We start from the raw sequence: 115,343 nt of genomic DNA, 5'->3' as shown, positions 1-115,343 counted from the left end.
ACCCGCGCCCGCGCGTCCGTACGCATCCCGCCCTTGGTGCCCAGGTCACCTGGGACGATCTTGAAGGCGTAGAAGGGCGCCAGCCACAGGGGCGCCAGGCAGGGGTTGGGCTTGACGACGGGGTCGGCGTAGTAGCGGTCATAGACACTGTCGCCACGATGGAAGTCGGTGTCCTTGCCGGTCGCCGCGAAAGCGTTGAACCGGGTGACCGTGCCGCGCAGCGCCGCCGCCGGGACGCCGATCTTCTGCGCCAGCTGCTCTATCGTCCATGCCTGGAAGGCGGCGCCGCTGTCGTACCAGGATTGGGGGAAGGGCAGCAGCGGCGCGATGTCCTTGAACAGGTAGCGGTTGCGGTAGTTCTGGTCGACGATCAGCCAGGCGGGGATGTGCGGTGACGCCGCCGTGTTGCGGTCGTACATGACGTGCACCACGTCGCTGTACGGCGCCGCCTCGTTGACGAAGCGCTCGCCCTTGCCGTTGACCAGGATGCAGCCGGGCAGCGTGCGTTCGGCCAGGCAGAAGTACGGCTCGTCGGGCAGCGGGATCGCCGGTCCCCACCACGCGTCCTCCATCAGGTCCAGCGCGGCTCCGGCGCGTTCGCCCGCCTCGATGCCGTCGCCGGTGTTCTCCTTGGCGCCGACCGTCCAGCCGGTCCCGATGGGCTGCCGCTGGAACTCCGCGCGCATCGCCGCGCTGTGCTCGAAGCCGCCCGAACCGACGATCACCCCGCGGCGGGCCTTGATCAGCGTCTGTACGCCGTTCCGCGTCACGACCACGCCGGTGACGCGGCCGCCTTCGACGCGCAGGTCGAGCAGCGGGGTGTTCAGCCATACCGGTACGTTCGCCGCGAGCAGTCCGGCGCGCAGGCTCGCCGCCAGGGACTGGCCCATGGTGAGCGGCTTCTCGCCGCGCAGCGCGGCCGCCGTGCCTCTGGCCAGGCACGCGGCGCCCACCTCCAGGCCCTTCGGGTTGACCAGAGAGAGGTTCAGCCACTTGTAGTCGGCGCTGAAGACGACCAGGCCGGCCGGGGTCGGGATGTATGCCGGGTTCAGGTGGGCGAGCTCGGCGCCGAGGATGTGCCCGTCGATCTGGTCGGGCTCGATGGAGCGGCCGTTCGGCATGCCGCCGGGGTACTCCGGATAGTAGTCGGCGTAGCCCTCCATCCACCGGAACCGCAGCGGGCTGTTCCGCATCACGAACGAGATCATGGCCGGGCCGTTCGCCAGGAAGGCCTGCTGCCGCGCGAGGGGTACCGTGTCGCCGACGACGCGGGAGAGATACTGGGCGGCCTTGGCCGGGGTGTCCGGGACTCCGGCGGCCAGGATCACCTCGTTGTTCGGGATCCAGATCCCGGCGCCGGACCGGGCCGCCGACCCGCCGAACGTCGGCGCCTTCTCGACCACCACACACTGCAGGCCGCGCTTGGCCGCGGTGAGCGCGGCGGTCATCCCGGCCGCGCCCGATCCGACGACCACCACGTCGTACTCGAGGTCGGCGGCGTACGCGGGTGCGCGGCCCAGGGCCGCTTCGGTCATGAGGACGCCGCCGGCGATGGCGGCGCCGCGCAGCAGGGTGCGGCGACTGGGTCCTTCTGCGGGCATTGCGGGCGTTTCGGGCGTCGAATCGGCCATGGTGGATCGGATCCCTTCAACGTGCGTGCGCTGCGGGCAGCACAGGTGGTCGGAGGAACAACCGTGGTGGCACCTCGCGCCGGTGCGACGCTACGGAAGAGCTGGGGGGTGTGGCCCCCGTCACAGCATGAAGCATGCGCTTGGTTGGGAACGCCTGTCAACAGATGTGCGGGAGTGGCGATCTTTCACCACGGCGGGCTTCTATGCCGCCGAGCCCGTGGCGTTCTGTTATGCCGCCGAGGCCGCGGCGCCCTGTTATGCCGCCGAGGCCGCGGCGATCGGCCGCAGGCGCAGGGCACCCATCGCCGTCGGCAGTGCGGCCAGCATGGCGAGCAGGAAGGCGCCGCCCGCGATGGCGAGGTACATCCACGCCGGGCCGGAGGCGATCGGCGAGCCGGTCTTGACCAGGCTGTACGGCACCGTCGTGGCCGCCGCGGCGACCGTCCCCAGGACGACGGCGATGCCGGACGTCATGGCGGCCTCGATGGTGACCATGGCCAGCACCTGGGCCCGGGTGGCGGCGGACAGCCGCAGGAGACCGAACTCGCGCCGCCGCTGCCGGGTGGCCGCCACCAGCGTGTTGATCACCACGATCGCGGCGAACCCGATGATCATGGTGACGACCAGGTAGTTCACCGGAGCGAGTCGCCCACCGACATCGCCCGCCGCCCCGTGGCCGACGCTGTCTTCCGTACTCTGCATATACAGCGTCCCGGCCGCGATGCCGACCAGCAGGATCAGCGGAGACACCACGCTTGCGCTCTGCTTGGCCCGCGCGTGCACGTTGCGGGCCGCCAGCCGGGCGGTGGCTCCCACCCGGGCATGGGAGAAGCCGCCGGTGATCCTCATGACCGTGGGACTGAGCAGCGCGAGCCCGACCGCCACGGCGACACCCGCCGGGCCCGCCGTACTGGACAACAGCGGCCCGTTCGCCATGAACAGCGTCGCCGCCGCCAGACTCGACCCGACAGCCAGCAAGCCGAACCCACCGACCACCCGGGCGCGCGAGAGTGAACGGCCCGCCGACGGAGCCGCCTCCATCAGCGCGCGTACGGGCGGGACGGACGCCGCCCGCCTGCTGGAGATCGTCGCAGCGGTCACGGCGGCGAGCAGAGAGGTGCCCACGCCGATCGCGACGCAGAGCCAACCGGCCCGCAACTCGGTGGGCGTGCCGACCAGCCCCGCGTCCACCAGTCGTCCGAGGACGACCGCACCGAGCGCCACACCGGGAAGCAGGCCCGCGACGACCGCCGGTACTGCCGCGATGAGGGTCTCCAGCATGACGTTCCAGCGGACCTGCCGCGGAGTGGCGGCGATCAGCCGGAGCAGTGCCAGCTCCCGCTCGCGATGCTGGATCGTCAGGGAAACGGTGGAGACCACGCCGAACGCCACGATCGCCACGGTCCAGCCGCCCAGAATGGCGGGCAACATGATCAGGAACTCCGAGCCGCCGCCGGTCTCCAGGCCGGTCTCCAGCAGGCTCGCGAACGCGGTGAGCAGTGCGGTCCCGGCCATCATGACGATGGCCGAGACGAGGTACGACCCCAGATGGGCCCGGACTGTACGGAACGCCAGTCCCCACATCATCGGGCACCACCCGCGCCGGGCACCCGGACCGGCCGTGCGTCCGAGGGCGTGGACAGCCCGGCCATGCGCGCGGCCACCGCCGCGGGGCTCGGCCTGGACATACTGTCCACGATCCGGCCGTCGGCGAAGAACACCACCGTGTCCGCGTACGAGGCGGCCACCGGATCATGGGTCACCATCACGATCGTCTGACCGCTCTGGGCGACCGATTCGCGCAGGATGTCGAGCACCTCGCGCGCGGCCTGGGTGTCCAGCGCGCCGGTGGGCTCGTCCGCGAAGACGACGGCGGGCTGTGAGAGCACGGCGCGGGCGATGGCCACCCGCTGCTGCTGGCCGCCGGACAGTTCCGCCGGTCGGTGATCGACCCGGTCGCCGAGCCCGAGCCGCACCAGCAACGACCGGACGACCCGCCGGTCGGGACGGTGGCCGGCGAACTCGAGGGGCAGAGTCACGTTCTGCGCCACTGTCAGTGTCGGTACGAGGTTGAACGACTGGAAGATGAACCCCATGCGCTCACGCCGCAACCGGGTCAGGGCCGCTTCGTCCAGGTCGCCCAGTTCGCGGCCGTCCAGGACCACGGATCCGGAGGTCGGCCGGTCGAGCCCGGCGGCGCAGTGCAGCAGGGTGCTCTTGCCTGAGCCGGACGGTCCCATCACGGCGGTGAAGGTGGCCCGGGGGATGCCCATCGTCACCCCGTCCAGTGCGATCACGGTGGTGTCGCCGTGTCCGTGGCGCTTGACCACCTGACGCAGTTCGAGGGCGTAAGGCGGCGCCGCCTTCGTCGTCGCAGTTGAATACGCTGTACGAGTCATAAAGTACACCGTACTCGACATTCGGCTAAAACAATGAATGCGCAGCTCATAGGCATAAAATAGCCATGTTTAATCATCGTCGCCTATAATTTCGTCACGAAGCTGATTTCGTGTCGAAAATCGAGGAAGGCCATTTATCTGATGCCGACGTGTGAGATGTGTGGACGGGCGTTGCGCCCCGCCGAGCGGGGACGACCACCGCGATACTGCTCACGCGCGTGCCGGGCGCGGGCCTACCGCGTCCGGGTCACCGACCGTCAGGCGGCCGACGCCAAGAAGCGCGTGGAGCCGGCCGACGCCAAGAAGCGCGTGGAGTCGGCCGACGCCCCGAAGGGCGCGGAGCCGTCCGAGGTTCCTGACGCGGCCTTGGACCAGCCGCTCATCGTGCGTACCGCGGTGGAGCTCGCCGACAGTGACGGCGTCGCCGCCGTGTCCATGCGGCGCATCGCCACCCGGCTCGATGTGGGCGTGATGTCGCTGTACCGCTATGTCGCGAGCCGCGAGGACCTCAACGACCTGATGGTGGACGCCGTCTTCGGTGCTCGGCCCCTGCCCGAGCCCGGCCCGGACGGCTGGCGGGCCAGGCTGGAGCTGTCCGCGCGCGAGGAATGGGCCATCTACCGGGAGCACCCCTGGATGTCGCAGCTGGTCGCCGTCACCACGCGACCACCGATGTCGACGAACCTCATGGCCTACACGGACTGGCGCATGCGGGCCGTGGCCGGTCACCGTCTGGACTTCGCCACCATGGTCCAGGTCGCCATCATGATCGGTACGTACGTCCAGAGCGCCGCCATCCCACTCGCCTACGAAACGCAGGCCGCACGGGCGACCCGCCACACCCGCCAGCAGTGGGCGGCCGCCCGGCAGAGCGCCATCCACCGCACCGTGAACGCCGCCGAACTGCCCATGGTGTCGGAGTTCGGCCCAGAGGCGTTCCAGGCCGCCGAGCCGGCGAACATCTTCGAATTCGGCCTCCACCGCATGCTCGACGGCATCGCTGCCCTGCTGGCCGAACCCGGTCAGAAGCGGTAACCCGACCACGGCGCCGCGGCTCGCAGTCGATCGCCACGGCGGCGCATGATCCCCCCTGCTTAGGGCAAATGCCCTACGGTCCTTTGGTAAAGACGATTAGAGTGAAATTTGACTACTTGTCAGGCACGGGAGGCATCAAGGATGCGGAACGGCCAGGCCGGCGCAACGATATTGACCACTACCCTCGCCCTGGCGGTGGTCCTGACAGCCGGGTGCACCTCCAGCGGCGGCGCGCGTACTCCCGGCGCCGCTCCCCAGACGACCCAGGGCCCGGTGGCGAAGGTGGCGATCACCCCCGCGGACGGGACCAAGAAGGTCGCCCCGGACACCGGAGTCAGCGTCAAGGTCACCGATGGCAAGGTCACCCGGCTGGCCGTCGCCGACTCCAAGGGCCATGAGGTGAGCGGCGCCGTGGGCACCGACGGGACCTGGCATCCCAAGTGGCCGCTGCGCCCCTCGACGGCGTACACGGTCAGCGCCCAGGCGACCGGCACGGACGGCAAGGAGGTCACGACGCAGGCGAAGTTCACCACGCTGAAGCCGAAGCGCGCGCTGGAGAGCGGCATGTCGCCGCTGGACGGCGAGAAGGTCGGCGTCGGCATGCCCGTCCAGCTCCTGCTGTCGCGCTCGGTGACCGGCAAGGAGGAGCGGGCCGCGATCGAGCGGGCCCTGGTGGTCGAGATGTCCGAGCCGGTCGAGGGCGCGTGGAGCTGGGTGAGTGACCGGGAGGTCCAGTTCCGGCCGCGTGAGTACTGGCCGACCGGGGAGAAGGTCAAGGTCGTCGCGCACCTGGCCGGCGTACAGGCGGGCGACGGGGTATGGGGCACCAAGGACCGCAGCCTGAGCTTCACCGTCGGCGCCCGGCACATCACCAAGGTGAACGCCCGCACCCACGAGGCGGAGGTGAGCGACGGGGACAAGGTCGTCAAGACCATCCCGGTCAGCCTGGGCCGACCGGGCGACGACAGCTATTCGGGCACCATGATCGCCCAGGAGAAGGCCGCGGACATCGTCATGGACTCCGCGACCACCGGCCACCCGGGCGAATACCGCATCCCCACCAAGTGGAACGTCCGGATGACCTACAGCGGCACCTTCTTCCACGCCGCCCCCTGGTCGACCGGCGCGCAGGGCAACTCCAACGTCAGCCACGGCTGCGTCAACGCCAGCCCGGCCAACGCCCGCTGGTTCTTCGAGTTCACCCAGCGGGGTGACATCATCCAGGTCAGCGGCACGTCACGGAAGCTGCGGTTCGGCAACGGCCCGACTCCGTGGGCCAAGTCCTGGGACGACTGGCTGGCCGGCAGCGCGCTGGGCAAGCCCGTCAACGGCGGTTAGCCCGGCCCACCGCGGCGGGCCGGGGCACGTCGCCCTCCAGAGCTGCTTCGGAGCTGATCGGGGCCTGTTCAGGGCCCGCTTCGGGCCCGCTTCGGGGCTACGAGGTGCCGTTGATCAGGGCCATGGCCAGCTTGGGGCTGAAGGTCCCGGCCGGGATGCCCTGGCCCAGGTTGCAGCTGCCGTCGGAGTCACCCGGGACCTTGACCCAGAAGACGTACTCGGCGCCGCTCGTCTGCTTGGCGGGCACGCTGCCCAGCTTGCGTCCGGGCGGGTTGCACCAGTTGTCCACGCCCGTCCAAGGGCCGTTGCCGTTGCGGCTGGTGTCGATCACGTACTTCTTGGCGCCGACGGTCCCGGACAGGTAGCCGTTGACCGCGACGGAGTAGCTCTCGGAGGCGGCCGTGGTGATGTAGTTGGACACGTTCACGGAGAAGCCGCGCGTGTTGGCGATGCCCGACTTGACCAGCCGCGTGGCCATGTCGTCGGCCGCGACCCAGGTGGCGTTGCCCGCGTCGAGGTAGACCCAGGCGTTCGGGGCCTGCGCCTTCAGTACCTGGGTGGCGTCCAGCAGCATCTTGTACTGGTCTTCCGGCTTGGCCGCGCAACTGGCGGCGGCGACGCCGTCGGGCTCCAGTACGACGATCGCGTGCCTGGTGCCGATCGCCTTGGCGAACTCGGTGATCCACGTGTGATATCCGGCCGCGTCGCCCGCGCCGCCGCCCGACTGGTTCGCGCACGCGTCGCGGTTGGGGATGTTGTACGCCACCAGCATCGGCAGCTTGTCCGCGGCCTGGGCGGCGCCGACATAGCTGTCCACGGCCAGCGTGAGGTCGGTGAACCAGCCGCCGAACCACTCGAAGATCGGCTTGTTGGCGATGTTCGAGCCGATGGCCGTCGCGTCACTGGTGCCCTGGTTGGCGGCGACCCACTTGGCGGGGTTCGACAGGTTGTTGACGTACAGGGCCGTCGGCCGGGTCGACTGCGTCTCCATCAGCGAGACGTTGTCGAAGCGGACCGTCGGGGTGGCGCCGGACCCGCCGAGCTGGAAGGTCACCTCGGCGGCCGTGTTGGTGGCGGAGGCGGCCACGAACGGGATGCTGTAGCGCCTGCTGCCCGTGGTGAGCTGGACGGGCGCGGCCAGCGACTGGTTGGAGCTGGGCGTGGCCACGTACTGCACGGTAGTGGTGGCCTTGAAGGCCGTCGTGGAGTACGCGTCGAAGGAGAGCGTGTAGCTCTTGCCCGCGTTCAGGGCGGTCGTGGTGGGGCTGGTCACCATGGCGTCCCACGGGTTGGTGACGACGGACGTCACGTTCACCCGCATACGGCCGGACTCGGCCGTGACCGTCGTCTGGCCGATCGCCTGCCAAGGGGCCGTCGAGCTGGTGAAGGCGCCGTTGCCGATCAGCTGGGCGGCGGCCGAGGCGGGCGGTGGTACTGCCAGGACGGCGGCCACGACCGCGGTTAAGGCTGCGGCGGCTTTTGCTGCGATAAATCGCACTAAATCACCTTTCAGTGGGGGTGGGGTGCACCCAGAGCGGCCCAGAGCGTCAGGGGGGTGGGGTGCACCTGGAGAGCGTCGTCGTACGAAGGCGCGGGAGGGGGAGAGGGAGGGTCACCACGGCCGGCGCACACGCCGGCCGCACACGAACTGGCATGCCGGACCTCTCTCGGTGCGGTACCGCGGCGTCGGCGTGATCATTACTGACCACCCTAGATTCGGTCAAGGGACTAGGTAGTGGTAAATATCCATCCCATCGGCCCCCTTCTCTCTGAGACAGGTGATGGTCTACCGTCTATGGGAGCGCTCCCAGGTAGCTGCGGCACCGATCGGCACAGGTCAGGTGTGTTCCCGTGAGAGGGTTCGCCGCGACCGCGCACCGGACGCCGAGGTCGCCTGCCGGCGGCGGTACTGGCTCAACAGATCGACGGCTCGACGGCCGATGCGGGCGGGAAGATCGAGCCGGTGGTCACGACCTTTAGCGGATTCCGCCGCCGGATCACCTCGGCGGCATCATGGAGGGGGCCGTCAAGGCATGAGTTTTCTCTGGGGCGCGGCGACGTCCAGCTATCAGATCGAGGGCGCGTTCGCGGAGGACGGCCGGGGGACGTCCATCTGGGACACCTTCAGCCGCATCCCCGGAAATGTGCGCGACGCCGAGAACGGTGACGTGGCCTGCGACCACTACCACCGTTACGCCGACGACGTGCGGCTGATGGCGGGGCTGGGGCTGCGGGCGTACCGGTTCTCCGTCGCGTGGCCGCGGATCGTGCCGGAGCGCGGGGCGGTCAACCACAAGGGCCTCGACTTCTACCGCCGCCTGGTGGACACGCTGCTGGAGCATGGCATCACCCCGTGGCCGACGCTCTATCACTGGGATCTGCCGCAGTACTTGGAGGACGCGGGCGGATGGCCCAACCGGGACACTGCCTATCGGTTCGCGGAATATGCCGACATTGTGCATACGGCGTTGCGTGATCGGGTGGCGAACTGGACGACGTTGAACGAGCCGTGGTGCGCCGGGCTGCTCGGATACGCCAACGGAGAGCATGCGCCGGGACGTCAGGAGCCGTCCGAGGCCGTCAAGGCGGTGCACCACCTGCTACTGGGCCATGGCCTAGCCGTCCCCATCTTGTCCGGAAATATCGGCATCACGTTGAACATGTCGCACGTGACGCCCGCCACGGAGTCGGCGGCGGACACGGATGCCGCCCGCCGGATAGACGGCATCCAGAACCGGCTGTTCATCGACCCGGTGCTGCGCGGCTCCTACCCCGAGGACGTCGTCCGCGACCTGGCGCCCCACAGCGACTTCTCCCACGTCCTGGACGGGGACCTGGCACTCATCTCCCGGAAGATCGACATGCTCGGGGTCAACTACTATTCCCCCGCCCTGGTGGCGGCCGGCGAGCCCGTACCCTCCGGAAGCACACCGTGGATCGGCGCGGAGAACGTCCGCTGGGTGGACGGCGGCCGCAAGCGCACCACGATGAACTGGGAGATCGACGAGAACGGCCTGCTGCGACTCCTCCAGCGGCTGCACACGGACTACCCGGCCATCGACCTCTACATCACCGAGAACGGTGCGGCCTTCTCCGACGAGGTGAGCGAGGACGGCGCGGTGCACGACCCGGACCGCGTCGACTACCTGGAACGTCACATCAACGCCTGCGCCGAGGCGGTGAACCGCGGCGTTCCGCTCAAGGGCTACTTCGCCTGGTCCCTGCTGGACAACTTCGAGTGGGCCCACGGGTACGGGCAGCGGTTCGGCATCGTCCACGTGGACTTCGACACCCAGAAGCGCACCCCGAAGGACTCCGCCCTCTGGTACGCGGCCCGCATCCGGAAGGGCGGCCTGGGGTGAACTGACCGCGAGATGGATTCAGTCGCGTGGGCCGTACTTCTCCGTATAGGTACGGGCGACGCGCAGGAGTTCGGACTCCATCCACTCGGCGGCGGCCAGCGTGCGCGGGAGCAGGTGGCGCTCCGTGGTGGCGGCGCGGAGCAGCAGAGCCGTCGTGATGTCGTGGCCGGGACGGCGGACGAGGGTGATCGGATCGCCCGCGCGGATCTCTCCCGGCGCGATCACCCGTAACAGCGCGCCGGTGCGGCCGACCTCGATGAACCGCTTCATCCAGCCCCGCTCTCCGACCCACCCCGCGAACGTGCGGCAGGGAATCCGGCCGGCGGTCACCTCGACCACGAGGTCGGAGCCCACCTGCCAGCGCTCCCCGATCAGCGCGCCGGTCACGTCCAGCCCGGACGTGGTGAGGTTCTCGCCGAAGGAGCCGTTGGCGAGCGTACGGCCGAGGGCGCGCTCCCAGGCGTCCAGGTCCTCACGCGCGAACGCGTACACCGCCCTGTCACCGCCGCCGTGGAAGCGGCGGTCGCAGACGGCGTCCCCGGCCACGCCGCTGCCCGCCGCGCCCTTGGGGCCGACCGGTGACACCTTTACCGGCCCCGCCACCGGGCGCTTGTCGATGCCCGTCATCCCTCCCGGGGCATCGGTGTAGTCCACGGGCATGGGGCGGCCGACGTTCACCGACAGAAGTCTCATGGTCTCCAAGCTATTACCGATCATTCGACGCGCCCGTTCCGGGCCGGGCAGGCGGAGCGAACACTTTCAGGGCGATCGGTGAAGGAGGGGGACCGATCCACCTACACGTACCTGGGCGAGCGTGCCGTCGCCATCGCCGCGCCTTGGCGTACGGGGGAGCGCTGGTCATTTTCGGCGTTTCGCGGCGATCACCTGGTGAACGTTTCACCGGCCACACCCGAGCTGACCCGCGAAGACCGGGAGGCCCCGAGCCCGCGCCTTGACGCTCCTCTAACGGCCGAGAAGACTCACCGGCGATCCCCTCAAGTGTTAGCGATAACAGCGAGGTGGCACATGGCGCGACCCATCGTCTCTCTGGTGACCGTGCTGGTCGTGGCGGTGGCGGCGGCGATGATCGCCGTCCGTCCAGCCGGTGCGGCGGCGGCCTATCCCCATCAGGCGGCCTATCCCAGTCAGGCGGCCTATCCCAATCCCGGGTACGTGACCGGCAGCATCGGCGTGCACGATCCGGCGGTCGTGAAGACGTCGAGCGGCTACCTCCTGGCCAATACCGGCGACAACATCGCCCTCAAGACGTCCACCGACCGCACGGCCTGGCGGGACGCGGGTGTGGCCTTCCCCGGCGGCGCGTCATGGACGCTGCCGTACACCGGGGGCGGCGCCAGCCTGTGGGCGCCGGACATCTCCCGCCACAACGGCAAGTACTACATGTACTACGCCGCCTCCACGTTCGGCTCCCGCAACTCGGCGATCTTCCTGGCCACCAGTGCCACCGGCGCCTCGGGTACGTGGGCCAACCAGGGCCTGGTCATCTCCACCACCTCATCCAGCAGCTACAACGCGATCGACCCCAACCTGGTCACGGACGCCGCCGGCAACTGGTGGCTGTCCTTCGGCTCGTTCTGGACCGGCATCAAGCTGATCCCGCTCAACTCCTCGACCGGGCTGCGTAGCGGGACCGCGCTCTACTCGATCGCGCAGCGCACCGGCAGCAGTACGGCCGTGGAGGCGCCGTTCATCTTCCGGCACGGGTCGTACTACTACCTGTGGGTCTCGTTCGACCTGTGCTGCCGGGGCGCGTCCAGTACGTACCGGATCATGGTCGGCCGGTCGACCAGCGTCACCGGCCCGTACGTGGACCGCAACGGCACCGCCATGACCTCCGGCGGCGGCACGCAGGTCCTCGCCGGGCACGGCAGCGTCCACGGGCCGGGGCATCAGGCGGTGATCACGGACAGTGACGCCGACGTCCTCTTCTACCACTATTACGCCGACAACGGCGCCTCGCTGCTGGGCATCAACCTCATCGCCTACGACAGCGCCGGCTGGCCCTACGTCTACTGATCGTTCGAGATGACCGAAGTCCCCCAAAAGGAGTCGGCATGCTTCCCCCGCGAAGGCGCTCCATCTCTCTCGTGATCGCCGTGGTCCTCGCCCTGACCGGGACCATGAACCTCGGCACCGCCTCAGCCGCCGCGGCCAGGCAGGTGGAGAACCTGGATCGCGGCCTGATCAGCGTCCATTCCGGCAGCGGCAACCTGGTGTCGTGGCGGCTGCTCGGCAGCGAGAGCATGAGCACGGGATTCAACCTCTACCGCGGTACGACCCTGCTGACCTCGTCGCCCATCACGAGTTCGACGAACTACCTGGACTCCGGCGCCGCGGCGACTTCCGCGTACACCGTGCGCGCGGTGGTCGGCGGCGTGGAGCAGGCGCCCTCCGCGGCGGCGACGCAGTTCGCCGACGGGTACCTGGACGTCCCGATCCAGCGGCCCGCCGGCGGCACCACGCCTGACGGGGTCGCCTACACCTACAGCGCGAACGACGCGAGCGTGGGCGATCTGGACGGTGACGGCCGCTACGAGTTCGTGCTCAAGTGGGATCCGTCCAACGCCAAGGACAACTCCCAGTCCGGCTACACAGGGAATGTGTACGTGGACGCGTACAGGCTGAACGGGACCCGGCTGTGGCGCATCGACCTGGGCCGCAACATTCGCGCAGGGGCGCACTACACCCAGTTCCAGGTCTACGACTACGACGGCGACGGCAGGGCCGAGGTCGCGATGAAGACCGCCGACGGGAGCGTGGACGGCACCGGCAGGGTCATCGGTTCCGCGTCCGCCGACTACCGGAACTCCTCCGGCTACGTCCTGTCCGGGCCCGAATTCCTGACCATGTTCAACGGCCAGACCGGGGCGGCCATGTCCACCGTCAACTACAACCCGCCGCGCGGGACCGTGTCCAGCTGGGGCGACTCCTACGGCAACCGGGTCGACCGGTTCCTGGCCGGGACGGCCTACCTGGACGGGCAGCGGCCCAGCCTGATCATGGCGCGGGGCTATTACACGCGGACGGTGATCGCCGCGTGGGACTTCCGCAACGGAGCGTTGACCCAGCGATGGACGTTCGACTCCAACGTGTCCGGCTCCCAGTACGAGGGGCAGGGCAACCACCAGTTGTCGATCGCGGACACCGACGCCGACGGCAAGGATGAGATCATCTACGGCTCGGAGGCGATCGACGACAACGGCGGCCCGCTGTGGAACACCCGGCTGTTCCACGGTGACGCGCTGCACGTCGGCGACCTGATCCCGGCCCGCTCCGGCCTGGAGGTGTTCAAGCCGCACGAGAACACCAACCAGCCGGCCACCTCGATGGTCGACGCCCGAACCGGCGCCGTCATCTGGACGAACCCCTCCTGCGGGTGCGACAACGGGCGCGGCGTGTCCGACGACGTGTACGCGGGCAGCGCGGGCGCCGAATCGTGGTCGGCGGCCGTCTCCGGGCTGTTCAACACCTCCGGCGCGAACATCGGCCGCAAGCCCGGCTCGACCAACTTCCTCGTCTGGTGGGACGCCGACCCGGTCCGCGAGCTGCTCGATGGCACGCACATCGACAAGTACGGCACCAGCGCCGACACCCGCCTGCTCACCGGTTCGGGCGTGCATGCCAACAACGGCACCAAGTCGACCCCGTCCCTGTCGGCCGACCTGTTCGGCGACTGGCGCGAGGAGGTTGTCTGGCCGACGACCTCGGAGACGGCGCTGCGGATCTACAGCACGCCCACCGTGACGACCCGGCGGCTGTGGACCCTGATGCACGACCCGCAGTACCGGGTGGCGATCGCCTGGCAGAACACCGCCTACAACCAGCCGCCGCACCCGAGCTACTTCATCGGGAACGGCATGCCCACCCCGGCACAGCCGAACGTCTACGTGCGCTAGATCCTCATGACGGTTCGGGCGGCAACCGCTGGGCCGCCGTCCGCTGCCGGTCGACCCGGTCCGCAACCTCAGTCAGGCGTGCGCAAATGTGCTCGAGCCTCTCATGGGCGTGATTTCGCTCCGCGATGATCGCTGCCAGCAGCAGGGCGGTCAGCGACGCGGCCCCGTTGAACGCTTGAAGTGTGACCATGTTGAGGAAGAGGCCGTGCTTGGCGAACGGGCCGACACCTTGCGCGGCCGCGACGATCGCGACCGTCGACACGATCAGCGCGCATGCCGCGGCGCCCGCCAACTGGAAACGCAGGGCGGCCCAGATCAGGAACGGGAAGACGAGGAAGAGCAGGTTGATGGAGCTCACCGTCGCCACCAACGTGACGAGGAGCGTGCCCGCGGCCAAGGCCACAGCCTCGCCCCAACGGGACAGACGAGCCTCCCACGGTGGTCGGGACGTGCGCAGCACCAGCAAAATGGGGGTGATCACGAGCACGCCCATCGCGTCGCCCGTCCACCACACCGACCACGTCGGCCAGAAGTCACCGCTTCGCAGCGTGCCGGCGAGCAGGAGCACACCGCTGCCCACCGTCGCGCTGATCAGCATCGCGGTCAAGGCACCGAGGAACACCAGCGCCATCGCGTCCCGCAACCGATCCAGCTCGATGCAGAAACGCACGCGAACGAGCAGGAGGTAAGCGCACACCGGAGCGAAGGTGTTCCCCACGGAGATCGCCACGACCGCGGGCAACGACGGCCCGAGCGATATGTTGACCAGGAGCGCACCGAGAGTGATCCCCGGCCAGACTCCGATGCCCATAAGAAGGAGACAGGCCAGCGCGATGCCTGTCGGGGGCCAGAGCGGCGTGACCTGCCCGGCGACCAGCTCCTGCATCAACCCCACCTTGGCAGCCGCGAAATAGGCGCCTGCGACGGCCAGGATCCGCAAGCCGTTCACGGCATGTGAGCGGGGCCAATTGTTGTTCAGCACAACAGCCTCCATCATGCTCCTGGCCTGGCTCATCGCTCCGGGCACCGTACATGGCCGGCCAAGCGGACGTGGGAACGGCGGGTTCTGCCGCCACCCGCGGTGGACAGTCGGGCCCGAGCGGTCCCCCTCCGCCGCCTCACTCCCTCTCACCTGCGGAAACTGCCCCTATGACATTCTGCTACGTGATGAGCCCGCGGTCACCGGCCGCTGGACGGGCTTCTCGCGCACGCGAGCCGCGGCCCGAGCCCGCCGGGGTTTCAGGCGCGAGCGGGGCTGCAACTTCCGCGGCAGCCAAGGTAAACCCCAGGTAGATGCGTAACGGGCGGTCGCGGAGTTAGCGTGGCGGATGCCCATCAGCGCCGCATCGCTCGTCCGGCGAGTGTCCGCGGTCAACCCCCTGCTCCTCGACGGCGCCCTGGCCCTGGCGCTGGTCGTCGGGACCTGGCTGTGGGAGATGTCCGACCCGGGCAAGGGGCGGCCCCCGGACACGCTGTCGCTGTCCCTGACTCTGCTGGTGAACGCGCCGGTGGCACTGCGCAGGCGGGCGCCCGTCGCCGTCCTGGTGGTCTCCACCGGGGCGGCGCTGGTCTACCACATGCTGGGCTACCACCTCGGGCTCAACAGCATGGGGCCGCTGGTGACGCTCTACACCGTCGCCGCCCACCGGTCCTGGGCGTTCACCCTGGCCGGGGCGGCGCTGGTCGTGGCGGAGTGGACGCAGGCGTCGGTCCGCCAGCCCGACGTCGCGCTGTGGTCGGCGTTCGGGCAGTCGCTCCTGGTGGCGGCCTATGCCGTGGGCGCGGGTACGAGCATGCGGTTGCTGGCCGAACGTACCCGGCAACTCGCCGTGCTGGCCGACCAGCTCCACCGAGAGCAGGACGCCGCCGCCAGCCGCGCCGTCACCCACGAACGGGTACGGATCGCCCGCGAGCTGCACGACGTCGTCGCCCATCACATGTCGGTGATCTCCGTACAGGCGGGGCTCGGCCGCTACGTCGCCCTGTCCGACCCGGCCACCGCGCACGCCACGCTGGGGGTCATCGCCGACACCAGCCACGAGGCGCTGGCCGAGATGCGGCGGCTGCTGTCGATCCTGCGGATCGAGGCCGACGACGAGGACGAAGGGCTCTACACCACGGCCCCCGGACTGCAGAGCCTCCAACCCCTGGCGGAGCGGATCCGCGCGGCCGGTCTGCCGCTCACGGTGATCGTCGAGGGCGAGGCCAGACCGCTGCCGCCCGGCCTGGACATGTGCGCCTACCGCATCGTCCAGGAGTCCCTGACCAACGTGCTGAAGCACGCCGGTCGCGCCCGGGTGGAGATCCGGGTGACCTACGGCCCCGCCACGCTGGCTCTTCGCGTGACCAACGACGGCGCCGCGGCCACCGGGAGCTCCCGTTCTCGTGGCCACGGATTGATCGGCATGACCGAACGTGTCAGGCTTTATCAGGGAACGATCAACGCAGGGCCGCTGCCGCTGGGCGGATTCGAGGTGCTGGCGATCTTCCCGCTGTCCCCGTCCGACGATCAGCCTCAAGAAGCGAGCTCATGATCAGAGTGCTCGTGGTCGACGATCAGGTGCTCATTCGTGCCGGTCTGGGCGCGCTGCTGCGCGCGGCGGGACTGGAGGTGGTGGGCGAGGCCGCCGACGGGGAAGAGGCGGTGCGCCTGGCCGCCGCGGTCAAGCCCGAGGTGATCCTGATGGACATCCGGATGCCGGGCATCAACGGCATCACGGCCACCGAGCGGATCCTGGCCGCCGCCGAGGGAGCGCCGCCCAAGGTGCTCATCCTCACCACGTTCGACCTGGACGAGTACGTCTTCAACGCGCTGCGGCTGGGCGCCAGTGGCTTCCTGCTCAAGGACACGCCGCCCGAACGCCTGATCGCCGCCATCCACACGATCGTCTCCGGTGACATCCTGCTGGCCCCGGTCGCCACCAAGCGGCTGATCGAGGCGTTCGTCGACCCGCCGCCGGCCGTCGAGACCCCGCCACCGGCCCTCGACCGCCTGACCAGCCGCGAGACCGAGGTGCTCGGCCTGGTGGGTCACGCCCTGTCCAACAAGGAGATCGCCGAGCGGCTGTCGGTGAGCGAGGGCACCGTCAAGACCCACCTCAACCGCCTGATGGCCAAGCTGGGCCTGACCAGCCGCGCCCAGGTGATCGTCCTGTCCTACGACTGCGGCCTGGTCAGACCAGCATCCCGGTAGCCTGTTCGACGAGCCCGCTCTTGACCGAGCTCGGCACGGGGAAGGAGACCGAGTCCATGAAGATCGCCGTTGACGACCTCTCCGGTCCGGAGATCGCCGCGTTCCTCGAGGAGCATCTCCAGCAGATGCGGTCGATCACGCCTCTGGAGAGCAAGCACGCCCTCGACCTCGACGCGCTCCGCACGCCCGAGGTGACCTTCTGGACGGCCGTCGACGGAGACACCCTGGTCGGCTGTGGCGCGATCAAGCGGCTGGACGCGGACCACGCCGAGGTGAAGTCGATGCGCACCCGGCCGGTGCGCCAGCGCAGCGGGGTGGCCTCCCTGCTGCTGGGGCACATCATCGCCGAGGCCACACGTATGGGCTTCGCCCGGCTCAGCCTTGAGACCGGCTCCGACGAGTTCTTCCTACCGGCCAGGAAGCTGTATGAGAAGTTCGGGTTCGCCTACTGCGAGCCGTTCGCGGACTACCGCCCCGACCCGCACAGCGCGTTCATGACAAGAGCGCTGTAGGAATCCCATCGGATGACTCCGCCGATGCTGTCGCGGACACTATGGACCGGCCCCGCGACGATCGCCGCGGGGCCGGCTCCACCGGTCGCCGTCTAGCTGGGGATCGGGTACGGGAACGCGCTCGTCACGCCGATCTTGTCGTACTCCATCTTCGAGGTGTCGAAGCCGTCCGCCCAGTTGGCGTTGGTGACCTCGTTGCACTTGTAGGCCTGGTACTTGTCGTCGCTGACCTTGCCCACCTCGACGTTGGAGATGGCGAAGCCGCATCCTCCCGCGTCCATGTGCACGCCACGGGTGCCGGAGTCCGGCATCTGGCCGGCGGGGTCGTTGATGACGTCGCCGATCACCATCTGCGTGACGTAGTTGTCGATCGGGTGCGGTTCGACGTTGTGCACACCATAGGTGTAGAAGGCGCCCATGTCGCCGCTGTCGAGGCCGGTCTCCTCCAGGCGGATGTAGGAGAACTTGTTGTTGCGGGCGTAGTTGTCCGCGTTCTTGATCTCGGGGCGGACCTCCAGGCTGATGCCGTAGCGGGCGCTGTGCTTGACCACGATGTTGCTGACGGTGTTGTTGCCCGTGCTCATCAGCTCGATGCCGGCCGCGTCGCCGGGGACCAGCTCGCCGACATGGGAGATGTAGTTATTCGTGATCGTGTGATGTCCGGAGATGTCACCTTCGCCGGGGTAGCCGCCCTCCACCTTGATGCCGTCGCCGCCGAGGTTGTCCAGCAGGCTGTCCGACACCTTGACCCGCTCGTTGGCGAAGAGCAGAAAGACGCCCGTGAACCCGCTGTCGGACAGGTGCAGTCGGGTCAGGTCGATGTCGCGGGAGTTCGTCACGGTGATCATGCCGAACCTGTTACGCGGCATCTCGATCTGCCGGTCGTAGATCGGGTACTTGTGCTCATAGCCGGAGTCGCCCGGGGCGTTCCAGCCATAGCGGTACCAGTCGACGAAGTCGGAGTACTGCAGCTGCAGCCCGTCGAAGGCGAGGTTCTGGACCCGTCGATCGGGGGAGGACCCGGCCAGCGAGATGATCGTCTTGACGGTGGGCGCCATGACCTTGTCGATCGAGCCCTTCGGCCAGTAATAGACCTCGCTGTTGGCGAAGTCGAAGTAGTACTCGCCCGGCTGGTCCAGGAAGCGCAGCGTGTTCTGCAGGAAGTAGCGCGAGCCGCTGCGGCTGTTGACGAGGGTGAAGCGGGCGTCGTTGTTCAGCGTGAAGAAGTTCTTGCGGAAGTCGGCCCCGCCGAGCGGGATGGTGTCGCTGAACCAGCTCCACGATCCGCCGGACCAGACGACCATCTGGGCGTTCTTGTCGAAGTCGGCGTCCCACTCCTTCGGGATGTCCTTGGGGTCGAAGAAGAGCCAGTTGTGCACGGCCTGGTATTCCGCTTCGGGCGTCACCGAGAACAGGTACGGCGACCACAGGTCGTCGCTGGTCCTGTTCGGATAGCGGGCGGTGGTGGCGCGCTTGCCGTCCTCGAAGAGGGTGTAGAAGTTGCGGTCGACCTTGGTCTTGTAGATGGTGTCGTTGTACTTCTGCCAGCCGGTCAGCGGCTTGGCCCCGAGCAGCCTGGCCTTGCCGGGGCCGTCGGCGCTGCGGTAGGTGATCTTGTGGCCGTTCTCGCCGGAGTCGGCCTCGGTGAAGGTGATCGTCTTGTCGACGACGTAGTCACCGGTCTTGACGTTGACCACGATGTCGCACTTCTGCTGCTTCTTCATGGCCCGCAGCTGGTCGCGGGCCTGCTCGATGGACTTCCACGGACGCTGGGCGCTGCCGTCGGCCCGGTCGCCGCCCGTGGGGGAGACGTAGTAGTCGCACGTGGCCTTCTCCGCCGCCGCCGGTGCGGTCAGGCCGCCCAGCAGTAAAACGATCGCACCCAAGGACCTGAGGATCACTGGCTCTCCTTTGCTTCCCGCCACTGCTCGTACTCGGCGCGGGTTTGGGGGGTTAGGGGGTAGTAGTCCGACAGGGCGCCGCCGTCCTCGATGCGGGCGCGGCTGTAGCGCTCCCACTGCTCGTGTTCGGCGGCGGCTTCGATCACCGACTCGGCCCGGCGGCGCGGCACCACCACGGCGCCGTCGTCGTCGGCGACGAGCAGGTCCCCGGGGAGCGCGAGCGCCCCGCCGACGGCGACCGGCACGTCATAGGCCCACGGGAACAGCTCCGCCTGCGAGGCGTAGTGCGGGGTGGCGCCCGTGGACCAGATCGGTACGTCCAGCTCGGCGACCCGGGGCAGGTCCCTGATGCGGCCGTCCACGACGATGCCCGCGCCGCCCTTGCCCTTGAAGTAGCGCACCAGCATGTCGCCGAAGCAGCCGGTGTAGGCGCTGCCGTACGCCTGGACGACGAGCACGTCGCCAGGCCGCACCTCCTCCAGGACCGCCCACAGCGCGGTGTGCCGCTCGACGTACTCCTGGCCGAGGCCCGAAGCGATGTCCTCGCGCTGCGGCATGAACTGCAGCGTCCGGACCCGGCCGGCGATCTTCTGTCCCGGCGCCAGCGGAAGCGGTCCCTCGACGAAGGTCCGCCGGATGCCCTGGGCGTGCAGTTTCGCGCAGGCGGTGGCCGAGCTGATCCGGGACAGCCCGGCCACGAGGGCGGGATCGGGTTCGGCGGGCAGCGGCCCGCGAACGGGAAGGTCCCAGATGGGGTCGTCCATGAAACTCCTTGGTAGGACTCGGTAGTAGGGCTCGGTGCGGCTCGAGGTAGGGCTCAGGCTCGGTGCGGCTCGGGGTAGGGGTCAGGCTCGGTGCGGCCCGAGGTGCGGGTCAGTAGTGCTGGTGCGACGGGGTACGGACGCGCGCGCTCGTGTGCAGATCGAGCCGGATGCGGCGGCCGGGCGGCAGCTCCACGAGCAGCCGCGGACCGCCCACCGCCACCTCCCGCTCGGCGTCAGCGATCGGGGGAGCGGTGTAGGAGCGCGGATCGCCCGGGTAGCCGGGCTCGGCCCCGGTCACCACCGCCCGGTCGATGTCGTGCTCGCCGAACGCCCCCGCCTGCACCACGACCCGGCGGGTCCGGCTCAGCCCGAGGTTCACCAGCTCGACGCGGACGCCGTCGGGCCGTACGGAGTCGACCAGCGCGGCCACGTCGGCGGGCAGGCCGGGGCGGTGGCGGTCGGCGTCGAAGTAGGCCAGCCGGGTCGGCAGCAGCCCGCCGTTGTAGAGGACCTGCGGCGTGCCCGTGACCAGCTGCAGCAGCGCCTCGGTGAGCACCGGGTTGAGCCGCTGCCAATGGTGCACGTGGACGGTGGCCAGGTCCGCCTGGTCGGCGTCGATGAGCGCCATCCGCCGCTGCACCTGGCCGAGCGCGGTGGCCAGCATGGCCTCGGGGAAGCCGGGGTTGGCGCCGCGCAGGTACTCCAGCCAGGGCGCCTCGTGCCCGGCCTCCTCCTTGTTGCGGAAGGCCCGTACCGTGGTCCAGTCGTAGCCCGAGGCCGCCCGCAGCCGGTTCAGCCGGTCGGCGTCCTCGGTGGACCGGCTCGCCTGCCACAGCCAGACGGGCAGGCCGAGCTGTGGCGGCTGGAAGTCGAACCAGCCGCCGTCGTCGTGCCGGTTGGGCACCAGCATGGTGGGCTGCCCGGCCTCCTCGCCCAGCTCGGCCAGCCACCGGTCGCTGGTGCTCATCTCCGTGCCGGTCACGCTCGCCTGCCTGGCGTGGGCGTACACGCTCTCCAGGGGGTCGCGGCCGATGGCGAGAGTGGCGTCGTCGCCGGTCAGCAGGTGGGCGTTGATCGCGGCGACGGCCGCGGCGGCGCCCACGCTGTAGAGGCCGTGCGGCCACTGCCAGCCGTAGTTGCCGCCGTACCACCGGCCGCCGTGCAGCTCGCCGACCTTGCCCGACGGGCCGACATTGTCGGGGAGCACGCCGTCGTTGGCGGTGGCCCGCTCCTGCCAGGCGCCGATGTAGCGCAGCGCCCAGTCCCGGTAGCGGTCGTCGCCGTCGTACAGCCAGGCGTTGACGGCCAGGCTGGTGGCGGCCAGGTTGACCGCCACGTCGCCGCGGCCGATCCGCTCGCTCATCGCGGCGCCCATGCGGGCGGCGTTGGCGGGGTCGGCCAGGTCCGCCCAGGTCGTGATCCCCGGCAGGTCGCGCAGCGGCAGGCCGTACGGTCGCATGCTGGTCAGGCCCGCGTGGTAGGAGGCCCACTCCCGCTGCAGGCCGTAGCGGGGGCCGGCGGCGCCGTTGTGCGGGGCGCGGATGAGGTCGAGGTCGGCGTCGTAGTTGGCCGAGCCGGGCAGGTAGAGCTCGGCGAAGCGGCGGGCCCGCGCGCGGAAGCGCTCGTCGCGCGGGTCGGCGGCGCAGATGCCGTAGAACAGCAGCAGTGACTCGCCCTGGTGGAACCAGTCGTAGCCGCGCTCGAACTCCTCCACCAGGTAGCCGAGCTCGGTGAGCTGCGTGGTCACGCCCTCCCAGTGGTGCTTGGCCGCGTCGAGCAGGTCGTCGGCGCCGCCGAGCTGGTAGAGCGCCGGCCAGTTGAAGAACGCCTCGTAAAAGTCGTCGGCGCCGTCCCGGTCCTCGGTGGTGCCGTGGTAGATGAGCCGCCCGTCGGGCCCGCAGTAGCGGGCGGCGAAGGCCCGCCACGCCTCGTCGAGGGCGTCGAACAGCCGGCGTTCGAGCACCGCCCAGGCGGGCGGCGCGCCAAGAGGGACAGTCGCGGTGATCTCCCGCATGTCAACCTTTCGTGGCCCCGGCGGTGAGGCCGCTGATGATGTGCCGTTGCATGAAGACGAAGAAGACCAGCAGGGGGGCGATGGCCAGCAGCAGCGTCGGGAAGACCACCGTGTAGTCGGTGGAGTACTGGCTGACGGCGGCGTAGACGCCGGTGGTCACCGTGTACAGGCCGCTGCCGGGACCCAGGATGATCTGCGGGTTCACGAAGTCGTTCCACACCGAGAAGGTGTTGAGGATGACCATCGTGGCGACCGCGGGCCGCATGAGGGGGAAGACGATCTGCCAGAACGTCCGCAGCCGTCCGGCTCCGTCCACGGCCGCCGCCTGGTCGAGCACGGCCGGGACGGTGGCGATGTAACCCGCGTACAGGAAGATCGAGAACGGTAGCGTCAGCACGGTCTCGAACAGCACGAAGCCGCGGATCGTCCCCATCAGCCCGAGCGTCTTGAGCACGTAGACCACCGGGATGACCAGCACCTGACCCGGGATGAACGTCCCGGCCAGGAAGAACAGCATCAGCGCCCGGAAGCGGCGCTTCGGGCTGCGCGCGATCACGTAGGCCGCGGGCGCGGCCAGCACCACCGAGAGCAGGTTGACCGCGACCACGAACAGCAGCGTGACCGCGTACCCCTTGACCACGTTGAACTGCGGGTTCGTCAGCGCCCTGCCCAGGGGCTCCAGCGTGAGGCTCCCCAGGCCGAACGGGTTGGCCAGGATGTCCTGCTGGCCCTTGAACGCGTTGACGGTCAGTACGTACAGGGGGATGAGCATAAAGGCGACCGTCGCCCAGAGGAAGGGCTTTCTCACTGGTGCACCGCCAGCTCGCCGCGCCTGCGCAGCCGGGTCACCACGAACGCCAGCGCCGCCGTCACCAGCATGAGCAGCACCGACTGCGCCGAGCCGAAGCCGAGGCGGGCGTCGTGGAAGGAGTTCCACAGGATGAGGTAGGCGACGGTCTGCGTCTGACCGGCCGGGCCGCCCGCCGTCAGCGACACCACCAGGTCGTACGTCTTGAGCAGCGTCACCAGCGACAGCACGATGTTGACCGTCACGGACGGGCCCAGGGCGGGCAGCGTCACGTTCCTGAACACCTGAAGGCGGGTCGCGCCGTCGATGCGCGCCGCCTCGATCAAGGAGTGCGGTACGGCCTGCAGCCCGGCAAGGTACAGCACCACGTTGACGCCGAACCCCGCCCACACCAGCACCGCGATCATGGTGATCGTGGCCCAGGTCGGATCGGACAGGAACGGCAGCACCTCGCCGCCCCAGGTGGTCACCAGGTTGTTGACCGCGCCGGTGGTGCCGAGGATCGCCGACCAGAGGAAGCCGACCACGAGGGCGCTGAGCACGTGCGGGTAGAACAGCACGATCCGGAAGAACGTGTTCGCCCTGGAGGCGCCGTTCACCAGGAGGGCGAAGCCGAGGCCCAGGAGGTTGAGCCCGGCCGTGCCCGCCGCCGCGACCAGCAGGGTGACGAGGGCGGCGCGGCGCAGTTCGGGGTCGTCCAGGAGGTTGACGTAGTTGGCGGCGCCGACGAAGGCGGGGTCGGCGCTGAAGCCGTCCCAGTCGGTCAGGCTCAGGTAGAGGGCCAGGCCGACCGGGACGATCAGCATCACGATGTAGAGGACGGTGGCGGGGGCGACCATGATCGCGGTGACCCAGCCGTCGCCTCTCCTGGGTTTCCGCCGCACGACCGCAGTGGTGACGAGGGGCGCTTCCCGGGTGAGCGTCATGAACGGCCGGCCAGCCAGCGGTCCACGCCCTCGGCCACTTCCTTGGGCGACTTGCCCACGTACAGGCCCTGGACCTCGGTGTTCCAGGCGGCGTTGAAGCCCTTGGGCAGGGTCGCGTCCCCGTACCCCTCACCCTGCGCGACCCCGGAGGGGGCGCTGTCGAGGATCTGCTGCACCTGCTTCTCCAGCGGGGTGAACTCGCGCTCCACACCGTTGCGGAAGTTGCCGTCCTGCTTGAGCTGGCTCTTGACCGCAGCCGGGTCGGTGACGAGCCACCGCACCAGCTTGACCGCAGCGTCCTTCTGCGGCGTGGACTTGAGGATCATGTACGGGGCCGCCATCGTGGCGCCCTGGGGGCCCGGGTAACGCAGGCCCTTGTCGACCGGGGCGGGGAAGACGCCGACTTCGAAGTCCTTCTTGGCCTTGGCCTCGGCGGCGGTGAACCAGCTGCCCATGACGTACATCGCCGACTTGCCGGACAGGAACGCGGTCTCGGCGTCGGCGTACTTCATGCCCAGGGCGTTCTTGTCGACGTAGCCCTTGTCGATCCAGGTGCGGTAGCGCTCCAGGAACGGCAGCAGCGACTCGCCCGCCTTGAGCTTGCCGCCCTTGATGTCCTGCTGCCACGTGGGGTGCGCTTGGGCGCGCGACGGACTGGACAGCTGCAGCAGCTGGAGCCCGGTCAGGAACTCGCCGCCGGTCTGCAACGGCAGCGTCCCGGCCGCCTTGAGCTTGCCCATCACCGTGTCGAACTCGTCGAGCGTGGTGGGCGGCTTGTCGATCTCGGCCTTCTCGAACATGGCCTTGTTGTAGAAGACCAGCGACTGCGCCTGCACGCCGACGCCGACCGTGTAGATCTTGCCGTTCAGGCTCGCCTCCTTGACCAGCGGCGTGTCCTTCGTCCACGGCTGGTCGGTCAGGTCGAGCATCTGCTTGGAGAGCGTCTCGTCGGCCGTCAACGTCTCGATCACGTCGGGGGCGTTGCCCGCGGCGAGTTGCTGGGGCAGCGTGTCGGCCACGCCCTTGCCGGTCGGCGCCTCGATCTTGACGTCGATGCCGGGATTGGCCTGCTCGAACGGCTTGACCAGCCCGTCCCAGTACGCCTGGGTGAGGTTCGGGGTGATGTTGACCAGCATCCGCACCGAGACCTGGCCCCCCTCGCTCTGCTTCGCCTGCGAGCCGCCGGCGAAGCCGCCCCCGCCGCAGCCGGCGAGCAGGAGCAGGCCGCCGATGGCGGTCAGGGCGTGAATGGGACGTGGGGAGCGCATCGCACCTCCAGGGGAGACGCCTTTTAATGGGTCGTCACTCGATTAACGATTATTTAATACGTAGGTCACATAGACTCGTCAAGAGCCACGTAAATAGGTTGCGAGCGGATTGCCTGAGTCATAAATACGTTAGGATGGGCGGATGGCTGGACGCGAGGACGGCAAGCGGCTGGTGCTGGGCGCGGAGGAGCTGGCCGCCCTGCGGGCATGGGCGGAGGGGGCCGGCGAAAGCCTGAGCCTACGCAGCCGCATCGTGCTCGCCTGCGCCGAGGGCCTGCCCCGCAACGAGATCGCGGCGCGGCTGGCGGTGAGTCCCGCGACCGTGGCCAAGTGGCGCGACCGGTTCGTCGAACGGGGCCTCGACGGCCTGGCGGATGCCCCGCGCCCCGGCCGCCCGCGCACCGCGGAGCGTCAGGAGGCCGAACGGGTGATCGCCGCCGCGGCCACCGGGCCCGCCGTCCCTTCGACGCGCACGATGGCCAGGCAGCTCGGCCTCTCGCAGTCCACGGTGGCACGCATCTGGCAGGAGCAGCAGGTCGCGCCGCCCGCGGCCCGGCTGGTGCCCAGAGAGCTGCTGTCGGACCGGGTCTACGAGTTGCTGCGCGGCTGGATCGTCGCCGGTGAGCTGGTGGCGGGGCAGCGGCTGGTGGAGTCGGAGATCGCCCGCCGGGTCGGCACCAGCCAGGCCCCGGCCAGGGAGGCGATCAAGCGGCTGGCACACGAGGGCCTGGTCATCTCCTATCCCAACCGGGGCAGCTATGTCGCGGAGATCTCCGACGAGCAGGCCCGCGAGGTCCGCGACATCCGGGTGCTGCTGGAGGAGTACGCCGCCCGCGAGGCCGCCACCCGCGTCCGGCCCGAGACGCTGCGGCAGCTGGCCGGCGACGTGCAGGCCATGCGGCGGGCGGCGGGCGACGGCGACATCGGCGCGTTCCGGGACGCCGACCTGGCCTTCCACCGGCGCGTCTGCGCCGCCTGCGGCAACTCCTTCCTGCTGCGACTGTGGCGGACCATCGAGTCCAACCTGTGGAGCCTGCACGTGGTAGGCAACCCGCTCTACGGTGGCGACTGGGGCGCGATGGCGGGCCACCACGACGACCTGGTGGCGGCGCTGGCCTCAGGCGACCCGGATGAGGCGGCCCGCCTGTTCGCCGCCCACGCCAGGGGCGAGGCGTCCCGCACTCCGCCCCGTACCCGGCCTGGTCAGGCCGACCTTCAGGCCGACCCTCAGGTAGGCGCTCAGGCGGACGCGGTCACCTCGTAGACCCCGTCGCGCCGGGTGTCGAAGACGATCACCCCCGGCTCCGGCCGTTCGGCCTTGACCGGCCTGCCGTGCTCGGTCACCGTGATCTCCTTCGCGGTGCGCAGCGTGAGCTTCCGGCCCAGATCCGAGCGGATCTTCCCGCGCCGTACGGCCCCGCCGGCCCACTCCAGGTCGATCTCGAAGCCGCCCCGGGCCCGCAGCCCGCGGAACGACCCGGCCGGCCAGACCGAGGGCAGCGCCGGCAGCAGGTGCACCTGGTCGCCGTGGCTCTGCAGCAGCATCTCGGTGATCCCCGAGGTCCCGCCGAAGTTGCCGTCGATCTGGAACGGCGGATGCAGGTCGAACATGTTGGGCGCGGTCCGGGCGGGCAGCAGCAGGTTGCTCAGCCGCTTGTACGCCTCGGGCGCGTCCAGCAGCCGAGCCCAGAAGTTGATCTTCCAGGCCAGCGACCAGCCCGCCCCCGCCTCCCCCCGCAGCTCCAGCGTCCGGCGGGCGGCCGTGGCCAGCTCGGGGGACAGGCGCGGGTCGATCTGGTGGCTCGGGAACAGGCCCCACAGGTGGGAGATGTGCCGGCTGCGCGACAACGCCGCGTCACCCCGGTAGTCCTCCTGCCACTCCTGGATCTGGCCGAGGTGACCCACCTGGGTGGGCACCAGCCGGGAGCGGGCCTGTTTCACCTGCTCCCGCATCCCCTCCTCCAGCCGCAGGATCGTCGAGGCCTCCTCGAAGGCGCCGAACAGGTCCCGCAGGATCTGCATGTCCATGGTGGGACCGGCGCAGATGCTGACGTTCTCGCCGCCGTCCTCGTGGTGGCCGACCTCGGGGGAGTGCGAGGGGTTGGTCACCAGGTAGCCGGTCCTGGGGTCGGTCTGCAGCGTGTCCAGGAAGAACTGGACCGAGCCCTTGATCAGCGGGAAGTGCTCGCGCAGCCGCCGCTCGTCGCCCGTGTAGAGATAGTGCTCCCACATCGTCAGGCAGAGCCACGCGCCGCCGCTCGGCCACACGCCGTAGAAGGCGAAGTCGACGGGCGCGGTGCCGCGCCAGCCGTCGGTGTTGTGGTGGGCCACCCAGCCGCCGGCGCCGTACTGCGTCTTGGCGGTCCTGGCCCCCGACTCGGCCAGGTCCTTGATCAGGTCGAACAGCGGCTCCATGCACTCGGTGAGGTTGGCCGGCGCGGCCGGCCAGTAGTTCATCTCGCAGTTGATGTTGATGGTGTACTTCGACTCCCACGCGGGGGTGAGCGAGTCGTTCCAGATGCCTTGCAGGTTGGCGGCATAGCCGGGGGAGCGGGAGCTGGAGATCAGCAGGTAGCGGCCGTACTGGAAGTACAGCGCCGCGAGCTGCGGGTCGGTGTCGAGCTGCTTGCGCGCGATGCGCTCGTCGGTCGGCAGCGCGACGGCCTCCGAGGTGCCCAGGTCGATCGCCACCCGCCCGAACAACCGCTGATAGTCCTGTATGTGCCGATGCGCCAGCACCTCGTACGGCCGTTCGCTCGCCCGCCGCAGATGCCGCTCCGCCACCTGGGCGGGGTCGCCGCCGACGTCCTTGAAGTTGCGGTAGCTGGAGCCCATGGAGATCAGCAACGTGACCTCGTCGGCGCCCTCCACCACCAGCGTGCCGCCGTCGGTACGGACCGTGCCGCCCTTCGCCTCGGCCTTGGCCAGGGCCTGGAAGCGCACCTCGCCCTTCATGCCCTGGGTGTCGCCGCTGACTCCGTCGAGCGCGATCGTGGCCCGGCCGGCCGCGGCCGTGGTGGAGCTCTGCGCGCTGGAGAAGGCCGCCTGGAACGTCACCGCGCCCGCTTTGTCGGCCGTGTGACGGACGACGATGAGCTGGTCGGGGTTGCTGGCGAAGACCTCACGCGTGTGGCGGACGCCGTCGCGCAGGTAGGTCACCGTGGTGACGGCGCGGGTCAGGTCGAGCTCGCGACGGTATTCGGTGAATTGCGCGGACCCCGGGAACGTCAGCGTGAGGTCGCCGAGCACCTGGTAGGGGGCCTGCTCGCTGGGTCTGCCGAGGAACTTCTGGTCGGCCAGGTTCTGCGCCGCCTGCCACTTGTCCTCCCAGACCAGCTGCCTGATCTGCGGGAGGGCGGCCAGCGCCTCGGGGCTGTCGTAATTGTGCGGGCCGCCGGCCCAGATGCTGTCCTCGTTGAGCTGGAGGCGTTCGGTCGCCACGCCGCCGAAGACCATGGCGCCGAGCCGTCCGCAGCCGACCGGTAATGCCTCCAGCCAGGCGGCGGCGGGCCGGCCGTACCACAGAGTGAGAGGGTTGTCCCGCGCGGACGGCTCGGCCAGCGCGGGTCCTGCGGCGAGGCCGCTCGTGATCAGGGAACCGGCGGCGGCTCCCAGCCCGGTCGTGAGCACGCCCCTGCGTGTGTAGCCGTGGGTCACCATTACTCCTCTGGTTTCGCGGAGGTTCTTCGCGGAGGTTCGTTTCGCGGTGGTTAACGCGGATGGGCCAAGGCGGACGTGGGATGTATTAGTACGCTCGATTACCGTCCGCTGTCTAGTTCCCCACGTCCGGCGTATGGGTCTGGCCAGAACATGGGATGTTTGTTAGATTCCAGCTGGCGAACGAGAGGATCAGATGTCCCTGACAGACGAGGCCATCGCCCGGATCCGGCAGCTCATCCTGTCCGGAGACCTGCCGCCCGGCTCGCGGCTGCCGCCAGAACCGCAGCTCGCCGCCCAGCTCGGCGTCTCGCGCAACCCGCTGCGCGAGGCCGTCAAGGCGCTGGTCGTCGCGCGCGTCCTCGACGTGCGCAGGGGCGACGGCACGTACGTCACCAGCCTGGAGCCGGCGCTCCTGCTCGAAGGGCTCGGGATCGCCATCGAGCTGCTGCGTGACGACACGCTCATGGAGGTCATCGAGACCCGGCGCCTGTTCGAGCCGGTCGCCACCGCACTGGCCGCCACCCGGGTGTCCGACGCCCAGCTGGCGGTCATCGGCGAGCAGCTGGCGGCGATGCGGGAGGTCAGTGACGACGTGGAGAAGCTCAACCACTTCGACGCCGCCTTCCACCGCGCGGTCGTGGCCGCGACCGGCAACGAGACGCTGTGCACGCTGCTCGACGGCATCTCCGGCCGGACGACGCGGATGCGGGTGTGGCGCGGGAGCGTGGTGGCGGGCAGCGCGGACCGTACGCTGGCCGAGCATCAGGCGATCTACGACGCCCTCGCCGCGCGGGACGCGCCGCTGGCCCAGGCCGCGGCGCTGATGCACGTCAGCACGACCGAGAGCTGGTTCCGCCTCGTCCTCGCCGCCGAGTCGCCGCGATGACCGGCATGGACACGCCTGGGATAGACGCGCACCACCATGTCTGGGACCTCGGTGGCCGGGCCCACGGCTGGCTGGATGCCGAGAAGCTGGCGCCGATCCGCCGCACGTTCACCCTCGACCGGCTCGCCGAGCACGCGGCCGCGGCGGGAGTGAGCGCGACCGTGCTGGTGCAGGTGCTGCCCGACCTGGCGGAGACCGTGGAGTTCCTGGCCTTGGCCGGGGAGTCCGAGCTGGTGGCGGGGGTCGTGGGCTGGGTCGATCTCACCGCGCCCGCCGTCGCCGAGACGCTGGCCGGCCTGCCCGGCGGGCTGGTGGCGATCCGCCACGGCGTGCAGGCCGAGCCCGACCCCGGCTGGCTCACCCGCCCGGACGTCCGCCGCGGGCTGGCCGCCGTGGCATCGGCGGGTCTGGCCTACGACCTGCTCACGCTGCCGCACCAGCTGCCCGCGGCCATCGAGACGGTGGCCGCGCTGCCCGAGCTGACGTTCGTGCTCGATCACCTGTCCAAGCCGCCCATCGCCTCGGGGCGGCTCGAACCGTGGGCGAGCCGGATCCGGGAGCTGGCCGCATACCCGAACGTGTACTGCAAGCTGTCCGGGATGGTGACCGAGGCCGACTGGGCGTCCTGGCGGGTCGCCGACCTGCGGCCGTACGCCGAGACCGTGCTGGCGGCGTTCGGGCCGGAGCGGGTGATGTTCGGGTCGGACTGGCCGGTCTGCCTGCTCGCGGCCGATTACCAGCGGGTCGTGTCGGTGGCCGAGGAGCTGTGCGCGGGGCTGTCGGCGGGGGAGCGCGCGGACGTCTTCGGCGGTACGGCCCGCCGGGCGTACCGGCTCGGTGACCGCCGGCACCGGGCGCCAGCCGTACCACGCTGTTAATTTTGATCTATGTATCCTCCGATCGAGCCCTACGACCATGGGCATCTCGACACCGGCGACGGCCATCTCGTCTACTGGGAAGTCTGCGGAAACCCCCAGGGCAAGCCCGCGCTCGTCGTCCACGGCGGCCCCGGTTCGGGCTGCACGCCGGGTCAGCGGCGCGGGTTCGATCCCGAGCGTTACCGCATCATCCTGTTCGACCAGCGCAACTGCGGCCGGAGCCTGCCCCACGCCAGTGATCCGGCCACCGATCTGTCCACCAACACCACCCACCACCTGATCGCCGACATGGAACGGCTGCGGGAGCACCTCGGCGTCGACCGATGGCTGCTCTACGGCGGTTCGTGGGGGTCCACGCTCATGCTCGCCTACGCCGAGACGCACCCCGCGCGGGTGTCGGAGATGGTGATCTGCGGCGTCACCATGACCCGCCGCTCCGAGACCGACTGGCTCTACAACGGCGTCGGCCGCTACTTCCCCGAGCAGCGGCAGCGCTTCCGCGAGGGCGTCCCGGAGTCCGACCGCGACGGCGACGTGCTGGCCGCCTACGCACGGCTCATGTCCGATCCTGACCCCGCCGTCCGCGCCAAGGCCGCCCACGACTGGGTGACCTGGGAGGACACGGTGATCTCCATGGAGGTCAACGGCAAGCCGAACGCCTACAGCGACCGGCCGCCCCTGGCTCTCCTGGCCTTCGTACGGATCTGCGCCCACTACTTCTCCAACGCCGCCTGGCTGGAGGAGGGCATCCTGCTGCGCGAGGCGGACAAGCTGGCCGGCATCCCCGGCGTGCTCATCCATGGCCGCTTCGACCTGGGCTCACCGCTGGAGACCTCCTGGGACCTGGCCCAGCGCTGGCCCGACGCGCGACTGGTCGTGGTGGACGACTCGGGCCACACCGGCAGCGGCACCATGCGCGAGCAGGTCATGGCCGCCCTGGACGGCTTCGCGACCTGACCCTCTTCGTCCTTTCCCCCGAAAGGGGTCCCTACCTAGGGTCCTCAGCCACAACGGACCGTCACAGCCCCCACCGCCCTAGTGACGGTCGGCCCCCGGTCGCTTGGCGGCCAAGGCGATCACATCGGCGAGTTCACCCAGCTCAGCGGGCTCCTCGGTGAGGGCGGCGATGGCCAGCCGCAGGTGCGGCCGGCCAGGCCGGATCCGATACCGGCTGCCGGGCGCCGCCGAGATGCCGTGGGCGGCCAGCGTGACCAGGGCCTCCGACTCGTCGTGGACGGGCACCCACAGCACGAGACTGTCCCGGCCCCCGGTGTGCACGCCCCGAGCCGACAGCAGGGTGGCCAGGCTCGCCCGGCGCCGGGCATAGGCGGTCCGGGCCGTCTCCACGATCGACTGCGTGGCGGGGTCGGTGAGCAGGTGGGCCAGGGTGTCCTGGAGGATCCTGCTGGTCCAGCCGGTGCCGTAGCTACGCAGCACGCGTACCCGCTCCACGGCCTCCGCCGCCCCGCCGATGATCGCGAGGCGCAGGTCCGGCCCGTGTGACTTGGAGTACGAGCGCACGAGCACCGTCCGGCCGGGCAGCCGCGTGCCGATGCTGCTGAGAGGCTCGGTGGACAGGTCGCCGATCCCGTCGTCCTCGACGACGAGGGTGTTCGTGGGCTCGAGAAGCCGGGCCAGCTCGGCGGAGCGGCTCTCGGGCACGGCGTAACCGCACGGCGAGTGACCGCGCGGCTGGTACACGAACGCCACCGGGCTGGAGCGCAGGCTTTCGGCGAGCGCGGCCGGGATGGGCCCGTCCTCGTCACAGGCGACGGGGACCACCTCGACGCCGATCATCTCCAGGATGTCGAGCAGCCTGGCCGCGGTGGGCTCCTCGATGGCGACGCGGTCGCCGGGCAGCGCGGTGGTCTGACAGAGCAACTGGACCCCCTCGTACCCGCCGCCGAGCGTCAGCCAGCTCTGCGCCGGGAACGGCCAGGTGGGCTCGACCGCGGCCCTCAGGCGCGGGGTGATCGTCTCGCGGACGTAGCCGTTGAACCCGTCGCCGGAGGTGGCCGTGGCGAGTGCGGCGTCGAGGGGCGGGAGCAGCGCCCGGTCCGGCGCCGCGATGGCGAGGTCGATCGCCAGCCTGCTGCCGAAGTCGCCGATCCGCTCGTAGCGCGCCGGGTGCGGCACGCCAGGAGGTCCGAGCACCACGGTTCCCCGGCGGCCCTCCGTCCCGATCATCCGGTGTTTCCGCAGCTCCGACCAGGCTTCGGCGATCGTGCTCGGGCTGACGCCCAGCGCGCGGGCCAGATTCCGCACGGTGGGCAGCCGTGCGCCGGGTCGCAGCGTGCCCTGCCGGATCAGGTCGATGAGAGAGGTGGCGATGCCGCGCGCGCTCGGCTCGCGAACCTGCTGCCCCAGCCAGGCGGGATCGACCTCCACGAGAACTCCCATCTGACAAAGCTTTGTTCAGGAACAAAGAGCAGCTTGTGTAGCGGATTTCGCTGAACATAAGGTACAGCCCAATACATCACTAAGGGGAGTTTTTGTGACGAAACCTCGCATTCGGCTTGGTCTCCGGGACTGGGATCACCTCGTGCCCGTGGCGACCGGGACGCTGGCGTCCGAGGCGTTCGACCTGGATCTCGATTCCCGGGCGATCACGCCGGACGTGCTGAGCGAGCCCGAGCTGGACGGCGGGGAGACCTCCTTCAGCAGGTACGTCCTGGGCCGGGCCAAGGGTGACGACCGCCTGGTGGGACTGCCCGTCTTCGTGATGCGCGGCTTCCGGCAGCGGTGCGTGCTGGTGCGCCGCGACAGCGAGCTGCGCGAGTTCGCCGAGCTGAAGGGCGCCCGGATCGGCCTGACCGGCTGGCCGGACTCGGGCAACACCTGGACGCGGGCGCTCCTGCGGGCGGCCGGAGTCGATCTCAGCGGGATCCAGTGGACGATCGGCGCCGTGGACGCGCCCGAGCCGGGCAAGGACCGCGTCGGCACGGCGAAGCTGCCGGACAACGTCAGCGTGACCGACGGCTCACTCGCCGAGCAACTCGACGCCGGGCAGCTCGACGCGATCATGACCCCGTTCATGCCCGAGGGCTTCTTCGCCCCCGAGAGCCGCTTCCGTCATCTCCTGCCCGACCACCCGGCGGCCGAGCTCGACTACTACCGCCAGAACGGCTTCGTCCCCGGCATCCACCTGGTGACGCTCAAGCGCGAGGTCGTGGAGCGCCACCCCTTCCTGCCGCAGGCCGTACAGGAGCTCTTCGAGCGCTCCAAGCGGCACTGGCTGGCGCGGCGGCGGCTGCTGACCGACACCACCCCGTGGCTGCTCGCCGATCTGAGCAGGACCCAGGAGGTCTTCGGCGCGGACTGGATGCCGTACGGCACCGCCGCCAACGCCGCCATGACCGCGGCCTTCTGCACCGAACTGCACGCCCAGGGGATCGCCCCCGCCCCCATCGACCCCCAGGAGGTCTTCACCCGATGAGCAACCTGAACAACCTGCGTGTGGCGGTCGGCCAGTTCGCCTCAGCCGAGGACTGGGCGGCCAACCTGAAGACCTGCGGCGACCTCTTCGACGAGGCCGTCGCCGGGAACGCGGACCTGCTGGTGCTCCCGGAAGGGGCGATGGCCCTGTTCGTCGACGATCCGGTACGGATTCGGCAGGCGGCCCAGCCGCTCGACGGGCCGTTCGTCACCGGGCTGGTCGAGCGCACCCGTGGGACGAGCACCACGGTGATCGTCGGCATGCACCAGCCCGCCGAGGACGGCCGGGTGATCAACACGCTGGTCGCGCTGCGCGACGGCGAGATCATCACCATCTACCGCAAGCTGCACCTGTACGACGCCTTCGGCCGGCGCGAGTCGAACAACGTGGTGGCCAGCTCGGACAGCCCCGTCGTCTTCGACTGCGCGGGCTGGAAGATCGGGCTGATGACCTGCTACGACGTCCGGTTCCCCGAGCTGGCCCGGCTCCTGGCCGACCAGGGCGCGCAGGTCGTCGCGCTGCCCGCGGCCTGGGTACGGGGCCCCGCCAAGGAGTGGCACTGGGAGGTCATGGTCACCGCCCGCGCCCTGGAGAACACCTACTACGTGGCCGCGTCCGGCGAGTGCGGCCGGCGCAACATCGGCAACAGCATGTTCGTCGATCCGCTCGGCATCACCCGCGCCCGGCTCGGCGGCGACACGCCCGGTCTGCTCTGGTCCGAAGCCTCGGCCGAAGAGCTCGACCGGGCCCGCGAGAGCCTGCCCGTCCTTGCCAACCGGCGCTTCACTGTCAATCCCCTCCCCACCACCCCCTCGACCGGTCCCTCGACCTCGATCGCCCAAGGAGCGTAATGCGTAAGACCCAAGCCGCCGGTGCCGTCATGGCCGGCGCCCTGCTGCTGGCCGGATGCGGCGCCAACCCGACCGAGAGCCAGGGCGCCGTCGGGGACACCCCCTCCGCGCCCGCCGCCGCCAGCCACGCCAAGGACCAGGCCCTGTTCGACCGCCTGCCCGACAAGGTGAAGACCGCGGGCAAGCTGGTCTCGGTGAACAACGGCTCGTTCCCGCCGTACGAGATCGCCGGCACCGACGGCAAGTCGCTGACCGGTGTCGCGGCCGACCTGTCCGAGGAGCTGGGCGGCCTGCTCGGCGTCAAGATCGAGCACGTGACCGTGGACGGCCTGCCCAGCCAGCTCACCGGCATCGCGGCCGGCCGCTACGACCTGGCCCTCGGGCCGGTGGGCGACTTCCCCGACCGCCAGGCCTCCAACGACTTCGTCGACTGGGTGCAGGAGTTCGTCGTCTTCGCCGTGCCGAAGGGCAACCCGAACAAGATCCAGTCGATCGCCGACACCTGCGGGCTGCGGATCTCCGTGATGGCCGGCGGGTCGGCCGAGAAGGTGATCAAGGCGCAGTCCGACACCTGCGTCAAGGACGGTAAGAAGAAGGTCGAGGTCCAGTCCTACAAGGACCAGCCCACCTCGATCCTCGCGGTCCGCTCCCACCGGGCCGACGCCTTCTTCTCCTCGCAGGCGCCGCTGACTTACTTTGTAAAGCAGTCGGGCGGTGAGCTGGAACTGGCGGCCACCGGCAAGCCCAACGGGTTCGACACCCTCTACCAGGGCGCCGTCGTGGCCAAGGACTCGCCGCTGCGGGATGTGATCAAGGACGGCATCCAGAAGCTGATCGACGACGGGACGTACGAGAAGGTCATGACCAAATGGGGGACCAGCGGCAACATGCTGAAGCAGGCCGGCGTGAACCTGGCGGCGAAGCAGTGACGACCGCCACCGAGCGGCACTCGCCCCCTGAAGTGGATGTCGCGGGGGCGGCGCGGACGCGGCACCCGCTGCGCTGGGTGGCCTCGATCATCCTGCTGATCCTCGCCGCCCAGCTGGTGAACCTGCTGGTCACCAATCACAACTTCAAGTGGGACGTGGTCGCGCGCTACTTCAACGCGCAGGTCATCGGGGCGGGCATCATCACGACGCTCTACCTCACGGTGATCGCCATGGCCGTCGGCGTGATCCTGGGGGTGGTCGTGGCGATGGGGCGGCTCTCCCAGAACCCGATCGCGCGGATCGTCTCCGGGCTCTATGTCTGGTTCTTCCGTGGTACGCCGGTGCTGGTGCAGCTCGTGCTCTGGTACAACCTGTCCGCTCTGATGCCGGAGATCTCATTCGGCATCCCGTTCGGCCCGGAGTTCCTCACGGCCGACACCAACAAGCTGATCACGCCGCTGCTGGCCGCCATCCTCGGGCTCGGGCTCAACGAGGGCGCCTACATGGCGGAGATCATCCGAGGCGGCCTGATGTCCGTCGACCCCGGCCAGACCGAGGCCGCGTCGGCGCTCGGCATGAGCCGCGGGCGGACCTTCCGCCGGATCGTCCTGCCGCAGGCGATGCGCTTCATCGTGCCGCCGACCGGCAGCCAGGTCATCAGCATGCTGAAGGCCACCTCGCTGGTCAGCGTCATCGCCCTGGCCGACCTGTTGTACACCGTGCAGGCGATCTACAACCGCACCTTCCAGACCATCCCGCTGCTGATCGTGGCCTGCGTCTGGTACCTGGTGATCACGTCGATCCTGTACGTCGGCCAGTCCTTCATCGAGCGCCACTACGCGCGCGGCGCCACGCGGAACGCTCCCCAGAGCTTCTGGAGCTTCCTGATGTTCCGGCGGCGGCAGCCGGCGCCGGTCCCGACCCGCGAGGAGACGCCATCATGAGCACGCCCATGGTGCACGCCCGGGCCGTACGCAAGAGCTTCGGCCACCTGGAGGTGCTCAAAGGCATCGACCTGAGCGTCGAGCGGGGGGAGGTCGTCGTCATCCTCGGTCCTTCCGGCTCGGGTAAGTCGACGTTCCTGCGGTGCGTCAACCACCTGGAGACCATCGACGGCGGCGCCATCCACGTCGACGGCGAGCTGATCGGCTTCCGCGCCACCGGCGGGCGGGTGCACCACCTGGGCGATCGGGACATCACCCGCCAGCGCCGGGAGATCGGCATGGTCTTCCAGCAGTTCAACCTGTTCCCGCACTTCACCGTGGTGCAGAACATCATGGAGGCGCCCGTCGGCGTGCGCGGCGAATCCCGCGCGCAGGCCCGTACGCGGGCTCTGGCCCTGCTGGAGCGGGTCGGCCTGGCGGACAAGACGAACAGCTACCCCCGCCAGTTGTCCGGCGGCCAGCAACAGCGGGTCGCCATCGCCCGCGCGCTGGCCATGCAGCCCAAGCTGATGCTCTTCGACGAGCCGACCAGCGCGCTGGACCCCGAGCTGGTGGGCGAGGTGCTGGCCACCATGAAGGGCCTGGCCACCGACGGCCTCACCATGATCGTTGTCACGCACGAAGTGGGCTTCGCCCGCGAGGTGGCCGATCGGGTGGTGTTCATGGACGACGGGGTCATCGTGGAGGCGGGGCCGCCCGCCGAGGTGCTCGACAACCCGCAGAACCCGCGCACCCGCGCCTTCCTCAGCAAGGTCCTCTGAGGTCAGGCCCCGGCCTGATCGGAGGTCGTCGTGTTACTGATGAACGTGGCGCTGAGCGCGTTCGTCGGCATCGAGAGCGGCTTCAACCGTCGGTGTGGGGGGGTGCTGACACCGGCAGGGCGTGCGGCCATCGAACGGGCGGCACCGGCTCACGTGGGCACCGTGCGCAGACTCGTCTTCGACTCGCTCTCCGACGAGGAGCTCGACAGCCTCGCCGCCATCACCGACAAGGTGCTCACCCAGTTGGAGCGGGACGCGACGCCTTGAGCGCGGCAAATCCCCGCGTTGGTGCATGGCGGCGGGTACGTCGGCGGCGAATCGGGCGACCTCCCCGGCCGAAGGGGTCAGGCGGGCAAGTCGGCGTAGACGTCGTGCAGCATGCCGGTGGCCTGGCCGACCTCGATGAGGTGCCCGTCCGGGTCACGCATGTAGCAGCGGATCTCGGCCTTGCGGTCGATCGGCTCGGTGAGGAACCGGGCGCCGAGCGACGTCGCGTGCGTGTGGAAGGCGGCGATGTCGGCGACTCGGACGTTCATGAACGCGGTCACCGGGTCGCCGGGCTCGGGCGCCCGCAGCGTGACGTCCGGTTTGTCCGGGGTGGGGCCGCCGCCGGGGTTCATGATGATCCAGGTGTTGGCGACCTTCACGATCGCCGGGTTCTCTTCAAGGACGACCTCGCCGCCCAGGACGTCCGCGTAGAACGCGCGCGAGCGGGCCACGTCCCGGACGGTCAGGAAGTGCGTGACCACGAGCCCCTCGACGGGCGCGGGCAGCTGTTCGCGGTCGACCATGCTCATCCCCTCACATCGCCGTCCCCTCGGCGGATCGGTCGTGCGCCGTTCTCGCGCAAGGGCGGTTATACCCGGCCGGGCGGGGGGCTAGTCCCGTCGAGAATGCCGAGGCCGGCCAGACGTTTGAGCTTGAGGGCGGCGTAGAGCTCCGGGTCGCTCGAAGCGCGGATGATGAGCTCCGGTCGGAGCAGCTCGGTCTCACCCTGCTCGCCCTCGAGGACCCGTACGAGCTGGTGCAGCCCGCGGCGGCCCATCTCGTGCATGGGGGAGCGGACCGAGGTGAGCGGGACCGGCAGCTCGGCGGCGAGCGGGGTGTCGTTGAAGCCCACGACCGCGATGTCCGCCCCGACCCGCAGCCCGTGGTCGCGCAGCGCGCCGATCGTGCCGATGGCGCCGAAGTCGTTCACCACGAAGATCGCTGACGGGAGCGGGCCCGTCGCGAGCAGGCGTTCGGCCCCTTCGTGGCCGCCGCGCGCGTCGAAGCGCGAGTGCACGATCCGGTGCTCGGGGATCGGGAGCCCGGCCTCGCGGAATCTCTCGACGAAGCCGCTGGTGCGGTCGATGCCGGTGCTCGCGTACGGCTCGCCGGCGACGATCGCCACATCCTCGTGCCCGAGCCCGAGAAGGTGCTCCGCGGCCATCCGGCCGCCGAGACGGTCGTCGCAGACCACCGCCGGGTGCCGCCCGGCCCGCCGGTTGACCAGCGTGAACGGGACGCCGCGGGCGGCGACCTCGTCGAGGAAGCCCGTGTCCGCGTGCGCGTCGCCGAAGATCATGCCATCGACGCGGCGGCCGAGGACCATCTCCGTCCGGGCGCGCTGGACGTCGGGCAGATCGCGCGTGTTGGTGACGAACGTCGACAGCCCCTGCGCGGCGGCGGCCTCCTCGATGCCCTCGTAGATGGTCGCGAGCACCACGTCGGACAGCCGGGGGACCAGCACGCCGATCAGGTTGCTGCGCTGGGTGCGCAGGCTCATCGCGTGCGGGTTGCGCTGGTAGCCGAGCTCGTCGGCGAGCTTGCGGACGCGTTCCACGGTAGGGCTCGACGCCGCCCGCAGACCTTCGCCGGGCTTGGCGTGCAGCACTCGCGACACCGTGGAGACGTGCAGGCCGAGTTGGTCGGCGATCATCTGCAGCGTAACCGGCCGCGCCCTCTTCGCACCCAATGTCCCTCGGCTTTCGGCTGGGGTTTTCTTGATTTTAACGTGAAGTTCTTGACATCTCGTAGGCGCAGGTCAGATGCTACCAAACGTTTGGCGCAAACGTTTGGGTAACGGAGGAGGCCGTCGAGTGTCCAAGGTCATCGTCCTGTCCACAGGAGGGACCATCGCGACCCGCCGGGACGGGCAGGGGGTGGGCCTCGCCCAGGACCGGGCGGGCGAACTTCTCGGCCGTCTGCCGGTCGACCCCGGAGTGGAACTCGTCGGGAGGGACGTGCTGTGCGCGGGCAGCTATCTGTTCACGCTCGCGGACATGCGGGAGGTCGCGCTGCGGACCCGCGAGGCGCTCACCGACCCCGCCGTGCTCGGCGTCGTCGTCACCCACGGGACCGACGGCATGGAGGAGACGGCCTACCTCGTCGATCTGTTCCATGACGACCCGCGACCGGTCGTGTTCACGGGGGCGCAGCTGCCGGCGGACGCGGTGGACGGCGACGGCCCGCGCAACCTCGCCGACGCGATCGCGGTGGCGGCGGGCGGCCGGGCCTGCGGACTGGGGGTGCTGATCGGCTTCGACGGCCAGATCTTCGCCGCCTCCGGCACTCGCAAGACGCACACGCTCGCCTCGTCGGCGTTCTCCGCGCCGGACAGCGGGCCCTTGGGGCGCGTACGCGACGGCCAGGTGAACATCGTGATGACGCCCGCGCGGGCCAAGCCACTGAACCTCGACACCTTCGACCTCGACGGAGTCCGTACCGACATCGTGGCCCTCTATCCGGGCTGCGACACCGCCGCGCTGCGCGCGGTGGTCGACGCGGGCGCCACCGGGGTCGTCCTCCAGGCGCTGGGCGCCGGCAACGCCAACCCCCGGATCAGGGACGAGGTGGCCCGGATCACCGAGGCCGGCGTCGTCGTCGCCCTGTCCACCCGGGTCGATGCCGGGCCCGTCGCCGCGCTGTACGGCAACGGCGGTGGCGCGGATCTCGTCGAGGCCGGCGCCATCCCCACCGGAATCCTGCGCTCGCCGCAGGCGCGCGTCCTGCTGAGCGCGCTCCTCGGCAGCCATCGCGACCCGGTCCGGGTGCGCGCGGAGCTCCGCGCGCGGACCGGGAATTCCGCTCCGATCGAAAGGACGAAGTGACCATGCCCAAGGAGATTCTCGTCGCGTACGGCGTGGACGTCGATGCCGTCGCCGGCTGGCTTGGCTCGTACGGCGGGGAGGACTCGCCGTGCGACATCTCGCGCGGACTGTTCGCCGGCGAGGTCGGCGTCCCGCGGCTGCTCCGCCTGTTCGAGAAGTACGACCTGCGGACCACCTGGTTCATCCCCGGCCACTCCATCGAGACCTTCCCCGACCAGACCCGCCAGGTCGTGGCCGGCGGTCACGAGATCGGCGTGCACGGCTACTCCCACGAGAACCCGATCGCCATGAGCAGGGAGCAGGAGAGCGCGATCCTCGACCACTGCATCGACCTGGTCGAGAGGTACTCCGGCAGCAGGCCGACTGGCTATGTCGCCCCATGGTGGGAGTTCTCGCCCGTCACCAACGAGCTCCTGCTGGAGCGGGGCATCAAGTACGACCACTCGCTCATGCACAACGACTTCACCCCGTACTACGTCCGCGTCGGTGACTCCTGGACGAAGATCGACTACTCCCGCCCGGCAGCCGAGTGGATGAAGCCGCTGGAGCGCGGCCAGGAGACCGACCTGGTGGAGATCCCGGCCAACTGGTACCTCGACGACCTCCCGCCGATGATGTTCGTCAAGGCCAGCCCGAACAGCCACGGCTTCGTCAGCCCGCGCCACCTCGAAGAGATGTGGCGGGACCAGTTCGACTGGGTTTATCGCGAATCGGACTACGCGGTCTTCACCATGACCATCCACCCCGACGTCTCGGGCCGGCCGCAGAGCCTGCTCATGCACGAGCGCCTCATCGAGTACATCAACGGCCACGAGGGTGTGCGCTGGGTGACCTTCGACGAGATCGCCGACGACTTCAAGGCCCGCTCACCCCGTTAGCGCCCCGCGTCCGTCCATGCCGGTCCGGTGATGAACGCATGCGCGAACCCCCCCATCTCTTTCTCCGAAAGGGCATCTCCATGACAACCACCTCATCGGGCATCCCGGAATCCGGTACCCGGCCTTTCCCGCGCGTCGGGGTGCGGCAGACGCGCAAGGCCACGGTGATCGCGTTGTTCGCGTGGATCTTCGCGGTCTACGACTACATTATGTTCGGGACGTTGCTGCCGGAGATCTCCGGCCAGTTCCAGTGGACCCCGGCGCAGGCGTCACTGATCTCCACGCTGATCTCGGTGGGGACGGCGATCGTCGTCCTTGGGGTGGGACCGCTGGTCGACCGGCTGGGCCGCCGTAAGGGCATGATCATCACCGTGTCGGGCACGGCGCTGGCCTCGGCGGTCTCGGCCGCCACGATGAACGCCGCCTACCTGGTCGGCGTGCGCTCCATCGGCGGGCTCGGACTCGCCGAGCAGTCGGTCAACGCGACGTACCTCAACGAGATCTACGCCGTCACCGAGGACGAGAAGATCAAGAAGCGCCGCGGCCTGATCTACAGCCTCGTCCAGGGCGGCTGGCCGCTCGGCACGCTGCTGGCCGCCGCGTTCATCGCGCTGTTCCTGCCGCTGGTCGGCTGGCGGGGCTGCTTCCTGCTGGCGACGTTCCCGGCCATCGTGATCGCGCTCCTGCGGCGCGGCCTGCGCGAGACGCCGCAGTTCGAGCTGCAGCAGAAGATGGACCGGATGCGCAAGGAGGGCCGTACGGAAGAGGCGGCCGTCCTCGCCCGCGAATACGGCGTGTCCGAGAGCAAGTCGGCGCCGTTCCTGGAGATCTTCCGCGGGTCCGCGCTGCGCAACACGCTCGTCCTCGGGTTCGCCTGGTTCGTCAACTGGTTCGGCATCCAGGTGTTCAGCGTGCTCGGCACGACGGTCCTCACCCAGGGCAAGAACGTCAGCTTCACCAACTCCCTGCTGATGTTCATCGTGATCAACGCGGTCGCCTACGTCGGCTACGTCTTCCACGGCTGGGCCGGGGACCGGTTCGGCCGGCGCAACGTGATCGCGTTCGGCTGGATGGCCTCCGGCGTCATCTTCGCGCTCATGCTGCTGGTCGCCAGCGGCACCTTCGCGGTGGTCGTGCTCTACTCGCTGGGCATGTTCTTCCTGGTGGGGCCGTACTCGGCGATGCTGTTCTTCATGGGCGAGTGCTACGACACCCGCTGCCGCGCCACGGGGACCTCGTTCATCAACGCGATCAGCCAGCCGGGCGCCATCGCGGCCGGTGCGATCATCACCGCGATGCTGGTCGCGGGCTCGGACTGGAACCAGGGCGCGCTGATGGTCGGCGCGCTGGGCACGTTCCTGTCGGGATTCGTGATGTTCGGCGCGCGGAAGGTGCCCGCGCTGTGACCGCGCCCGAGACTCGCGCTGTGACCGCTCCCGACATTCGCGCTGAGACTGCTCCCGGCATTCGCGCTGAGACTGCTCCCGGCACTGACGGGCGGGTCGCCGTCATCACCGGCGCTGCCAGCGGGATCGGCCGCGCGCTGGCCGTCTCGTACGCCGCCTGCGGCGTCCGTACGGTCATCGGCACCTTCCCCGGCGACCCGCACGACCCCGCCGAGACCCTCCGGCAGGTGGAGCGGGCCGGCGGTGCCGGCGTGGTGCACGAGGTGGACGTACGGGACGCCGCGCAGGTCGAGGCGTTCGCCCAGCGCGCGGTCGACGAGTGGGGCCGCCTCGACATCGCGGTGGCCAACGCCGGAGTGCTGCGCCGGGCCCCGCTCGCGGAGCTCACCGACGCGGCCTGGGACGACATGCTGCAGGTCGACCTGACCGGCGTCCTGCGCACCCTGCGCTCGGCGGCCGCCCGGATCGACGGTCCCGGCGCGATGGTCGCCGTGTCCTCCATCGCGGGCGGCGTGTACGGCTGGGGCGAGCACGCCCATTACGCCGCCGCGAAGGCAGGGGTGCTCGGCCTGTGCCGGAGCCTCGCGGTGGAACTCGCCCCCCGGCAGATCCGGGTCAACTCGGTCATACCCGGCCTCATCGAAACCCCGCAGTCGTCCGACCCGGTGAACTCGCTCGGCCCCGACGGCCTGGCCCGAGCCGGGCAGGACATCCCCTGGGGCCGGGTGGGCCGGCCGGCGGAGGTCGCCTCCGTCATCCGGTTCCTCACCTCGGCCGACGCCGGCTACATCACCGGCCAGAACATCGTCGTCGACGGCGGGCTCACCGTCCGCATGCCCGCCTGAGGAGGAACCGCATGCCCGCCCTCGAACCCGTGCCCGCCTCGGCACGCCGACCCGCCCCGGAACATCGGCCCGCGCTGGAGCACCGGCCCGCGCTGGAGCACCGGCCCGCGCTGGAGCACCGGCCCGCGCTGGAGCACCGGCCTGCTCTGGAACACCGGACGGCGCTGATCACCGGGGGCGCGAGCGGCATCGGCCGCGCGATCGCCGAGGCGTACCTCCGCGAGGGTGCCCAGGTCGTCCTGGCGGACCTGGACGCCGAGCCCGCGGCCACCGACATCGGAGCGGCCGGGCACGTCGCCGTCGACGTGAGCGATCCCGGCTCCGTCGCCGGGGCCGTCGCCGGCGTGCTGGACCGGTTCGGCCGGATCGACGTCCTGGTCAACTCCGCCGGCATCCTCACCGAGGCGCCGCTGGTCGAGATGGACCCGAAGGTGTGGGCGGAGACGATCGCGGTCGACCTCACCGGGGTCTTCCTGTGCTGCCGGTACGTCGTGCCGCACATGGTCGAGCGGCGCTGGGGACGGGTGATCAACATCGCCTCCCAGCTCGGCATCAAGGGCGGCCGGTCGCTCAGCCACTACGCGGCGGCCAAGGCCGGGGTCATCGGGCTCACCAAGTCGCTCGCGCTCGAGGTGGCCGAGCACAACGTGCTGGTGAACGCGATCGCGCCCGGCCCCGTCGAGACCCCGCTGGTGGCCGGGATCACCGACGAATGGAAGGCCGCCAAGCGCGCGGAGCTGCCCCTGGGCCGGTTCGGCCGCCCGGAGGAGATCGCGCCGACCGCGGTCCTGCTCGCCGGCGACCCCGGCGGCAACCTCTATGTCGGTCAGACTCTCGGCCCCAACTCCGGCGACGTCATGCCGTGATCCTGGTGGCGATCCTTGTGGAAAGAGGGGATGGCTGATGTGCGGTGCTTGCGGTGAGCGCGGAGACGCGGACTGGGCGCGGCCCTGGGTTGCCGGGCCGGCCGCCCGTGCGGCGGTGGCTCGCGCGGTGACCTGGGTGCGGCCGTCGCCCGGGGTGCGGGTCTCGCCTTCCGGCGGCGGCTGGCTCGTCGTCCGTCCCACCGGGGGCGCCGTTGTCTGCGCCACGCTCGGCGAACTCGTCGCCGCGGTACGCTCCGCGTCGTCCGGCGCGATCAGCCCGCTGGACCCGGCGCGTCCTTCGGGGCGGCTGCCGGTTCCCGCGGCGGACGGCCGGACGGGGATCGTCCTGCGCGTTGACCCCCTCGCGCCGCCGAGCCCCGCCCTTGGTGCTGCGGCGGCCGACGTAGCCGTGCCGGACCAGGCGGTCGACGTAGCCGTGCCGGACCAGGCGGTCGACGTAGCCGTGCCGGACCAGGCGGTCGACGTTGCGGTGCCAGAGGAGGTGGCCGTCGTGGTGGTGCCAGAGGAGGTGGCCGTCGTGGTGGTGCCGGATGAGGTGGCGGCGCTTGCCGTACTCGCCGAGCTGGCCACGCCGATGTGGCTGCGACGGCTCTACCTGGCGCGCGTCGAGGGAGTGAGCGCGCCGTGGGGCCGGCCGTTGGACGGCCCGTCCGTGCCGCCGCCCGGATCCGCGGCGCTCGCCGCCGATGCGGTCGTCAGGCTCGAATGGGCGCGGCAGGCGGGCCGGTTCGACGACACGGCCTTCGCCCTGAGCTGCCCTCTCGACGACGATGCGGCGCTGCTGGACGTGGAGATCCGCGCCGGTCACGTTGTCCGCGCCCGCACGGACCTGTACGGACGCCTGGGGATCAGCGGTTCAGGAGCGTGCTGAGCCGGGGGGCGTAGGTGGCGTGGAAGACCAGGGACGCGGCGCCGATCGCGGCGGCGTCGGCGGCGATGGGGGAGGTCTCGACCTGGACCGTGTGGAGGCGGCGGGCCAGGGGCCGGGTGGCCACGGCCGCGGCGACCACCTGGCGGTAGACGTCCGCGACCTCGTGCATGGCCGGCCCGCCCAGCACCAGCAGGTCGATGTCGAGCATGTTGACGATGCTCACGGCGGCGTCGGCGAGGCGGGCCGCGACCTGGCCGATGACCGCACCGGCGAGGGGATCGCCGGCCGCGGCCGCCGCGCAGATCGTCGCGTGGTCGAGTCCGTCGGCGGTCAGTGTGCTCTCGGCGCCTTCGGCCAGCCGGGCCCGTACGGTCGCCTCGATCGCGCTCGGGCAGCAGACCGCCTCGACGCAGCCGCGGTTGCCGCAGTAGCAGTCGGGGCCGTCCGGCGCCACCGTGATGTGGCCGAACTCGCCGGCGTTGAGGGAACGGCCGCGGTAGATCTGGTTGTCGAGGAACAGACCGCCGCCGATGCCGGTCCCCAGATACAGGTAGGCGAAGCTCGGCGCGGCCCGTGCCACCCCGGCCCAGCGCTCGCCGATCGCCGCCGCCGTGGCGTCGTTGTCCGAGGTCACCGGGAAACTGGCGTGCTCCTCCAGCAGGCGTTTGATGGGCACGTGGTCCCATCCGGTCAGGCGTGGCGGGACGTTCATGATGCCCTCGGCGTCGAGCGGGCCCGGACAGGCCAGGCCGATGCCCAGCACCTTGCGGTCGGGTACGTCCGCTTCGCGTAGCACCCTGCGGGCGGTGCGGGCCATCTGGCGGATGACCGCGTCGGGCGCGAGGCCGGGGCGTACGGCGGTGTGCAGCTTGGCGACCGGTTGTCCCGCCAGGTCGGCCAGCACGTACGAGATCTCGCCGGGATCGAAGTGGATGCCGACGGCGTAGCCGGCGGTCGGGTCCACCCGCAGGATCGTGCGCGGTTTGCCGCCCTGGGACGGGAGCGAGCCGTCCTCGATGACGAGACCTTCCTCCAGGAGCCGGCGCACGATGACGGAGACGGTCTGGGCGGTGAGCCCGGCGCGCCCGGCGATCTGCACGCGGCTGATGCCGTCCGAGACCTGGATCGCCTCCAGGACGACGGCGCGATTGAAATGGCCTACTTTCGGGAGATTTGTCCCCATTTGCATAAATGACTCCCCGCGCTTTCGGGCTTCCGTCGTTGACTTAATAAATCAAAAAGATTTACCGTCTCGTCAAGTCAGTTCTGTGGGCCGGTGAGAAGGAGTCCCATGAGACGAGCGATGGTGGCCTCGATCCTGACAGCCGCGTTAGCCGCCACGGCCGGCGCATGTGGTGCGGACACGCCGCAGAAGAGCGGCGCCGGGGCCAAGGAGATCGAAGTCCTCTACAAGGTGGAACCCTCCTGGCCGCACCTGGAGAAAATGCTCAAACAGGCCAAGACGCAGTACGAGGCCGCGCACAAGGGCGTGACGATCAAGCTGACCGCGGTCCAGGGCGGCAACGAGGTCTACTACACCAAGCTCGCCCTGCTGAACCGCTCGGCCGAGTCGGCTCCGGACGTGTACCTCCACGACACCTTCCAGGTCAACGCCGACGTCGCCGCCGGCAAGCTCGCCCCGCTCGACGACTACCTGAAGACCTGGCCCGACTGGGCCACCCAGTACCCCGACTCGGTCAAGCAGGCCGCCAAGGGCCCCGACGACAAGATCTACGGTGTGCCGATCAGCACCGACACCCGAGGGCTCTGGTACAGCAAGGACATCTTGACCAAGGCCGGCATCCAGCTGCCGTGGCAGCCCAAGACCTGGGCGGACGTGCTGGCCGCGGCCCGCGCGATCAAGCAGAAGGTGCCCGGCGTCGTCCCCTTCAGCATGTACTCCACCAAGCCGCACGGCGAGGCCGCCACCATGCAGGGCTTCGAGATGCTGCTCTACGGCACCCCCGGCGGCACGCTCTACGACGACACCCAGAAGAAGTGGGTCTCCTCCGGCAAGGCCTTCACCGACTCGCTCGGCTTCATCAACACGATCTACCGCGAGGACCTGGGCCCGAAGAAGGCCGACGCGTTCAACCCCAAGCTGGGGGAGAAGATCGGGCTCGACTGGTTCCCCAACGGCAAGCTCGGCATCGACCTCGACGGAGCCTGGATGTCGGGCAGCTGGAAGGCCACCAGCACCAAGCCGTGGCCGCAGTGGGCCGAGAAGATGGGCTGGGCGCCCATGCCGACCCAGAACGGCCAGGCGCCCGGCGCCGTCAGCATGTCGGGCGGCTGGGTCATGGCGATGAGCTCCTACGCCAAGGACAAGAAGGACGCGTGGGACTTCATCGCCACGGCGACCAACAAGGACAACACGCTGCTGTACTCCATCGGCACGGGTGACCTCGCCCCGCGCAAGGACGTGGCCGCCGACCCGAAGTACACCGCTGACAACCCGAGCGTGAAGTTCTGGTCCGATCTGGCGTCGGTCACGCACTACCGCCCGGCGTACGAGGTCTATCCGAAGGTCTCGGCCGAGGTGCAGAAGGTCATGGAGGCGATGACGACCGGCTCCAAGACCCCGGAGGCGGCTGCCAAGGAGTACGCCGACGCGCTGCCCGGCGTCGTCGGCGGCCCGGACAAGGTGATCCCCGGCTCATGACCGTCACGTCCGTGACGCCGCCACGGCTGGCCGGCTCCCCTGACAAGGGGGAGCCGCGCCGGCGGGCCCGGCGCACCCTGCGCTGGCTGCTGCCGCTCGGGCCCGCCCTGATCATGTTCGTGATCTTCATGGTCGGGCCCATCCTGTGGAGCGTCTACATCGCCTTCACCAACGAGACGCTGACCGGCGCCGCGTCGGTGAACTCGCAGTTCGTCGGTGTGGACAACTTCGTCAAGATGTTCAGCGACGAGGACTTCCGCAACTCCCTCCTGCTGACCTTCGTCTTCGTGATCGGCTCGGCCGTCATCGGCCAGAACACCCTCGGCCTGATCATCGCGCTGCTCCAGCGGGGCCGGGGACGAGCGGTCAGGAGCGTGGTCAACGGCATCGTCATCGCGGCCTGGGTGGTGCCCGAGGTGGTCGCGGCGGCGTGCTGGTACTCCTTCCTGGCCGAGGAGGGCACGCTCAACGAGGTGCTCGCCGCCCTCGGCCTCTCCCAGGACTGGCTCTACAGCGCGCCGATGATCGCGATCATCCTGGCCAACGTGTGGCGCGGCACCGCGTTCTCCATGCTGGTCTACTCCGCCGCGCTGTCGGACGTGCCGGGGGAACTGCTGGAGGCGGCGGCGGTGGACGGGGCGAGCACCTGGCGGCGGCTGGTGCACATCACCCTGCCGCTGATCCGCCGCTCGATCCTGTCGAACCTCATGCTGATCACGCTGCAGACCCTGGCCAGTTTCGGCCTGATCTACGCACTCACCGGCGGCGGTCCCGGCACGGACAGCCAGACCACCCCGCTCTACATGTACGAGCAGGCGTTCCGCTACTTCGAGATCGGCTACGGCAGCGCGATGGCCCTGGTGATGCTCGTCATCGGCGCCGCGTTCTCCCTCGTGTACCTGCGATTGATCAAGGTGGACACCTGATGACGCGCCTGGCCGCCCGTGGCGCGGCACTCATCTCGCTCGCGGTGATCGCGCTGGCCTTCCTCGGCCCGTTCCTGTGGGTGCTCCTGGCCTCGCTGCAACCCGACGCCAACCTCGCCGCGCAGCCGACCTTCCAGTTCTCGCTCAAGAACTTCAGCGCGGTGCTGACCTGGGAGACCATCTACCACCCGATCATCAACTCGATCCTCATCTCCGGCAGCACGGCGATCCTCACCGTGATCGTCGCCGGGCTCGCGGCCTACCCCCTGTCCCGCTACACCCTGCGCTTCAAGCGGCATTTCATGCTGACGCTGCTGTTCACGACCGGCCTGCCGGTCACGGCGATCATGGTGCCGGTCTACTCGATGTTCTTCCGGTTCAACCTGTACGGCTCGATCCCGGCCATGGTGCTGTTCCTGGCCGCCAGCTCGCTGCCGTTCTCCATCTGGATGATGAAGAACTTCATGGACGGCGTGCCGGTGAGCCTGGAGGAGTCGGCCTGGGTCGACGGGGCCGGCTGGGTGCAGTCGTTGCTCAAGATCGTCGGGCCGCTGATGGCGCCCGGGGTGGCCGTCGTGGCCATCTTCGTCTTCGTCGGCCAGTGGGGGAACTTCTTCGCCCCCTTCGTCCTCCTCGACACGCCGGAGAAGCAACCGGCGGCGGTGACCATCTACACCTTCTTCTCCCAGTACGGGCAGGTCGCCTACGGTGAGCTGGCCGCCTTCTCGATCATCTACACGACCCCGGCCGTGGTCCTCTACGTCGCCGTGAACAAGTACCTCGCCGGTTCCTTCAGCTTCGCCGGATCAGTGAAGGGCTGAGCGCCGCTCCCAGTACGCGGAGACGACTTGGGTGTGCAGCGGGAAGGCCAGCTCTCGCGGCTCGTCTATGAGCAGCCACTCCATCGTCTCGGCCGTCGGCACGACCGGCGGCAGGGCGGCCGAGATGGTCCGTGGTGCCTGGCCGAAGACCAGCAGGGTGCCGTCAGGAGCGCTGTGCACGTCGAACAGCCGGACACGGTCCGCGTCGACGACGACGGCCGTCTCCTCGTACAGCTCTCTGGCGGCGGCCTGCTGCCAGCTCTCGCCGACGTCGATGAACCCGCCGGGCAGGGCGAGCTCGCCTCGGTGCGGCTCGATGCCGCGCCGGACCACCAGCAGGCCGTCGTCCACCGGCAGCAGCAGCACCGCCACCGGCAGTGGATTGAGGTAGGCGGTGTTGCCACAGCCGGCGCAGGTGCGCGGCCAGGACTGGTCCGGGGTGTACGCCGTGCCGCAGAAGGAGCAGTGCGAGTTCCTGATCGCCATGAGGTGAGACTAGCGATGCCGGTTGACGGCCGTGACGACGAGCTTGGCCGTCCGATCGGCGGTGGTGAACCCCGGCTGCCGGCCCGTATGGTAGATGATCACCCAGACGTTCGACAGGCGGAACGAGATCTGGGTCCGGTAGATCGTCCCCCCGATGGATTCGCCCCGGGTGTAGCTGTACGCCTCGTCGCCGACGTCCGGGCCCTTGCGGACCTTGGTCCCCGGGTTGCGCTTCGGTTCCTCCTTCATGGTCTTGACCGTGTACTCCTGGGCGATGTGCGCGGCCGAGGCGTCCGCCAGGCGGTTGGCCGTCACGCTCACGAACGCGCCGTTGTCAGGCCTGGTCCACATGCAGGCGGAAGCGGTCTGGAACTGACGCTTCACGGTACCGCCGAGCAACGAGCGCGCCTGGGCGTTGGTCAGCAGGCCGCACGCCTCGAAGTCGCGCGCGAACAGCGCCCGGGCGGCCCTCGTCGAGCCGGACGTCGGGGCCGGAGTGGAGGTGTCGCCGATCGTCTCGGTGATCGTGGTGGTGAAGTTCGGCAGGACCCGCACCAAGACCACCACCCCTGTGGCCAGGGCCAGCACGACCGCGAGCGCGGCGCCCAGGAGGATGAGGGGCATGCGGCTGCGCCTGGGCACAGCGCCGGCCTGGGTCCGCTCGCGGTGCAGGGCCGGGTCGGTGCCGGCCGTCCTGGACGGGGGTCCAACGGGCGCCGGGCCCACCTCCGACCAGGCCCGCGCCGGACCCGCCTCCGACCAGGCCCGCGCCGGACCCGCCTCCGACCAGGCCCGCGCCGGACCCGCCTCCGACCAGGCCCGCGCCGGACCCGCCTCCGACCAGCCCCGCACGGTGCCCTGGGCGATGGCGTTCAGCCAGTCGGCCACCTGGCCGGGGGCGCAGCGCCGTACCGGATCCTTCTCCAGGATCGCGGCCAGCACGGGGGTGAGCGGGCCGGCCAGCCGTGCGGGGGCGGGTTGCTGCATGAGGACGGCCGCCATCACGGCGGCCTGGTTGGCGCGGGCGAACGGCGGGCCGCCCTCCACCGCCGTGAACAGCGTGGCGCCGAGCGACCACAGGTCGGCGAGCGGGCCGTCGGTCTCGCCACGCAGGCGCTCAGGGGCGATGTAGCCGGGCGAGCCGGTGAGCAGGCCGGTCTGGGTGAGCGCGGCGTCCCCGGCGACGGTCGCGATTCCGAAGTCGGTCAGCAGCACCCGCCCGTCATCGGTGAGCAGGACGTTGCCGGGTTTGACGTCGCGGTGCAGTACGCCCGACGCGTGCGCGGCGCCGAGCGCGTCGAGCATCTGCAGGCCGATCCAGGCCACCTGGCGCGGGGGCAGCGGGCCGTCGTCGCGGACGACGCGGTCGAGGGAGCGGCCATGGACCAGCTCCATGACGATCCACGGTCGGCCGCCGTCGAGGACGACGTCATGCACGGTGACGATCGACGGGTGAGAACGGAGCCGAGCCGCCGCCCGCGCCTCGCGCAGCGTACGTTCGGCCATGGCGGTCCGTGACGCCTCGTCGAGATCCGGTGGCAGCCGGACCTCCTTGATGGCCACTTCCTGCCGGAGCAGTTCGTCCACCGCCCGCCAGACGATGCCCATGCCGCCCTGGCCGAGGGGGGACAGCAGCCGGTAACGGTCCGCGAGCAGCGTCACCGGACCGCCGCGCTTCGCGCACGTCCTGACGTGTTCTCGGTCCCGGGGCCGCCCACTGCTTCCTCCGATATCGGGGTCTATGCGGACAGGAGTGATATTAGGGGTCTGTGGTGCCGCGTGGGCACTTACGGGAGACGCTTCGCCCCGTCAGCTGGTTGGAGCGCACTGACCTCGGCACCAACTCAGCCTGTATCCCCGAGACCGACTCGCCGGGATGCCCCCTGTTGCGGTAGCCCTGTTGCACGAGCCGGAAATATTCCGCCCGCTCGGCTCGGAGCTTCTTCGCGCCCGGCAGTGCGGCCGAGGCCCACACCAGCCAGCCCATGGGGTCGGCCAGCAGTAGCACGTTCACCGTGTGCTGCTTGTGTTTGCCGCTGTAGTGCGGCCGTTCGTCAGCGAGGCTCATCGCCGGTGAATGCAGATCGGTAGGTCTCGCCGCGAAAGCACGAGCCGTCGTCGGAGACGATGGCGATCGGAAATGATCGCCATGCCCGCTAGAGTCGATCACATGCGCGTACTTCGGGGAGTCGCAGTTGTCTTCGTCATGTACCTGATCGGCTTCTTCACGACCCCGGGCGGAGATCCGATGATGGGGATCGCCATCTCACTTGTACTAGTCGCGCTGGTGTTCGCTATCCCTCCTGTGCGTCGTTTCGCCATCGGCCGCAAGAGGGTCTAAAGAGGCCTGATTGCCGCCGGCGGAGACCTGTCCCAGCCGGTGATACCAGTGCCGTGTCAGGCGACGATTGCCACGTGCTGTCGCCCATGGGCGCGCCCGGCATCGACTGACGCGGACATCGGTGCGGTAGGGGACAGACTGGGGCCTCGTCTCCCGAGGGCCGACTCCCGTACCGGGATGGGTCCGATGCGCTCGTCGGCGCGGCGCGGCTCCGCGTCGCGAGGTCCGGGGAGACCGTGCTCGATGCCGTGGGGCCGACGAAGGAGGCCCTGCGGTGCCGATCGCCCCCAGCCCGCCACAGCGCGGTAGCGGCAGGGCGTCCGACGCAGCGGTCAGCTCGCGCACATCACCCACTCCATCGCAAGGAGGAAGGTTCAGCCGGTGACCCGGGCCAGGAACTGGCCCTTGGCGTGCTCGTCGGTCTCCCGAGTGCCGTAGCCGGTGGCCCACAGGCCGCCGCCCGGCACAGCGCCGAGCTGCTTGATCCGGTAGTCGTCGAGCAGCGGCGGTTTCGGCGCCTGCTGCCAGGCGGTGCCGTTCCAGCGCAGCAGCACACCGACGCTGCGCGCGGTGTCGTCGTCCTGCCCGCTGCCTCCGGCCCACACCTCGGTGCCTTTCCAGGCCAGTGAGGTGATGGAGGATCCGTACCAGCCGGTGATCGCCGGGGTCGGCGTCACCGTCCACGCGCTACCGTTCCAACGCATGGCGAACGCCTCGCGCTTCTTGACCGAAATGCCGTTGGCTTCGTAGGTGGTCCGCTGACCGGCCGCCCACACCTCGCCGGGCCCTGCGGCCACCGCGTCCAGGGTGGTCTCGACCAGGGCTTCCTTCGGCGGATCCGGCAGCCGGGACCAGGTGTGGCCGTCCCAGTGCAGCACCAGGGTGTGTGCGTCGGCGCTCGGCCCGTAGCGGTTGGTGGTACCGACCGCCCAGACGTCGTCCGGCGCCAGAGCATGCACCGCGCTCAGGTCGGTGTTGCCCGCGAGCGGCGGGAGACTCATCTTCTGCCAGGCGGTGCCGTCCCAGCGGATCACGCCCGCCGTGGAAACCTCACCGCTCGACTGGTAGGACCTGCCGACCGCGAAGCCGGTGCCGCCCACCGCGGCGACATCATCAAGGTAGAAAGGGTTGGTCTGTTCGGTCGGGTACGGAGTGAGGGTCCAGGCCGTACCGTCCCAGTGGTAGGCGATGGTCGAACCGGTGGCCCACACGTTGTTCTCCGCGGCGGCCGACACCGACGTCAGCGCGCCCCGGCAGGTGATGTCCGGCCGGTCGTTCACCCATTTCTGACCGTTCCAGCGGAACAGGTCGGGGCAGGCCACACCCTGCGGCGGGTACGGCCAGCCCTCCATCCGCACCTGTCCCACAGCCCAAGCTTGGGTGCCGCTCAGCGCGGCGACATCGTTGAGTTCCTTGAGTTGCTTCTCGGATTCGGTGTACCCGTAGGGAAAGGACAGGTGGTCCCAGACCGGCGCGAGTGTCGCGCCCGCCGGGGCCGCGGTCGCCAGGCTCGCGGTGAGCGCGACCGCGCCGAGAATTCTGCCGGATGTCAGGGATAATATTTTTCGCTTGGTCACGAACGCTTTCGTACCATCGCCGGTCAGCCGCACACATGGCCTGGTGAATGCATAGGGGACCTGGAGGAAAATCATAGGGGCCCTAGGGGGCCCACTGGCGCGTCCATTATCGATATGTATATGCGTAAAGTGGTCGGCTGGTCCGTCGCCGACCACATGCGAGGAGAATTCGTCACGAAAGACGGCCATCGAGCGCCAGCGTCCCGAGATCGGCCAGGCGATCATTCATTCTGACCCGTGGGGCGCTGTATACCAGCGCGCACGCATGTCGACATAAAGCAGGTCGCGGAGACGCCGGCGGAACTCGCTCACATCAGGGGCTGCGAGGTAAATTGCTATCTCCGAGCGAGCTTCACCTATAACTCCCCGCATGTTTGGCGCTACTGGCGACGTGCCGCATCGCGCTTCCGCGCTTAGCATGATCACCATGCATCGCAGTCGTGTCTACGCCCTCCTGATCGACACCCCCACGCCGGAGGCCGAGGCGGCGGCCGCCTTCTGGGCCGCGGCGCTGGGGGCCACGGCTCGCCCGCTGCCTTCCGCGGAGCAGTTCATCTCCCTGCACGGCGCCTTGCCCGAGCCGGGCCCGCTCGTGGCCGTGCAGTCGGTCGACGACGCGCCCCGCTTCCACGTGGACATCGAGACCGACGACGTCGAGGCGGAGACCCGGCGCCTGCTCGCTCTGGGCGCGAGTGAGGTGGCGCAGTGGCAGGAGTGCCGCACCCTGCGCGTCCCCGGCGGTCATCTCATGTGCGTGCTGCCCGTGGAGAGCGACCGCGCGGTGTTCGAGTCCGAGGCCAAGATCTGGCCCTGAGCCCGCCGCTGGTAGACCAGCCGGAGTGGGTGGCGTAGAGGACCTCGCGAGTCAGGGCGTTCGCGAACTCGTACGCGCTGCCGCATACCACCAGCAGCCCCCGGCCCAGCACCCGCTGGCAGTGCCGGTCCACCTCCCGCGGCGGCAATCCCAGCAGCTCACCGAAGTTGCCTCACCCACTCCAGAATATTTTCCGTCCTCCCAACGTGTGCAGACGCAAACCTGACCTGTGCGACGCAGTGGTTTCGAAGGACGGCGATGGCTTCGCCCAGGTGGCCGGAACTCAGTAGTAGGCCACGTTCACGGCCAGGGCGGCCGCCGCCAGCGTGAAGAACACGGACCAGGCGCCGAAGTGATGGTCACGGGCCCGCAGATGAACGCAGAACGCGCCGAGGAAGTACAACACGAGGCCGGTGGCGGCGAGCAGGCCCAGCACCGGAACGGCGAGCCCGGCCAGCAGCCCCAGCGAGCCCGCCGCCAGCATCACGCCCAGCGGGAGCGTCCAGGAACGGGGCACGCGAAGCTGGTCCGCCTGCTTCTTGGGGTATTCATGGCCGATGAGGTTGGCGATGGCGGCCATGCCGACGACGGCCGAGGCTAGGAGAGTGATCACGAGGTAGACGGCGAACACGATGGTCCCCTTGTCCGTGCGAGTGATAGGCCGGTTGTGCACTTCACAGACGAGATGAGCTGCCGGGAACGTGACATGCCCCGGTATGACATGGGTCACGGCTCCGCTTGCGCCGCTCGCGGCGGCACGGCCCGAAGGGCACATCAGCCCCCAGCGTCATCTCCCGGTGCGGTACGCTCTCGCGGCCCACGGTCGGCGACGGCGTCCGCGAGGGTCGCAGCCGGGTCTCCGTTGTCTGTAGTGTGCGGAAATGACAAGGAGCGAGCGGCTCGCGGAGCAGCTGGACCGGCACTGGAGCAAGAACCTGCGGCCGCGGCTGGACGGTCTCACCGATGAGGAGTACTTCTGGGAGCCCGTGCGCGACTGCTGGAGCATCCGCCCACGTGGCACGTCGGCCGCACCGATGTCGGCAGGTTCGGGGGAGTGGACGGTGGACTCCGCGTCCCCTGACCCGGTGCCGGCGCCGGTGACCACGATTGCCTGGCGGCTGGCACACATCATCGTCTCGTGCCTGGGCTATCGGGTCGGATGGCACTTCGGCGGCCAGGACGTGGACTCCCAGACATTCGCCTACGCGGGGACCGCTGACGAGGCGCTAAAACAGCTCGATGAGATGTATGGGAGATGGAACGCGGGGGTCCGCGATCTCTCGGACGCTGACCTGGAGAATCCGCCCACGGTGGGTCCCGAGCGGTTTCCCATGGAGGGCATAGTCCTGCACGTCAACAGGGAGCTGATCCATCACGGCGCCGAGATTTCCCTGCTGCGCGACCTCTATCGCTGGCAGGACGGAGCCGTACCGCGCCGGTGATCTTAACCGCCGTTCTGCGCAGGTAGAAGGCCCGGCATGAGTGAGATCCCACCCGGCGGTGAACGCCGCCCATTCCTCGGCGTGGGCGTCCGCAGCACTCGCACCGAACAAGAAGCCCCAGGCTGGGCCCCCGGTAGGCGGAGCACATGAGCCGACGCCGGCGCGTTCAGGTTCTCTACTGCGTCACAGCTGCGGACCAGGACCGTACCTGCTGGGCGAGAGCGGCCACATGCTCGGGGGGTGTGGTCTTGACGATTCCGTGTCCGAGATTGAACACGAACGGGCCACCACTGAGCGCGTTCAGGATGCGGTCTGTTTCCGCGTGGAGTGCAGGCCCGCCCGCGACGAGGAGCTGAGGGTCGAGGTTGCCCTGCACGCACCGGCCGAGCTTCTGCTGCACCTGCTGCGCGGCCCACTCCACAGGCACTGTCGAGTCGAGCCCGACGCAGTCCACGCCGGTCGCCTCGGCGAAGCCGTTGTAGGCAAGCCCCGCGCCGCGCGGAAAGGCGATGATGGGAACACTCGGATGCTTCGCCTTCAGCGCTGCGACGATGGCGGCGATCGGCGTGACACACCAACGCTGGAACAGCGGGTCGGGGAGTATTCCGGCCCAGCTCTCGAAGAGTTGGATCGCTTCGGCACCCGCCTGAATCTGACGGTCCAAGAACTCGATGATGGCCGCCGTGAGCAGGTCGATCAGGGGTTGGAACCCCTCGGGATCGCTCAGCGCCCACTGCTTGACAATGGAGTGCTCAGAGCCGCCGCCGCGCCCTTCGACCATGTAAGCCGCGACCGTCCACGGGGCACCGGCATAGCCGATCAACGTGAGCTCGTCAGGCAATGCGCGAGTGAGTTGTCGGACAGTCTCATAGATCGGGGCCAGTTCTTCGTGCAAGCGGGACGCGCTCAAGAACTCGGTGATGTCCGAAGTCGAACGGATCGGGGGCGTGAGGACGGGGCCGTCACCGACCCGGTACTCCAAGGTCTGCCCCAACGCCGCCGCGATCTGGGGAAGATCCGCGAACAGGATCGCGGCGTCGAGCGTGAAGCGGCGGAGCGGTTGCAGGGTGACCTCGACCGCATGTTCGGGCGAATTGCACAGCCCCACCATCCCGCCCGCAGCCTCGCGGACGTCGTGGTACTCCGGCAGATAGCGTCCGGCCTGCCGCATGAGCCAGATCGGTGGCCGCTCGGTGCGCTCGCCCGCAAGCGCACGCAACAGCAGCTTCTTCGGCCGCCTCTCACCCGCCACGTTATCGACGTCCGACTCTTCCCGCATATCGACGCCCACGCTCCTCCGTCCGGCCCAGATACGCGAGCCCAACCAGCCCGATCAGCACACGCACCCCTACAAGCGAAGGTGCGCTGCCAGCCTACCTACACCCACCACCTAGAACGATCAGAGCACGGTCGGCAGACCGGTGATCGACATCACAGCGACTTGACGCACACCGCCACCGTCACGACCACGCCGGCCCCAGCCGTTGGGCCAGTTCAGAGCGACAAACTGGGCCACCACAGCTTGACTAAACAACCGGGCGTACTTCCTCCCCGCCCGTTACCCGATTCAATGGTTGGCCGTCTGATGCCCACCCGCCCACAACAGCCCTCCGCTACGCTCCGGACGTTCTCAGGCGGGCTGACGCCCGCCCTCTTAAGGACCTCGCTACGCTCGGACGCCTTCCAAGAACGCTTCGCCCTGCGGGAGAGATCCATGTGACAAGTGACGGCCACTCCGTAATCCTTCGATTCGCTCATATCAACACGGAGGGGACGAAGTGGCTGTCAGTGTCTCGGCGACTTCCTCGTCGTCATCGTCAGGAAACAGACACAGCGCGATCAGGAGATAGACGACCACGTGCGCGGGCAGCTTACGAACCCGCCGCTCCCGGCATTCGGGTGCGGCGATGGCCGCGTCCAGGACCCGGCGAGGGATGGCGTAGTCGCCGTGCTCCAGGCCGACAGCGTGCCCGATGCTCAGCCGCAGGTGGCCGTCGGCGGCGGTCCGAACTGCTGTCTTTCCCCAGGCTGGGTCGCCTTCAGTTTGGCGGCTAGGGCGTCCGCGCTGTTGCCTGCCATTTCCTCTTCCAGTCCGGCGTTCGGACCGGCGTCGGCCGCTAGCGTGCGCGCCTCGGCGGCGCTTTGCGCGTGGCCTTCCATCTCGCCCTGGCCGATGATGTCGCCGTCGAAGGGTAGCTCCGAACCTTCGCCGAGCCCCATCCACTTCGCGGGCTCCGGGGTGTCGCCCTCGGCGCAGTGCTGCCCTTCCCAGGTGATGGCCAGGATGTACTGGTGCCCGGGTTCGATGCGCGGCCGATCGTATATGGCCGTCGCGGTCGGACTGTTCAGGTTTCCCTCGGTGAAGGTCCAACCGGACGCGTTGTACTCCCACTCCTTCGGGGCCGGCTGGGCCGCGTCCTCCCGCGACCACAGCACTTTTTTGACCTCCAGATTCACCTTCCGCCCGATCAATCCTTCCCCTCGCTCGATCTCGATCTGGGCGGGCGGGATCGTCTCCTCGGAGGTGGCGCTGACGACGACCACATGGTCGGCGTACGTCACCCAGTCCGTGGCCGTGATGCTGGGCAGGCGGTCGTCTCCGTCGGCCATCACGACCCGGCGCGGCGCGGGCGCGCCGTCGGCGGCATTCACAGTGGCGACTCCCGCGACAGCGAGAGCGGCGGCGAGCCCGATACCGGTTGCGATATACGTAAGACGCTTCACGGCGGCCCTCCTAATAAGTGCCATCGATGTTCTCCCGGTTATTGTCGCCAAGATGGTTATGGCCGGCGGAAGGGGTCACCATACAGCCGAGGCGGGAATCGGTCTTGTTGAGCCAGGGTATGGCGTAGTCGCCGTGCTGCAGGCCGACGGCGTGTCCGGTCTCATGGCAAACTCTCGCGTAGATGTAACCCCCGTTGCCTCGGATGCGGATATACTGCTGGTCGCAGTTGTAACGCTCGCCCCCGCGCGCATTGCACCACGTCCTACCGGCCACACTGTCCGGTAGGCCGGTCGAGCCCTCCTGATAGATGATGTCGGTCTCCGCGCTCCCCTCGAACACCGGCGACGAGTCGTAGTGGAAGGCCAAATCCGTGGGACGGTACTCTCCGTCAATGGCGTCGTTTACCGTCGACCGGTCCTCCGACTCCAGCTTGTATTCGCCGCTGCTGTCCATGTAGAAATAGACTTCGCGATTGTCGGTCTGGCATGGTGGATGACTGCCGAAGCCGATCACGCAGCTACTACCGGTGCTTTCGGTCGGGAACATGTTGTCGGTGACGGCGGCCCAGGCCACCCCGACCGCCACCATCAACGGCACGAGGGCCATCGCGACCACACCGGTAACCCGTCGTCGAACGGGCCCGCGACTGAATCCTGACACTCTTCTCCTTCACGAAGTCATGGGCACTTGATGTACCGCTTGATACATGTGCCACTTGGAACATGGGAATGGAACACGCACAGCGCCGCACTAATACATCGTTCGCACACGCCGACGACCCGATGTTTCACATACGTCAACTCATCGCGCAGAAGACATGGCTACAGCCCGGACAGAAGGACGCTACGACACCGTTCTTCCGCTCCTTTTCCGTTCCTCTTCCGTTCCTCTTCCGTTCCTCTTCCGTTGTAACGGCACCGGCCACGGCGTGTGACACAGGCAGAAAGCCAGGCCGCGGGGTTGCCGGGCGAGCGGCGAATGAGCAGGCGGTGCAAGGGCGCCGGGTGGCCCGGAGGTGCAACTCCTCCGGGCCACCCGGCGACGCCCGCCCTGAAGGACCTCGCTGCGCTCGGACCACCTTCCAAGAACGCTTCGCCCGGCCGGCTGGTTGGAGCGGACCACAGGGGGGCAGCCTCGATCAATGTGGAGACGTACGCGACTTAGCCGAGAAGTCGCAGAACCCTCTCGGCCTGGCGCCCCAGGGTGCCTACCGGGTTATGAGGCATCGCCGGCCCATCGGGGCCAAGCTGGAGAAACCAGCCCAGCGCGATCAGGCGGCGGAAGTCCCGCACCCGCTCGGCTTCCCCTGGGGCCAGGTCGATGTGGGCCAGCAGTTGCTCGGTGTCCAGAGCGCCGTCGACGCGGGAGATGTGCTCGGTTACCTCGCCGAGTTCGAAGGCGCGATCGCTGCGGCCGGAGTCTTCCCAGTCGATAAGCCGCACGCGTCGTTCGGGTCCGTCCCACAGCAGGTTCGCGTGGTTGCCATCCGCCAGCCCGAGGACGGGCGGATGGGGGTTCGTCAAGAGCTGGTCAGGGTCGCTGGATGCCAGCCAGGCGGAACCCGCTTGGAGGGCGTGCCGCACAAGGGGGTCCGCGCCGAGGTCGGGTCGCCTGTCGGCCCAGACGCGGGCTTTGTCCAGAGCTGCGGCGGGTCCCCAGGGGGCGGGCTCGACCGCTTCTACCACCCGAGTAGGGATTGCCAGGTGCAATCGGTTCATAGCGGTGGCCATCGCGCTGACCTGCTCGTCAGTGGCATGCTCGCCACGCAGGACATGGCCGGGCAGCCTGGTCATCAGGATCGTGGGCGGGTGAGCGTCGAGTGCGGCGTCCAAAGGCGTGGGTGCGAGGTCAGGCGCGTGTTCGGCGAGCAGTGTGAGTGCTGCCCACTCCCGGTGGGGCTCTCCTCGTCCCCACGATGTGTAGCGCTTGATCACGACGTCGTCGCTGAATTCGAGGCTGTGAGTGCATCGGCCGGCCGTCATGTGCTCGCGTCGCCCCTTCTGTACCTCAGACCCGAGGACAGGACCGGTCAGGTCTCGCAAAGAGAAGGAAGGGACTTGAGACTACGGCAGGGCGCCGCCCTGTCTCGGCTCTGCGAACCGAGCCCAAGTGCTCAGTCGCAGGTCCACTGCATCACCCGGCCGTCCGGCTCACTCCCGCGTGGAGCGTTCCATGTCAGCTCCTCATAGTGCGACTGCACGGCTGATAGGTGCGGTGCCGTGCAACGAGGGGGAAACCGCCAGTGACCGACCACCCAACTCACCTCTCCACCTCGCACCCTCTGCGCGCGACCCTGGCCACCACGCCGTCCCCGGCTCAGACAGGCGCCTGACCCGTGAACGTCTCCGCCCAGACTGCGCGCTGGCCCGCACCCAGCAGGCGCACGCACCACGTGAGCGCGAACTGCTCGACCAGCCACAGACCCCGCCCGTGACAGTCGTCATCGCCGGACACCCCCGAGCGAGGAACCGTGTCCGCCCCGTCATCGGTCACCTCAACGCGAACGATCTCGTCATCAACGGCGACGACCTCCACCGTGATCACCCCGCCATGCAGTCCGGAGGCGGTATGGATCAACGCGTTGGTGGTCAACTCGGTGACGATCAGCAGCGCATTCTCCGCGTCCCGGTGCCCTGCCGCCGCCAGCATCTCCCCGACGCAGTGACGAGCCACCGTCACCGAGTGCGCCACCCCCGGCAACACGACTTCACCAAGAAACCGCTCATTCACCGCGCCACCTCCCAGACCCGCGTAGCCGCGTCCACGTCGTACGCACCCGCCCACCGACCCCGCCCATGACCCCACGTGAAGATCCGCTGCTCACCTCTCAAAGCCGTCCTCACGTACAGAGGACCCCGCGCCGTGCGTATGGCGATGAACGGCTCAACCGTCGATGAGTACTCCACCGCGCGCGCCGGCCCGAATTGCGATAGATCCCGCCACAGTCGCACTAAGTGAATGAACGGCTCCTCTTCGTGTCCGAATCTATGCATGCGGGACCTCCTCCTTGGGGCGTCGTTTAGTGATGCGCATCTGGAGTCCGGCTTCGCGCCGATCGGACTATGGCGACGATGCGACGATGGCCAGTGTCTATCGGCAGATGCAGATTGGCAGGTGCCATATAGCAGTTGCTAGCCTTGTTGCTTGCTTGCCCGAGAATGGAAAACTGGGAAGGTGATCCCAATGGCGCGCCCGACAGGTAGTCCGACCGTGCGGCGACGTCAGCTCGCGGCAGAGCTGCGTCGCCTACGCGAAGATCGCAATCTAGGAATCGAACAGGTCGCCGAGCAGCTCGACTGGCACCCGACCAAGCTCAGCCGGTTCGAGACTGCTCGTCGGGCGATCCAGCCCAGCGACGCCCGAGCGCTGTTGGGCATCTATGGAGTCGGCCCAGCTGAGCGGGACGCACTGCTCGCGTTGGCGCGTGAGGCACGTCAGCGCGGCTGGTGGCACGCCTATGGACCAGCAGTCCCCGAATGGTTCGAGGTCTACGTGGGCTTGGAATCGGCCGCATCCTCATTGCAGATTTATGAGGGCGAGTTCGTGCCGGGCCTGCTACAGACCGCGGATTACATCCGGGCGGTGCATCGAGCCTCTCTGCTCGACGCGTCCAGCGAGGACATCGAGCAGCGAGTCGCTGTTCGACTGACGAGGCAGAAGCTCCTGACGAGCGAGGGTGCCCCGAATGTGTCCATGGTGATGGATGAAGCAGTGATTCGCCGTGTTGTCGGCGGCTCCGAGGTGATGCACGCTCAGCTTCAGCGGTTGCTCGATGCGGCGGACCTGCGGAACGTGACGCTACAAGTGCTACCTTTCGCGGTTGGCGCGCATCCCGCCATGGACGGGGCGTTCCATGTCCTGGGCTTCGCACCCACAGACCCGTGCGTTGTGTACATCGAATACCACACCGGTACCCTCTATTTGGAGAAACAGCACGAAGTAAATCGGTATACCGTGATGTTTGACCGCCTGCGGGAAGCGGCGCTGTCTGTTGACGAATCGTCGGCACTCATCCAGCAGGTGGCACGCGATCTTCCGGCGTAGCAGACCAACGACAGAGAAGGGGGTGCGGGATGCCGCAAGATGACCTGTCCCGTGCCGTTTGGCGCAAGTCTTCCAAGAGCAACGGGCAGGGTGGTGCCTGCGTGGAGGTCGCCAACAACCTGCCTGGCATCGTGGCCGTCCGAGACAGCAAGAACCCTGACGCCCCCGCGTTGGTGTTCACCTATGCCGAGTGGGAAGCGTTCCTCGATGGCGTGAGCAAGAAGGAGTTCGACTTGCCATAGGTGCTTTGACCAGGCCGTTTCCATGGCCTGCTTTCATCCTGAGTAGCGGCCCTCTTCGATGAGTCGCAGGACGGGGATGGCCTGGACGAGGGCGGTCGTGGGATGCGGGGGCCGCAGCGCACTTTGGTCGCTGGCTTCCAGGTCTTCAAGGAAGCGACGGCACGTTCACCGATAGCTCGGATGCGGGCACGGGAATGATTGGCGTCAGAGAGCGCATCGATCCATTCACCGCCCATCGTGCCGTTCCTCCGAGCCAACCAGCGCTCCCTGAGTGAGGTCACGGCGTAGGAGGCCTTTGTGGCTATCCAGGTATCGGTATGCGGGCCACGTGACTGTACCGAAGATGACCGTCGCAATGCCCGCGAGTTGGGCCGCATGCTGGCCGAACGCGGAGCGGTGGTGATATGCGGCGGATACACAGGTGTCATGGCGGCAGTCGCCGCAGGCGCGTACGCCGCGGGCGGAACGGTTGTGGGCATCCTCTCCCGCGCTGACCGAGAGCACGTCAACCCCGACCTGACCATCGTCATTCCTACCGGGATCGGCGAAGCTCGTAACAACGTCATCGTCAACTCGGGTGACGCCGTGATTGTGGTCGGCGGCTCCTGGGGAACGCTTTCCGAATTGGCCCTTGCCATGAGGAGAGGACGAAGCCCCGTCGTCCAGCTCGGGGGGTGGCGCATTCAAGATCGCCTTGGGCAACCGATTCCCGGCATCCAGCACGCCGACAGCCCTGAACACGCGATAGAGCTGACAGGTCTGTGGCGGTAGATCACGACTGCGTGTAGGGCTCAACGCCGTTGCGTTTGACTGAGCGGCCTCTCGCCAAACCTCTGTGACGACACAAGGGGACGTCTCGGAAGGGGACAGGCTGCCCGTCCTTGGGAAGCCGTTAACGAGCTGGGTTTCCTCGGTTGCCGATGTGGTGATGGTCAGCCGCTATGACTGGGGGCCGGTGAGGCCGTGTCGCAGCAGCCCGGTGAGGGTGTCGATCGCCTCGTCGTCCCCGAGTGAGCGGCCGATGGGCTCGCCACCCGGTGAGCCAGACCGCGCAGAACCCTTCATCAGGGCGTTGAACGCCGATGCCAGAACGGCGGGGTCGCCGGGCAGGTCGCCCGCCTCATGGACGGAGAGCTCCTCGCTGGCTTGGGTGAGCCAGCCGGGGTGGCACCGCTGCGCCGCTGACAGCCAGGGGCGGTGGCGATGACGCTTGAACGGCGTGCGGATGGTGCCGCCCGCCCCTTGGTATCCCTTATCCGCGAAGGCCTTCACGCCTACGCTGGTCAGGACGTCGATCAGGCCGACCGTCCGGGCCGCGGTAACGTCGTGGATGCCGCCTTCAGAGCTGGCGAGGCCTACCCCAGTCGGCCCATGGGATCGGCGAGGTTCAGAGAGGCAGCTATTGGAATGCCGCCTCCGCCTTGGTGTAGGCCTCCTGGGCGACCTGGGGCAGCAGCTTGGCGGGATCGGCACGAGGGCGCGGCTCCTGATTCGGGATCCGTATCTCCAGCAGATAGCGTGAGGTCTGGATCACCTCCACCCAGTGCCAGATGGGGACCTTCCTGCTGCCGGTGATGCGGTAGGCCCAGGAGTGCTCGCCCAGGCGTGGGACGGCCAGGGGCTGGATTTCACCGGATCCGACGTCTGGATCGGACAGGTGGCGGCATCGCGCGGGGAGGTTCGGATCCCCGAGGCGGTTCAGCATGGCTGCGGGGCCGGTGATGACCGCCTCACTGAAGCTCGCTCCCTCGGGCCGTCGCAGGCGCTGTGCCCCCGGGCTAGGGGAGGACTGGTTGATCATGGTGACGGCTATCTGCACGCCAGCGGTGTTATACGTACGCAGCACCGCCAACCACATCCCAGCAGTCCACTTGTCACACTCCTCCGGCCCCCCAAAAGGACTGCTGATCTGGCGCGATGGAATGAAAGGGGACTCCATGTCGGCGACGGGTAGTGCGACGACGGCACCCGGCTCGTACGGCTCCTCCTGCACATCCCGGAAGCGAGTGAGCAGGGCCATGGCCAGCCGTGAGTCGCCCGCCCCCGACCCGGGATTGGGAGTATCGTCCTTCTGCCCCGGTCTCACGATCTTCACGTCCAGTGACGACGACGCGGACGCCCTCGGCGAGGGGGACACGGACGCGGCGACCCGGACCGCGGTGTTGGCCGGTCGTGTTCCACACCCAGACGTGCCCACGCCCAATGCTGCGACGACCGCCATGATGGCCGCTGTACACCTCGTCGGCCTGTGACCGATCACCCGCTACCTCCCGAGGGCACATCGCAGGACATCCGCGAATTGAAGCAAGACAAGGCTAGGCGCTCGAAGGTCGAGACCGAAGATCAATTATGAACCCTTTCCAGGCTGGTTCGCGAAAGCGTCATCGCTGACTCGAGGGACCCGCCGTCCCTCACGCAACGGATGCCGTACCCGGGCCGGACACTGGTCGAGGCCGGCCTGGCGAAGTAGCGCGTCACCCGGCCCGCGAGCGCCGGCCCGAAGCCCGCTGCCACTGGTTGCGCCGTTGGTCGTCTGCCGCAACGGCCGGGGCGTTCCCGGTCTGCGATACCTGTTCCAGTTTGGTCATGCCGGGGAATGCGCACGAGTCGCGGCCCGGGTTGCAGGCCGCGGGGCGTGGACGATGCCCATCACCACGGTTTCCAGGCGCTCGCGATCATCCGGATCGATCTCCCCGATCAGGGCCTCGACCTGAGCGGTGACCTTGCGGTGCGCGTCATGGGCGACCTTTCTGCCCTGGTCGGTCAGCTCGATGCCGCAAGCGCGCCGGTCGCGCTGATCGCGGACCCGGACCACCATGCCGCGCCGTTCGGCCCGGTCGACTAGTCCGGTCATGCTGGACTTCTCCAGTCCCAGCGCCCGGCTCATCTCCGTCATGCCCGTCGAGCCGCCCAGCAGCATGCACAGCAGCTGGATCTGCTGCGGAGTCAGCTCGAACTCCTTACTGACCTCGGCGTAGACCCGGCTCACCAGGTGCGCGAGCCGTACCAGCGCGGTGGCCAGCCCGGTGTCTTCCATGTTTTGAGTCTACTTGACGATAGTCCGCACCACGAACTAATCTGATTCGCGCAACGAACTATTCGTACAACGAACTAAGGTGGGTAAGTGAAGACGTTGTTCGCCCTTGTCGCCTCAGTCTTCAGCTACGCGCTCATGCAGACGATGGTCGTTCCCGCGGTCGGCCTGCTGCAGCGCGAGCTCGACACCACGCCTGGCTGGGCCTCGTGGATCATCAGCGGGTTCCTGCTGTCCAGCGCCGTGCTCACTCCGCTGCTCGGCCGGATGGGTGACCTGTACGGCAAGCGCCGGGTGCTGCTCGCCGTACTGATGACGTATCTCGTCGGCATGGCCGGGGCCGTGGCGGCGCAGGACATCGGGCAACTGGTCGCGGCCAGGGTCGTGCAGGGCGCAGCGCTCGCGCTGGTGCCACTGTCGATGGCCATCCTGCGTGAGACGATGCCGCGCGAGCGGATGGCGTTCGCGTTCGGGCTGATCTCCGGGATCGTAGGTGCGGGCGCCGGCGCTGGTCTGGTGGTCGGCGGGCTGCTCGCCGACTACCTGTCGTGGCGCTGGCTGTTCGGGCTCGGCGCGCTGCTCGCCCTGGTCAGCCTGCTGCTGGTGGCCCGCTTCGTGCCGGCGAGCACACACACCGCGAAAGGCAGGCTCGACTTCCCAGGCGCCGTCCTGCTCGGCGCCGGCCTGGTCAGCCTGCTGCTGGCGCTCACGCAGCGCCAAGCCTGGCTCGGGGTGGGCGCGGTGGCCTTCTTCGTCGTCCTGCTACTGGTCGAGCGGCGCAAGGACGACGCGTTGATCGACGTCGCCGAGTTGGCGGACCGGCCGATGCTGGCCACGCACGCGCTGGCGTTCCTCTTCGGTGCCGCCTCCTACTTCTTCTACCTGTCGCTGCCCGCCTACGCCCAGCTCGAGCCGGGGGCGAGCGGAATCGGCTTCGGCGCCACAGTCACCGTGTCCGGCCTGCTGATGCTGCCGGGCGCACTGATCCTGCTGCCCACGGGCACGGCGGTGGGCAAGCTGGCCGAGCGCTTCGGTCCACGCTGGCCCGCGGTCATGGGGTTCGCGGTCGCCGTCCTGGGTTCCGCGCTGCTCGCCCTGGCCCACGCGTCGATGTGGGAGCACCTGGTCTTCTACACCGTGGTGGGCGCGGGATCCGGCCTGGTGATGGCCTCGCTGCCGAAGCTGATCGGCGATTTGGTGCCGCTCACCAGGACCGGCGTGGCCAACGGGCTCAACAACATCGCGCGCACGGTCGGCGGTGTCGTGGGCAGTGGCCTGGCCGCCGCTGTCCTGAGCGGCGGCTACACCGACACGGCCTTCACCACCCTGTTCTGGCTGGCCGCCGCGACCAGCGTGCTCGGCCTCGCGGTCGCCCCCTTCGCGGTACGGCACGCGGGCGGGAGGGAGCATGAGCCTGTTCAGCAAGCGCGAACTTGAGTACGACGTGCTGCCGCCGTGGCGGCCACGCGGCGTGGAGATCCGCGGCCGCGCGACAACCGTGGGCGACGCGATCGTCATCCACCCGACCCGGGTGACGAGCTGGGCAATGGACATTCATCCTGCTGAACGTGAGCCAGGAGGCATTTCATCGGCCCTGCGGCAGATTTCCGGATTCTTTCTGCCGGAAGGTTGACGGAAAAAATGGACAAACCATAAGTTTCCAGCGTGTCAATGCCCCCTGGAGCGCACGCACTCGTCCGCCGGTCCCATGAGGAACGTGTGCTGCGCCTGCTGCGCCAGCACGGCGCGCAGAGCCGCAACGAGATCGCGACGCGGGTCGGCCTGTCGCGTACCACGGTCTCCGAGATCACCAGCGACCTGCTCGGCCGCGGCGCGATCCAGGTCGTCGACACCGACGCCGTCGAGCGCGTCGGCAGCGGCCGGCCGGCCGAGCGGCTCGCGCTGGATCCGGGTTCGGGGCAGTACATGGGCGTCGACTTCGGCCACCGGCGGGTGAACGTCCTGGTGGCCGACGCGGCGCACGACATCATCGCGTCCGGCACCTCGCGCTACGACGAGTCGGCGCAGTGGCCCGAGCGGGTCCAGGCCGCACTGGCGCTGATCGACCGGCTGAGCGCCGACACCGGTGTCCACTACGGCGCCCTCCAGGCCATCGGGATCGGCGTGCCGGGCTGGGGGGACCAGTCGCGCGCCGACGGGGTGGCGGAGCTGTTCGCCGGGCGCTTCCACACCGCCGTGATCGTCGACAACAACGTGCGCTTCGCGGGGCTGGCCGAGGCGCTGCACGCCCAGTCGGACTCCGTACGCGACCTCATCTACCTGCGGCTGTCCGACGGCGTCGGTGGCGGGCTCGTGGTGGGCGGCCAGCTCGTACGAGGCTCCAAGGGCTACGCCGGCGAGCTCGGCCATGTGACCGTCGTGCCCGGCGGCGCGCAGTGCCGGTGCGGCAAGCGCGGCTGCGTGGAGACCGTCGCGTCGGTGCCGGCGATCCTTGGGCGGTGCCGCGAGCTGGGCCTGCCGATGGAGACGCTCGACGACCTGCGGGCCGCCGTGGAGATCGCGCACCCGGTCGTCGACCAGGTGCTGCGCGCGGCCGGTGCGGCGGTCGGCCGGGTGCTCGGCACCGCCGCGATGACGCTCAACCCCAGCGAGATCGTGCTCGCCGGCGAGATCGTCACGATCGCGCCCACTCTGGTGCAGCAGGTCGCGGCCACGGTCACGTACGAACTGTCGTGGCTGACCGACGCGGCGCCGGTGATCCGCCCGGCCCTGCTGTCGGACGACGGCGGCGCGCTCGGGGCCATCGCGACCCTGTTCCACGAGTCCCCGCTGCTGGCCGGATACGAAGCGAACGTCACAACGGACGGAGGCCAAAGGTGGCCGTGATCACTACGGAAGCGGCGGCGGCCACGAAGGTCCGCCCCCGCAAGAGCCGTACCCTGCTGATGCTCAACATCGGCTCGGTGGTGGCCGGGCTGGCGATCTGGTGGGGGCTGTCCCTGGCCGGGCTGCAGTTCCCGACCCCGGGAGAGGTCGTCGCGGCCGCCTGGCGGATGCTCCTGGACGGCACGCTCGTCACCGACGTCGGTGCCTCCCTCGGGCGGGTGCTGGCCGGGTTCGCCCTCGGCTCGGTCGCGGCGGTCCTGGTCGGCTTCGTCATGGGGTGGTACACGGTCGCGCGCGGCCTGTTCGAGCCGTGGATCCAGTTCTTCCGGACCATCCCGCCGCTGGCGATGCTGCCGCTGGTGCTGGTCCTGATGGGCATCGGCGAGAGCCCGAAGATCTTCGTCATCTTCCTGGCGGCGTTCCTGGCCTGCGTCATCTCGACCTACCAGGGCGTGGTGAACGTGGACCGGACCCTCGTCAACGCCGCGCGGGTCCTCGGCGCGGGGGACGGGACGATCTTCGCGCGGGTCGTGGTGCCGGCCTCGACGCCGTTCATCCTGGTCGGGATGCGGGTCGGGCTCGGCTCGGCCTGGGGCACGCTCGTGGCCGCCGAGCTGCTGGCCGCGCAGGCGGGGCTCGGGCACCGGATGCAGAACGCGCAGCTCTACTACGACCTGCCGACGATCTTCGTCGGCATCATCGCGATCGGGATCCTCGGCCTGATCATGGACCGGCTGCTCATGCTGGCCGGCAACAAGCTGACGGCCTGGCAGGAGAGCCGATGACCATGCCCACGACCGTGCCCACGACCATGCCCAAGATCTCCGTACGCGACATCGAGAAGGTCTACCCCGTCGGCAAGGAGGACTTCGTCGCCCTCGGCGGCGTCTCGCTCGACATCGCCGACAACGAGTTCGTGACCGTCGTCGGACCCTCCGGCTGCGGCAAGAGCACGCTGCTCAACATCCTCGCCGGGCTGGAGGAGCCCACCGGCGGCACCGCGCTCGTCGACGGTAAGCCGGTCTCGGGCCCCGGCCCCGAACGCGGCGTGATCTTCCAGCAGTACGCGCTGTTCCCATGGCTGACCGTCCGCGAGAACGTCGAGTTCGGCCTGCGCACCGCCAAGGTGCCCAAGGACGAGCGGCGCCGGCGCGCCGAGCACTTCATCGGCCTGGTCGGCCTGGAGCGGTTCGCGGACGCGCTGCCCAAGACGCTGTCGGGCGGCATGAAGCAGCGCTGCGCCATCGCCCGCGCGTACGCGGTCAACCCGTCGATCCTGCTCATGGACGAGCCCTTCGGCGCGCTGGACGCGCTGACCCGGGTGCGTCTCCAGGAGCAGCTCCTGGAGACGTGGAGCCAGGAGCGGCGGACGGTCATGTTCATCACCCATGACGTGGACGAGGCGGTGTTCCTCGCCAACCGGGTCATCGTCATGGCCGCGCGGCCCGGCCGCATCGCCGACGTCATCGACGTCGACCTCCCCTATCCACGCGACGAGGACATGCGCCTGAGTCCCGAGTTCGGGAACCTGCGCAACCGCGTCTGGCACTCGGTGTACCACCAGCGGCAAGTCAAGGAGCCCGCGCAATGAGGAAGACATCCATCGCCGCTGCCGCCGTCATGCTGGCGCTCGGCACGGCCGCCTGCTCGTCGGGAGACGCCGGCACCCAGGTCAACTTCGGCTACATCGGCGACTTCAACGGCGCCAGCCTGCTCGCCGTCGCCGACGAGCAGGGCCTGTGGAAGAAGCACGGCATCGACGCCAAGACCAGCGTCTTCACCAACGGCCCGCTGCAGATCCAGGCGCTGGGCACCGGCGACCTCGACTTCGGCTACATCGGGCCGGGCGCCATGTGGCTGCCCGCCACCGGCAAGGCCAAGGTCGTCGCGATGAACACGCTCGGCAACGCCGACCGCGTCATCGCGCAGGCCGGCACGGCCTCGATGGCCGACCTGAAGGGCAAGACGATCGGCGTGCCGGAGGGCACCTCCGGCGACATGATCCTCACGCTCGCCCTGAAGAAGGCCGGGCTGGCGAAGAGCGACGTCAAGATCGTCCCGATGGACGCGGCGACGATCGTCTCGGCGTTCACCTCCAAGCAGATCGACGCGGCCGGCTTCTGGTATCCGGCCATCGCCACCATCAAGAAAGCCGTTCCGGACCTGGTCGAGCTGGCCAAGAACGAGGACTTCGCCGACACGGTGTCCTTCCCGACCGCGTTCGTGGCCGGCAACGACGTCGTCGCCAAGGACCAGGGCAAGACCCAGAAGGTCATCGCCGTGCTCCGCGACGCGATCCAGTACCGCAGCGAGCACCTCGACGAGACCATCGCCTCGACCGCCAAGATGCTCAACCAGCCGGCCGAGCAGGTGAAGGCCGACGCGGCCAACTCCAAGGTGCTGTCGCTGTCCGAGCTGGACGGCTACACCAAGGACGGCACGATCGACAAGTGGCTGACCGGCATGAACGACTACTTCGTCGGCGCGGGCAAGCTCACCGGCGCCGTCGCCCCCAAGACCTACTACACGGCCGACCTGTTCACGGGCGCCGCCAAGTGAACATTCTGTTCCTGATGACCGACCAGCACCGGGTCGACACCCTCGGCGCGTACGGCAACCGGCTGGCCGCCACCCCGGTCCTCGACGAGCTGGCCAGGACCGGCACCCGGTTCGACCGCTGGTACACCCCCACCGCGATCTGCACGCCCGCGCGGGCCAGCCTGCTCACCGGGCAGGCGCCGTTCCGGCACAAGCTGCTGGCCAACCACGAGCGCAACGTCGGCTACATGGAGGACCTGCCCGACGGGCAGTTCGCCTTCTCGCAGGCGTTGCGGGAGGCCGGGTACAACTGCGGGCTCATCGGCAAGTGGCACGTCGGGCACCACCGGCGGGCGGCCGACTTCGGCTTCGACGGGCCGGACCTGCCGGGCTGGCACAACCCCGTGGACCATCCCGACTATCTGGATTATCTGGCGGCCAACGAGCTGCCGCCGTACGAGATCCACGACCACATCCGCGGGACGCTGCCCAACGGCGGGCCGGGCAACCTGCTGGCCGCGCGGCTGCGCCAGCCGGTCGAGGCGACGTTCGAGCACTATCTGGCGACGCGGACGATCGAGATGCTGGAGCGGTACGCGGCCGATCCTCAGCCGTTCTTCCTGCAGCTCAACTTCTTCGGGCCGCATCTGCCGTACATCGTGCCGGACGAGTACTTCGACATGTTCGACCCCGAACTGGTCGAGCTGCCCAAGTCGATCGCCGAGACCTTCGCCGGCAAGCCCGCGGTGCAGGCGAACTACAGCGCGCACTGGACGTTCGACACCATGCCGCTGGAGGTGACGCGCAAGCTCATCGCCGTCTACTGGGGGTACGTCGCGCTCATCGACGCCCAGATCGGCCGGGTCATGGACGCCATGCGGCGCCTCGGGCTGGTCGACGACACGGCCGTGTTCTTCACGTGCGACCACGGCGAGTTCACCGGCGCGCACCGGCTGCACGACAAGGGCCCGGCGATGTACGAGGACATCTACCGCACGCCCGGCCTGCTCCGCGTCCCGGGGCAGCAGCCGGGGGTCGTCCGGCCGGAGTTCGTCAGCCTGCTGGACTGCACGGCGACCATCCTCGACCTGGCCGGGATCGACCCTGCTCCCGCCGTCGACTCGCGCAGCCTCCTGCCACTTGCCACCGCCGACGAAGTGGCCTGGGAACAGGACATCGTCTGCGAGTTCCACGGGCACCACTTCCCGTACCCGCAGCGGATGATCCGGACCGACCGCTACAAGCTGGTCGTCAACCCGGATTCGACGAACGAGCTGTACGACCTGTTCACCGACCCGGACGAGCTGCTCAACGTCTACGCGCACCCCGAGATGGAGGCGGTGCGCGGCCGGCTGATGCGGCGGCTGTACCAGGTGCTTCGGGATCGGGGTGACAACTTCTACCACTGGATGACGTCGATGTACGACGTCGGCGACGTCTCCTACGACCCGACGATGAGCGGGCTGGACGAGGCGACCTACCGGTGAGACGGCCCAACATCGTCATGATCCTCACCGACGACCACGCCTCGCACGCGGTCGGCGCGTACGGGTCGGTGGTCAACCGGACGCCGCGGATCGACGAGATCGCGGCGTGCGGGGCCCGGTTCGACAACTGCTTCGCGACCAACGCGCTCTGCTCGCCGAGCCGGGCCAGCATCCTGACCGGCACGTACTCGCACGTCAACGGCGTCTCGACGCTCGTCACGCCGATCGACGCCGCCCAGCCGACGTTCGCGAGCCTGCTGCGGGCCGCCGGGTACCGGACCGCCATCGTCGGCAAGTGGCACATGGGGGACGGACCCGGTCATGATCCGGCGGGGTTCGACTACTGGGACGTGCTGATCGAGCAGGGGGAGTACGTCGACCCGCGGTTCCTCTCCGAGGAAGGACTGCGGACCGTCCCCGGCTACGCCACCGATCTCATCACCGATCTGGCGCTGTCGTGGGCCGACGGGCTCGACGGCGACGATCCGTGGTGCCTGCTGATCTACCACAAGGCGCCGCACCGCCCGTGGGAGCCCGACGACAAGCACGCCGGGATGTACGCCGAGCCCATCCCGGTGCCGGCGACGTTCACCGACGACCACGCGACGCGTTCGGCCTCGGCGCGGCGGGCGGCGATGCGGATCGCCGAGCACCTGAACGCCGAGGACCTCAAGCGGGATCCTCCCGAGGGGCTGTCCTACGAGGAGCTTGCGCTGTGGAAGTACCAGCGCTACATGGAGGACTACCTGGCCGTCGTCGCCTCGGTCGACGACAACGTGGGCCGGGTCGTCGACTGGCTCCGGGCCCGGGGCGACTTCGCCGACACGCTCCTGATGTACTGCTCCGACCAGGGCTTCTTCCTGGGCGACCACGGCTGGTTCGACAAGCGCTTCATGTACGAGGAGTCGCTGCGGATGCCGCTCGTCCTGAGCTACCCGAGGCGCGTTCCGGCTGGTCAGATACACACCGGTATCGTGACGAACGTGGATTTCGCGCAGACCGTGTTGGACGTGGCCGGGGTGGCGCATCATCCCCGTATGCAGGGGCGCAGCTTCCTGGCGGACCTGACCGGCGAGCCCGGCCCGCCTCCCGCCGAAGGGATGTACTACCGCTACTGGGAGCACGACGACGTCTTCCACAAGGCACCGGCGCATTACGGATACCGGACGGCCCGCTACAAGATCATTTACTTCTACAACGACGGCATGGGCCTGCCCGGTACGGGCGCGTTCACCTACAGCGGGGAATGGGAGCTCTACGACCTGGAGGCCGACCCCGCGGAGCTGCGCAACGTCTACTTCGAGCCGGACTATCTCGCGGTCCGCGAGGAGATGACGGCCCGCATGTGGCAGGCACAGGCAGCGCTCGGTGACGAGCCGCACCCCAGCCAGCCGCACCCGGGCCAGCTGTTTCCTGGCGGAGTGTGACATGTCGGGCAGCTGCTGCACACCCGCGACGCCGGCGTCACCCATGGAGCCGACCCGGTTCGCGGCGCGGGGCACGCACGCGATCGAGCAGGTGGACCTGCCCGGCGGCGAGTTCAGGATGGGCGACGCCACCGGCGACGGCAACCGGGGCGACGGCGAGACGCCCGTCCATCCGGTGGTCCTGGCGCCGTTCTCGATCGACGCGACCTGCGTGACGACGGCCGACTTCGCCGCCTTCGCCGAGGCGACCAGCTACCGGACGGAGGCCGAGGAGTACGGCTTCTCCGCCGTCTTCCACCTGGCCCTGCGCGCCCGCCCGGAAGACGTGATGAACCCCGTCCCGGGCACCCCCTGGTGGGTCGGCGTCCACGGCGCCGACTGGCGGCACCCCGGCGGAACCCTGTCGTCGGCGGAGGCCGACCACCCCGTGGTCCACGTGAGCTGGAACGACGCGCTCGCCTACTGCTCGTGGGCGGGTCGGCGCCTGCCCACCGAAGCCGAATGGGAGTACGCCTCCCGTGGCGGCCTCGACGGCGCGCGCTACCCATGGGGCGACGACCTGCCCGAGGACGAGTGGCGGGTGAACATCTGGCAGGGCGTCTTCCCCACCCGGAACACGCTGGCCGACGGCCACCTGACCACGGCTCCGGTCCGTACGTTCGCGCCCAACGCGTACGGGCTCTGGCAGACGGTCGGCAACGTCTGGGAGTGGTGTTCGGACTGGTACGCCCCCGACTATTACGCCTACTCCCCGTCGGCCGATCCGCGCGGTCCGCTCCGCGGCACGACCCGGGTGCTGCGCGGCGGCTCCTTCCTGTGCCATGACTCCTACTGCAACCGCTACCGCAACGCGGCGCGGTCCTCGAACACGCCCGACTCCTCGATGGCCAACGCCGGGTTCCGCACCGTGGCGCTATGAGACGGCCGAACCTGACCGTGGCGCTATGAGACCGCCGGCTGGTGGCCGAACCTGACCGGTTCCGGGCCGCGCAGCCGGACGGCCGGGTCGGTCAGCGCCTGGTCCCGGGCGTCGACCTCGACGGCCGGCTCGATGACCGGCTCGGACTCGCCCGCCGCCACGATCCGCCGCAGCAGCCGCGCGCGCAGCCCGGCCGCCACCTCCAGGTGGGACCGGTGCCCCGCCAGGTTGACCAGCTCGTGCGGGTCGCTGTCCAGGTCGTACAGGGCCTGCTCGCGGTAGCGGGCGGAGGCGGGGCTGGCCACCGGGTCGGCGCCCTCGGCGACGGCGTAGTACTTCCACCGCGAGGTACGGATGCCGCGGCCCACCTCGGACTCGCTCACCTGGAAGAACACCTCGTCCGGCCAGGGGGCGCGGGCGTCGCTGAGCAGCGGCAGGAACGAGTGGCCCTGCATGTTCTCCGGTACGGGCAGCCCGGCGGCCGCCAGCAGCGTGGGCGGCAGGTCGATGACGCTGACCGGCCGGGCGATCGCGCCGCCCCCGTCGAACCCCGGCCCGCGCACGGCCAGCGGCACCCGCAGCGACGCGTCGTGGCAGGACCGCTTGTACTCGCCGTTGCGGGTCTTGAAGTGGTTACCGTGGTCGGAGGTGTAGGCGACGATCGTGTCATCGAGCAGGTCCATGCTCCGCAGCGCGTCGAGCAGTCGGCCCAGCCCCTCGTCCAGGCGCTTGACCTGGCCCAGGTACCCGCCCAGGTGCCGCGCGGCCGTGCCGCCCAGCGCGGTCAGGTCCGGCGGCGTCCATCGGCCCTGGTAGCGCTCCTCGTAGCCGTCGGGGGCCGGGTAGTTGTCCACCTCGTTCTGGTGGTGCGGCTCCAGGAAGGACAGGAAGAGGAAGAAGGGCTCGTCGTGGTGGTCGGCGACGAACCGGACGGCCGCGTCGACCAGGGCGTCAGAACGGTAACCGGGCAGGAAGACGGGGTCGTTGGCCTCGTCGTACACGATCGTGCGGTAGGCGTCGGAGGTGTGCTCCAGCGCGTTGGCCGCCAGCCACGACCCGTAGCCGCCGCGCAGCCCCTCGGGCACCGGCTCGGTGGCGGCCAGGTGCCACTTGCCGATGTAGCCGGTGGCGTATCCGGCCGCGCCGAAGTGGTGCGCCAGCGTGCGCTCCTCGGCGGGCAGGACGCGGCCGTTGCGGTAGACCCCGGTCGTGGTCGGGTAGCGGCCTGTCTGCAGAGCCGCGCGGGCGGGCGCGCACACCGGTTGCGGGGTCAGCGCGACCATGGCCTGCGTGCCGTGCCGGGCCATCCGGTCGAGGTTCGGGGTGAAGGGTCCCACGGTGTCCCAGCGCTGCTGGTCGGTGAAGACGACGATCACGTTCGGGCGCAAGGGAGGGCTCCTGTCGAAGGGCCGTTGGGAGAGGCTGCTGGGAAGGGCCGTCAGGAGGAGCCGCGCCGCAGGAATGTCCAGGGGCGGAGCACCTCGCGGGCGGGCAGGGGCCCGTCGGCCTGGAGGCGGTCGAAGAGCAGGCGTACGACGTCGGTGTAGTCGTGTCTGAGCGGGCCGACGGTGCTCAGCTGCGGGTTGCTGATGAGACCCTCGTCGATGTTGCCGACCCCGATCACCGCGAGGTCGCCCGGCACGCTCAGCCCGAGGTCCCTGGCGGCGGAGAGCACGCTGATCGCGGCCCGGTCGGACGCCGCGAAGATCGCGTCCGGCCGGTCGGGGGAGCGCAGGAGCTCGGTGGCGGAGTGGTAGGCCGCCACGCGGTCGTCCGCGCCGGAGACGATGATCCGCCGGTCCACGCCGTGCCGGTCGAGGGCGGTCGTGTAGCCCAGCAGCCTGCCGGTCGGGTGGTCTCGGTAGAGCTCGTGGCGGTGCGCCATGAAGGCGACGCGGGTGCGGCCCTCGGCCAGCAGGTGCTCGACCGCCTCGGCGCTGACCTCGGTCTCCGGTGTCCGTACGACGTCGCAGCCGACCGGCACGCTCTCGTTGCGGACCACGACCATCGGCAGCCCGCCGGCGACGATCTCGGCCAGCAGATCGTGGGTGAGGTGGTCACCGGTCTGATTGACCAGCGCGCCATCGGCGATCCCGCTCCGCAGCACGTCGGCCGCCGCCCGCGCGCGGCCCTCGGAGTAGACGGCGAGCGTGATCACGGAGTAACCGTGTACGTCGGCCGTCTCGTGCAGGTCCCTGGCCAGCCGCTCGTCGCTGGGATTTCCGCCGAGCGACGCCTGAACCAGGCAGACCCGCTGGGTCCGGCGCTTGCGCAGGCTCCTGGCGGCCTGGTCGGGCGTGTAGCCGAGCTGCCTGGCCGCGTCGAGCACCCGCTGCCTCGTCTCGGCGGCGACGGGCCGGTCACGGCCGCTGAGCACATAGGACACGGTCGCCACCGACACCTGCGCCAGCTCGGCCACCCGGCGCGCTGTGGGTCTCATGTGTGCTGATGTTAAACGATTAACATCAGCAGGCTCTACCCTAACCCTCCTGATCGGATCAACCTTCTGTCGTCCGGACGCTCTTTGCCCGTGAGGTAGAATTCAGGTACCGAGGACATTCCGTGCGTTGACACTCAGGTCGGCGTCGCCCACGGCGATCCGCGATGTCGGCCTCCTCATGTTGGGCCGGACAGGTCAGGCGACCATGAAGGCGTCAATTCTTACTCATCTCAAGCCGCTGCGCGCTGTCGCTTCCGCCGTTTCCGCCATCGACTCCGAAGTGCGGCTCAGCCTGAATCCCGTGCTCAGCCGGCGATCCGTGGTGGACGGGGCGTGGTGGCCCCACTCCCGCGACGCGGCCGCGGAGCTGCCAGGGCTCATCGCCGCCGTCGATCAGCGGCTCGACCAGACCACGTTGCGGGTCGGCGTGCGCAAGGAGACGTGGGACCACATCCCGCGCCGTATCCCGGCACCCGGGCGCCAGATCAAGGTCGGCTGGTTCCGCAACACCGACCCTCAGGTGGTCACGTTGATCCTCGCGGGTGCCGAGCCGATCGTGCTGCTGGTCATCCCACCGGGCACCGCGAGCGGGCCCGCTGCGGCCGCGCTCAAGCTCGGCGCCCAGGACACGACCGGATTGTGGCCGGTCGACCTCCTCACCATCGCCCGCCTGCCCGCCACCCGCGGTGCCCGGCGGGCGGGCCGGAAAGCCTTGGACGGCTGGGAGAACGAGGGTGGGCACATCGCCGACCAGGCGGCCGGTCCGCCGATCGGGTAGCTGGTTCCAACCGGATCGCCGGGTCGGCGGGGGCGTAGGCTGCTGGGTGTGGACCTCCCCCCGTCCCACGGCCCGACGTTGCAGGTCGCCCAGGCGTTCATCACCCTGGCCGACACGCTGGTAACCGGGTTCGACGTCATCGACTTCATGCATGGCCTGGCCGAGCAGTGCGTGCGACTCCTCGGCGTCGACGCCGCCGGGCTGCTGTTCGCCGCCCCCGGCGAGAAGTTGCGGTTGGTGGGCGCCTCCAGTGAGCAGAGCCGGCTGCTGGAGCTGTTCCAGCTCCAGACCGACCAGGGTCCCTGTCTGGACTGTTTCGCCACCGTCAGTCCGTTCACTGCGCCGACCTGGCCACGGCGGAGCCCATGCGGTGCTGGCCCCGCTTCGCAGAGCAGGTCGGCGTCAACGGATTTCGCGCGGTCGACGCGCTGCCCATGCGGCTGCGCAACCAGGTGATCGGCGCGATGAACCTGTTTCGCCAGGAGCCCGGCGAAATGCCGGCCCCCACCGTCGCGCTCGCCCAGGCCCTGGCCGACATAGCCACCATCGGGCTGCTACAGGGGCGCACCATCCGGGAAGGCCAGGATCTGTCCGAGCAGTGTGGTCGCCCGTGCCGCCGGCCCCGGCCTCATGCCCTTCCCTCCCGCCCCCTCAGCCGAGGACGCTGACCCGACGCCGTGACACCCGGCGAGGCGTCAGCCCGGTAACCGGACGGTGGTTCCGCCCGTGGCGCTGGAGAAGGTGACCGCGTCGCCGAACTGCCGGATCGGGGGTGGGGTACGGGGGCCCCTGAAGTCCCAGGTCGGTGACAGGGGCTGTACGCCGGTAGCATGGGCCCAGGCGCCGAGTGTTCCTCCGATGTATCGAGGGACGTCAGCCACAATCCTGAGAGCGGGACGCAAGATGAGTAGTCCTCGCACATCCGAAGACCTGACCACGATGGAGTCCGCCCCGGCCACCGAGGCCGACGAGCGGGCCGAGCACGCGGCCAACGCGCAGTGGCTCAAGGACAACCCGGCTTCGATGCCGCAGGTGGCCGCGGGCCGCTGGGCCGTGTACAACCGCGCCGGTCACCTGCGCGGCCACCTCGTCGGCGATGGCCCGACCCGCGAGACCCGCTTCAAAGCGATCAGCGCCGACAAAGCGGACAACAACCGGATGCCCGCTGGCAGCGCGCGCTTCGGCATCACCTTGCACGACGCCGGGGCACATCTCCTCGACGGGGGCACGCACGGCGGCCTCGCCGAGGCAACGGGCAACTGAGCGCCGCTCAGGCACCGGCGCACCGTGCGAGGCCGCTCGGTCACGCGTTGGGGCAGTAGGCCGGGGCCGTGCCGTAGGCGTACTGGAGGAAGTCGGCCAGGTCGTCAGGCCAGGAGTTCCAGTCGTGGCCGCCGGTGCCGTAGCAGTAGCGGTGGTTCACTCCCAGACTGGTCAGCGTCTTGTCGAAGTCGCTCGCGTACGAGCCGAGGATGGTCTCGTCGACCGACAAGGCGTCATCATGGGCCTTGCTGTCGTAGGCGCACGTCTTCGGCGCTGGATGGTGGCCGTCGGCGTACTGGGGATTGCCGGGAGCGCCCGGCAACTCCTTGCAGCCGCCCGCGTACAGGCCGAACCGGCCGCTGTAGGGCGCGTACTTGCCCTGTGTCACCAGTTCGGCCGGGTTGACGGACGGCCAGTCGTCGACCGTTTTGCCGTTGAAGACGGTGCTCGTGTACGGCCCGAACAGGCTCTCCAGCCGGTAGCGCCGCTGCTTGTCCTGGTCGAGCACCAGGACGCCGTTCTCGTATTTGTTGACCCGGAACGCCCCCCAGTCCGTCAGCGGCATGATCGCCGCGCCGGACGCCCACATGGAGTCGGAGATCGTCCGCTGGGCGGGCATGCCCCGCAGGTCGATGCCCGGGGAGAAGGCGCCGATGACGGAGAACACGTCGGGGTGCGCGGCGGCGTACTTGAGCGTGCCGAAACCGCCCATCGACAGCCCGGCCAGCCCGCGCCCCGATCGGTCGGCGATGGTGTTGAAGTTGGCGTCGATCCAGGGGATGAGCTGGGAGATGTGGTACGTCTCCCACTTGGGCGCGAAATATCCGTCAGTGCGGCCGACCCAGTCGCTGTACCAGCCGGTCATCCCCCCGGTCGGCATCACCACGATGCCGTCATAGGCCCCCGCCTGCTCCACCAGGGAGACCAGATCGGTCTTCGTCGTCCACTCGTCGTAGTTGTCCCCGCCGCCGTTGAGCAGGTAGAGCGAGCGGTAGCGGGTGCTCCTGGCCGGGTCGTAGTCCTTGGGCAGGTAGATCCGTACGGTGATCGGACGGGCCAGCGGGTCGATCGCCGGCGTGCCGCCGGACGCCTGGAAGATCGCCGTGGAGGTCATGGTGATGTCCCGCAGCTCGGACCCATTGTCCTGGAGGTGCCGGTCCACGCTCACGCAGGTGATGCCGTAGTCGTCGGGGTGGGGCAGGGTCGTCGAGCAGGTCTGCGCCTGCGCCACGCAGGCCGGGACCACGACCGCTCCGGCGATCATCAGCAGCCCGGTCAATACGCGCGATAACCACTGCAGGGAACTTCGCATCGCTTCCTCCTCTAAGTGAGAAACCGGGCATCAAGGTACAAAGCGGAGCAGATTTGCGCGTCAACCGCCGGGTGGAGAAAGTGGTCAACCTTCACCCTGCGGGCCGGGGCCGCGTACAACTCCTGCGGTAGGTCGCCTGGCGTATTACGGCTTTCGAGTGGGTCTTGCCAGTTTTGTCATGTCGGCTTTCACTGATCTCCATACCGGTGATCCAGGAGGAGCCGATGCGTGGCTTACGGGCGTCCGCAGTCGTTCTGGCGATCGTTCTTCTCACGACGTTCCTGACCTCGGGACAGTCCGTCCCGGCGGTCGCCGGGCCGTCCGACCCGGAGCCGGCCTCGCTGGTCACGCTCTCCGTGCCGGACCAGGCCACGATGGAGCGGCTGACGGCCTCGGGGGCGGACCTCACCGAGCGGATACGGCCACAGGCCGACGGCAGCGTCCAGGTCGACGCGGTCGTCACCCCAAGCCAGCTGACGGCGCTCGCCGCGCTCGGCGCGACCCTGGCGCCCGGCACGCCGTCTCGTTCCCAGGCGACGCCGAAGGGCGCCGCCGTGCCGGATCAGCTGGTCATCGAGCGGGCGGTGTGGTTCAGGAGCCGCGACGGGTACTTCCTGTCGGTCGAGGCGTCCAGCAGCGCGGGGGCGGCAGCCACGCTCAGCGTGAACTGGACGGGCAAGGGCGGTTCCGGCGGTCAGGTACCGATGGTGCCGTACGTCGACGCGGGCGCCTACCTGGGCCACCAGCTCAGCACCCCCGTGCCGGCGGAGAACCGGCCGCAGTGGGTCACCGTCACGTCGGCGGCCGGTGGCAAGGCAGACGCGCGGGTACAGGAGTGGCCAGACGGGGAGCGGCCCGACCGCCAGGGTCCCGGCTACGAGAAGGACTTCGTCAGCCAGTACATGCCGCCGGCCCAGCTCAACGATCGGGTCAAGGCGCTGCACCGGCGCTTCCCCAAGCTCACCGACATCATCACGCTGCCGAATCCGACCAACGGCTACCGGCGCAACGCCCAGGCCCTGATCGGCAGCCCGCCCGGCGCCGCCGTCGTGGTCACCTCGAACGCCTACGGCTCCGAGGGCGGCAACGACCTGGCCATCGAGCTCGTCACCCCCGGCGTGCCCGACCGGCAGTCGCAGGTGACGGTGAACGGCAAGCAGATCACCGTCAGCCTGGCCACCGACGGCTCCGGCGCGCCCACCAGCACCGCGGCCCAGGTGGTCGCGGCGATCAACGCGACGCCGGGCATCGCCGTCAAGGCCACGACCTACCGCACCGACGCGGGACAGGGCGTCATGGCGCCCGCCCCGCTCACCCAGCTGAGCGACTTCCTCAAGGCACCGGCCGACGTCCCCCGCGCGCCGTGGCGGGTGCTGGCCCTGCGCGTCGGCGTACACCGGGACGGCTCGCGCACCGGAGTGCTCGCCTACGCGCAGGAACACGCCAGGGAATGGGTGGGCCCGCTGGTCACCATCGAGGCGGCCGAGCGGCTGCTGCGCAACTACGCGCGCGACGCGGCGACACGGGAGCTGCTGAAGCGCACCGACATCTTCATCGTGCCCACGGTCAACCCCGACGGCGCGAACTACAGCTTCTACGACTTCAACTCCCAGCGTAAGAACATGACCAACCACTGCCCCGCCCAGCAGTCCGACCCGGCGCTCCGCAACACCTGGGGAGTGGACGTCAACCGCAACTACGCCGTGGGCTCGCTGTCGGACGGGTACTTCGGCGCCTCGGCCAGCTGCCAGAGCGGTACGTACGCCGGGCCCGCCGAGCATTCCGAGCCCGAGAGCCGCAACGTCATGTGGCTGGCGCAGCGGTATCGCAACATCAAGTTCGCGATGAACGTCCACAGCTACGGCGGCTACTTCATGTGGCCGCCGGGCGCCTACAAACTCGACGGCCGCGTCACCCTGCCCCGGCCCACGCCCCGGCAGGAGGCGTACTTCCTGCGTTCGGCCCGCACCATCGAGCAGGCCATCGCCGCCGAACGCGGCACGGTCACCTGGCCCCAGCAGACCGGGCCGGTGACCGACGTGCTGTATTCGGCGGCGGGCAACTCCGCGGACGAGCTCTGGTACGACCACGGCGTCTTCGGCTGGGACTTCGAGGTCGGCAGCGACCTGTGGAACCCCACGACCCGGATGTGGGAGGGAGTGGGGTTCCAGCCGCCGTTCAGCGAGGGGCACGCGGAGGCGATGGAGTTCGCCTCCGGGCTCATCTCGCTGATCAGGGTCGCCGCCGACTATCGCGAGCCGTGACGAGCACGTCTCGCCGGCCCGGCCGCAGCGGCGGCTGGGCGTGCCGGAGCGTCAGCCGATCACCCGCGCAACCGCCGGTATCCGCCGGAGCACCAGCCAGTCGAGCAGCAGCACGGCCGCCATGGTGACCCCCGCCAGCGGGAACAGCAGCCCGAGCACCGCCATGACGGCGATCACTCCGTACGCGCTGCGCCTGTTGGTGGCGCGGGCGGGCGCTCCCGCTCGCCCGCGCGGGCGGCGCTTCCACCACATCCACGCGCCGGTGACCACGAGCGTGATCAGGGACAGGCAGGCGGCGAGCATGACGAGCAGGTTGACGGTGCCGTAGCGGCGGCCCTCGTGCAGGGCGATGCCCTGTTCGACGGCTTTGGCCATGATGCCGTACTCGGCCCAGCCGTAGGAGACGAGCACCCGGCCGCTGTACTGGTCGACGTGGAGCGTCTGCGCGGCGGCCGGGTCACGGCGGTTGTCGGTCACGATGGTGTAGACGCCCTTCGCGTCCTTGGGGAGGAGGACCTTGATGTCGCATTCGGCGGGCGGGCAGTCGCGCAGGACCGGCCGGGCGGCGGCCAGGGCCCGCTCGATGGGCAGGGCACCCGGTTGCAGCACGCCGCCCGTCGTTTCGTGCGCGGCGTGACCTTCGGACTGCGGTACGGGGAGTCGTTCGGCGGACCAGGGCACCTTGGCGTCGGGGTTGGTGGACAGGTCTCCGGACAGCGTCGAGGTGTTGGGGAAGGAGTCCGCGCTGGGGGTGGTCGAACCGGTGCTGTCCTGGATGCGCTGCAGGCCGTCACCCCACACGCCTGACCAGGGCAGGCCGGACAGGACGAGGAAGACGACCGCCGCCCCGGCGCCGACTCCGGTGAGGGTGTGCAGGCGGCGCAGCCGGCCGCGCCCCGACCGCTTGGCCCGCTTGAGGGTACGCCGGCCGCTCCACCACAGGTACGTGCCGGTGGCGATGAGGATCAGCGCCCAGCACGCGGCGATCTCCACGACCCGGTCGCCGATGGTGCCCGCCATCAGCTCACCGTGGATGGTGCGTACGACGCGCATGAAGGTGGTGCCGTCGTCGATCTGCCCCACCACGCGGGCCGTGGACGGATCGACGTAGACCGAGACGCCCTGAGCGAAGGGCCCGGTGTCGGCGCCCTGCAGAATGACCCGGGTGGTCCGGTCCGGGGCGGTGGGCGGGATGACCGACATGACGGCCGCGCCGGGCCGCGCCTGGCGGGCGGCGGCGATCTGCTCCGACAAGGGCTTCGCCGCGGTCACGGGTGTGGCGAGCGTGCGGACGTCGGCGTAGTGCCACTCTTCGAACGGCTCCTTGAACAGGTAGATCGACCCGGTTATGGCGAGAATGAGCAGAACGGGGGCGACAAACAGCCCGGCGTAGAAATGCCAGCGCCAGATGATGCGATAGCGCTGGGATGACAAGGCCGGGGTGGGCTGGACGGTCGGCGGCCGTACCTCTACAGAGGTCATGGGGTTCTCCATTCCGGAGACGCGCCCGTTTCGGGGCGCGCGAACAGCGGGGGCGGTCATGACCGCGCGATCGGGCCGCGAACAGCGGAGGCGGTCATGACGGACCGGACGTGCGGCTTCCGGGTACGACGACGGCGATGCACGCGGTCGGTCCCGGCGGCACGCGGCGCCGGTAAATGGTCAGCTTCAGCAGGCGTCGCCTACTGAGGCGGCCCCCGGCGGCACAGCTCCCAGGCCAGCACCTGGGCGGCGGGCATCCCCGACGTGACCGCCACGACCGGCGCCACGCGGCGCGGCGTCGAGGTCGGCACGAGCAGGTCGGTCAGCGGGCGCCACAGGTCGCGCAGCGAGCAGGCCAGCAGGAACAGCAGCGTGGCCAGCGCCGTCTCCCCGCGCTCCAGCCACCAGGCGGACACCGTGGCGACCAGCACGTGCGCCAGCAGCATCCCGATCCCCGCGGACAGCCCGCCGAGGTGGTGTCCCGTCAGCGGAAGACCGGGGCCGGGGCCGAAGAGGTGGTGCATGCCGTACTGCGCGGCGAAGGAGGCGACGAGCAGCGTTCCCATACTCCGTCGCCGACGGGCGAGGACGTACGCCCCCGCGCCGGTCACGGCGGTGGCGGCGGCGACGATCCCCAGCCCGGCGCCCGCGCCACCGGCGAGCACGTGCATGCCCAGCGCGGCGTACACGCAGACGACCGCGAACACCGCCGCGCGCACGACACGTCCGGCGGGCTCGTTCCGATCGGCGCTCACGCGCGATCACCGCTCACATGTGCAGATACGGCCCAGCGGGTGTCTCGGTTCGATCACGCCGTAATGGGCGGTGGTCCCATGAGCTCCACCGGCTTGACCTGCGGAAACTTCGGATCGCCGGGTAGGGGTGTCGGAGAAGGGGATGTCGAACGGGGGCAGATCATGATCATTGTCGGGGTGGACGGCTCGCGGGCGGGGCTCGAGGCCGTTGGATGGGCCGCCAGGGAGGCCGCGCTGCGCGAGGTACCACTGACCGTGGTGCACGCCATGCCGGGATGGGCCTGCGAGACGGCGCCCGGTCGCTATGCCGCCGTGGCCCAGTGGATGCGCGACGGGGGCGAGATGGCGTTGGCCGCGGCCGAGGACCGGGCGCGTGGCGAGCACCCGAAGATCGGCATCAGGACGATGCTGCTGCCCGGCGATCCCCGAGCCGCCCTGATCGAGGCCGCGAAGGAGGCCGAGCTGCTGGTCATCGGCAGCCACGGGCTCGGGGGAGTGCGCGGGCTGCTGGTGGGGTCCGTGGCGTACGGGGTGGCCGGGCACGCCCCGTGCGACGTGGTCGTCGTGCGGCAGCTGCCGTCCCTTCCGCGCGGCGAACTGGTGGCGGGGGTGGACGGCTCGCCGCGGACCCGCCGCCGGGTGCTGGACTTCGCCTTCTCCGAGGCGGAGCTGCGGGGTGTGACCCTGCGGGCCGTACACGCCTGGAGCGGGTTCCAGCCCACGAGCGAGGAGGATGAGCGGGACGGGCGGCTCATCCTGCGCGAGGCGCTGGCCGGGCACCGTCAGGATCATCCCGATGTCGAGGTGATCGAGGAGGCGGTGCACGGTCACCCCGTGGAGGTGCTGCGTCAGGCCGCTGAGGGCGCCGACCTGCTCGTGGTCGGCTCGCACGGGCATGGCGCGTTCGCCGGCATGGTCATGGGCTCGGTCAGCCAGGCCATGCTGCACCACTCCCCGTGCCCGCTCGCCGTGGTCCGGAACAGGCAGGACGACCCCGGTTGAGTTCCGTGCGTTCACGGGTTGATGACGACCGCGCTGCCCAGCGGGACATGTGACAGGACGCGCAGGGCGGGGGCCGGGACCCGGACGCAGCCGTGACTGATCTCCTGCCCGAACACGCTCTCGTCCGGCCAGCCGTGCAGGCCGATCGTGCCGGGTCCGCCGTCGAAGGTCTGGAGGACGGCGGAGTGCATGCCCAGGGCGAGCATGCGCGGGCTGTAGGTCGGATGCTCGGGAGTCAGCGAGGCGAGCAGGAACGTCCGTCCCGGTGGCGTGGGGGTCGACGGCGCGCCGGTGGCGACTTTCCAGGTGCCCAGACTGCGCTCGGACTTGAACACCGTGAGTTGATGAGCGGCCAGGTCGATGCGTACGTAATAAGCGCTGTAGGCATTCCGCAACCCGCCGCCACCGGCATAAATCCAGCCCGTTGACAGATTCGGCCGGCTCGGCAGCAGAACGCGTACCCATCCCGGCTGCTCTTCCACTATGGGCACCCATACCGGACCGCCCACTGAAGTGGTCGGCAATATCCCCACCGGTGCGCCCCCGGGGCTGGCATAAACCACCTGTGGTTGCGTGGGATGTGTCACGTGCCCATTTCCCGGCTCGAAAGGAGCGGTATCTTTCGGCGTTCCGCGCAATCTCGTGTACGTCGTGGAGCGCGGCAGTCGCGCCCGTTGCGCGGCTGACACCGGCACCGGCGCCACCTGCTGGATCGGGGCTGGAGGCGCGGCGGCCGGTGGCGGGGCAGTCGTTCCGCAGGCCGCGGTCAGGGTGATGACGGCCAGTGCCGTGCTCCATGCGATCGGCCGCGCATTGCCGTGCCTGTCCAGTCCCATGCCGTCACGCAAGAAAGCCTCCACTATGTCCGGGCGAGTGAGGGCAGTTTACGGAGGGGCCTTGAGCGTCTTGGGCCGAGAATTGGGATAAGTCGTTCTATCGGGGGACCTCGGGCCTTGATTGATAAGTGGCAGAGGCTTTGTCGCGCCTTTACCGGTCGGACGTGCGTGCTCGTTGATCTCCCCGAATATCATGCCGAGTTGCTTGCCGTTTCACCTCGCTGCGCGGGTGGAAGCCGGTTGTATCCAGCGCGCTCCCCTATAGAAAAGATTCACTACATGGAAGTAATCTCTGGTCGCGCTTCCCACCGGTCGCGATGGGTCTCTCTGCTGGCGGGGGCCTTCGTGCTCGTCGTCGCCGGGGCTCTGCTGACCACATGGCCATCCGGTGCGAAGGCGGCCCAGCCGCGGTCATGCCACCTCAACGAGGACGTCTGCGATAATCCGGCCACCAGCATCTCCGGCGATCTCGAAGGCATGACCCTCGAACCCGGCGTCTACACGGCCGCGTCCTCGATCGAGCTGACCGGCACGCTCACTCTCGACGCTCAGGGCGATCCCGACGCCGTCTTCATCTTCCAGATCGGCACCGCGTTCTTCACCGGCCCGGACGGCGATGTCGACCTCGTCGGCGGGGCCCAGGACTGCAACGTCTTCTGGGAGGTGGGCAACACGGTGACGACCGGCATCATGCCCGACGTGACCGTACCGGTCGATGAGGAGGTCGAAGAGGAGGTTCACGAGGATCGGGGGACCGACACGGGCGTCAAGGAAGACTGTCCTCTGGCGCATCAGGTCACGCCGCCCGCCCTTCCGCCATGCGCGGAGACTCCGCCGGTGCGGCCGGCACCGACTCCGATAGTGCGGCCGACCCCGGCCCCGCTGGTGAAGCCGACGCCGAATCCGACTCCCCAGGTGGATGCGCCTCCGAAGGTGGTTTCGCCTCCCAAGGTGGTTTCGCCGCCTCAGACGGTTTCGACGCCACAGACGGTGGCGACTCCGAAGGTGGTCTCGACTCCTCAGGCGGTCGTGACTCCGAAGGTGACGTCGACTCCGACCGCGACGGCGACGTCGACTCCGACGGCGACATCCACGTCCAGGACGACCACACCCGATCACCACCGCGATCATCACCACCGCGACCGCCACAACTGCGGTCACCACTGCGGGCTCGAACCGGCGCCCGAGCCCGTCCCGGTCGGCTCGCGCCTGCGCGTGGCCGGCTGACAGTCCTGTCCGGCTGACGATCCTGTTTCGGGGCGATGCGCGGGATGACCAGCTCGCTGAGGCCATCCCGCGCATCGCCGCAGCTGGTCCCGTCTGTGAGCGTCGAGGCCGGGCGCGGGCGCGTAGAGCGTCAGAGGACGGGCGCAGGGCGTCAGAGGGCGGGCGTCAGAGGGCGGGCGTCAGGGGATGGGCGTCAGGGGCGGTTCGCCGTTCAGGACCGCGATGATGTTGTCGACGGCGAGGTCCACCATCCGGGCCCGGGTCGCCTCCGTGGCCGAGCCGATGTGCGGGAGCGCCACCACGCGTTCGTGCTGGATCAGCGGGTCGCCGACGCCGTTGCGCGGCTCGCGGTCGAACACGTCCAGACCGGCCGAATGGAGCCGGCCGGCCTCCAGAGCGGCGAGGAGCGCGGTCTCGTCGAGAACGCCGCCGCGGGCGGTGTTGACGAGGGTCGCGGTGGGTTTCATCATCGCGAGCTCGGCCGCGCCGATGAGGCGGCGGGTCTGATCGGTGAGCGGTACGTGTAGAGACACCACATCGCTGGTGCTCAGGAGCTTGGGCAGGGACACCGCCTGGGAGAGCTCGTCGTCGGGTCTGCGAGACAAGGTGTGCTGGACTGTCATGCCGAACCCGACCGCCCGCCGGGCGACGGCCTGCCCGATCTCGCCGTAGCCGATGAGGCCCAGGGTCGCCCCCGTCACGTCGAGTCCGAGGTAGGCGTCCAGGCGGCTCCCGGTCCACCCGCCGCTCCTGAGGCTGTCGGCCGCCGTGAGCAGCCGCCGCCGTGCCATCAGGATGAGGGCGAAAGCGGTGTCGGCGGTGGTCTCGTGCAGGACACCCGGGGTGTTCGTGACCACGATGCCGCGCTCCCGCGCGGTGGCGACGTCGGTGCCGTCGTAGCCCGCGCTCGGCAGGGCCAGCACGCGCAGTCGCTCGCCCGCCTCGAGCACCGCGGCGTCGACATGGTCGGAGTTCTGGCACAGCAGCGCGTCCGCGCCGGTGACAAGGTCGCGCAGCCGCTCAGGCGGCGGCGGCGTGACCTCGGCCCACTGGCGTAGCTGAGCGACGCGGCCGAGCCGTTCGAGACCCGTGCCCGGCAAGGTCGGCCGGGTGACCACCACGATCGGCGCCATCGCCTGCATATCGTTCTCTCTCCTCCCGATGGGGTCCGGCCTGAGCGCGGACGGCATCCCTCCATCAACATAGATCACCTGGATGTTGACGAAGTCAGGGGGCGGGCGAGGAGAGGGTGAGGACGGGTCAGCGCGCCCCGGCGGCTCCGGTGAAGGGCATGTGCTCGCCTTCCACGTACGTCGGGAACGGCTGGTAGACGTTCACGCCCGGTTGGCCGCGGAGCAGCAGCGCCGAGACGAACGGTTGCTCCTCGCTGGTGATCCGGGTCGAGGTCGGGATGTAGCGGATGGTCAGGCCGCAGCGGCGCTTGGGGGAGGTGTTGGCGCTGGAGGCGTGCAGGATGTTCGGATGGTGCACCTCCACGTCGCCGGGCGCCAGCACCAGGTCCACGGCCTGGGACTCGTCCACCGTCACGGCGCTCTCCGAGCCGAGCACGTTGGCGACGTCGTCGCGCTGCCGCAGCTCGTGCAGGGCCTCCTTGTGCGAACCGGGGACCACGCGCATGCAGCCGTTCTCCGGCGTGGACTCGTCGACGGCCAGCCAGAGCGTGATCACCCGCATCGGCTCCAGCGGCCAGTAGGCGCCGTCCTGGTGCCAGAGGACCGCCTTGCCGGAGAAGGGCGGCTTGCTGATGTAGTGCGAGGCGAACAGTGCGAGGTCCGGGCCGACGAAGAGCTCGGCGATGTCCAGCAGTCGATCGTCGGCGATCAGCCGCACCCAGAACGGGTCGCCGGCCACCAGTTCGGTGCCCAGATCCTCGCCGAGCAGGTCGGGGTGCTTGGCCTGGAGCCAGGCGACGTGGTCGCCGGCCTCGGCGATCAGGCCGGGGTCGATGACGTTCCGGAAGATCGTGTAGCCGTCGCGGTCGTAGTCCTGAAGACGCTCGTGGTCCTTAAGACGCTCGTGGTCCTGAAGGTGGTCGTGGTCCTGAAGAGTGCGGTCGGCTTCCTGGGTCACGATGTGCTCCTGTGCGGGGGCGATGGACATCGATCCGGATTCTTCGGCCTCCGCGTCACGACTTACTAGCACTCGCCGCCCCATAACTATTAATTTCCTGACATGCCGACTGTGCTGCGCTGGGTGGATTTCGCGTACGGCCTGCCGTACCACGCGGCGCTGGTGCCGGTAAGCGGCAGCCGTCGCGACCGGCCCGAGCCGCACAGTCATGCCGATTTCCATGAGTTCGTCTTCGTGACCGCGGGCGCCGGCGCGCAGCGCGTCGGCGCGGCGGAGATGCCGCTGCGCGCGGGGGACGTGGTGCTGGTCCGGCCGCACGACCGGCACGAGTTCGCGGGTACGGCGGCCGACGGGATGCGCTTCGTCAACATCGCCTTCCCCAGCGAGCGCTGGCGCGCCTTCGCCGACCTCGCCGGGCTGGCGGGCACGGCGGAATGGGATCGGCGCGACCTCCCCTTGGCGGCGCGCACCGACCTGGACGGGCCGGTCGCGGCGGAGTTCGCCCGCGTGCTGGCCGCCTATTCCGGCGTGCCGCGGGTGCTCGACCTGGTCGGGCTGTGGACGGCGGTCGTGCCGCTCCTGGAACGGGCCGACGGCACGGCCGTGGACCGGCGGCCGGGCTGGCTGGTGGCGGCCTGCGTGGCGATGAGCCGTGAGGAGAACCTGCGCGACGGGTTGCCCCGGCTGCTGGCGATGGCCGCGGTCAGCCCGGGGCATCTGGCCCGTTCCATGCGTACGCACTACGGGTGCACCCCGATCGCGTTCGTCGCCGGGCGCCGCCTGGAGCACGCCGCGCTGCTGCTCACCACGACGACCGAGGGCATCGGCCGGATCGCCCAGCGCTGTGGTTTCTCCGGCCAGTCGTACTTCGGCAGGCTCTTCCACGACAAGTACGGCCTGGCCCCCCGCGACTACCGGGAGGCCACCCGGCGGGCGGTGGTTCCGGCGGCTCTGGACACCCCACACATCAAGTGATTAGATGACTTCACTTGGGCGAAGGACGCATGGTGCGGCCGCCCGATCCACCCCCGGCGACCGCGAGCATGCCCTCCCACTCGACGCCCACGAAGAGACACCCCCCAAGATCGAACAGGAGGCCGGGCATGATCCGGTCGCGTTTACTGTGCATGGCCGCCATCTGCGCCGTCGTCACCCCGCTCGCCCTCACGGGCTGCTCCTCCAGCGGCGACACGGCGAAGGGGGCGGGCAAGACCGAGCTGAAGCTGTACAACGACAAGGGCGCCTGGAGCAAGTACTTCGACCAGATGGGCGCCCTGTCCAAGCAGCAGATCGGGTTGTCGATGAAGCCGGTCGGCTACACCGACGAGCCGACGTACCAGGCGTTCATCAAGGCGTCCTTCCGCACCGACGTGAAGCCCGACCTGTTCACTTGGACGACCGGCGGCGGGCTGGCCGAGGTGGTCGCCCAGAAGCAGCTGGCCGAGACGACCGCGCTCTGGCAGGAGGCCATCAAGAACGGCGACCTGTCGGCGGACCTGGCGAAGTACTACACGGTGGGCGGGAAGCAGTACTGCGTGCCGCTGAACGCCGCCTACTGGGGGATGTTCTACAACAAGAAGGTCTTCGACAAGTACGGCCTCAAGCCTCCCACCACGTGGGACGAGCTGATCTCGATCGCCGACACGCTGAAGAAGAACGGCGTGCCCGCGTTCTACCACACCTCGGTGCTGTTCTCCTTCGTCTGGTTCGAGCAGCTCCTGGCCGGTACCGATCCCGACCTGTACGACCGCCTCTCCACCGGCCAGGCGAAGTACACCGATCCCGGCGTGGTCGAGGTGATGAAGCGGTGGAAGTCGATGATCGACGCCGGATACTTCAACAACGCCGGCGACAAGACCGACCCGGGTGACGTGCTCAAGACCGGCAAGACCGCGATGGTGTCGTTCGGCACGTGGTTCAACACGAGCATGACGCAGCGCGATCTGAAGGCCGGTACCGACTACGGCTACTTCACGATCCCGAACGTCAACCCCGCGCTGCCCAAGACCTCGATGATCTTCGAGAGCGGCCCGCTCTGCTCGCTGGCCAAGGCGCCCGACCCCGAGGCCAGCACGAAGTACCTCAAGTGGTGGGTGACGCCGGCCGCGCAGGAGAAGTGGGCGACCGCCAGGGGAGACGTCTCGGCCAACCCCAAGGTCACCATCACCGACCAGGCGATCGCGGAGGTCAGCAAGGCGGCGGGCAGCGGACAGTACCGCCTGGTCAACCGCTACTTCGAGGCCACGCCGCCGCCCGTGCTCACGGCCGCGCTGGACGGCTTCGGCGCCTTCCTCGTCAAGCCGGACAGCTACCAGAAGGTCCTTGAGGACATCCAGGGCGCCGCCGACGAGTACTGGAGCAGTCACCAGCCCGGCAGCTGAGATCCGGGGCGCACCGGCACCTGTACGAATTCTGTACGCCGCGCTTGCAGGCTGATCAACAGCGGGTGCCGCGTGCGGCCTCCACTCCTTGCGATGCCCCCCGGAACTGTTCTTGAGGAGAAACCTGTGCAGGCCCGACTCCGTCGTTCGGCCGCGCTGCTTGCCGGTGCGCTCATCCCCCTCTCGCTGCTCACCGGCCAACCGGCCGGAGCCGCGTCCGCCGATCCCATGACCGACGCCTTCGCCCGCGCGGCCACCACGTACGAGGTGCCACGCGACCTGCTGGTGTCCCTCGCCTACTCCGAAACCCACCTGGACGGGCACCGCGGCCAGCCCAGCGCGAGCGGTGGCTACGGGGTGATGCACCTGGTCAGCAACCCTGTCAGGCACACCCTCGAGCGGGCGGCCACGCTGACCAAGCAGCCCGTCTCGGCCCTGAAGGCGGACGCCGCGGCCAACATCACGGGCGGTGCCGCCGTGCTGCGCGCCTACGCCGACGAGCTGGGGCTGGACGCCGAGGCGCGCAAGGACGCCAGTAAGTGGTACCAGGCGGTGGCCAAGTACGGCGGCGCCTCCTCGGCGCCGGTCGCCCGGCTGTACGCCGACACCGTCTACGACCTGCTGGCTCAGGGGATCCGCGCCACCACCCCGGAGGGCGAGACCCTCACGGCGGCGCCGCAGGTCGTCGAGCCCGAGCGTGGCTCCTACGCCAAGGCGGAGGAGCTGGGCAAGACCGGCTCGCTCGCGGCGGCGGTCGACTACCCGGGAGCGACGTGGGCGGCGGCGCACAGCTCCAACTACGCCGTCTCCAACCGCCCGACCAGCGACGCGATCGACCGCATCGTCATCCACGTCACCCAGGGCAGCTACGCCGGGACGATCAGCTGGTTCCAGACCGGGCCGCGGCCGAACCCCACCTCGGCGCACTACGTCATCCGCTCGTCGGACGGCGCCATCACCCAGATGGTCAGGGAGAAGGACCGGGCCTTCCACGCGGGTGACTACAACAGGCGCTCGGTCGGCATCGAGCACGAGGGCTGGGTGGACCAGGCCTCGTGGTTCACCGACGCGATGTACCGCTCCTCGGCCGCGCTCACCCGCAGCATCGCCGACCGCTACGGCATCCCCAAGGACCGGGCGCACATCCTCGGCCACAGCGAGGTGCCCGGCGCCGACCACACCGACCCGGGTCCGAACTGGAACTGGACCACGTACATGCAGTACGTCACCGGCGGCGGCACCCCCACCAATCCGCACACCGCCGAGTCGGTCTGCGGCAGCGGGTTCAAGGTGATCGACTCGGCGGCGCTGGGCACGGCAGGCACCGTCTACCTGACCTACAACTCGACCACCGGCTACAACTGCGTGGCCACGATCAAGAAGACCCAGCTCGGCACGGCCTCGGCCACCAGCGCGTACCTGGAGGTGGAGGGCCAGACGCGCATCACCGACAGCGGTAACTTCGCCTACTACGCGGGTCCGGTACGCGCCAACGCGGCCGACAAGTGCGTCAGGTGGGGCGGCAAGGCCGGCGCGTCCACCTACGACAGCCCGTCCGAGCACTGCGGATAGCCGGAACGTCCCGGCCCCGACGCGCGATGCGCCGCGGGTAGCCGGAACGGCGACATCTGGGCCCCGACGCATCGCCGTCGGGGCCTTCGTCGTGCCAGGGGCTCATTCGGCCCGGTGTGGTCACTGGGCCGGTGTGGTCACTGGGCCGGCGTGGTGGTCACTGGGCCGGAGTGGGGCGCCGCCGGTTCCAGGAGTCGACGATGTGCGTGCGCATCGCCGCGGCCGCGGCCTCGGGATCGCCGGCCGAGATCGCGTCGCTGATCGCCTGGTGCTCGTCCAGCGTCTGGCGCATGACCTCCTCGTTGTACTGGCCGTGGTAGCGCATGCTGGTGCGGGCCTTGTCGTGGATGCTGTTGACGATGGCCCGGCCGAGCCGGTTGCGGGAGGCCGCCATGATCACGTCGTGGAAGCGGACGTCGGCGGCGCCGAAATCGGGGGGAGAGGTGAGGTTCGACCGCATGACGCCGAGCGCCTCGGCGATGCGCTGATCGTCGTCGGAGGTGCGGGCCAGGGCCGCGGCGGCGGCCATCTCGGCTTCGAGCGCGGTGCGTACGGTGACCAGCTCATCGAGGAAGGCCGCGTTCTCGTCGTGCGCGATCACTGAGGCGAGCACGACGTCGTCGAGGAGGTTCCACTGCCTCGGCTCGGTGACCTGGGTGCCGCGACCGTGCTCGATCCGGACCAGGCCCTTCTCCTGGATCACCTTGACCGACTCGCGGATCACCGTGCGGCTGACGCCGAACTCCTCACACAGGTCGGCCTCGGGGGGCAGCGTCGCACCCGGGCGCAGCGTGCCGCGGATGATGTCGTCGACCAGCTGCTCGACCACCGTGGTGCCCAGCTTGGGGGCCCGCTCGCGGCGGGGCCGCTTGGCGGGTGGTCGTGGCCGCACCGCGTCGTCCGTCCACGGACCCTCCGCGTGCTGAGTCAACGTGCCCTCCCTTGATCACGACAGCGTCTTGAGTATAGGCCATTGTGTAGACGTCATTCGTATGATGTCATATCTCGAAACACGGCGTTAACGGAGGCCCAATGAGACGACGCAGTCATGCCGCGTACCGCCGTGCGGTGCCTGCGGCCACCGCCGCCGCGGCGGTTCTTCTCGCCGTCGCGGCCTGCGGTCCCCCCAACCCCACGGCTTCGTCGAAGCCGACCGGCGCCGCTTCCCCGTACGGGTTCACCACGGCCGAGCAGAAGGACGGCAAGCTCGTGGTCTGGGTGGACTCCACCCGGCTCGACGCCGCGAAGGCCTACCAGACGGCGCACCCCGGCGTGCCGCTGGACATCGTCACCTACGACGGCAACGCCAACGGCTCCAACACCCTCAAGACCAAGGTGCAGCTGTTCAACCGGGCCGGCGAGGGCTGGCCCGACGTCGTTTTCACCACCGACAACAACACCGCCTCCTGGGCCTCGCAGGGTGATGACGCCTTCGTCGCCCCGCTCAACAAGGGCCTGCTCGACGACGCCACGCTCGGCGGCTTCGCCAAGGGCGCGCTGGACGTGTGCGCCATCGACGGAACGGTCTACTGCCTGCGCAACGATCTGGCCCAGGTGGTGCTCTGGTACAACAAGAAGCTGCTCGACAAGTTCGGCTACACGTTGCCCAAGACGTGGGAGGAATACACCGCGCTGGGCGAGAAGGTGGCCGCCGAGCACCCGGGATACATCGTCGGCACGGCCGGTGACGCGTGGGCGCCGGAGATCTACATGTGGGGCGGCGAGTGCCCGGCCAACCAGGTCACCGGCGCCAAGGCGATCACCGTCAAGGCGACGCACGCCAAGTGCGTACGGACCGCGCGGATGCTGGACAAGCTCGTCGCGAACAAGACGATGTCCATGCTGCCGCTGTTCGGCCCCGACTTCGTCAAGAACCAGGGCGACAAGGTGCTCATGCTGCCCGGCCCGGCCTGGTACGGCGGGGCGGTGTTCCAGGGCACGATCAAGACTCCGAAGGGCGAGCTCGCGGTCGGCGACGCGCTGCACTGGGCGGACCAGGCGCAGCCGGTGACCGGCAACGTCGGCGGCGGCACCTGGTGGCTGTCGCGGCACACCGCGCGCCTGAAGGCGGCCAAGGACTTCATCAGCTGGGTCGCCACCGCCGACGAGTACCAGGTCGCCCTCTCGCCGGGCTACCCCGCCTTCTCGGCCGCCGCGACGAAGTGGATCAAGAAGCAGCAGGACAGCGGCTACTACGCGGGCGACATCTCCGCCCCGATCGCCGCCGCGGCCGGACGGGTCTGGCCCGGCTGGGGCTCGCCCGAGTTCAGCCAGGAGGCGGTCTGGGCCAAGACCGTCATCCCCGGCCAGACCGCCGGCAAGACCATCGAGTCGCTGCTGCCGGACTGGCAGACGGCGATCGAGCAGCAGGCCCAGGTGTCCGGATACCAGGTCACCAAGTGAGCGTCGCGCACGTGCGGAGTCGTTCCTGGCGGCCTGCCGCCGGGCACGTCTTCGTCTCCGGGTACGTGGTGCTCCTGGTCGCGTTCGGAATCGCGCCCACGGTGTACGCGCTCAATCTGGCGTTCACCGATGGAGAGGGGCGCTTCGCCGGGGTCGGCAACTTCCTGCGTACCGCCCAGGACTACCGGTTCGTGGCCGCGCTCGGGCATGTGGCCACCTACCTCGTGCTGTGGCTGGTCTCCCTGACCGTGCTCGTCCTGCTGCTCGCGCTGGTGGTGCACCGGCTCGCCTCGCGCTGGTCGCGGGCCGCGCTGCGGTTCGTCTACTACGTGCCGGGCGCGCTGGCCGGCGCGTCGAGCGTGCTGCTGTGGCTGTTCATGCTGGACCCCTCCGTGAGCCCGGTCGACGGCCTCGTCCGCTCGCTGTGGGGCGACACGTTCGTGCAGGTGATCGCGCCGGGCCACCTGCCCTGGATCTTCACGATCATCGCCTTCTGGACCGGCGCGGGCGGCTGGATCACGGTCATGTACGGCGCGTTGAACAGCATCCCGTACACGGTGATCGAGGCGGCGCGGGTGGACGGCGCCGGGCCGGTGAAGACGGCGCTGCGGGTGCAACTGCCGATGCTGCGCAAGTGGATCGTCTACATGCTCATCCTGTCCCTCGCCGCGGGCACGCAGCTCTTCGTCGAGCCGCAACTCGTCTCGCAGGCCGGTTTCGGGGTGGTCGGGACCGACTACTCGCTCAACCAGCTCGCCTATCTGTACGCCTTCGACCAGAACGACTTCAACGGCTCGGCGGCGATCGCGATCGACCTGCTCATCGTGGCGTTGTGCTGCGCCGGGCTGTTCGTCGCGCGGGGAGGTCTCTTCGATGCGGACTGATCAACGGCCCGGCATCATCCGGATGGCCGGCCGGGCGCTGATCGCCGTCCTGCTGCTGGCCTTCGCGCTGTTCTTCGTCCTGCCGATGGTGTGGCTGCTGCTCGCCTCGACCAAGAGCCCGGCCGACCTGATCCAGGCCAACCCGCTGTCACCGGGCTCGATCGGCACCCTCGTCACTAACTGGCAGCACCTCATGTCCTTCCAGGACGGGGCGGTGCTGACGTGGATGACGAACTCCGTCGTCTACTCGGCGCTCTCGGTGGCGCTGACCCTGCTGGTCGGCATCCCGGCCGGGTACGCCATGGCGCTCATGCGGTTCGGCGGACGCCGGCTGCTGCTCATCGTCACCCTGGTGGTGATGCTGATGCCGGCGACCGCCCTGGTGCTGCCGATCTTCCTGGAGCTCAGCTATCTCGGGCTGATCAACAAGACGGCCTCGGTCGTGCTGCCGATGTCGTTCTTCCCCTTCGGGGTGTACCTGACCTACATCTACTTCTCCACCAGCGTCCCCGGCGACCTGCTGGACGCGGCCCGGCTGGACGGCTGCGGCGAGACCGCGACCTTCTTCCGGGTGGCGCTCCCGCTGGCCAAGCCGGTCGTAGCACTGGTCGCCTTCTTCAGCTTCGTCAACAACTGGAACAACTTCTTCCTGCCGTACGTGATGCTGCCGAACAGCGACAACTACCCCATGCAGGTCGGCCTGACCCAGATGCTGGCCGCGACCCCCACCTTCAATCCCGTCGTCGGCGCCAACGCCGAGGTGCAGCCGCCCGAACTGGTGCTGGCCACCCTGGTCTCCATCGCGCCGGTGTTGCTGGTGTTCCTGTTCTCTCAGCGCTTCCTGGTCGCCGGGCTCACCGCCGGTGCCACCAAGGGATGAGGAGTACGCATCATATGACCGACAGCTCCGCCCGGCGCCCGCCTGTTGTCACGGCGAGCGTCCCCGTCATCGAGCCCCCGGCCTGGGCTCTGTCCCAGCGTGCGCTGTTCGACCTGCTGGACAGCGGGTGGCGGCTGTTCTCCTCCCGCTACACCCGGCCCGACGGCTCGCTGCGTTACTCCGGCCGGCTGTACAGCCGCGACGGCGCGGACGACTTCTTCGAACCGTTCTTCAACTGGCCCCAGCTCTACCTGCTGGGCGGCGCGGACGACCTGCTCCCCGCGTGCGCTCACCACTGGGAGGGTGTGGTGGCGCAGATGACCGAGCTCGGCATGTTCGCCGACGAGTTCGAGATCGGCTACGACTGGTTCCACCAGGGCGAGAGCCTGCTCTTCACCTACTTCCTCACCGCCGCCGACCCGGCGACCTGGGCCGAGCGGGCGACCCGGTTCGCCGACCTCTATCTCGCGGACCGGCCAAACCCGGACAACTACGACCCGGTCCACCGCATCATCAAGGCCCCGCACAACGGCAGCGGGGGAGCACGGGACGGGGTGTCCGACACGCCCGCCTATCCCTGGACCGAGGCCGAGGCCGCGCAGTACGGCTACCCGCTGGACTGGCTGGTTCCGGCCGGCGCGCCGGTGCCGCCGCTCGCCGACGATCCGCGGCTGGGCGCGGAGATGCGAGAGCGTATGGGCCAGGGCGACGCGGTCGGCAACCTGAGCGTGGCCGGCCTGGTCTGCAACGCCTTCCTGGTCTCCGGCGACGAGCGATACACCGGCTGGCTGCGCGAGTACGTCGGCGCCTGGCAGCGCCGGGCCCAGGACAACGGCGGGATCGTCCCGGACAACGTCGGCCTGGACGGTGTGGTCGGCGGCCGGCTGGACGGGCGCTGGTACGGCGGTCACTACGGCTGGACCTGGCCGCACGGCATGTACAGCGTCGGCCAGGCGACCGCCGTCGGCGCGCTCAGCGCCGCGCTGGCCACGCGGGACGACGGCTACCTCGACCTGCTCCGGTCGCTGCTGGACGCGATCATCGGCCTGGGCGTCAAGCTGCCGTTCAGCCAGAGCGACTCGGCCAACCAGGGCCGCTGGCGCGCCCATCTCGGCGCGGACGTGGACACCGCCACCCTGCTCGTGCCCTACCGGCACAGCGACAGAGGCTGGTTCGACTACAACCCGATCCAGACCTCGGTCCCGCTCGCGCTCTGGCACCACACCGGCGCGGCCGAGGACCGGGCCCGCCTGGACGCGCTGCGCGCCGCCGCCGGTTATGACTGGGCGACGGTACGGCCGTTCCGCGACAAGGAGGAGGCCGGGCACGAGGAGCCGTGGTACGCCTACCTGTGCGGCGACAATCCGGACTACCCCCAGCGAATCCTCGCCGCCGCGCACGCCCAGGCCCGGCGCCGCGTCGCCCTGCTGCTCGCCAACGCCGACCGGGACCTGCCGGAGGAGGCGATCCACCTGTGGCAGAACGTCAACCCGGTGGTGACTGAGGCGCTGGCCCAGACGATGTGGGGCGGCCCGCAGGTCATCTACAACGGCGGTCTGCAGCAGGCCAGGGTCCGCTACTTCGACGCCGAACGCCGCCGCCCCGGTGTGCCGGAGCAGGTCGCCGCGCTGGTCAGCGCGATCGAGCCGGAGGCCACCGTGGTCACGCTGGTCAATCTCTCGGCCACCGACGACCGGGTGCTCATCGTCCAGGCGGGGGCGTTCGGCGAGCACGAGATCGCCACCGCCGTCGCGACCGGGGCCGAGCCCGGCTGGACCGGCCGCGACACCGAGTACATCCACCACCAGCCGGTGCCGTCGGCCACCGAGCTCACGGTCGGCGGCCCGCACCTCACGGTGGAGCTACCGGCCGGCACCACCGTCACGCTGACCCTGCGGCTGCGGTTGCACGCTTACCAGCCGTCGTATCGGCAACCGTGGGATTGAGCCTGTCCTCGCCGCCTTCCGCGACCGGGTCAGCCGTACGGCCAGGAGGGCGAGGGCGGCCACGGGCAGAGCCAGGTAGATCAGGCCGGCCAGCCATTGCCCGGCCGCCACGCCCGGCGCGCCGCGCGGGGTCACCTGCGCGAACCAGTCCTGGGCCAGCACTGGCCCGTACAGAAGGAGCAGTCCGACCGCCACCTGCGTCGCGACGACAGCCGCGAGCATCCACGTGCGCTCGCGCCGCGCGATCGGCCGGGGCAGCGGATCGACCCCGGCCAGCACCCAGCAGCACAGCAGCCCCGAGCCGAAGAACAGGCCCTGGGTGAGCAGGTGAACCGCCTGGTTGGTGACCGACGAGGCCAGCCATCCGGTGCAGTAGAGGGCGACGACCGGCAGGACGTAGACGGCCAGGAGGTTCGGCGGATGAGTGAGCCGCCTGGCCAGGGGGCTGTTCAGGATGGCGGAGGCGACGTCGCCGTACTGTGAGCCGGGTGTGATGGCCCGCGCGGTCAGCGTCAGCGGCGCCCCGAAGGCCAGCAGCAGCGGGCCGACGACGTTGAGCACCGTGTACTGCAGCGCGTGCGCCGACGGCATCGCCCGCGCGTAGGCGCTCACGCCGCCGGCGAGCACCATCGCCAGCACCGCCACCCCGGCGAACCAGGCGATCGTCCGGCTCACCGGCCACGGCACGCCCGCGCGGGCGAGCCTGCGCAGCCCGGACAGATAGCCGATGACCGGCAGCGCCAGGGCGAGCAGGACCAGCGGGTTCGGCCGGACCTCGGTGATCAGGTGGCCGATCGAATAGGGCGCCAGGTCGTAGCCCAGCAGGTCGTCGTGGCTGCCGGTGGTCGGCGGCGCGGAGCGCGACAGGCCGACGGCCAGGCCCATGGCCGCCGCCATCACCACGATCTCGCCGGTGGCCAGCCGGATGAAGGTGCCTCGCGTGGGGCGTTCGGCGATCCCGGCGATGGTCCGGCGGCGGTGGATCCACCCGATGACGCCCAAGGCCACCAGCGCCGTCACCTTGGCCAGGACGAGCGTGCCGTACCTCGTCGTCCACAACTGCGGCACCGAGTCCAGCCGGACCCAGGCGCCGGCCACACCGGACACGGTCACCGCGACGAAGCAGCACAGGGCCAGCGTGCTGAATCTGGCGACGACGCCGGCGAGCCGGTCCGAGCGGCGGAAGTGGATCAGCACTGCCGCCAGGCCGCCGACCCACACGGCCGCCGCGAGCAGGTGCGTCATCAGCGCGGAGACCGCGACGTCGTGATCTCCGGCCGAGGCGGCGTGACCGACGTAGGCGGGCGGCAGCAGGCCGAACGCGGCGGCCACGAGCAGGGCCGCCGCCCACCGGGGCCGCCGCCCGTCCCGTACCCGCGAGGAGCCGAGCACCACGACCGTGGCCGTGCACGTCACCACGAGCATGGCCTGCGTCTGGGGGAGGGCGGTGCCGAAGTTCAGCAGGGTGAAGTCGGCGAACACCTCGCTCGCCGGGAGGCTGAGGATGTTCGCGAGCGTCAGCAGGTAGGTCAGCAGCGCGCAGACCGCCCACCCCAGTGCCCAGCCGCCCGCGGCGCGTACGCAGGCGCTCGCCTCCGGCGCGTCGCGCGGGGCCAGGATCACCCCGGCGATCAGCGTCCCCACCGTGGCGACGGAGCACAGATCCAGCGCCAGCCGCGCCAGCGGCACTCCCCAGACGGTCAGCGGATCGGGTGTCGGCAGGCCCTTGATCGGCGGCGGCGGTCCGCCACCGCCGATCCATAACGCGCCTACCAGCGCCAGGACGCCGACCGCGACGGCGACACCGGCGTATAACAGCGCCCGACGCCCGGATGACAGCACCAGCGTCCTCCTTCGTCAGGGGGCGTCCCTCTCTTGGGCAAGCGTCCCCCTATGGACGGGTACGTCCGCGTACCTGTGGTGGTTCGATCCGGATGACGGCCGCAGGAGCGGATTTATCGCTTTATTCTTCCGCGAAGCTCGGCGCCGGGGTCGGCGATCGCGGTGATCGCCGCGGTCTCCGTCGCGGCGGTCGGGCCGGGCAGGGTGGGCTTGAAGGCGTAGACCAGGGCGGCGGCGGCGATGGCGCCGGTGTTCAACGCGAGAGCCCGGTCGTTGATGTTCATCGCGGTGTCGCAGGCCTTGTGGTAGCACGCGTCGTACGGCTGGCCGGCCGTACCACCGAACAGGGCCGCCTCCTCGGCCGTCTTGATGTCCTCGGCCCCGGTGAACAGGCCGCCCGAGGCGATGCCGGCCGCGATGAACGGGCCGTAGTCGGAGCGGCCGTCGAAGTCGGTGCCGTTGTGACCCTGGCCCAGCAGGTCGTAGTAGTGCTCGAACAGCTTCTCGATCTCGGCCGAGCCGGGCGGGCCGGCCGGCGCGCCAGTGGCGTCGGAGTCGTCACCGTCGTAGATCTTGAGCGCGTAGTTCGGCGAGGCGACCATGTCGTAGTTGAGGTAGAGCTTGATCTTGCTCCGCCGGGCGGGGGTCAGGTGGTCCACGTAGTACGTCGAGCCGAGCAGGCCCAGCTCCTCCGCGCTCCACCAGGCGAAGCGGAGCTTGTTCCTGGTGGGGATCTTGCCGAGCGCCTCGGCGACCGCCAGGAGCGCGGCGCTGCCCGAGCCGTTGTCGTTGATGCCCGGCCCGGCCAGGACGGAGTCCAGATGCGCGCCGGACATGACCACCTTGTTCGGGTTGCCCCACGGGGAATCGGCGATCACGTTGGAGGTGGTGCGTACCTCGCTGATCGTGTCGGTCCTGAGGTGGACCGTCGCCCCCGCGGCGAGTTCCTGGCCGACCGCGAAGGAGGCGCCGACGACCGGGATGGAGACCGGTTCGCCGAGGTTGCCCTGCGGAGTCGCGGTACGGTCCGGCTGGCCCTCGTTGAAGATGATCGCGGCCACGGCGCCCGCCGCCTGAGCGTTGCGCGCCTTGACGAGGAAGGTGCAGGTGCCGCGCTGCAACAGCGCGATGTTGCCCGGCTTGAAGCCGGCGAAGTCGGCGGCTTCGCAGCCGGAGGTGGAGGTGTTCGGCGTCGGGCCAGGTGGCAGCATCACGTCGACGTTCTGCAGGGCCGCGACGACGTCGCCGCGCCCGGAGTAGCTCATCGTGGCGAACTCGCCGAGGCTGGAGCCGTCTGGCGGGGTCGGGGCGTAGACCTTGTGCGCCGGGGTGACCCGCTCCATCAGCGCGGTGGATCTCTCCTGGTAGAAGGGGAACTCGAACGGCTGAATGGTCACCTGGTAACCGGCGGCCCTGAGCTTGGCGGCCACGTAGTCGCGCGACGCCTCGTGGCCGAGGGTGCCCGCCGCGCGGGTGCCGTGGTGGATGTTGGCGACGGCCTGCAACGCCCGCAGGTGCTCCTTGACCGTCGCGAGGGCCCCGGAGCCGATCAGCCTCCCCTCGCCGGGGCCGGGGGCGGCATCGGCGTGGGCGGCGACGGGGGCGAGGGTGAGTGCCGCGACCACGGTGAGGGCGCGGTGGACACCCCCGCGCATGACGGTAGGCATACGGTTCCTCCAACTGGGTGTGCTGCGATCCGGACACCATCAGCCGGGAAGAACCTGGCGACCGCCAGGCAGATGATCACCCCATTCTAGGAGCGGGGCCCGCGAAAACCGGACATTCACCCACTCAGGCATGTCGTGGCGTTATCCGAGGTATCGGCGCCTGTCGCGTCACACATGGCGTTATCCGAGGAAGCCGCGCCTGTTGTGTCACTCGTGGTGTTATCCGAGGTAGCCGCCCATGGTGCGGAAGTAGTCGGTGGCCGCGTGCTCGACGCCGTCCGGGGTCCGCAGCCGTTTGACCACCAGCCCGCGCCGCTGCCCCGTGCGCGCGTCCGCGCCGGCGACGATGACCACCCCGTCCCCCTCCCGGATGAAGATCCGTCCGGGGGTGCCTCCGTAGCGGGCCTGCGACACCGCGGCCGAGACGATCTGGATCCGCTCTCCGCGATGGTGGCTGAAGGCGTTCGGGTAGGGGTCGGACTGGGCCCGGACCAGCCGCTCCAGGTCCTCCGCCGGCCAGGACCAGTCGATCCGGCCGTCCTCGACCGACCGCTTGTGGAAGAAGCTGGCCTGGGTACGGTCCTGGGCGACCCAGTGCGCCCGGCCGGAGGCGATCAGCTCCAGCGACTCCCGAACGAGGGGCTCGATCAGGTCCACCGTCCGGTGGAAGAGGTCGGTCGTGGTGTCGCCGTCCTTCACGGGCACGGCCCGTTGCAGCAGGATGTCGCCCGCGTCCAGCTCGGCGTTCATGCGGTGCGCGGTGACGCCGACCTCCCGCTCGCCGTTGATCAGGGCCCAGATCAGCGGCGAGAAGCCCGCGTACGCCGGAAGCAGCGAATCATGGATGTTGAGCGTGCCGTGCGGCGGCAGGTCGAAGATCTCCGGCGGCAGCCAGGTCCGCCAGTTGTTGGCGACGATGATGTCCGGCGCGGCGTCCCGGAGCGTCCGGAGGAGGCCGGCGTCGTCGGGCCGGTTGCGCAGCAGCACCGGCACGTCGTGCTGCTCCGCGAGCTCCGCGACCGAGTCGTCCCAGATCTTCTCGTAGGCGTGCTCGCTCTTGGGGTGGGTGACGGCGAGGACCACGTCGTGGCCGGAGTCGAGCAGGGCGCGTAATGTCCGATGGCCCCATGTCTGGTACCCGAACATGACCACTCGCATGATCGATCCTCTCTGTCATGTTTCTTGAAAGGTTAGCCTTACCTTATCTACTATTGCCCCGATAAGGGAGGCGATGCCGCGGTGGAGACCCTGCCGAGTGGTCCGGACACGATCTACGACATCCTGGGAGTCGGATTCGGGCCGTCCAACCTGGCGCTGGCCATAGCCGTCGACGAGCACAACGCGCGGGTTCCGGAAGCGGACCGGCTGCGCGCCGGGTTCCTGGAGAAGCAGGCCGCCTTCGGCTGGCATCGGGGCATGCTGCTCGACGACGCCACCATGCAGGTGTCGTTCCTGAAGGACCTGGTCACCATGCGGGACCCGGCGAGCGACTTCAGCTTCCTGTGCTACCTGAAGGAGCGCGGCCGGCTGGTGGACTTCCTCAACCACAAGACGCTCTTCCCGTTACGGATCGACTTCCACGGCTACTTCGAGTGGGCCGCGACCCGGATGCGGGCGATGGTCGAGTACTCCGCCGAGGTCCTGTCCATCGTGCCGGTCGTCACGGAGGACGGCGCGGTCCCCCTGTTCGACGTGACCAGCCGCGACCCCGGCAACCCGGAGCGCGTCATCGTCCGCCGTGCGCGCAACATCTGCGTCGCCACCGGCCTGGAACCGCACCTGCCGCCGGACGCCGCCCTGTCCGACCGGGTGTGGCACAACAGCGAGCTGATCCCGCGCGTGGCCGCCCTCACCGAGGCCGGCGTTGCGGTACGCCGGATCCTGGTGCTCGGGGCCGGGCAGAGCGCGGCGGAGACGGCCGACTATCTCCACCGGACCTTCACCGGCGCCGAGGTGTGCGCGGTGTTCGCGAAGTACGGCTACACCCCGGCCGACGACAGCCCCTTCGCCAACCGGATCTTCGACCCCGAAGCCGTCGACACCTTCTTCCAGGCTCCGCGCTCGGTCAAGCAGGCGCTCCACGACTATCACCGGGGCACCAACTACTCGGTGGTCGACATGGACCTCATCGAGTCCCTGTACGCGACCATGTACCGCGAGAAGGTCCAGGGCAACGAACGCCTGCGCATCCTCAAGGTCTCCCGCATCAGGGACGTCAGCGTCAACGGCGACCGCCTGGACGTCACGGTGGAGTTCCTGCCCACCGGCGAGCGGGAGGTGCTGGCCACGGACATCCTCGTGCACGCCACCGGCTACCGCCCCCAGGACCTCGGCGCCGTGCTCGGCGAGACGGCCAAGCTCTGCCTGCGCGACGAGGAGGACGAGGTCCGGATCGGCCGCGACTACCGCGTCGAGGTGCCCTGGCACGTGTCAGCCGGCATCTACGTACAGGGGGCCAGCGAGCACACGCACGGCATCACCTCCACGCTGCTGTCCACCACGGCCGTCCGCGCCGGCGAGATCCGCGACTCGCTGCTCGCCAACCGCGCGCGAGCCACGAGCTAGTGGTCTCCCTGCGCCCGCAGCCGAAGCAGACGGAGCAGACGAAGCAGACGAAGCAGACGGAGCAGACGGAGCAGCCGGAGCAGACAGAGCCGACGGAGCGGCAGCCGGCCGGTGGCGTGGCCGCGACGAACGCGGGCCGCAGCGCGTGGCTGGCGGTGTGCCTGGTGCTGCTGGCCGTCGCCTGCGTCCTGAGCATCGTCATCGGCACCAAGAACATCGCCCCGAACACGGTCTGGAACGCCTTCGCCCACTTCACCAACACCGACGACCAAGTGCTCGTACGCGAGCTGCGCGTCCCCCGGACAGCGCTGGGCCTGATCGTCGGCGCGGCGCTGGGCATCGCGGGCGCGCTCCTCCAGGCCGTGACTCGCAACCCGCTGGCCGACACCCAGATCCTCGGCGTCAACGCGGGCGCGGGCCTGTTCGTGGTCTTCGCGATCGGGGTGCTGGGGCTCACCGGGATCTGGTCGTACGTGTGGTTCGCCTTCCTCGGCAGCGCCGTCGCGATGATCCTGGTGTACGCGCTGGGCTCGGCGGGGAGCAGGGGCGCGACGCCGATCCAGCTGACGCTGGCCGGTGTGGCGATCGGCGCGGTGATGGAGGGCGTCTCGGCCGGAATCCGGCTGCTGAAGCCGCGGGCGTTCGACTATCTGCGGTTCTGGGACGTCGGCACGCTGGCGGGCAGACCACTGTCGATCGCGGGCGCGGTCGCGCCGTTCGTCGTGGTGGGGCTGGTCCTGGCACTGGCCGTCGCGCATTCGCTCAACGCCATCGCGCTCGGGGACGACCTCGCCCGGTCACTGGGCACGAACATCGCGCGGGCGCGGGCTCTGTCCATGGTCGCGGTGACCCTGCTGGCCGGCGCGGCCACCGCGGCCGTGGGCCCGATCGGGTTCGTGGGCCTGATGGTGCCGCACGCCGTCCGCTGGATGGTCGGGCCGGACCAGCGCTGGATCTTCGCCTACACGATGGTGTGCGCACCGGTTCTCATGCTCGCCGCCGACGTCGTCGGCCGGGTGGTCATCCGACCGGCGGAGCTGCAGGTGGGGATCGTGACCGCGTTCGTGGGCGCACCGGTGCTGATCTGGCTGATCCGCCGCAGAACGGTGAGCGGCCAGTGACCGGCCCAGCGGGGTCCGGCCCCATGGAATCGGGCCCGGTGGGATCTGGTGCGGCGGGATCCAGTGCGGCGGGTTCCGGCCTGGACTTCGGCCGGCGGGTCGTGGTCGTGCGTGGGGCGTCGGTGTCGCTGCGGTTCGGCGTGCGGACGGCGGTCGTCTGCGGCGTGCTGGGTCTGGCGGCCCTCGCGGTGGGCGTGCTGGCTCTAGGCACCGGTGAGTTCGAGGTGCCCGTGGGGGAGGTGGTCCGCGTCCTGCTGGGCGGCGAGCCGGGGCCCGCCCGGCTGGTGATCGTGGAGTGGCGGCTGCCACGGGTGCTGCTGTCCCTGCTCATCGGGATGGCCCTGGGGCTGAGCGGTGCGGTGTTCCAGTCGTTGACGCGCAATCCCCTGGGCAGCCCCGACGTGATCGGCTTCAACACCGGCGCCTACACCGGCGTACTGGTCACGATGATGTTCGTCGGCCGCGACTACTACCAGACGGCTGCGGGCGCGCTCGCGGGCGGCCTGCTCGCCGCCGCCGTGGTCTACCTTCTGGCCTACCGGATGGGCGTCCAGGGGTTCCGGCTGATCATCGTGGGGATCGCGGTCAGCGCGATCCTCGGCGCGGCCAACCAGTGGTTCGTCATCAAGGTGAACCTGCAGACCGCCGTCGCCGCCGCGATCTGGGGACAGGGCAGCCTGAACACCCTGACCTGGGACCAGGTCCTGCCCGTGGCCGTCTCGGTCGCGCTGCCGACCGCGCTCCTGGTGGCACTCGGGCCGCGCCTGTCCCTGCTGACCATGGGGGACGACGCCGCCGCGGCGCTCGGCGTAGGGACGGAACGGTCGCGCCTGGCGTACCTCGTCCTCGGGGTCGCGCTGACGGCGGTGGCGACGGCCGCCGCCGGGCCGATCTCGTTCGTCGCGCTCGCCGTCCCGCAGCTGGCCCGCCTGCTGACGCGGACGGCCGGCATCGCGCTGGCGCCGTCCGCGGTGACAGGCGCGCTGCTGCTGGCCACGAGTGACTGGCTCGCCCAGCGGGCCTTCGCCCCCACCCAGCTCCCGGTCGGCATCGTCACGGTGTCGCTGGGCGGCCTCTATTTCGCCTGGCTGCTGGCCAGGCACGCGCGCGGCCGATGAGGAGGGTCATCGCCGTCGTGGCGCGGGGCGACCCGGAGGCGCGCACACCCCTGGTCATCCCCACCCACCCCCGATGCCGAGGAGGCACAGTGTCCGACAATCCCTTCGACGACGAGAACGGCACCTTCTACGTCCTGGTGAACGACGAGGAACAGCACTCCCTGTGGCCGACCTTCAAGGAGGTGCCCGGCGGCTGGCGGATCGTCTTCGGCGACGGCGGCCAGAGCAAGCGGCAGGAGTGCCTCGACTACGTCGACGCGAACTGGACGGACCTGCGTCCCAAGAGTCTGCGTGAGAGCATGGCCCGCGCGTCGGCCCAGGTGAACGACAGCTGAACACGTCAGCCACGGCGCGGCCCCGGACGGGGCGGCGCGTTCTCCTGCGTACGGTGACCCGCAACCGGCGGCGGCTGGGCCTGGGAACCGGCCTCATCAGCCTCCACCAGGTGTGCGAGTCGCTCGTGCCGATTCTCATCGGTGTCATCGTCGACCGGGCCATCGGCCCCGGCGACGGTGGCGCCCTCGTGCTCTGGGTGGCGGTCCTGGCGGTGCTGTTCGTCGTGCTGACGACGGTGTACCGGTTCGGCGCCCGGCAGCTCATGCTCGCCATCGCGCTGGAGGCTCACACTCTCCGGGTCGAGGTGGCGGAGAAGATCATGCATCCGCGCGGCATCCGTACTAACCGGCGCGCCGGTGACCTGCTCACCATCTCGACCACCGACACCGACAACACCTCGTACCTGCTGGACTACGTGCCGCGCGTCGCCGGCGCGGTGACGGCGACCGTGGTGAGCGCGGTCGCGCTGCTCGTGATCGACGTCCGGCTCGGGCTGGCCGTGCTCGTCGGGACGCCCGTGGTGCTCCTCGCGTTGCAGGCGGGCACGCCGCTGATCACCAAGCGGGTGACCGAACAGCAGGAACGCGCGGCGGAGGCCACCTCGCTGGCGACCGACCTGGTCAGCGGGCTGCGCCCACTGCGCGGCCTGGGCGCCGAGGAGGCGGCCGCCCAACGCTACCGGGAGGTCAGCGGACGGTCCTTGCGAGCCGTCGTCCGGGCGGCCCGCACCCAGGGCGTGTACGTGGCCGCCTCGACGACCTGCGGCGCGCTGCTGGCCTGCGGCATCGCGATCCTGGCCGGGTGGTTCGCGCTGACCGGGCGGATCAGCGCCGGAGAGCTGATCACGGTGATCGGGCTCGCCCAGTTCCTGATGGAGCCGATCGGGCTGCTCGCCATCGTCCCGAGCTGGGTGGCGGAGGCGCGGGCGTCGGCCGAGCGTGTGGCCGTCATCCTGAACGCGGACCCGCTGGTGCCCGACGGCACCGAGCCGCTCGACAACGGGGCGCTCGCCGATGGAGCGTCCGTCGACGGGGCGCTCGGTAACGGGGCGCTCGGTAACGGGGCGCTTTCCGATGGGGCGTCCGGCGGCGGGGCGCCCGGTCTGGAGGTGTGCGCCCTCAGATACGGCACCCTCGACGGGGTGGACCTCTATGTGCGTCCCGGCGAGTTCGTGGGCGTCGCGGCACACCGCTCCGCCGACGGAGAGGCGCTGGTCAGGGTCCTCTCGGGGCGGGTGGCGCCGGCGGAGTACGACGGCCGGGTCCTGCTCGGCGGTCGGGAGCTGGCTCGGATACGGCTGGCGCACGCCCGCCGGACGATGCTGGTGGAACCCCATCAGACGGACCTGTTCACGGGCACGATCCGGGACAACCTCACCGTCGGCGCACCGGCGGCGGGCCGGGTGGTCCCGGCGGATCAGGCTCTGTCGGCCGAAGTGCCGGGTGAGGTGTCGGCCGAAGCGCCGGCCGAAGTGCCGGCCGAAGTGCCGGGTGAGGTGCTGGCTGAGGTCTTGGCCGCCTCGGCCGCCGATCAGGTGCTCTCCGCCCATCCCGACGGTCTGGAGCACCTGGTCACCGAGCGGGGGGCCAGCCTGTCGGGCGGGCAGCGGCAGCGGGTCGCGCTCGCCCGGGCGCTGCTGGCCCGGCCGCCGATCCTCGTGCTGCACGACCCGACGACGGCCGTGGACGCCGTCACCGAACACGCGATCGCCCAGGGCGTACGGGCGCTGCGGCACGCGCAAGCCCCCGGCCAGGGCGTACAGCCTCCGTGGCACCCGGGCGGTGCGGCGGGGCCGTTCACCACCGTCGTGGTCACGAGCAGCCCCGCGATGCTGGCCGCGACGGACCGGGTCGTCGTCATCGACGGCGGCCGGGTGGTCGCCCAAGGGAGCCACACCGAGCTTGCCGCCACTGACAGTGACTACAACCGGGCGGTACTGAGATGACCGGAGCAGACCGGGCCGGTACTGAAATGACTGGACCGGACGGGGCCAGTGCTGACATGACCGGACCAGACGGGGGCAGTGCTGACATGACCGGATCAGGCGGCGTCGGGACGGCCGCCGGGCTCCATCGTGAGCTGCTCCCGGTCGCCGGAGCGCGCCTCACATGGTTGTGGCTGTTGCGCCAACTGCGCGCCCGGTGGCCGAACCTCACCTTCGCGCTGCTGGTGGGTCTGCTGGGGGCGGTCGCCTCCGTGGTGCCGGCGTACGCGCTGGGCGCTCTCGTGGACCGGGTGCGGGAGCACGCCCCCGGCTCCGCGATCGTGCCCATCACGATCGTCATCACCGTCGCGGCCGTGGTCGGCGGGCTGGCCACCGGCCTGGCGACGTACCTGATCGGCCGGTTGTGCGGGCAGATCCTCGCGGTGCTGCGGGAGGCGACCGTGGCCAGGGCGCTGACCCTGCCGGCCACGACGCTCGAACGGACCGGGAAGGGCGACCTGCTCTCGCGGGTGGGCAGCGACGCGGCCGCGATCGGCAAGGCGGCCTCCGACGTGATCCCCACGATGATCTCGGCGTTCCTGCTGGGCGTCCTGAGCGTCGCCGCGATGGCCGGGATCGACTGGCGGCTCGGGCTGGCCGGCGCGGTCGCGGTGCCGTTGTACGCGGTGGCGCTGCGGTGGTACCTGCCGCGCGCGGCGCCCCAGTACGCCAGGGAGCGGCAGGCGGTGGCGGACTCCTCGCAGCTCCTGGTCGAGAACATGCAGGGTGTACGCACGGTGCACGCCTACCGTCTGGAGCAGGCGCGGCTGCACGACATCGGGATCGCCTCCGGGCGGGCCCGCGACCTCTCGGTCTCGGTCTTCACGCTGTTCACGCGCTTCGTCGGCCGGGTCAACCGGGCGGAGTTCTTCGGGCTGGCCGCGATTCTGGTGGCGGGGTTCCTGCTGGTGCGCGGGGGTTCGGTGACGGTCGGCGAGAGTGCCGCCGCGGCGGTCCTCTTCCATCGGCTGTTCAACCCGATCGCGATGCTGCTGTTCACCTTCGACGAGGTACAGGCGGCGGGCGCGAGCCTGGCCCGGCTCGTCGGGGTGGTGGAACTCCCTCCGGCGCCCCGACCGGTCGCCGGCGATGGCCCGCCACGACCAGCCACCGGCCACGGTCTGAACCAACCGGTCACCGGCCACGGTCTGAACCAACCGGTCACCGGCCATGGTCCGGACCGGGCGCCGCGCGTACCAGCGGACGGCCTGCCAGAAGCGTCCGGCGGGGCAAGCGTGCCCGCGGACGGTTCGCTTGAGCTTTCCGGCGTGCGATTCAGCTACGACGGCCAGGTCGATGTGCTCCACGGCGTGAGCGTGCGGGTCGCGGCGGGTGCGCGGGTGGCGCTGGTGGGTTCGACGGGGGCGGGCAAGTCCACCCTCGCGGCGATCGCGGCCGGGATCCTGCGGGCCGGGCACGGCGAGGCGCGGGTCGGCGGCGTGGCACTGGCGGAGCTGGCTCCGGCGGACCTACGTGAGCGGGTGGCGATCGTCACCCAGGAGACCCACGTCTTCGCCGGGCCGCTGATCGAGGACCTGCGCCTGGCCCGGCCGGGGGCCTCGCCGGACGAGGCCGCCGCGGCACTGGACACCGTCGGCGCGCTGGACTGGGCGCGGAGCCTTCCCGACGGCTTGGACACGGTGGTCGGTGAAGGCGGACACGAGCTGACCGCGGCCCAGGCCCAGCAACTCGCCCTCGCGCGGCTGGTACTCGCCGACCCCGCGATCGCCGTCCTGGACGAGGCCACGGCGGAGGCGGGCAGCCTGGGCGCCCGCGACATCGAGGCGTCCGCCGCCGCGGCGACCCGGGGACGTACCACCCTGATCGTCGCCCACCGTCTCACCCAGGCGGCGTCGGCCGACCGGGTGGTCGTCCTCGAACACGGCAAGGTCGTCGAGGAGGGGCCGCACCACGAACTGGTCGCCGCCGGCGGCCGGTACGCCGAACTATGGCGGGCCTGGGAGACGCGCACACCCACTTCCTCATCAAGTAAGGCTAGGCTAACCTAAGTTGCGTGGCGAATACCGTGAACCCAGGGCGTCCGGACGGCATAGGCGAGCGACTTGAGGCACTGCGCAGGTGGAACAACGCGACCACTCCAGAGACGATCACCACGGTCGCCGACCTGTTCACCGCACAGGTACACCGCACCCCCCACGCCCTCGCGGTGGTCGCGCCCGGCGCCCGCCTGACGTACGCCGAGCTGGGCATCCATGTATTCCAGCTCGCGCACCACCTGCGCGGTCGCGGCCTGGAGGCGGAGGACGTCGTCGCGGTGTCCACGCCCCGCTCCGCGGAGCTGGTCGTCGCCGTCCTGGCGGTCATGGTCGCGGGCGGCGCCTTCGTACCGGTCGAGCCGTCCTGGCCCGCGGAACGCCGGGCCAAGGTACGCGCCGAGGCCGGGGCGGGCCTGGTCATCGCCGCCCCCGGCACGGAGACCGGTGACTCCGTCATAGAGGTGGACCTCGGCACCTGGCGCTACGGCCGCGAACCCGTCGAGCCGCCGCCGCTGCCGCCCATCAGCGGGGGACGGCTCGCGTACGTGATGTTCACCTCAGGCTCCACCGGCACGCCCAAGGGGGCGATGATCCGGCACGAGGCGATCAGCACCCGGCTGCTGTGGCAGGTCGAGGAGATCCTCGGGTTCGGGCCGGGGGACGCGTCGCTGTTCAAGGCGCCGCTGTCGTTCGACATCTCGGTCAACGAGATCCTGCTGCCGCTCGTCTCCGGTGGTCACGTGGTCGTCGCCGAGTCCGGTGGCGAGCGCGATCCCCAGTACCTGCTGGATCTGATCGCCAGGGAGCGGGTGACGTTCGTCTATCTGGTGTCGTCGATGCTCGACACCCTGCTGGAGATGGCGGACGGGACCTCGCTGCTGTCCGGCCTCAAGCACGTCTGGTGCGGCGGCGAGGTGCTCACCCCGGAGTTGTTCGACCGGTTCCGGAGCCGGCTGTCCACCACCCTCTACCACGGCTACGGTCCGGCCGAGGCGACCATCGGCGTCTCGCACGTCATCTACCGGGACACCGCCGAGCGCATCGCGACCTCGATCGGCCGCCCCAACCCGCACACGCAGCTCTACGTCCTAGACGACCGGCTGGAGCCGCTGGCCGTGGGTGCGGTCGGCGAGTTGTACGCGGCGGGGTTCCTGCTCGGGCGCGGATACATCAACGCCCCCGCGCTGACCGGCTCCCGGTTCGTGGCCAACCCGTTCGGCGACGGCGGATCCCGGATGTACCGCACCGGCGACCTGGCGCGCTGGAACGCCGACGGCTCGCTGGAGTTCGTGGGGCGGGCGGACAACCAGGTGAAGATCCGCGGCATGCGGCTGGAGCCTGAGGAGGTGGAGGCCGTGCTCGCCACATACCCGGGGGTCCGGCAGGCCACCGTCACGGTGGGCACGAACGCGGCGGGCGTACGGCACCTCATCGGGTACGTGACCTCCCACGACGACCTTCCGGCGGCGAAAC

The 115,343-nt window shown here is 69.7% G+C and carries 103 protein-coding genes and 3 pseudogenes (2 of these 106 only partly in view); 62 read left to right on the top strand and 44 right to left on the bottom strand.

Going from position 1 to position 115,343, the window contains the following annotated elements; genetic code table 11:
- The 3 genes from kstD to AB0H88_RS05230 form a co-directional block, all read right to left on the bottom strand.
- Positions 1-1,631: the 5' portion of a 3-oxosteroid 1-dehydrogenase gene (gene kstD, locus AB0H88_RS05240; protein ID WP_357641461.1), read on the bottom strand. 145 nt of this gene lie to the left of the window's left edge; 1,631 of the gene's 1,776 nt are visible here — the first part of the coding sequence; its start codon is at positions 1,629-1,631; the stop codon falls past the left edge of the window.
- 255 nt (positions 1,632-1,886) lie between these two features.
- A complete protein-coding gene (locus AB0H88_RS05235) occupies positions 1,887-3,218 on the bottom strand; it encodes an FtsX-like permease family protein (RefSeq protein WP_357641458.1) in 1,332 nt (443 codons plus the stop codon).
- Positions 3,215-4,030 (bottom strand): ABC transporter ATP-binding protein, encoded by an 816-nt coding sequence (locus AB0H88_RS05230; protein WP_357641456.1) that lies wholly within the window; start codon positions 4,028-4,030, stop codon positions 3,215-3,217. Before AB0H88_RS05230 ends, AB0H88_RS05235 begins: the two co-directional genes overlap by 4 nt.
- A gap of 141 nt (positions 4,031-4,171) precedes the next feature.
- Here AB0H88_RS05230 and AB0H88_RS05225 point away from each other — a divergent pair, with 141 nt between their 5' ends.
- Together AB0H88_RS05225 and AB0H88_RS05220 are read left to right on the top strand one after the other, a co-directional pair.
- Positions 4,172-5,065, top strand: coding sequence for a TetR/AcrR family transcriptional regulator (locus AB0H88_RS05225; protein WP_357641454.1), 894 nt, complete (start codon positions 4,172-4,174; stop codon positions 5,063-5,065).
- 195 nt (positions 5,066-5,260) lie between these two features.
- Entirely contained in the window at positions 5,261-6,403 is a 1,143-nt protein-coding gene (locus AB0H88_RS05220; protein ID WP_357641453.1) for an Ig-like domain-containing protein, read from the top strand.
- Positions 6,404-6,500: 97 nt separating this feature from the next.
- Here the strand turns inward: AB0H88_RS05220 and AB0H88_RS05215 are convergent, their stop codons facing one another.
- The gene (locus tag AB0H88_RS05215; RefSeq protein WP_357641451.1) at positions 6,501-7,901 is read right to left on the bottom strand and encodes a glycoside hydrolase family 6 protein; all 1,401 of its coding nucleotides are present in this window, start codon (positions 7,899-7,901) and stop codon (positions 6,501-6,503) included.
- A 535-nt stretch (positions 7,902-8,436) separates the two neighbouring features.
- Here AB0H88_RS05215 and AB0H88_RS05210 point away from each other — a divergent pair.
- Positions 8,437-9,765 carry a GH1 family beta-glucosidase gene (locus AB0H88_RS05210; RefSeq protein WP_357641449.1) on the top strand — a complete coding sequence of 443 codons (1,329 nt, stop codon included), beginning with the start codon at positions 8,437-8,439 and terminating at the stop codon, positions 9,763-9,765.
- Positions 9,766-9,783: 18 nt separating this feature from the next.
- Here the strand turns inward: AB0H88_RS05210 and AB0H88_RS05205 are convergent, their stop codons facing one another.
- Positions 9,784-10,458, bottom strand: coding sequence for an MOSC domain-containing protein (locus tag AB0H88_RS05205; RefSeq protein ID WP_357641448.1), 675 nt, complete (start codon positions 10,456-10,458; stop codon positions 9,784-9,786).
- Between the two features lie 333 nt (positions 10,459-10,791).
- Between AB0H88_RS05205 and AB0H88_RS05200 the strand changes: the two genes are divergently transcribed.
- The gene (locus tag AB0H88_RS05200; RefSeq protein ID WP_357641446.1) at positions 10,792-11,802 is read left to right on the top strand and encodes an arabinan endo-1,5-alpha-L-arabinosidase; all 1,011 of its coding nucleotides are present in this window, start codon (positions 10,792-10,794) and stop codon (positions 11,800-11,802) included.
- 38 nt (positions 11,803-11,840) lie between these two features.
- Entirely contained in the window at positions 11,841-13,682 is a 1,842-nt protein-coding gene (locus AB0H88_RS05195) for a rhamnogalacturonan lyase (protein WP_357641444.1), read from the top strand.
- 4 nt (positions 13,683-13,686) lie between these two features.
- Here the strand turns inward: AB0H88_RS05195 and AB0H88_RS05190 are convergent, their stop codons facing one another.
- Entirely contained in the window at positions 13,687-14,664 is a 978-nt protein-coding gene (locus tag AB0H88_RS05190) for an MASE1 domain-containing protein (protein ID WP_357641442.1), read from the bottom strand.
- Positions 14,665-15,010: 346 nt separating this feature from the next.
- Between AB0H88_RS05190 and AB0H88_RS05185 the strand changes: the two genes are divergently transcribed.
- The 3 genes from AB0H88_RS05185 to AB0H88_RS05175 are packed head-to-tail and all read left to right on the top strand — an operon-like array spanning position 15,011 to position 17,387.
- A complete protein-coding gene (locus AB0H88_RS05185; protein WP_357641440.1) occupies positions 15,011-16,216 on the top strand; it encodes a histidine kinase in 1,206 nt (401 codons plus the stop codon).
- On the top strand, positions 16,213-16,875 hold the full coding sequence (locus AB0H88_RS05180) for a response regulator transcription factor (RefSeq protein WP_357641438.1): 663 nt from the start codon (positions 16,213-16,215) through the stop codon (positions 16,873-16,875). The genes AB0H88_RS05185 and AB0H88_RS05180 overlap by 4 nt, the downstream gene beginning before the upstream one ends.
- A 56-nt stretch (positions 16,876-16,931) precedes the next feature.
- Entirely contained in the window at positions 16,932-17,387 is a 456-nt protein-coding gene (locus AB0H88_RS05175) for a GNAT family N-acetyltransferase (protein WP_357641436.1), read from the top strand.
- 92 nt (positions 17,388-17,479) lie between these two features.
- On the opposite strand, the gene AB0H88_RS05170 is transcribed toward AB0H88_RS05175, so the two are convergent.
- From AB0H88_RS05170 to AB0H88_RS05145, 6 genes are all read right to left on the bottom strand, one after another.
- On the bottom strand, positions 17,480-19,288 hold the full coding sequence (locus AB0H88_RS05170) for a right-handed parallel beta-helix repeat-containing protein (RefSeq protein ID WP_357641434.1): 1,809 nt from the start codon (positions 19,286-19,288) through the stop codon (positions 17,480-17,482).
- A complete protein-coding gene (locus tag AB0H88_RS05165; RefSeq protein ID WP_357641432.1) occupies positions 19,285-20,052 on the bottom strand; it encodes a hypothetical protein in 768 nt (255 codons plus the stop codon). The genes AB0H88_RS05170 and AB0H88_RS05165 overlap by 4 nt, the downstream gene beginning before the upstream one ends.
- 109 nt (positions 20,053-20,161) lie before the next feature.
- Positions 20,162-22,066 carry a hypothetical protein gene (locus tag AB0H88_RS05160; protein ID WP_357641430.1) on the bottom strand — a complete coding sequence of 635 codons (1,905 nt, stop codon included), beginning with the start codon at positions 22,064-22,066 and terminating at the stop codon, positions 20,162-20,164.
- 1 nt (position 22,067) lies between these two features.
- Positions 22,068-22,838: a carbohydrate ABC transporter permease gene (locus tag AB0H88_RS05155; protein WP_357641428.1), complete on the bottom strand. Its 771-nt coding sequence runs from the start codon at positions 22,836-22,838 to the stop codon at positions 22,068-22,070.
- A gap of 32 nt (positions 22,839-22,870) precedes the next feature.
- The gene (locus tag AB0H88_RS05150) at positions 22,871-23,800 is read right to left on the bottom strand and encodes a sugar ABC transporter permease (RefSeq protein ID WP_357641426.1); all 930 of its coding nucleotides are present in this window, start codon (positions 23,798-23,800) and stop codon (positions 22,871-22,873) included.
- Positions 23,797-25,068 carry an extracellular solute-binding protein gene (locus tag AB0H88_RS05145; protein WP_357641424.1) on the bottom strand — a complete coding sequence of 424 codons (1,272 nt, stop codon included), beginning with the start codon at positions 25,066-25,068 and terminating at the stop codon, positions 23,797-23,799. The genes AB0H88_RS05150 and AB0H88_RS05145 overlap by 4 nt, the downstream gene beginning before the upstream one ends.
- Positions 25,069-25,210: 142 nt before the next feature.
- Between AB0H88_RS05145 and AB0H88_RS05140 the strand changes: the two genes are divergently transcribed.
- A complete protein-coding gene (locus tag AB0H88_RS05140; protein ID WP_357641422.1) occupies positions 25,211-26,332 on the top strand; it encodes an FCD domain-containing protein in 1,122 nt (373 codons plus the stop codon).
- Here the strand turns inward: AB0H88_RS05140 and AB0H88_RS05135 are convergent.
- Positions 26,308-28,728, bottom strand: a complete 2,421-nt coding sequence (locus tag AB0H88_RS05135) for a glycoside hydrolase family 95 protein (RefSeq protein WP_357641420.1) — start codon at positions 28,726-28,728, stop codon at positions 26,308-26,310. The genes AB0H88_RS05140 and AB0H88_RS05135 overlap by 25 nt on opposite strands.
- A 193-nt stretch (positions 28,729-28,921) precedes the next feature.
- On the opposite strand from AB0H88_RS05135, the gene AB0H88_RS05130 reads away from it, so the two are divergent.
- The 3 genes from AB0H88_RS05130 to pip are packed head-to-tail and all read left to right on the top strand — an operon-like array spanning position 28,922 to position 31,449.
- Positions 28,922-29,614 (top strand): FadR/GntR family transcriptional regulator, encoded by a 693-nt coding sequence (locus AB0H88_RS05130; RefSeq protein WP_357641418.1) that lies wholly within the window; start codon positions 28,922-28,924, stop codon positions 29,612-29,614.
- Positions 29,611-30,492 (top strand): amidohydrolase family protein, encoded by an 882-nt coding sequence (locus AB0H88_RS05125; RefSeq protein WP_357641416.1) that lies wholly within the window; start codon positions 29,611-29,613, stop codon positions 30,490-30,492. The genes AB0H88_RS05130 and AB0H88_RS05125 overlap by 4 nt, the downstream gene beginning before the upstream one ends.
- A gap of 9 nt (positions 30,493-30,501) precedes the next feature.
- Complete coding sequence (gene pip, locus AB0H88_RS05120; protein ID WP_357641414.1) at positions 30,502-31,449, top strand: prolyl aminopeptidase; 948 nt, start codon at positions 30,502-30,504, stop codon at positions 31,447-31,449.
- A 78-nt stretch (positions 31,450-31,527) separates the two neighbouring features.
- Here the strand turns inward: pip and AB0H88_RS05115 are convergent, their stop codons facing one another.
- Entirely contained in the window at positions 31,528-32,892 is a 1,365-nt protein-coding gene (locus tag AB0H88_RS05115; RefSeq protein ID WP_357641413.1) for an aminotransferase class I/II-fold pyridoxal phosphate-dependent enzyme, read from the bottom strand.
- 142 nt (positions 32,893-33,034) lie between these two features.
- Here AB0H88_RS05115 and AB0H88_RS05110 point away from each other — a divergent pair, with 142 nt between their 5' ends.
- Genes AB0H88_RS05110 through AB0H88_RS05085 form a run of 6 tightly spaced genes read left to right on the top strand, consistent with a single transcriptional unit; the run spans position 33,035 to position 37,680 of the window.
- Positions 33,035-33,928, top strand: coding sequence for a hypothetical protein (locus tag AB0H88_RS05110; RefSeq protein ID WP_357641411.1), 894 nt, complete (start codon positions 33,035-33,037; stop codon positions 33,926-33,928).
- Positions 33,925-34,779: a nitrilase-related carbon-nitrogen hydrolase gene (locus tag AB0H88_RS05105; RefSeq protein ID WP_357641409.1), complete on the top strand. Its 855-nt coding sequence runs from the start codon at positions 33,925-33,927 to the stop codon at positions 34,777-34,779. The genes AB0H88_RS05110 and AB0H88_RS05105 overlap by 4 nt, the downstream gene beginning before the upstream one ends.
- On the top strand, positions 34,779-35,708 hold the full coding sequence (locus tag AB0H88_RS05100; RefSeq protein ID WP_357641407.1) for an ABC transporter substrate-binding protein: 930 nt from the start codon (positions 34,779-34,781) through the stop codon (positions 35,706-35,708). Before AB0H88_RS05105 ends, AB0H88_RS05100 begins: the two co-directional genes overlap by 1 nt.
- Positions 35,705-36,652, top strand: coding sequence for an amino acid ABC transporter permease (locus tag AB0H88_RS05095; protein WP_357641405.1), 948 nt, complete (start codon positions 35,705-35,707; stop codon positions 36,650-36,652). The genes AB0H88_RS05100 and AB0H88_RS05095 overlap by 4 nt, the downstream gene beginning before the upstream one ends.
- Positions 36,649-37,413, top strand: a complete 765-nt coding sequence (locus AB0H88_RS05090) for an amino acid ABC transporter ATP-binding protein (protein ID WP_357641403.1) — start codon at positions 36,649-36,651, stop codon at positions 37,411-37,413. The genes AB0H88_RS05095 and AB0H88_RS05090 overlap by 4 nt, the downstream gene beginning before the upstream one ends.
- A 30-nt stretch (positions 37,414-37,443) precedes the next feature.
- Positions 37,444-37,680, top strand: a complete 237-nt coding sequence (locus AB0H88_RS05085; protein ID WP_357641401.1) for a hypothetical protein — start codon at positions 37,444-37,446, stop codon at positions 37,678-37,680.
- A 77-nt stretch (positions 37,681-37,757) separates the two neighbouring features.
- Here the strand turns inward: AB0H88_RS05085 and AB0H88_RS05080 are convergent, their stop codons facing one another.
- Both AB0H88_RS05080 and AB0H88_RS05075 read right to left on the bottom strand, forming a co-directional pair.
- Complete coding sequence (locus AB0H88_RS05080; RefSeq protein ID WP_357641399.1) at positions 37,758-38,210, bottom strand: VOC family protein; 453 nt, start codon at positions 38,208-38,210, stop codon at positions 37,758-37,760.
- 59 nt (positions 38,211-38,269) lie between these two features.
- Complete coding sequence (locus AB0H88_RS05075; RefSeq protein WP_357641397.1) at positions 38,270-39,334, bottom strand: substrate-binding domain-containing protein; 1,065 nt, start codon at positions 39,332-39,334, stop codon at positions 38,270-38,272.
- A gap of 160 nt (positions 39,335-39,494) precedes the next feature.
- On the opposite strand from AB0H88_RS05075, the gene AB0H88_RS05070 reads away from it, so the two are divergent.
- From AB0H88_RS05070 to AB0H88_RS05045, 6 genes are all read left to right on the top strand, one after another.
- On the top strand, positions 39,495-40,505 hold the full coding sequence (locus AB0H88_RS05070; RefSeq protein ID WP_357641395.1) for an asparaginase: 1,011 nt from the start codon (positions 39,495-39,497) through the stop codon (positions 40,503-40,505).
- 2 nt (positions 40,506-40,507) lie between these two features.
- Positions 40,508-41,383: a polysaccharide deacetylase gene (locus tag AB0H88_RS05065; RefSeq protein WP_357641393.1), complete on the top strand. Its 876-nt coding sequence runs from the start codon at positions 40,508-40,510 to the stop codon at positions 41,381-41,383.
- 80 nt (positions 41,384-41,463) lie between these two features.
- A complete protein-coding gene (locus tag AB0H88_RS05060) occupies positions 41,464-42,789 on the top strand; it encodes an MFS transporter (protein ID WP_357641391.1) in 1,326 nt (441 codons plus the stop codon).
- Between the two features lie 20 nt (positions 42,790-42,809).
- A complete protein-coding gene (locus AB0H88_RS05055; RefSeq protein WP_357641389.1) occupies positions 42,810-43,634 on the top strand; it encodes an SDR family NAD(P)-dependent oxidoreductase in 825 nt (274 codons plus the stop codon).
- An 11-nt stretch (positions 43,635-43,645) separates the two neighbouring features.
- Positions 43,646-44,500 carry a 3-oxoacyl-ACP reductase family protein gene (locus tag AB0H88_RS05050; RefSeq protein WP_357641387.1) on the top strand — a complete coding sequence of 285 codons (855 nt, stop codon included), beginning with the start codon at positions 43,646-43,648 and terminating at the stop codon, positions 44,498-44,500.
- 127 nt (positions 44,501-44,627) lie between these two features.
- Positions 44,628-45,392 carry a hypothetical protein gene (locus tag AB0H88_RS05045; RefSeq protein ID WP_357641385.1) on the top strand — a complete coding sequence of 255 codons (765 nt, stop codon included), beginning with the start codon at positions 44,628-44,630 and terminating at the stop codon, positions 45,390-45,392.
- On the opposite strand, the gene AB0H88_RS05040 is transcribed toward AB0H88_RS05045, so the two are convergent.
- Positions 45,370-46,575, bottom strand: coding sequence for an ROK family transcriptional regulator (locus tag AB0H88_RS05040; protein WP_357641384.1), 1,206 nt, complete (start codon positions 46,573-46,575; stop codon positions 45,370-45,372). The two genes, AB0H88_RS05045 and AB0H88_RS05040, sit on opposite strands and share 23 nt — an antisense overlap.
- Positions 46,576-46,683: 108 nt before the next feature.
- Between AB0H88_RS05040 and AB0H88_RS05035 the strand changes: the two genes are divergently transcribed.
- Genes AB0H88_RS05035 through AB0H88_RS05025 form a run of 3 tightly spaced genes read left to right on the top strand, consistent with a single transcriptional unit; the run spans position 46,684 to position 49,801 of the window.
- Positions 46,684-48,054 carry an extracellular solute-binding protein gene (locus AB0H88_RS05035; protein ID WP_357641382.1) on the top strand — a complete coding sequence of 457 codons (1,371 nt, stop codon included), beginning with the start codon at positions 46,684-46,686 and terminating at the stop codon, positions 48,052-48,054.
- A complete protein-coding gene (locus AB0H88_RS05030) occupies positions 48,051-48,980 on the top strand; it encodes a sugar ABC transporter permease (RefSeq protein ID WP_357641380.1) in 930 nt (309 codons plus the stop codon). The genes AB0H88_RS05035 and AB0H88_RS05030 overlap by 4 nt, the downstream gene beginning before the upstream one ends.
- Positions 48,980-49,801, top strand: a complete 822-nt coding sequence (locus AB0H88_RS05025; protein ID WP_357641378.1) for a carbohydrate ABC transporter permease — start codon at positions 48,980-48,982, stop codon at positions 49,799-49,801. The genes AB0H88_RS05030 and AB0H88_RS05025 overlap by 1 nt, the downstream gene beginning before the upstream one ends.
- Here AB0H88_RS05025 and AB0H88_RS05020 read toward each other — a convergent pair.
- The 4 genes and pseudogenes from AB0H88_RS05020 to AB0H88_RS05005 all read right to left on the bottom strand — a co-directional run bounded on the left by AB0H88_RS05020 (position 49,787) and on the right by AB0H88_RS05005 (position 54,205).
- Positions 49,787-50,287 (bottom strand): NUDIX domain-containing protein, encoded by a 501-nt coding sequence (locus tag AB0H88_RS05020; protein WP_357641377.1) that lies wholly within the window; start codon positions 50,285-50,287, stop codon positions 49,787-49,789. The two genes, AB0H88_RS05025 and AB0H88_RS05020, sit on opposite strands and share 15 nt — an antisense overlap.
- 9 nt (positions 50,288-50,296) lie before the next feature.
- On the bottom strand, positions 50,297-51,949 hold the full coding sequence (locus AB0H88_RS05015) for a protein kinase (protein WP_357641375.1): 1,653 nt from the start codon (positions 51,947-51,949) through the stop codon (positions 50,297-50,299).
- A gap of 286 nt (positions 51,950-52,235) precedes the next feature.
- Positions 52,236-52,349, bottom strand: a pseudogene (locus tag AB0H88_RS05010) (IS5/IS1182 family transposase); the annotation flags it as partial.
- Positions 52,350-53,002: 653 nt separating this feature from the next.
- Positions 53,003-54,205 (bottom strand): hypothetical protein, encoded by a 1,203-nt coding sequence (locus AB0H88_RS05005; RefSeq protein WP_357641373.1) that lies wholly within the window; start codon positions 54,203-54,205, stop codon positions 53,003-53,005.
- 427 nt (positions 54,206-54,632) lie between these two features.
- On the opposite strand from AB0H88_RS05005, the gene AB0H88_RS05000 reads away from it, so the two are divergent.
- Complete coding sequence (locus AB0H88_RS05000) at positions 54,633-55,019, top strand: VOC family protein (RefSeq protein WP_357641372.1); 387 nt, start codon at positions 54,633-54,635, stop codon at positions 55,017-55,019.
- A 283-nt stretch (positions 55,020-55,302) separates the two neighbouring features.
- Here AB0H88_RS05000 and AB0H88_RS04995 read toward each other — a convergent pair whose 3' ends face one another.
- Positions 55,303-55,650 carry a DoxX family protein gene (locus AB0H88_RS04995; RefSeq protein WP_357641370.1) on the bottom strand — a complete coding sequence of 116 codons (348 nt, stop codon included), beginning with the start codon at positions 55,648-55,650 and terminating at the stop codon, positions 55,303-55,305.
- Positions 55,651-55,900: 250 nt separating this feature from the next.
- Here AB0H88_RS04995 and AB0H88_RS04990 point away from each other — a divergent pair, with 250 nt between their 5' ends.
- Positions 55,901-56,461, top strand: coding sequence for a DinB family protein (locus AB0H88_RS04990; RefSeq protein ID WP_357641368.1), 561 nt, complete (start codon positions 55,901-55,903; stop codon positions 56,459-56,461).
- Between the two features lie 175 nt (positions 56,462-56,636).
- On the opposite strand, the gene hemE is transcribed toward AB0H88_RS04990, so the two are convergent.
- From hemE to AB0H88_RS04960, 6 genes are all read right to left on the bottom strand, one after another.
- Positions 56,637-57,752: a uroporphyrinogen decarboxylase gene (gene hemE / locus AB0H88_RS04985; protein ID WP_357641367.1), complete on the bottom strand. Its 1,116-nt coding sequence runs from the start codon at positions 57,750-57,752 to the stop codon at positions 56,637-56,639.
- Between the two features lie 468 nt (positions 57,753-58,220).
- Positions 58,221-58,397, bottom strand: coding sequence for a transposase domain-containing protein (locus AB0H88_RS04980; RefSeq protein WP_357642008.1), 177 nt, complete (start codon positions 58,395-58,397; stop codon positions 58,221-58,223).
- 41 nt (positions 58,398-58,438) lie between these two features.
- Complete coding sequence (locus AB0H88_RS04975; RefSeq protein ID WP_357642026.1) at positions 58,439-59,113, bottom strand: hypothetical protein; 675 nt, start codon at positions 59,111-59,113, stop codon at positions 58,439-58,441.
- Positions 59,114-59,195: 82 nt separating this feature from the next.
- Entirely contained in the window at positions 59,196-59,801 is a 606-nt protein-coding gene (locus AB0H88_RS04970) for a hypothetical protein (RefSeq protein ID WP_357641365.1), read from the bottom strand.
- A gap of 545 nt (positions 59,802-60,346) precedes the next feature.
- Complete coding sequence (locus AB0H88_RS04965) at positions 60,347-61,168, bottom strand: phosphotransferase (RefSeq protein WP_357641363.1); 822 nt, start codon at positions 61,166-61,168, stop codon at positions 60,347-60,349.
- A 334-nt stretch (positions 61,169-61,502) separates the two neighbouring features.
- A complete protein-coding gene (locus AB0H88_RS04960; protein WP_357641361.1) occupies positions 61,503-61,916 on the bottom strand; it encodes an ATP-binding protein in 414 nt (137 codons plus the stop codon).
- Between the two features lie 453 nt (positions 61,917-62,369).
- Between AB0H88_RS04960 and AB0H88_RS04955 the strand changes: the two genes are divergently transcribed.
- Together AB0H88_RS04955 and AB0H88_RS04950 are read left to right on the top strand one after the other, a co-directional pair.
- A complete protein-coding gene (locus AB0H88_RS04955; RefSeq protein ID WP_357641359.1) occupies positions 62,370-63,230 on the top strand; it encodes a helix-turn-helix transcriptional regulator in 861 nt (286 codons plus the stop codon).
- A gap of 29 nt (positions 63,231-63,259) precedes the next feature.
- Positions 63,260-63,472, top strand: coding sequence for a DUF397 domain-containing protein (locus AB0H88_RS04950; RefSeq protein WP_357641357.1), 213 nt, complete (start codon positions 63,260-63,262; stop codon positions 63,470-63,472).
- A gap of 33 nt (positions 63,473-63,505) precedes the next feature.
- On the opposite strand, the pseudogene AB0H88_RS04945 reads toward AB0H88_RS04950, so the two are convergent.
- A pseudogene (locus AB0H88_RS04945) lies at positions 63,506-63,678 on the bottom strand (IS5/IS1182 family transposase); the annotation flags it as partial.
- 91 nt (positions 63,679-63,769) lie between these two features.
- Between AB0H88_RS04945 and AB0H88_RS04940 the strand changes: the two are divergent.
- Positions 63,770-64,243: a TIGR00725 family protein gene (locus AB0H88_RS04940; protein WP_357641355.1), complete on the top strand. Its 474-nt coding sequence runs from the start codon at positions 63,770-63,772 to the stop codon at positions 64,241-64,243.
- A gap of 411 nt (positions 64,244-64,654) precedes the next feature.
- Here the strand turns inward: AB0H88_RS04940 and AB0H88_RS04935 are convergent.
- From AB0H88_RS04935 to AB0H88_RS04925, 3 genes and pseudogenes are all read right to left on the bottom strand, one after another.
- Positions 64,655-64,857: pseudogene (locus tag AB0H88_RS04935) on the bottom strand (IS5/IS1182 family transposase); the annotation flags it as partial.
- Between the two features lie 14 nt (positions 64,858-64,871).
- Complete coding sequence (locus AB0H88_RS04930; RefSeq protein ID WP_357641353.1) at positions 64,872-65,567, bottom strand: hypothetical protein; 696 nt, start codon at positions 65,565-65,567, stop codon at positions 64,872-64,874.
- A 489-nt stretch (positions 65,568-66,056) separates the two neighbouring features.
- Entirely contained in the window at positions 66,057-66,509 is a 453-nt protein-coding gene (locus AB0H88_RS04925; RefSeq protein ID WP_357641351.1) for a MarR family winged helix-turn-helix transcriptional regulator, read from the bottom strand.
- Between the two features lie 87 nt (positions 66,510-66,596).
- Here AB0H88_RS04925 and AB0H88_RS04920 point away from each other — a divergent pair, with 87 nt between their 5' ends.
- The 9 genes from AB0H88_RS04920 to AB0H88_RS04880 are packed head-to-tail and all read left to right on the top strand — an operon-like array spanning position 66,597 to position 75,724.
- Entirely contained in the window at positions 66,597-67,943 is a 1,347-nt protein-coding gene (locus tag AB0H88_RS04920) for an MFS transporter (RefSeq protein WP_357641349.1), read from the top strand.
- On the top strand, positions 67,915-68,139 hold the full coding sequence (locus AB0H88_RS04915; RefSeq protein ID WP_357641347.1) for a hypothetical protein: 225 nt from the start codon (positions 67,915-67,917) through the stop codon (positions 68,137-68,139). The genes AB0H88_RS04920 and AB0H88_RS04915 overlap by 29 nt, the downstream gene beginning before the upstream one ends.
- A 38-nt stretch (positions 68,140-68,177) precedes the next feature.
- Positions 68,178-69,353 (top strand): ROK family transcriptional regulator, encoded by a 1,176-nt coding sequence (locus AB0H88_RS04910; protein WP_357642006.1) that lies wholly within the window; start codon positions 68,178-68,180, stop codon positions 69,351-69,353.
- Entirely contained in the window at positions 69,350-70,138 is a 789-nt protein-coding gene (locus AB0H88_RS04905; RefSeq protein ID WP_357641345.1) for an ABC transporter permease, read from the top strand. The genes AB0H88_RS04910 and AB0H88_RS04905 overlap by 4 nt, the downstream gene beginning before the upstream one ends.
- Positions 70,135-70,944, top strand: a complete 810-nt coding sequence (locus AB0H88_RS04900) for an ABC transporter ATP-binding protein (RefSeq protein WP_357641343.1) — start codon at positions 70,135-70,137, stop codon at positions 70,942-70,944. Before AB0H88_RS04905 ends, AB0H88_RS04900 begins: the two co-directional genes overlap by 4 nt.
- Entirely contained in the window at positions 70,941-71,912 is a 972-nt protein-coding gene (locus AB0H88_RS04895; RefSeq protein ID WP_357641341.1) for an aliphatic sulfonate ABC transporter substrate-binding protein, read from the top strand. The genes AB0H88_RS04900 and AB0H88_RS04895 overlap by 4 nt, the downstream gene beginning before the upstream one ends.
- On the top strand, positions 71,909-73,378 hold the full coding sequence (locus AB0H88_RS04890) for a sulfatase-like hydrolase/transferase (RefSeq protein WP_357641339.1): 1,470 nt from the start codon (positions 71,909-71,911) through the stop codon (positions 73,376-73,378). The genes AB0H88_RS04895 and AB0H88_RS04890 overlap by 4 nt, the downstream gene beginning before the upstream one ends.
- Complete coding sequence (locus tag AB0H88_RS04885; protein ID WP_357641337.1) at positions 73,375-74,805, top strand: sulfatase; 1,431 nt, start codon at positions 73,375-73,377, stop codon at positions 74,803-74,805. Before AB0H88_RS04890 ends, AB0H88_RS04885 begins: the two co-directional genes overlap by 4 nt.
- A 43-nt stretch (positions 74,806-74,848) precedes the next feature.
- The gene (locus AB0H88_RS04880; protein WP_357641335.1) at positions 74,849-75,724 is read left to right on the top strand and encodes a formylglycine-generating enzyme family protein; all 876 of its coding nucleotides are present in this window, start codon (positions 74,849-74,851) and stop codon (positions 75,722-75,724) included.
- A 23-nt stretch (positions 75,725-75,747) separates the two neighbouring features.
- Here AB0H88_RS04880 and AB0H88_RS04875 read toward each other — a convergent pair whose 3' ends face one another.
- On the bottom strand, positions 75,748-77,112 hold the full coding sequence (locus tag AB0H88_RS04875; protein WP_357641333.1) for a sulfatase-like hydrolase/transferase: 1,365 nt from the start codon (positions 77,110-77,112) through the stop codon (positions 75,748-75,750).
- A 50-nt stretch (positions 77,113-77,162) separates the two neighbouring features.
- Positions 77,163-78,164 (bottom strand): LacI family DNA-binding transcriptional regulator, encoded by a 1,002-nt coding sequence (locus AB0H88_RS04870; RefSeq protein ID WP_357641331.1) that lies wholly within the window; start codon positions 78,162-78,164, stop codon positions 77,163-77,165.
- 178 nt (positions 78,165-78,342) lie between these two features.
- On the opposite strand from AB0H88_RS04870, the gene AB0H88_RS04865 reads away from it, so the two are divergent.
- From AB0H88_RS04865 to AB0H88_RS04850, 4 genes are all read left to right on the top strand, one after another.
- Positions 78,343-78,942, top strand: coding sequence for a DUF5994 family protein (locus tag AB0H88_RS04865; protein ID WP_357642004.1), 600 nt, complete (start codon positions 78,343-78,345; stop codon positions 78,940-78,942).
- 48 nt (positions 78,943-78,990) lie between these two features.
- Positions 78,991-79,398 (top strand): hypothetical protein, encoded by a 408-nt coding sequence (locus AB0H88_RS04860; protein WP_357641329.1) that lies wholly within the window; start codon positions 78,991-78,993, stop codon positions 79,396-79,398.
- Entirely contained in the window at positions 79,377-79,610 is a 234-nt protein-coding gene (locus AB0H88_RS04855) for a hypothetical protein (protein ID WP_357641327.1), read from the top strand. Before AB0H88_RS04860 ends, AB0H88_RS04855 begins: the two co-directional genes overlap by 22 nt.
- Before the next feature lie 235 nt (positions 79,611-79,845).
- A complete protein-coding gene (locus AB0H88_RS04850; RefSeq protein WP_357641325.1) occupies positions 79,846-80,205 on the top strand; it encodes a hypothetical protein in 360 nt (119 codons plus the stop codon).
- Between the two features lie 40 nt (positions 80,206-80,245).
- Here AB0H88_RS04850 and AB0H88_RS04845 read toward each other — a convergent pair whose 3' ends face one another.
- A complete protein-coding gene (locus AB0H88_RS04845) occupies positions 80,246-81,517 on the bottom strand; it encodes an alpha/beta hydrolase-fold protein (RefSeq protein WP_357641323.1) in 1,272 nt (423 codons plus the stop codon).
- 224 nt (positions 81,518-81,741) lie between these two features.
- Between AB0H88_RS04845 and AB0H88_RS04840 the strand changes: the two genes are divergently transcribed.
- On the top strand, positions 81,742-83,781 hold the full coding sequence (locus tag AB0H88_RS04840) for a M14 family zinc carboxypeptidase (protein WP_357641321.1): 2,040 nt from the start codon (positions 81,742-81,744) through the stop codon (positions 83,779-83,781).
- 51 nt (positions 83,782-83,832) lie between these two features.
- On the opposite strand, the gene AB0H88_RS04835 is transcribed toward AB0H88_RS04840, so the two are convergent.
- Complete coding sequence (locus AB0H88_RS04835) at positions 83,833-85,263, bottom strand: PepSY domain-containing protein (protein WP_357641319.1); 1,431 nt, start codon at positions 85,261-85,263, stop codon at positions 83,833-83,835.
- A gap of 200 nt (positions 85,264-85,463) precedes the next feature.
- Positions 85,464-86,018 carry a hypothetical protein gene (locus tag AB0H88_RS04830; RefSeq protein ID WP_357641317.1) on the bottom strand — a complete coding sequence of 185 codons (555 nt, stop codon included), beginning with the start codon at positions 86,016-86,018 and terminating at the stop codon, positions 85,464-85,466.
- A 162-nt stretch (positions 86,019-86,180) separates the two neighbouring features.
- Between AB0H88_RS04830 and AB0H88_RS04825 the strand changes: the two genes are divergently transcribed.
- Positions 86,181-87,020, top strand: coding sequence for a universal stress protein (locus AB0H88_RS04825; protein WP_357641315.1), 840 nt, complete (start codon positions 86,181-86,183; stop codon positions 87,018-87,020).
- An 11-nt stretch (positions 87,021-87,031) separates the two neighbouring features.
- On the opposite strand, the gene AB0H88_RS04820 is transcribed toward AB0H88_RS04825, so the two are convergent.
- Positions 87,032-87,502, bottom strand: coding sequence for a L,D-transpeptidase (locus tag AB0H88_RS04820; protein WP_357641313.1), 471 nt, complete (start codon positions 87,500-87,502; stop codon positions 87,032-87,034).
- A gap of 522 nt (positions 87,503-88,024) precedes the next feature.
- On the opposite strand from AB0H88_RS04820, the gene AB0H88_RS04815 reads away from it, so the two are divergent.
- Entirely contained in the window at positions 88,025-89,083 is a 1,059-nt protein-coding gene (locus AB0H88_RS04815) for an ice-binding family protein (protein WP_357641311.1), read from the top strand.
- 179 nt (positions 89,084-89,262) lie between these two features.
- On the opposite strand, the gene AB0H88_RS04810 is transcribed toward AB0H88_RS04815, so the two are convergent.
- Together AB0H88_RS04810 and AB0H88_RS04805 are read right to left on the bottom strand one after the other, a co-directional pair.
- Positions 89,263-90,225 carry a D-glycerate dehydrogenase gene (locus AB0H88_RS04810; RefSeq protein WP_357641309.1) on the bottom strand — a complete coding sequence of 321 codons (963 nt, stop codon included), beginning with the start codon at positions 90,223-90,225 and terminating at the stop codon, positions 89,263-89,265.
- Between the two features lie 118 nt (positions 90,226-90,343).
- Positions 90,344-91,204 carry a phytanoyl-CoA dioxygenase family protein gene (locus AB0H88_RS04805; RefSeq protein ID WP_357641307.1) on the bottom strand — a complete coding sequence of 287 codons (861 nt, stop codon included), beginning with the start codon at positions 91,202-91,204 and terminating at the stop codon, positions 90,344-90,346.
- A gap of 72 nt (positions 91,205-91,276) precedes the next feature.
- On the opposite strand from AB0H88_RS04805, the gene AB0H88_RS04800 reads away from it, so the two are divergent.
- The 3 genes from AB0H88_RS04800 (at position 91,277) to AB0H88_RS04790 (ending at position 95,127) form a co-directional block, all read left to right on the top strand.
- On the top strand, positions 91,277-92,149 hold the full coding sequence (locus tag AB0H88_RS04800; RefSeq protein WP_357641305.1) for an AraC family transcriptional regulator: 873 nt from the start codon (positions 91,277-91,279) through the stop codon (positions 92,147-92,149).
- Positions 92,150-92,277: 128 nt separating this feature from the next.
- Positions 92,278-93,555 carry an ABC transporter substrate-binding protein gene (locus AB0H88_RS04795; protein ID WP_357641303.1) on the top strand — a complete coding sequence of 426 codons (1,278 nt, stop codon included), beginning with the start codon at positions 92,278-92,280 and terminating at the stop codon, positions 93,553-93,555.
- A gap of 126 nt (positions 93,556-93,681) precedes the next feature.
- Positions 93,682-95,127, top strand: a complete 1,446-nt coding sequence (locus AB0H88_RS04790) for a peptidoglycan recognition family protein (protein WP_357641301.1) — start codon at positions 93,682-93,684, stop codon at positions 95,125-95,127.
- Between the two features lie 157 nt (positions 95,128-95,284).
- Here the strand turns inward: AB0H88_RS04790 and AB0H88_RS04785 are convergent, their stop codons facing one another.
- On the bottom strand, positions 95,285-96,058 hold the full coding sequence (locus AB0H88_RS04785; RefSeq protein WP_357641299.1) for a FadR/GntR family transcriptional regulator: 774 nt from the start codon (positions 96,056-96,058) through the stop codon (positions 95,285-95,287).
- 101 nt (positions 96,059-96,159) lie between these two features.
- Here AB0H88_RS04785 and AB0H88_RS04780 point away from each other — a divergent pair, with 101 nt between their 5' ends.
- The 4 genes from AB0H88_RS04780 to AB0H88_RS04765 are packed head-to-tail and all read left to right on the top strand — an operon-like array spanning position 96,160 to position 101,240.
- Positions 96,160-97,530 carry an extracellular solute-binding protein gene (locus AB0H88_RS04780; RefSeq protein WP_357641297.1) on the top strand — a complete coding sequence of 457 codons (1,371 nt, stop codon included), beginning with the start codon at positions 96,160-96,162 and terminating at the stop codon, positions 97,528-97,530.
- A gap of 11 nt (positions 97,531-97,541) precedes the next feature.
- Positions 97,542-98,414 carry a sugar ABC transporter permease gene (locus tag AB0H88_RS04775; protein WP_357641295.1) on the top strand — a complete coding sequence of 291 codons (873 nt, stop codon included), beginning with the start codon at positions 97,542-97,544 and terminating at the stop codon, positions 98,412-98,414.
- The gene (locus AB0H88_RS04770; RefSeq protein WP_357641293.1) at positions 98,404-99,294 is read left to right on the top strand and encodes a carbohydrate ABC transporter permease; all 891 of its coding nucleotides are present in this window, start codon (positions 98,404-98,406) and stop codon (positions 99,292-99,294) included. Before AB0H88_RS04775 ends, AB0H88_RS04770 begins: the two co-directional genes overlap by 11 nt.
- A 14-nt stretch (positions 99,295-99,308) precedes the next feature.
- The gene (locus AB0H88_RS04765) at positions 99,309-101,240 is read left to right on the top strand and encodes a hypothetical protein (protein WP_357641291.1); all 1,932 of its coding nucleotides are present in this window, start codon (positions 99,309-99,311) and stop codon (positions 101,238-101,240) included.
- Here the strand turns inward: AB0H88_RS04765 and AB0H88_RS04760 are convergent.
- From AB0H88_RS04760 to AB0H88_RS04750, 3 genes are all read right to left on the bottom strand, one after another.
- Positions 101,157-103,082, bottom strand: a complete 1,926-nt coding sequence (locus AB0H88_RS04760) for a cytochrome c oxidase assembly protein (RefSeq protein ID WP_357641289.1) — start codon at positions 103,080-103,082, stop codon at positions 101,157-101,159. The two genes, AB0H88_RS04765 and AB0H88_RS04760, sit on opposite strands and share 84 nt — an antisense overlap.
- A gap of 113 nt (positions 103,083-103,195) precedes the next feature.
- Entirely contained in the window at positions 103,196-104,749 is a 1,554-nt protein-coding gene (locus AB0H88_RS04755; protein ID WP_357641287.1) for a M28 family peptidase, read from the bottom strand.
- A 219-nt stretch (positions 104,750-104,968) separates the two neighbouring features.
- Complete coding sequence (locus tag AB0H88_RS04750) at positions 104,969-105,907, bottom strand: methionyl-tRNA formyltransferase (protein ID WP_357641285.1); 939 nt, start codon at positions 105,905-105,907, stop codon at positions 104,969-104,971.
- Between the two features lie 81 nt (positions 105,908-105,988).
- Here AB0H88_RS04750 and AB0H88_RS04745 point away from each other — a divergent pair, with 81 nt between their 5' ends.
- The 7 genes from AB0H88_RS04745 to AB0H88_RS04715 all read left to right on the top strand — a co-directional run.
- Positions 105,989-107,314, top strand: a complete 1,326-nt coding sequence (locus AB0H88_RS04745) for a SidA/IucD/PvdA family monooxygenase (RefSeq protein ID WP_357641283.1) — start codon at positions 105,989-105,991, stop codon at positions 107,312-107,314.
- Entirely contained in the window at positions 107,314-108,435 is a 1,122-nt protein-coding gene (locus AB0H88_RS04740; RefSeq protein ID WP_357641282.1) for an iron chelate uptake ABC transporter family permease subunit, read from the top strand. The genes AB0H88_RS04745 and AB0H88_RS04740 overlap by 1 nt, the downstream gene beginning before the upstream one ends.
- Positions 108,436-108,473: 38 nt before the next feature.
- Entirely contained in the window at positions 108,474-109,553 is a 1,080-nt protein-coding gene (locus AB0H88_RS04735) for an iron chelate uptake ABC transporter family permease subunit (protein ID WP_357641280.1), read from the top strand.
- An 89-nt stretch (positions 109,554-109,642) separates the two neighbouring features.
- Positions 109,643-109,888 (top strand): MbtH family protein, encoded by a 246-nt coding sequence (locus AB0H88_RS04730; RefSeq protein ID WP_357641278.1) that lies wholly within the window; start codon positions 109,643-109,645, stop codon positions 109,886-109,888.
- 53 nt (positions 109,889-109,941) lie between these two features.
- A complete protein-coding gene (locus AB0H88_RS04725; protein ID WP_357641276.1) occupies positions 109,942-111,834 on the top strand; it encodes an ABC transporter ATP-binding protein in 1,893 nt (630 codons plus the stop codon).
- An 86-nt stretch (positions 111,835-111,920) separates the two neighbouring features.
- Positions 111,921-113,882, top strand: a complete 1,962-nt coding sequence (locus AB0H88_RS04720) for an ABC transporter ATP-binding protein (protein ID WP_357641274.1) — start codon at positions 111,921-111,923, stop codon at positions 113,880-113,882.
- A gap of 5 nt (positions 113,883-113,887) precedes the next feature.
- On the top strand, positions 113,888-115,343 hold the beginning of the coding sequence (locus tag AB0H88_RS04715) for a non-ribosomal peptide synthase/polyketide synthase (RefSeq protein ID WP_357641272.1). It continues 22,451 nt past the right edge of the window; the window shows 1,456 of its 23,907 coding nt (coding positions 1-1,456); the start codon lies at positions 113,888-113,890; its stop codon lies beyond the right edge, outside the window.

The sequence above is a fragment of the Nonomuraea sp. NPDC050680 genome (assembly GCF_040654555.1).
GTDB lineage: Bacteria > Actinomycetota > Actinomycetes > Streptosporangiales > Streptosporangiaceae > Nonomuraea.
Note: the sequence above shows the minus strand (reverse complement) of the source record. Positions and strands in the feature narration are given on the sequence as shown.

Coding starts and splice junctions, on each gene's coding strand:
- AB0H88_RS05235 (WP_357641458.1), bottom strand. CDS start 3,218: ATGATGTGGGGACTGGCGTTCCGTACAGTCCGGGCCCATCTGGGGTCG.
- AB0H88_RS05230 (WP_357641456.1), bottom strand. CDS start 4,030: ATGACTCGTACAGCGTATTCAACTGCGACGACGAAGGCGGCGCCGCCT.
- AB0H88_RS05225 (WP_357641454.1), top strand. CDS start 4,172: ATGCCGACGTGTGAGATGTGTGGACGGGCGTTGCGCCCCGCCGAGCGG.
- AB0H88_RS05210 (WP_357641449.1), top strand. CDS start 8,437: ATGAGTTTTCTCTGGGGCGCGGCGACGTCCAGCTATCAGATCGAGGGC.
- AB0H88_RS05205 (WP_357641448.1), bottom strand. CDS start 10,458: ATGAGACTTCTGTCGGTGAACGTCGGCCGCCCCATGCCCGTGGACTAC.
- AB0H88_RS05200 (WP_357641446.1), top strand. CDS start 10,792: ATGGCGCGACCCATCGTCTCTCTGGTGACCGTGCTGGTCGTGGCGGTG.
- AB0H88_RS05195 (WP_357641444.1), top strand. CDS start 11,841: ATGCTTCCCCCGCGAAGGCGCTCCATCTCTCTCGTGATCGCCGTGGTC.
- AB0H88_RS05185 (WP_357641440.1), top strand. CDS start 15,011: ATGCCCATCAGCGCCGCATCGCTCGTCCGGCGAGTGTCCGCGGTCAAC.
- AB0H88_RS05180 (WP_357641438.1), top strand. CDS start 16,213: ATGATCAGAGTGCTCGTGGTCGACGATCAGGTGCTCATTCGTGCCGGT.
- AB0H88_RS05175 (WP_357641436.1), top strand. CDS start 16,932: ATGAAGATCGCCGTTGACGACCTCTCCGGTCCGGAGATCGCCGCGTTC.
- AB0H88_RS05165 (WP_357641432.1), bottom strand. CDS start 20,052: ATGGACGACCCCATCTGGGACCTTCCCGTTCGCGGGCCGCTGCCCGCC.
- AB0H88_RS05160 (WP_357641430.1), bottom strand. CDS start 22,066: ATGCGGGAGATCACCGCGACTGTCCCTCTTGGCGCGCCGCCCGCCTGG.
- AB0H88_RS05155 (WP_357641428.1), bottom strand. CDS start 22,838: ATGCTCATCCCCCTGTACGTACTGACCGTCAACGCGTTCAAGGGCCAG.
- AB0H88_RS05150 (WP_357641426.1), bottom strand. CDS start 23,800: ATGACGCTCACCCGGGAAGCGCCCCTCGTCACCACTGCGGTCGTGCGG.
- AB0H88_RS05145 (WP_357641424.1), bottom strand. CDS start 25,068: ATGCGCTCCCCACGTCCCATTCACGCCCTGACCGCCATCGGCGGCCTG.
- AB0H88_RS05140 (WP_357641422.1), top strand. CDS start 25,211: ATGGCTGGACGCGAGGACGGCAAGCGGCTGGTGCTGGGCGCGGAGGAG.
- AB0H88_RS05135 (WP_357641420.1), bottom strand. CDS start 28,728: ATGGTGACCCACGGCTACACACGCAGGGGCGTGCTCACGACCGGGCTG.
- AB0H88_RS05130 (WP_357641418.1), top strand. CDS start 28,922: ATGTCCCTGACAGACGAGGCCATCGCCCGGATCCGGCAGCTCATCCTG.
- AB0H88_RS05125 (WP_357641416.1), top strand. CDS start 29,611: ATGACCGGCATGGACACGCCTGGGATAGACGCGCACCACCATGTCTGG.
- pip (WP_357641414.1), top strand. CDS start 30,502: ATGTATCCTCCGATCGAGCCCTACGACCATGGGCATCTCGACACCGGC.
- AB0H88_RS05115 (WP_357641413.1), bottom strand. CDS start 32,892: ATGGGAGTTCTCGTGGAGGTCGATCCCGCCTGGCTGGGGCAGCAGGTT.
- AB0H88_RS05105 (WP_357641409.1), top strand. CDS start 33,925: ATGAGCAACCTGAACAACCTGCGTGTGGCGGTCGGCCAGTTCGCCTCA.
- AB0H88_RS05100 (WP_357641407.1), top strand. CDS start 34,779: ATGCGTAAGACCCAAGCCGCCGGTGCCGTCATGGCCGGCGCCCTGCTG.
- AB0H88_RS05090 (WP_357641403.1), top strand. CDS start 36,649: ATGAGCACGCCCATGGTGCACGCCCGGGCCGTACGCAAGAGCTTCGGC.
- AB0H88_RS05080 (WP_357641399.1), bottom strand. CDS start 38,210: ATGAGCATGGTCGACCGCGAACAGCTGCCCGCGCCCGTCGAGGGGCTC.
- AB0H88_RS05075 (WP_357641397.1), bottom strand. CDS start 39,334: ATGATCGCCGACCAACTCGGCCTGCACGTCTCCACGGTGTCGCGAGTG.
- AB0H88_RS05065 (WP_357641393.1), top strand. CDS start 40,508: ATGCCCAAGGAGATTCTCGTCGCGTACGGCGTGGACGTCGATGCCGTC.
- AB0H88_RS05060 (WP_357641391.1), top strand. CDS start 41,464: ATGACAACCACCTCATCGGGCATCCCGGAATCCGGTACCCGGCCTTTC.
- AB0H88_RS05050 (WP_357641387.1), top strand. CDS start 43,646: ATGCCCGCCCTCGAACCCGTGCCCGCCTCGGCACGCCGACCCGCCCCG.
- AB0H88_RS05040 (WP_357641384.1), bottom strand. CDS start 46,575: ATGGGGACAAATCTCCCGAAAGTAGGCCATTTCAATCGCGCCGTCGTC.
- AB0H88_RS05035 (WP_357641382.1), top strand. CDS start 46,684: ATGAGACGAGCGATGGTGGCCTCGATCCTGACAGCCGCGTTAGCCGCC.
- AB0H88_RS05030 (WP_357641380.1), top strand. CDS start 48,051: ATGACCGTCACGTCCGTGACGCCGCCACGGCTGGCCGGCTCCCCTGAC.
- AB0H88_RS05025 (WP_357641378.1), top strand. CDS start 48,980: ATGACGCGCCTGGCCGCCCGTGGCGCGGCACTCATCTCGCTCGCGGTG.
- AB0H88_RS05020 (WP_357641377.1), bottom strand. CDS start 50,287: ATGGCGATCAGGAACTCGCACTGCTCCTTCTGCGGCACGGCGTACACC.
- AB0H88_RS05000 (WP_357641372.1), top strand. CDS start 54,633: ATGCATCGCAGTCGTGTCTACGCCCTCCTGATCGACACCCCCACGCCG.
- AB0H88_RS04990 (WP_357641368.1), top strand. CDS start 55,901: ATGACAAGGAGCGAGCGGCTCGCGGAGCAGCTGGACCGGCACTGGAGC.
- AB0H88_RS04965 (WP_357641363.1), bottom strand. CDS start 61,168: ATGACGGCCGGCCGATGCACTCACAGCCTCGAATTCAGCGACGACGTC.
- AB0H88_RS04955 (WP_357641359.1), top strand. CDS start 62,370: ATGGCGCGCCCGACAGGTAGTCCGACCGTGCGGCGACGTCAGCTCGCG.
- AB0H88_RS04950 (WP_357641357.1), top strand. CDS start 63,260: ATGCCGCAAGATGACCTGTCCCGTGCCGTTTGGCGCAAGTCTTCCAAG.
- AB0H88_RS04925 (WP_357641351.1), bottom strand. CDS start 66,509: ATGGAAGACACCGGGCTGGCCACCGCGCTGGTACGGCTCGCGCACCTG.
- AB0H88_RS04915 (WP_357641347.1), top strand. CDS start 67,915: ATGAGCCTGTTCAGCAAGCGCGAACTTGAGTACGACGTGCTGCCGCCG.
- AB0H88_RS04910 (WP_357642006.1), top strand. CDS start 68,178: ATGCCCCCTGGAGCGCACGCACTCGTCCGCCGGTCCCATGAGGAACGT.
- AB0H88_RS04900 (WP_357641343.1), top strand. CDS start 70,135: ATGACCATGCCCACGACCGTGCCCACGACCATGCCCAAGATCTCCGTA.
- AB0H88_RS04895 (WP_357641341.1), top strand. CDS start 70,941: ATGAGGAAGACATCCATCGCCGCTGCCGCCGTCATGCTGGCGCTCGGC.
- AB0H88_RS04880 (WP_357641335.1), top strand. CDS start 74,849: ATGGAGCCGACCCGGTTCGCGGCGCGGGGCACGCACGCGATCGAGCAG.
- AB0H88_RS04870 (WP_357641331.1), bottom strand. CDS start 78,164: ATGAGACCCACAGCGCGCCGGGTGGCCGAGCTGGCGCAGGTGTCGGTG.
- AB0H88_RS04865 (WP_357642004.1), top strand. CDS start 78,343: ATGTTGGGCCGGACAGGTCAGGCGACCATGAAGGCGTCAATTCTTACT.
- AB0H88_RS04855 (WP_357641327.1), top strand. CDS start 79,377: ATGCGGCTGCGCAACCAGGTGATCGGCGCGATGAACCTGTTTCGCCAG.
- AB0H88_RS04850 (WP_357641325.1), top strand. CDS start 79,846: ATGAGTAGTCCTCGCACATCCGAAGACCTGACCACGATGGAGTCCGCC.
- AB0H88_RS04845 (WP_357641323.1), bottom strand. CDS start 81,517: ATGCGAAGTTCCCTGCAGTGGTTATCGCGCGTATTGACCGGGCTGCTG.
- AB0H88_RS04840 (WP_357641321.1), top strand. CDS start 81,742: ATGCGTGGCTTACGGGCGTCCGCAGTCGTTCTGGCGATCGTTCTTCTC.
- AB0H88_RS04835 (WP_357641319.1), bottom strand. CDS start 85,263: ATGACCTCTGTAGAGGTACGGCCGCCGACCGTCCAGCCCACCCCGGCC.
- AB0H88_RS04825 (WP_357641315.1), top strand. CDS start 86,181: ATGATCATTGTCGGGGTGGACGGCTCGCGGGCGGGGCTCGAGGCCGTT.
- AB0H88_RS04810 (WP_357641309.1), bottom strand. CDS start 90,225: ATGCAGGCGATGGCGCCGATCGTGGTGGTCACCCGGCCGACCTTGCCG.
- AB0H88_RS04805 (WP_357641307.1), bottom strand. CDS start 91,204: ATGTCCATCGCCCCCGCACAGGAGCACATCGTGACCCAGGAAGCCGAC.
- AB0H88_RS04800 (WP_357641305.1), top strand. CDS start 91,277: ATGCCGACTGTGCTGCGCTGGGTGGATTTCGCGTACGGCCTGCCGTAC.
- AB0H88_RS04795 (WP_357641303.1), top strand. CDS start 92,278: ATGATCCGGTCGCGTTTACTGTGCATGGCCGCCATCTGCGCCGTCGTC.
- AB0H88_RS04780 (WP_357641297.1), top strand. CDS start 96,160: ATGAGACGACGCAGTCATGCCGCGTACCGCCGTGCGGTGCCTGCGGCC.
- AB0H88_RS04770 (WP_357641293.1), top strand. CDS start 98,404: ATGCGGACTGATCAACGGCCCGGCATCATCCGGATGGCCGGCCGGGCG.
- AB0H88_RS04765 (WP_357641291.1), top strand. CDS start 99,309: ATGACCGACAGCTCCGCCCGGCGCCCGCCTGTTGTCACGGCGAGCGTC.
- AB0H88_RS04755 (WP_357641287.1), bottom strand. CDS start 104,749: ATGCCTACCGTCATGCGCGGGGGTGTCCACCGCGCCCTCACCGTGGTC.
- AB0H88_RS04750 (WP_357641285.1), bottom strand. CDS start 105,907: ATGCGAGTGGTCATGTTCGGGTACCAGACATGGGGCCATCGGACATTA.
- AB0H88_RS04720 (WP_357641274.1), top strand. CDS start 111,921: ATGACCGGATCAGGCGGCGTCGGGACGGCCGCCGGGCTCCATCGTGAG.